This is a genomic window from Bacillus sp. FJAT-47783 (genome assembly GCF_022808615.1).
In the GTDB taxonomy this organism is placed as follows: domain Bacteria; phylum Bacillota; class Bacilli; order Bacillales; family Aeribacillaceae; genus Bacillus_BZ.
The window spans coordinates 1-115,343 of record NZ_JAKZKS010000008.1 but is presented as its reverse complement, the minus strand read 5'-3'; the positions used below and the strand labels follow the sequence as shown (position 1 = coordinate 115,343).

At 37.2% G+C, this 115,343-nt stretch carries 112 protein-coding genes, 2 pseudogenes, 2 riboswitches and 1 other annotated feature (1 of these 117 running past the window's edge); of the genes and pseudogenes, 32 read left to right on the top strand and 82 right to left on the bottom strand.

The window, feature by feature from the left end:
• The 3 genes in view from MLD65_RS08195 to hppD are tightly spaced (at most 54 nt apart) and all read right to left on the bottom strand, a layout consistent with a single transcriptional unit that may run on beyond the window.
• Positions 1-240: the beginning of a flavin reductase family protein gene (locus tag MLD65_RS08195; RefSeq protein WP_243291388.1), read on the bottom strand. Its footprint begins 387 nt before the window's first position; 240 of the gene's 627 nt are visible here — the first part of the coding sequence; it begins with the start codon at positions 238-240; its stop codon lies beyond the left edge, outside the window.
• Entirely contained in the window at positions 230-1,351 is a 1,122-nt protein-coding gene (gene hisC, locus MLD65_RS08190; RefSeq protein WP_243291387.1) for a histidinol-phosphate transaminase, read from the bottom strand. Before hisC ends, MLD65_RS08195 begins: the two co-directional genes overlap by 11 nt.
• A gap of 54 nt (positions 1,352-1,405) precedes the next feature.
• On the bottom strand, positions 1,406-2,521 hold the full coding sequence (gene hppD / locus MLD65_RS08185) for a 4-hydroxyphenylpyruvate dioxygenase (protein WP_243291386.1): 1,116 nt from the start codon (positions 2,519-2,521) through the stop codon (positions 1,406-1,408).
• A gap of 215 nt (positions 2,522-2,736) precedes the next feature.
• Here hppD and nhaC point away from each other — a divergent pair, with 215 nt between their 5' ends.
• On the top strand, positions 2,737-4,185 hold the full coding sequence (gene nhaC / locus MLD65_RS08180; protein WP_243291385.1) for a Na+/H+ antiporter NhaC: 1,449 nt from the start codon (positions 2,737-2,739) through the stop codon (positions 4,183-4,185).
• 223 nt (positions 4,186-4,408) lie between these two features.
• Here the strand turns inward: nhaC and MLD65_RS08175 are convergent, their stop codons facing one another.
• From MLD65_RS08175 to MLD65_RS08140, 8 genes are all read right to left on the bottom strand, one after another.
• Positions 4,409-4,801 (bottom strand): CotO family spore coat protein, encoded by a 393-nt coding sequence (locus MLD65_RS08175; RefSeq protein ID WP_243291384.1) that lies wholly within the window; start codon positions 4,799-4,801, stop codon positions 4,409-4,411.
• A 162-nt stretch (positions 4,802-4,963) separates the two neighbouring features.
• Complete coding sequence (locus MLD65_RS08170) at positions 4,964-5,866, bottom strand: FixH family protein (protein ID WP_243291383.1); 903 nt, start codon at positions 5,864-5,866, stop codon at positions 4,964-4,966.
• Positions 5,863-6,537, bottom strand: a complete 675-nt coding sequence (locus MLD65_RS08165; RefSeq protein ID WP_243291382.1) for an ABC transporter ATP-binding protein — start codon at positions 6,535-6,537, stop codon at positions 5,863-5,865. The genes MLD65_RS08170 and MLD65_RS08165 overlap by 4 nt, the downstream gene beginning before the upstream one ends.
• Positions 6,534-7,331 (bottom strand): ABC transporter permease subunit, encoded by a 798-nt coding sequence (locus tag MLD65_RS08160; protein ID WP_243291381.1) that lies wholly within the window; start codon positions 7,329-7,331, stop codon positions 6,534-6,536. The genes MLD65_RS08165 and MLD65_RS08160 overlap by 4 nt, the downstream gene beginning before the upstream one ends.
• Positions 7,295-8,632, bottom strand: coding sequence for a nitrous oxide reductase family maturation protein NosD (gene nosD / locus MLD65_RS08155; RefSeq protein WP_243291380.1), 1,338 nt, complete (start codon positions 8,630-8,632; stop codon positions 7,295-7,297). Before nosD ends, MLD65_RS08160 begins: the two co-directional genes overlap by 37 nt.
• Positions 8,629-9,195 (bottom strand): hypothetical protein, encoded by a 567-nt coding sequence (locus MLD65_RS08150; RefSeq protein ID WP_243291379.1) that lies wholly within the window; start codon positions 9,193-9,195, stop codon positions 8,629-8,631. The genes nosD and MLD65_RS08150 overlap by 4 nt, the downstream gene beginning before the upstream one ends.
• A 62-nt stretch (positions 9,196-9,257) precedes the next feature.
• Positions 9,258-11,132, bottom strand: a complete 1,875-nt coding sequence (gene nosZ / locus MLD65_RS08145) for a Sec-dependent nitrous-oxide reductase (protein ID WP_243291378.1) — start codon at positions 11,130-11,132, stop codon at positions 9,258-9,260.
• Positions 11,133-11,155: 23 nt separating this feature from the next.
• A complete protein-coding gene (locus MLD65_RS08140) occupies positions 11,156-11,614 on the bottom strand; it encodes a c-type cytochrome (protein WP_243291377.1) in 459 nt (152 codons plus the stop codon).
• Positions 11,615-12,048: 434 nt separating this feature from the next.
• Between MLD65_RS08140 and MLD65_RS08135 the strand changes: the two genes are divergently transcribed.
• Positions 12,049-13,233 (top strand): MFS transporter, encoded by a 1,185-nt coding sequence (locus MLD65_RS08135; protein ID WP_243291376.1) that lies wholly within the window; start codon positions 12,049-12,051, stop codon positions 13,231-13,233.
• Positions 13,234-13,439: 206 nt separating this feature from the next.
• On the opposite strand, the gene fabI is transcribed toward MLD65_RS08135, so the two are convergent.
• From fabI to MLD65_RS08115, 4 genes are all read right to left on the bottom strand, one after another.
• Positions 13,440-14,213 (bottom strand): enoyl-ACP reductase FabI, encoded by a 774-nt coding sequence (gene fabI / locus MLD65_RS08130; RefSeq protein WP_243291375.1) that lies wholly within the window; start codon positions 14,211-14,213, stop codon positions 13,440-13,442.
• Positions 14,214-14,426: 213 nt separating this feature from the next.
• Positions 14,427-15,563, bottom strand: a complete 1,137-nt coding sequence (locus tag MLD65_RS08125) for a glycosyltransferase family protein (RefSeq protein ID WP_243291374.1) — start codon at positions 15,561-15,563, stop codon at positions 14,427-14,429.
• Positions 15,560-16,648: a glycosyltransferase gene (locus MLD65_RS08120; RefSeq protein WP_243291373.1), complete on the bottom strand. Its 1,089-nt coding sequence runs from the start codon at positions 16,646-16,648 to the stop codon at positions 15,560-15,562. The genes MLD65_RS08125 and MLD65_RS08120 overlap by 4 nt, the downstream gene beginning before the upstream one ends.
• A gap of 163 nt (positions 16,649-16,811) precedes the next feature.
• Entirely contained in the window at positions 16,812-17,633 is an 822-nt protein-coding gene (locus tag MLD65_RS08115) for a glycosyltransferase family 2 protein (RefSeq protein ID WP_243291372.1), read from the bottom strand.
• A 152-nt stretch (positions 17,634-17,785) separates the two neighbouring features.
• Between MLD65_RS08115 and MLD65_RS08110 the strand changes: the two genes are divergently transcribed.
• Entirely contained in the window at positions 17,786-18,787 is a 1,002-nt protein-coding gene (locus MLD65_RS08110) for a phosphotransferase (protein ID WP_243291371.1), read from the top strand.
• Between the two features lie 228 nt (positions 18,788-19,015).
• Here the strand turns inward: MLD65_RS08110 and MLD65_RS08105 are convergent, their stop codons facing one another.
• Both MLD65_RS08105 and mgtE read right to left on the bottom strand, forming a co-directional pair.
• The gene (locus MLD65_RS08105; protein WP_243291370.1) at positions 19,016-20,875 is read right to left on the bottom strand and encodes a monovalent cation:proton antiporter family protein; all 1,860 of its coding nucleotides are present in this window, start codon (positions 20,873-20,875) and stop codon (positions 19,016-19,018) included.
• Between the two features lie 49 nt (positions 20,876-20,924).
• Complete coding sequence (gene mgtE, locus MLD65_RS08100; RefSeq protein WP_481748505.1) at positions 20,925-22,292, bottom strand: magnesium transporter; 1,368 nt, start codon at positions 22,290-22,292, stop codon at positions 20,925-20,927.
• Between the two features lie 343 nt (positions 22,293-22,635).
• Here mgtE and prpE point away from each other — a divergent pair, with 343 nt between their 5' ends.
• Entirely contained in the window at positions 22,636-23,370 is a 735-nt protein-coding gene (gene prpE / locus MLD65_RS08095) for a bis(5'-nucleosyl)-tetraphosphatase PrpE (protein ID WP_243291368.1), read from the top strand.
• A gap of 48 nt (positions 23,371-23,418) precedes the next feature.
• Here prpE and MLD65_RS08090 read toward each other — a convergent pair whose 3' ends face one another.
• From MLD65_RS08090 to MLD65_RS08075, 4 genes are all read right to left on the bottom strand, one after another.
• Positions 23,419-24,315, bottom strand: a complete 897-nt coding sequence (locus MLD65_RS08090; protein WP_243291367.1) for an RluA family pseudouridine synthase — start codon at positions 24,313-24,315, stop codon at positions 23,419-23,421.
• 122 nt (positions 24,316-24,437) lie between these two features.
• Entirely contained in the window at positions 24,438-25,238 is an 801-nt protein-coding gene (locus MLD65_RS08085) for an NAD kinase (protein ID WP_243291366.1), read from the bottom strand.
• 97 nt (positions 25,239-25,335) lie between these two features.
• On the bottom strand, positions 25,336-25,962 hold the full coding sequence (yjbM, locus tag MLD65_RS08080) for a GTP diphosphokinase (RefSeq protein WP_243291365.1): 627 nt from the start codon (positions 25,960-25,962) through the stop codon (positions 25,336-25,338).
• 158 nt (positions 25,963-26,120) lie between these two features.
• The gene (locus tag MLD65_RS08075; protein WP_243291364.1) at positions 26,121-26,504 is read right to left on the bottom strand and encodes a UPF0738 family protein; all 384 of its coding nucleotides are present in this window, start codon (positions 26,502-26,504) and stop codon (positions 26,121-26,123) included.
• 163 nt (positions 26,505-26,667) lie between these two features.
• On the opposite strand from MLD65_RS08075, the gene MLD65_RS08070 reads away from it, so the two are divergent.
• The 5 genes from MLD65_RS08070 to MLD65_RS08050 all read left to right on the top strand — a co-directional run bounded on the left by MLD65_RS08070 (position 26,668) and on the right by MLD65_RS08050 (position 30,171).
• Positions 26,668-27,252 carry a CYTH domain-containing protein gene (locus MLD65_RS08070; protein ID WP_243291363.1) on the top strand — a complete coding sequence of 195 codons (585 nt, stop codon included), beginning with the start codon at positions 26,668-26,670 and terminating at the stop codon, positions 27,250-27,252.
• Between the two features lie 17 nt (positions 27,253-27,269).
• On the top strand, positions 27,270-27,875 hold the full coding sequence (locus tag MLD65_RS08065; RefSeq protein WP_243291362.1) for a lytic transglycosylase domain-containing protein: 606 nt from the start codon (positions 27,270-27,272) through the stop codon (positions 27,873-27,875).
• 165 nt (positions 27,876-28,040) lie between these two features.
• A complete protein-coding gene (locus tag MLD65_RS08060; RefSeq protein ID WP_243291361.1) occupies positions 28,041-28,445 on the top strand; it encodes a globin domain-containing protein in 405 nt (134 codons plus the stop codon).
• Positions 28,423-29,310 (top strand): ClpXP adapter SpxH family protein, encoded by an 888-nt coding sequence (locus MLD65_RS08055; protein WP_481748503.1) that lies wholly within the window; start codon positions 28,423-28,425, stop codon positions 29,308-29,310. Before MLD65_RS08060 ends, MLD65_RS08055 begins: the two co-directional genes overlap by 23 nt.
• Positions 29,311-30,006: 696 nt before the next feature.
• Positions 30,007-30,171, top strand: coding sequence for a hypothetical protein (locus MLD65_RS08050; protein ID WP_243291408.1), 165 nt, complete (start codon positions 30,007-30,009; stop codon positions 30,169-30,171).
• Between the two features lie 49 nt (positions 30,172-30,220).
• Here MLD65_RS08050 and pepF read toward each other — a convergent pair whose 3' ends face one another.
• Together pepF and MLD65_RS08040 are read right to left on the bottom strand one after the other, a co-directional pair.
• Entirely contained in the window at positions 30,221-32,041 is a 1,821-nt protein-coding gene (gene pepF, locus MLD65_RS08045; RefSeq protein ID WP_243291359.1) for an oligoendopeptidase F, read from the bottom strand.
• Positions 32,042-32,180: 139 nt separating this feature from the next.
• Positions 32,181-33,380, bottom strand: coding sequence for a competence protein CoiA (locus MLD65_RS08040; RefSeq protein ID WP_243291358.1), 1,200 nt, complete (start codon positions 33,378-33,380; stop codon positions 32,181-32,183).
• Positions 33,381-33,560: 180 nt separating this feature from the next.
• On the opposite strand from MLD65_RS08040, the gene MLD65_RS08035 reads away from it, so the two are divergent.
• The gene (locus MLD65_RS08035; protein ID WP_243291357.1) at positions 33,561-34,352 is read left to right on the top strand and encodes a DUF817 domain-containing protein; all 792 of its coding nucleotides are present in this window, start codon (positions 33,561-33,563) and stop codon (positions 34,350-34,352) included.
• A gap of 228 nt (positions 34,353-34,580) precedes the next feature.
• Here MLD65_RS08035 and mecA read toward each other — a convergent pair whose 3' ends face one another.
• A complete protein-coding gene (gene mecA / locus MLD65_RS08030; RefSeq protein WP_243291356.1) occupies positions 34,581-35,237 on the bottom strand; it encodes an adaptor protein MecA in 657 nt (218 codons plus the stop codon).
• 284 nt (positions 35,238-35,521) lie between these two features.
• Between mecA and MLD65_RS08025 the strand changes: the two genes are divergently transcribed.
• The gene (locus MLD65_RS08025; protein WP_243291355.1) at positions 35,522-36,187 is read left to right on the top strand and encodes a TerC family protein; all 666 of its coding nucleotides are present in this window, start codon (positions 35,522-35,524) and stop codon (positions 36,185-36,187) included.
• An 18-nt stretch (positions 36,188-36,205) separates the two neighbouring features.
• Here the strand turns inward: MLD65_RS08025 and spxA are convergent, their stop codons facing one another.
• Positions 36,206-36,601: a transcriptional regulator SpxA gene (gene spxA / locus MLD65_RS08020; RefSeq protein ID WP_243291354.1), complete on the bottom strand. Its 396-nt coding sequence runs from the start codon at positions 36,599-36,601 to the stop codon at positions 36,206-36,208.
• 177 nt (positions 36,602-36,778) lie between these two features.
• The gene (locus MLD65_RS08015) at positions 36,779-37,354 is read right to left on the bottom strand and encodes a GNAT family N-acetyltransferase (RefSeq protein WP_243291353.1); all 576 of its coding nucleotides are present in this window, start codon (positions 37,352-37,354) and stop codon (positions 36,779-36,781) included.
• A 243-nt stretch (positions 37,355-37,597) separates the two neighbouring features.
• Between MLD65_RS08015 and MLD65_RS08010 the strand changes: the two genes are divergently transcribed.
• Entirely contained in the window at positions 37,598-37,774 is a 177-nt protein-coding gene (locus tag MLD65_RS08010; RefSeq protein ID WP_243291352.1) for a hypothetical protein, read from the top strand.
• A gap of 114 nt (positions 37,775-37,888) precedes the next feature.
• Here the strand turns inward: MLD65_RS08010 and MLD65_RS08005 are convergent, their stop codons facing one another.
• The 13 genes from MLD65_RS08005 to MLD65_RS07945 form a co-directional block, all read right to left on the bottom strand.
• Entirely contained in the window at positions 37,889-38,740 is an 852-nt protein-coding gene (locus MLD65_RS08005) for an alpha/beta fold hydrolase (protein ID WP_243291351.1), read from the bottom strand.
• A gap of 54 nt (positions 38,741-38,794) precedes the next feature.
• Complete coding sequence (locus MLD65_RS08000; protein ID WP_243291350.1) at positions 38,795-39,802, bottom strand: branched-chain amino acid ABC transporter permease; 1,008 nt, start codon at positions 39,800-39,802, stop codon at positions 38,795-38,797.
• Entirely contained in the window at positions 39,803-40,669 is an 867-nt protein-coding gene (locus tag MLD65_RS07995; protein ID WP_243291349.1) for a branched-chain amino acid ABC transporter permease, read from the bottom strand.
• Between the two features lie 61 nt (positions 40,670-40,730).
• The gene (locus MLD65_RS07990) at positions 40,731-41,435 is read right to left on the bottom strand and encodes an ABC transporter ATP-binding protein (RefSeq protein WP_243291348.1); all 705 of its coding nucleotides are present in this window, start codon (positions 41,433-41,435) and stop codon (positions 40,731-40,733) included.
• A complete protein-coding gene (locus MLD65_RS07985) occupies positions 41,422-42,186 on the bottom strand; it encodes an ABC transporter ATP-binding protein (protein WP_243291347.1) in 765 nt (254 codons plus the stop codon). Before MLD65_RS07985 ends, MLD65_RS07990 begins: the two co-directional genes overlap by 14 nt.
• 99 nt (positions 42,187-42,285) lie before the next feature.
• Entirely contained in the window at positions 42,286-43,494 is a 1,209-nt protein-coding gene (locus MLD65_RS07980) for an ABC transporter substrate-binding protein (protein WP_279326006.1), read from the bottom strand.
• A gap of 202 nt (positions 43,495-43,696) precedes the next feature.
• Positions 43,697-46,936 carry a BTAD domain-containing putative transcriptional regulator gene (locus tag MLD65_RS18255; protein WP_243291345.1) on the bottom strand — a complete coding sequence of 1,080 codons (3,240 nt, stop codon included), beginning with the start codon at positions 46,934-46,936 and terminating at the stop codon, positions 43,697-43,699.
• A gap of 121 nt (positions 46,937-47,057) precedes the next feature.
• On the bottom strand, positions 47,058-48,254 hold the full coding sequence (locus MLD65_RS07970; RefSeq protein WP_243291344.1) for a putative glycoside hydrolase: 1,197 nt from the start codon (positions 48,252-48,254) through the stop codon (positions 47,058-47,060).
• A gap of 267 nt (positions 48,255-48,521) precedes the next feature.
• Complete coding sequence (locus tag MLD65_RS07965; protein ID WP_243291343.1) at positions 48,522-49,460, bottom strand: ABC transporter ATP-binding protein; 939 nt, start codon at positions 49,458-49,460, stop codon at positions 48,522-48,524.
• On the bottom strand, positions 49,460-50,506 hold the full coding sequence (locus MLD65_RS07960; RefSeq protein WP_279326003.1) for an oligopeptide/dipeptide ABC transporter ATP-binding protein: 1,047 nt from the start codon (positions 50,504-50,506) through the stop codon (positions 49,460-49,462). The genes MLD65_RS07965 and MLD65_RS07960 overlap by 1 nt, the downstream gene beginning before the upstream one ends.
• Positions 50,507-50,517: 11 nt before the next feature.
• A complete protein-coding gene (locus MLD65_RS07955) occupies positions 50,518-51,435 on the bottom strand; it encodes an ABC transporter permease (RefSeq protein ID WP_243291341.1) in 918 nt (305 codons plus the stop codon).
• A gap of 6 nt (positions 51,436-51,441) precedes the next feature.
• A complete protein-coding gene (locus MLD65_RS07950) occupies positions 51,442-52,377 on the bottom strand; it encodes an ABC transporter permease (protein ID WP_243291340.1) in 936 nt (311 codons plus the stop codon).
• A gap of 96 nt (positions 52,378-52,473) precedes the next feature.
• The gene (locus MLD65_RS07945) at positions 52,474-54,108 is read right to left on the bottom strand and encodes a peptide ABC transporter substrate-binding protein (protein ID WP_243291339.1); all 1,635 of its coding nucleotides are present in this window, start codon (positions 54,106-54,108) and stop codon (positions 52,474-52,476) included.
• Between the two features lie 487 nt (positions 54,109-54,595).
• Positions 54,596-54,810 (top strand) — a binding site (T-box leader).
• 60 nt (positions 54,811-54,870) lie between these two features.
• Between MLD65_RS07945 and trpS the strand changes: the two genes are divergently transcribed.
• The gene (gene trpS / locus MLD65_RS07940; protein ID WP_243291338.1) at positions 54,871-55,866 is read left to right on the top strand and encodes a tryptophan--tRNA ligase; all 996 of its coding nucleotides are present in this window, start codon (positions 54,871-54,873) and stop codon (positions 55,864-55,866) included.
• 67 nt (positions 55,867-55,933) lie between these two features.
• A complete protein-coding gene (locus MLD65_RS07935; RefSeq protein ID WP_243291337.1) occupies positions 55,934-56,305 on the top strand; it encodes a hypothetical protein in 372 nt (123 codons plus the stop codon).
• Between the two features lie 67 nt (positions 56,306-56,372).
• Here MLD65_RS07935 and MLD65_RS07930 read toward each other — a convergent pair whose 3' ends face one another.
• The 6 genes from MLD65_RS07930 to MLD65_RS07905 form a co-directional block, all read right to left on the bottom strand.
• On the bottom strand, positions 56,373-57,125 hold the full coding sequence (locus MLD65_RS07930; protein WP_243291336.1) for a YjbA family protein: 753 nt from the start codon (positions 57,123-57,125) through the stop codon (positions 56,373-56,375).
• 88 nt (positions 57,126-57,213) lie between these two features.
• Positions 57,214-57,444 carry a YuzI family membrane protein gene (locus tag MLD65_RS07925; RefSeq protein ID WP_279326002.1) on the bottom strand — a complete coding sequence of 77 codons (231 nt, stop codon included), beginning with the start codon at positions 57,442-57,444 and terminating at the stop codon, positions 57,214-57,216.
• A gap of 497 nt (positions 57,445-57,941) precedes the next feature.
• Positions 57,942-58,214, bottom strand: a complete 273-nt coding sequence (locus tag MLD65_RS07920; RefSeq protein WP_243291335.1) for a hypothetical protein — start codon at positions 58,212-58,214, stop codon at positions 57,942-57,944.
• A gap of 16 nt (positions 58,215-58,230) precedes the next feature.
• Positions 58,231-59,013: a DUF2268 domain-containing putative Zn-dependent protease gene (locus tag MLD65_RS07915; protein WP_243291334.1), complete on the bottom strand. Its 783-nt coding sequence runs from the start codon at positions 59,011-59,013 to the stop codon at positions 58,231-58,233.
• A 198-nt stretch (positions 59,014-59,211) separates the two neighbouring features.
• Positions 59,212-60,450, bottom strand: a complete 1,239-nt coding sequence (gene fabF / locus MLD65_RS07910; protein ID WP_243291333.1) for a beta-ketoacyl-ACP synthase II — start codon at positions 60,448-60,450, stop codon at positions 59,212-59,214.
• Positions 60,451-60,561: 111 nt separating this feature from the next.
• Positions 60,562-61,494, bottom strand: coding sequence for a beta-ketoacyl-ACP synthase III (locus MLD65_RS07905; RefSeq protein WP_243291332.1), 933 nt, complete (start codon positions 61,492-61,494; stop codon positions 60,562-60,564).
• A gap of 222 nt (positions 61,495-61,716) precedes the next feature.
• Here MLD65_RS07905 and MLD65_RS07900 point away from each other — a divergent pair, with 222 nt between their 5' ends.
• Positions 61,717-61,992 carry a hypothetical protein gene (locus tag MLD65_RS07900; RefSeq protein ID WP_243291331.1) on the top strand — a complete coding sequence of 92 codons (276 nt, stop codon included), beginning with the start codon at positions 61,717-61,719 and terminating at the stop codon, positions 61,990-61,992.
• 25 nt (positions 61,993-62,017) lie between these two features.
• On the opposite strand, the gene MLD65_RS07895 is transcribed toward MLD65_RS07900, so the two are convergent.
• The 4 genes from MLD65_RS07895 to MLD65_RS07880 all read right to left on the bottom strand — a co-directional run bounded on the left by MLD65_RS07895 (position 62,018) and on the right by MLD65_RS07880 (position 65,183).
• Positions 62,018-62,215, bottom strand: coding sequence for a ComZ family protein (locus MLD65_RS07895; RefSeq protein WP_243291330.1), 198 nt, complete (start codon positions 62,213-62,215; stop codon positions 62,018-62,020).
• Between the two features lie 5 nt (positions 62,216-62,220).
• Complete coding sequence (locus tag MLD65_RS07890) at positions 62,221-63,177, bottom strand: BMP family ABC transporter substrate-binding protein (RefSeq protein WP_243291329.1); 957 nt, start codon at positions 63,175-63,177, stop codon at positions 62,221-62,223.
• A 276-nt stretch (positions 63,178-63,453) separates the two neighbouring features.
• The gene (locus MLD65_RS07885) at positions 63,454-64,332 is read right to left on the bottom strand and encodes an NAD-dependent epimerase/dehydratase family protein (protein ID WP_243291328.1); all 879 of its coding nucleotides are present in this window, start codon (positions 64,330-64,332) and stop codon (positions 63,454-63,456) included.
• Between the two features lie 113 nt (positions 64,333-64,445).
• Positions 64,446-65,183, bottom strand: coding sequence for an alpha/beta hydrolase (locus MLD65_RS07880; protein ID WP_243291327.1), 738 nt, complete (start codon positions 65,181-65,183; stop codon positions 64,446-64,448).
• 376 nt (positions 65,184-65,559) lie between these two features.
• Here MLD65_RS07880 and MLD65_RS07875 point away from each other — a divergent pair, with 376 nt between their 5' ends.
• On the top strand, positions 65,560-65,742 hold the full coding sequence (locus MLD65_RS07875; RefSeq protein WP_243291326.1) for a YjzD family protein: 183 nt from the start codon (positions 65,560-65,562) through the stop codon (positions 65,740-65,742).
• 82 nt (positions 65,743-65,824) lie between these two features.
• Here MLD65_RS07875 and clpB read toward each other — a convergent pair whose 3' ends face one another.
• Both clpB and MLD65_RS07865 read right to left on the bottom strand, forming a co-directional pair.
• A complete protein-coding gene (gene clpB, locus MLD65_RS07870) occupies positions 65,825-68,431 on the bottom strand; it encodes an ATP-dependent chaperone ClpB (RefSeq protein WP_243291325.1) in 2,607 nt (868 codons plus the stop codon).
• A 106-nt stretch (positions 68,432-68,537) separates the two neighbouring features.
• Positions 68,538-68,717: a YjzC family protein gene (locus tag MLD65_RS07865; RefSeq protein WP_243291324.1), complete on the bottom strand. Its 180-nt coding sequence runs from the start codon at positions 68,715-68,717 to the stop codon at positions 68,538-68,540.
• Between the two features lie 142 nt (positions 68,718-68,859).
• Between MLD65_RS07865 and MLD65_RS07860 the strand changes: the two genes are divergently transcribed.
• The gene (locus MLD65_RS07860; RefSeq protein WP_243291406.1) at positions 68,860-69,675 is read left to right on the top strand and encodes an undecaprenyl-diphosphate phosphatase; all 816 of its coding nucleotides are present in this window, start codon (positions 68,860-68,862) and stop codon (positions 69,673-69,675) included.
• A gap of 255 nt (positions 69,676-69,930) precedes the next feature.
• Here the strand turns inward: MLD65_RS07860 and argF are convergent, their stop codons facing one another.
• From argF to MLD65_RS07810, 10 genes are all read right to left on the bottom strand, one after another.
• Positions 69,931-70,881: an ornithine carbamoyltransferase gene (gene argF / locus MLD65_RS07855; RefSeq protein WP_243291323.1), complete on the bottom strand. Its 951-nt coding sequence runs from the start codon at positions 70,879-70,881 to the stop codon at positions 69,931-69,933.
• A complete protein-coding gene (locus tag MLD65_RS07850; RefSeq protein ID WP_243291322.1) occupies positions 70,881-73,952 on the bottom strand; it encodes a carbamoyl phosphate synthase large subunit in 3,072 nt (1,023 codons plus the stop codon). The genes argF and MLD65_RS07850 overlap by 1 nt, the downstream gene beginning before the upstream one ends.
• Positions 73,945-75,012 (bottom strand): carbamoyl phosphate synthase small subunit, encoded by a 1,068-nt coding sequence (locus MLD65_RS07845; RefSeq protein ID WP_243291321.1) that lies wholly within the window; start codon positions 75,010-75,012, stop codon positions 73,945-73,947. The genes MLD65_RS07850 and MLD65_RS07845 overlap by 8 nt, the downstream gene beginning before the upstream one ends.
• 100 nt (positions 75,013-75,112) lie before the next feature.
• Entirely contained in the window at positions 75,113-76,267 is a 1,155-nt protein-coding gene (locus MLD65_RS07840; protein WP_243291320.1) for an acetylornithine transaminase, read from the bottom strand.
• Entirely contained in the window at positions 76,268-77,071 is an 804-nt protein-coding gene (argB, locus tag MLD65_RS07835; protein ID WP_243291319.1) for an acetylglutamate kinase, read from the bottom strand.
• Positions 77,034-78,260 carry a bifunctional ornithine acetyltransferase/N-acetylglutamate synthase gene (argJ, locus tag MLD65_RS07830; protein ID WP_243291318.1) on the bottom strand — a complete coding sequence of 409 codons (1,227 nt, stop codon included), beginning with the start codon at positions 78,258-78,260 and terminating at the stop codon, positions 77,034-77,036. The genes argB and argJ overlap by 38 nt, the downstream gene beginning before the upstream one ends.
• A 22-nt stretch (positions 78,261-78,282) precedes the next feature.
• Positions 78,283-79,320: an N-acetyl-gamma-glutamyl-phosphate reductase gene (argC, locus tag MLD65_RS07825; protein ID WP_243291317.1), complete on the bottom strand. Its 1,038-nt coding sequence runs from the start codon at positions 79,318-79,320 to the stop codon at positions 78,283-78,285.
• 619 nt (positions 79,321-79,939) lie between these two features.
• Positions 79,940-80,779: a CAP domain-containing protein gene (locus MLD65_RS07820; RefSeq protein ID WP_243291316.1), complete on the bottom strand. Its 840-nt coding sequence runs from the start codon at positions 80,777-80,779 to the stop codon at positions 79,940-79,942.
• Positions 80,780-80,953: 174 nt separating this feature from the next.
• The gene (locus tag MLD65_RS07815) at positions 80,954-81,262 is read right to left on the bottom strand and encodes a metal-sulfur cluster assembly factor (RefSeq protein ID WP_243291315.1); all 309 of its coding nucleotides are present in this window, start codon (positions 81,260-81,262) and stop codon (positions 80,954-80,956) included.
• A gap of 34 nt (positions 81,263-81,296) precedes the next feature.
• Entirely contained in the window at positions 81,297-82,103 is an 807-nt protein-coding gene (locus MLD65_RS07810; RefSeq protein ID WP_243291314.1) for an alpha/beta fold hydrolase, read from the bottom strand.
• A gap of 186 nt (positions 82,104-82,289) precedes the next feature.
• Here MLD65_RS07810 and MLD65_RS07805 point away from each other — a divergent pair, with 186 nt between their 5' ends.
• The 3 genes from MLD65_RS07805 (at position 82,290) to MLD65_RS07795 (ending at position 83,580) form a co-directional block, all read left to right on the top strand.
• Positions 82,290-83,099: a Cof-type HAD-IIB family hydrolase gene (locus tag MLD65_RS07805; protein WP_243291313.1), complete on the top strand. Its 810-nt coding sequence runs from the start codon at positions 82,290-82,292 to the stop codon at positions 83,097-83,099.
• A 134-nt stretch (positions 83,100-83,233) separates the two neighbouring features.
• Positions 83,234-83,383: a hypothetical protein gene (locus MLD65_RS07800; RefSeq protein WP_243291312.1), complete on the top strand. Its 150-nt coding sequence runs from the start codon at positions 83,234-83,236 to the stop codon at positions 83,381-83,383.
• Complete coding sequence (locus MLD65_RS07795; protein WP_243291311.1) at positions 83,383-83,580, top strand: DUF3813 domain-containing protein; 198 nt, start codon at positions 83,383-83,385, stop codon at positions 83,578-83,580. Before MLD65_RS07800 ends, MLD65_RS07795 begins: the two co-directional genes overlap by 1 nt.
• 51 nt (positions 83,581-83,631) lie before the next feature.
• Here MLD65_RS07795 and MLD65_RS07790 read toward each other — a convergent pair whose 3' ends face one another.
• Entirely contained in the window at positions 83,632-84,372 is a 741-nt protein-coding gene (locus MLD65_RS07790) for a BsuPI-related putative proteinase inhibitor (RefSeq protein ID WP_243291310.1), read from the bottom strand.
• Positions 84,373-84,385: 13 nt separating this feature from the next.
• On the bottom strand, positions 84,386-85,228 hold the full coding sequence (locus tag MLD65_RS07785) for a YitT family protein (protein WP_243291309.1): 843 nt from the start codon (positions 85,226-85,228) through the stop codon (positions 84,386-84,388).
• A 112-nt stretch (positions 85,229-85,340) separates the two neighbouring features.
• Between MLD65_RS07785 and MLD65_RS07780 the strand changes: the two genes are divergently transcribed.
• Positions 85,341-86,198, top strand: coding sequence for a DegV family protein (locus MLD65_RS07780; RefSeq protein WP_243291308.1), 858 nt, complete (start codon positions 85,341-85,343; stop codon positions 86,196-86,198).
• A gap of 69 nt (positions 86,199-86,267) precedes the next feature.
• Positions 86,268-86,399 (top strand): DUF3941 domain-containing protein, encoded by a 132-nt coding sequence (locus MLD65_RS07775; RefSeq protein ID WP_243291307.1) that lies wholly within the window; start codon positions 86,268-86,270, stop codon positions 86,397-86,399.
• A gap of 152 nt (positions 86,400-86,551) precedes the next feature.
• On the opposite strand, the gene MLD65_RS07770 is transcribed toward MLD65_RS07775, so the two are convergent.
• Positions 86,552-87,913: a PFL family protein gene (locus MLD65_RS07770; protein ID WP_243291306.1), complete on the bottom strand. Its 1,362-nt coding sequence runs from the start codon at positions 87,911-87,913 to the stop codon at positions 86,552-86,554.
• A gap of 13 nt (positions 87,914-87,926) precedes the next feature.
• On the bottom strand, positions 87,927-88,196 hold the full coding sequence (locus tag MLD65_RS07765) for an ACT domain-containing protein (RefSeq protein WP_243291305.1): 270 nt from the start codon (positions 88,194-88,196) through the stop codon (positions 87,927-87,929).
• 107 nt (positions 88,197-88,303) lie between these two features.
• A riboswitch (glycine riboswitch) is annotated at positions 88,304-88,380 on the bottom strand.
• Between the two features lie 202 nt (positions 88,381-88,582).
• Between MLD65_RS07765 and MLD65_RS07760 the strand changes: the two genes are divergently transcribed.
• The 3 genes from MLD65_RS07760 (at position 88,583) to metH (ending at position 94,848) form a co-directional block, all read left to right on the top strand.
• Positions 88,583-89,074, top strand: coding sequence for a YajQ family cyclic di-GMP-binding protein (locus MLD65_RS07760; RefSeq protein ID WP_243291304.1), 492 nt, complete (start codon positions 88,583-88,585; stop codon positions 89,072-89,074).
• Positions 89,075-89,238: 164 nt separating this feature from the next.
• A riboswitch (SAM riboswitch) is annotated at positions 89,239-89,398 on the top strand.
• 175 nt (positions 89,399-89,573) lie between these two features.
• Positions 89,574-91,430: a bifunctional homocysteine S-methyltransferase/methylenetetrahydrofolate reductase gene (locus MLD65_RS07755; RefSeq protein WP_243291303.1), complete on the top strand. Its 1,857-nt coding sequence runs from the start codon at positions 89,574-89,576 to the stop codon at positions 91,428-91,430.
• Positions 91,423-94,848: a methionine synthase gene (metH, locus tag MLD65_RS07750; protein WP_243291302.1), complete on the top strand. Its 3,426-nt coding sequence runs from the start codon at positions 91,423-91,425 to the stop codon at positions 94,846-94,848. Before MLD65_RS07755 ends, metH begins: the two co-directional genes overlap by 8 nt.
• Before the next feature lie 303 nt (positions 94,849-95,151).
• On the opposite strand, the gene cls is transcribed toward metH, so the two are convergent.
• From cls to plsY, 3 genes are all read right to left on the bottom strand, one after another.
• Complete coding sequence (cls, locus tag MLD65_RS07745; protein ID WP_243291301.1) at positions 95,152-96,603, bottom strand: cardiolipin synthase; 1,452 nt, start codon at positions 96,601-96,603, stop codon at positions 95,152-95,154.
• Positions 96,604-96,845: 242 nt separating this feature from the next.
• Positions 96,846-98,444, bottom strand: coding sequence for an aminotransferase class V-fold PLP-dependent enzyme (locus MLD65_RS07740; protein ID WP_243291300.1), 1,599 nt, complete (start codon positions 98,442-98,444; stop codon positions 96,846-96,848).
• Positions 98,441-99,013 carry a glycerol-3-phosphate 1-O-acyltransferase PlsY gene (plsY, locus tag MLD65_RS07735; RefSeq protein WP_243291299.1) on the bottom strand — a complete coding sequence of 191 codons (573 nt, stop codon included), beginning with the start codon at positions 99,011-99,013 and terminating at the stop codon, positions 98,441-98,443. The genes MLD65_RS07740 and plsY overlap by 4 nt, the downstream gene beginning before the upstream one ends.
• A 128-nt stretch (positions 99,014-99,141) precedes the next feature.
• Here plsY and MLD65_RS07730 point away from each other — a divergent pair, with 128 nt between their 5' ends.
• Positions 99,142-100,011, top strand: coding sequence for an SDR family oxidoreductase (locus tag MLD65_RS07730; RefSeq protein WP_243291298.1), 870 nt, complete (start codon positions 99,142-99,144; stop codon positions 100,009-100,011).
• Between the two features lie 246 nt (positions 100,012-100,257).
• Here the strand turns inward: MLD65_RS07730 and MLD65_RS07725 are convergent, their stop codons facing one another.
• Positions 100,258-101,697, bottom strand: coding sequence for an alpha-amylase family glycosyl hydrolase (locus tag MLD65_RS07725; RefSeq protein WP_243291297.1), 1,440 nt, complete (start codon positions 101,695-101,697; stop codon positions 100,258-100,260).
• A gap of 136 nt (positions 101,698-101,833) precedes the next feature.
• Here MLD65_RS07725 and MLD65_RS07720 point away from each other — a divergent pair, with 136 nt between their 5' ends.
• Positions 101,834-103,603, top strand: a complete 1,770-nt coding sequence (locus MLD65_RS07720; RefSeq protein ID WP_243291296.1) for an alpha-glycosidase — start codon at positions 101,834-101,836, stop codon at positions 103,601-103,603.
• A gap of 124 nt (positions 103,604-103,727) precedes the next feature.
• On the opposite strand, the gene MLD65_RS07715 is transcribed toward MLD65_RS07720, so the two are convergent.
• Positions 103,728-104,096 carry a hypothetical protein gene (locus MLD65_RS07715; protein ID WP_243291295.1) on the bottom strand — a complete coding sequence of 123 codons (369 nt, stop codon included), beginning with the start codon at positions 104,094-104,096 and terminating at the stop codon, positions 103,728-103,730.
• A gap of 279 nt (positions 104,097-104,375) precedes the next feature.
• Here MLD65_RS07715 and MLD65_RS07710 point away from each other — a divergent pair, with 279 nt between their 5' ends.
• Positions 104,376-104,627, top strand: a complete 252-nt coding sequence (locus MLD65_RS07710; RefSeq protein ID WP_243291294.1) for an AbrB/MazE/SpoVT family DNA-binding domain-containing protein — start codon at positions 104,376-104,378, stop codon at positions 104,625-104,627.
• Positions 104,624-105,025, top strand: a complete 402-nt coding sequence (locus MLD65_RS07705; RefSeq protein WP_243291293.1) for a type II toxin-antitoxin system death-on-curing family toxin — start codon at positions 104,624-104,626, stop codon at positions 105,023-105,025. The genes MLD65_RS07710 and MLD65_RS07705 overlap by 4 nt, the downstream gene beginning before the upstream one ends.
• A 784-nt stretch (positions 105,026-105,809) precedes the next feature.
• On the opposite strand, the gene MLD65_RS07700 is transcribed toward MLD65_RS07705, so the two are convergent.
• The 4 genes from MLD65_RS07700 to MLD65_RS07685 all read right to left on the bottom strand — a co-directional run bounded on the left by MLD65_RS07700 (position 105,810) and on the right by MLD65_RS07685 (position 107,567).
• Entirely contained in the window at positions 105,810-106,271 is a 462-nt protein-coding gene (locus tag MLD65_RS07700) for a hypothetical protein (protein WP_243291292.1), read from the bottom strand.
• Complete coding sequence (locus tag MLD65_RS07695) at positions 106,225-106,545, bottom strand: hypothetical protein (protein ID WP_243291291.1); 321 nt, start codon at positions 106,543-106,545, stop codon at positions 106,225-106,227. The genes MLD65_RS07700 and MLD65_RS07695 overlap by 47 nt, the downstream gene beginning before the upstream one ends.
• A gap of 89 nt (positions 106,546-106,634) precedes the next feature.
• A complete protein-coding gene (locus MLD65_RS07690; protein ID WP_243291290.1) occupies positions 106,635-106,856 on the bottom strand; it encodes a hypothetical protein in 222 nt (73 codons plus the stop codon).
• Between the two features lie 438 nt (positions 106,857-107,294).
• Positions 107,295-107,567 carry a transposase gene (locus MLD65_RS07685; protein WP_243291405.1) on the bottom strand — a complete coding sequence of 91 codons (273 nt, stop codon included), beginning with the start codon at positions 107,565-107,567 and terminating at the stop codon, positions 107,295-107,297.
• A 46-nt stretch (positions 107,568-107,613) separates the two neighbouring features.
• Here MLD65_RS07685 and MLD65_RS07680 point away from each other — a divergent pair.
• Positions 107,614-108,603 (top strand): annotated as a pseudogene (locus MLD65_RS07680) (IS630 family transposase).
• A 206-nt stretch (positions 108,604-108,809) separates the two neighbouring features.
• Here MLD65_RS07680 and MLD65_RS07675 read toward each other — a convergent pair.
• Entirely contained in the window at positions 108,810-109,757 is a 948-nt protein-coding gene (locus MLD65_RS07675) for a hypothetical protein (RefSeq protein WP_243291289.1), read from the bottom strand.
• An 84-nt stretch (positions 109,758-109,841) separates the two neighbouring features.
• Here MLD65_RS07675 and MLD65_RS07670 point away from each other — a divergent pair, with 84 nt between their 5' ends.
• Entirely contained in the window at positions 109,842-110,210 is a 369-nt protein-coding gene (locus MLD65_RS07670) for a hypothetical protein (RefSeq protein ID WP_243291288.1), read from the top strand.
• Between the two features lie 201 nt (positions 110,211-110,411).
• Here the strand turns inward: MLD65_RS07670 and MLD65_RS07665 are convergent, their stop codons facing one another.
• The 7 genes from MLD65_RS07665 to MLD65_RS07635 are packed head-to-tail and all read right to left on the bottom strand — an operon-like array spanning position 110,412 to position 114,812.
• Positions 110,412-110,837, bottom strand: coding sequence for a hypothetical protein (locus tag MLD65_RS07665; protein ID WP_243291287.1), 426 nt, complete (start codon positions 110,835-110,837; stop codon positions 110,412-110,414).
• A gap of 13 nt (positions 110,838-110,850) precedes the next feature.
• Positions 110,851-111,291, bottom strand: coding sequence for a DUF5085 family protein (locus MLD65_RS07660; RefSeq protein ID WP_243291286.1), 441 nt, complete (start codon positions 111,289-111,291; stop codon positions 110,851-110,853).
• 1 nt (position 111,292) lies between these two features.
• Positions 111,293-111,742: a DUF5085 domain-containing protein gene (locus tag MLD65_RS07655; RefSeq protein WP_243291285.1), complete on the bottom strand. Its 450-nt coding sequence runs from the start codon at positions 111,740-111,742 to the stop codon at positions 111,293-111,295.
• On the bottom strand, positions 111,739-112,647 hold the full coding sequence (locus tag MLD65_RS07650; protein ID WP_243291284.1) for a hypothetical protein: 909 nt from the start codon (positions 112,645-112,647) through the stop codon (positions 111,739-111,741). The genes MLD65_RS07655 and MLD65_RS07650 overlap by 4 nt, the downstream gene beginning before the upstream one ends.
• Positions 112,610-114,130, bottom strand: coding sequence for an LXG domain-containing protein (locus tag MLD65_RS07645; RefSeq protein ID WP_243291283.1), 1,521 nt, complete (start codon positions 114,128-114,130; stop codon positions 112,610-112,612). Before MLD65_RS07645 ends, MLD65_RS07650 begins: the two co-directional genes overlap by 38 nt.
• Complete coding sequence (locus MLD65_RS07640) at positions 114,127-114,411, bottom strand: YwqI/YxiC family protein (protein WP_243291282.1); 285 nt, start codon at positions 114,409-114,411, stop codon at positions 114,127-114,129. The genes MLD65_RS07645 and MLD65_RS07640 overlap by 4 nt, the downstream gene beginning before the upstream one ends.
• A gap of 14 nt (positions 114,412-114,425) precedes the next feature.
• Entirely contained in the window at positions 114,426-114,812 is a 387-nt protein-coding gene (locus tag MLD65_RS07635; protein ID WP_243291281.1) for a YwqH-like family protein, read from the bottom strand.
• 236 nt (positions 114,813-115,048) lie between these two features.
• On the opposite strand from MLD65_RS07635, the pseudogene MLD65_RS07630 reads away from it, so the two are divergent.
• A pseudogene (locus MLD65_RS07630) lies at positions 115,049-115,343 on the top strand (NAD(P)/FAD-dependent oxidoreductase); the annotation flags it as partial.

The window sequence follows — 115,343 nt, the reverse complement described above, 5'->3', positions numbered from 1 at the left end:
CTTCGTTTCTTCAATATTTAAAAGGGTGTCTTTCTTTTCGCCATCTGTCCCGCGAAGCATCGGGGCAAAACAGACCATAAACGGATCTGCACAAATTCCTGTAAAAAAGCTAAATGGAGCTAAATTCGCCTGATTGCACTTGTCAATTGTCGAAACAAACGCAATGGGCCTTGGGAGTATAGAGCCGATCAATAATTTATACGCATCTTTCCATTCTAGCTTACACGGTTCAATTTTCACGAAAATTCCCCCGATCGATCACTTCTTTTAAAGCAGTGATAAATTGTTTGTTTTCTTTTTCTGTTCCAACGGTGACTCGAATCGAATTTGGAAATCCGAGTAATGTGCCTGAACGAACAATGACTCCCCTCTTTAATAGTTCTTCATAAATACGCTGACCAGATTGATGCAAGTGAATCATAATAAAATTGGCGGAAGAAGGAAAATAGTGAAGGTTTAACTTTTCACTTTCGGCTTCCATATAGCGCAACCCTTCTATGTTTTTCGTCCTGCATTGTTCAATAAACGGTTCATCTTCCAAAGCGGCTAATGCTGCAGCTTGGGCGAAACGGTTTGAATTAAAGGGATCTTTTACTTTGATTAATGTTTGGATGATTTCTGAATTCATCATTCCATAGCCAATTCTTAATGAAGCAAGACCGTATATTTTCGAAAATGTTCTAGTGACAATGAGATTCGGATGCTTTTCGATGAGCTCATGCGTGTTTAGCTTCACATCATCTTCCATATATTCATAATAAGCTTCATCTATAATGACTAAAACATGTGCTGGAATGCTTTCAATAAAGCGTTGCAGTCGTTTTTTATCGACAATTGTACCGGTCGGATTATTCGGATTACAAACAAATACCATTCTCGTCTTTTCGTTGATGGCATCATACATCGCTTCCAGATGATGAACGCCATCCACTAATGGTACTAGTACAGGTTTCCCACCCTCCATTAAGACACATGTTTCATAGCGCGGGAAGGTCACCTCTGCCATGACCGCTTCATCTCCCGGTCTAATATAGCATTTCGTTAACATGCGGATAATTTCATCAGATCCATTACCGATTAAAATAGAGTCCGCATGGATTCGCCATTTTTCACTTAGCTTTTTGGAGAGAATCGGTGCCGTCGATTCAGGATATAAAGAAATGTGTTGAAACTCTTTATCTAGTGCTTGTTTTACTTTTTTTGATGCACCAAATGGATTTTCATTTGAAGCTAGCTTAATGATAGAGTCTAGTCCCAACTCTCGTTTTACTTCTTCAATAGGTTTTCCCGGATTATAAACAGCTAAAGACTCGAGTTCTTTCCGTGCGGGAATTAAGCTTGATACTTTCATATACTCACCTCCATAAATAGACGGAAAGAGAGAGGAAATCCTCCCTCTCAAATTTTATAAATTTCCTCTTCTTCTTTGCTCACGTTCAATCGATTCGAATAGCGCCTTGAAGTTTCCTTCACCAAAGCCGACAGCGCCTTTACGTTGAATGATTTCGACAAATAAAGTTGGACGATCAACGATTGGCTTCGTAAAGATTTGAAGAAGATACCCTTCATCATCCCGGTCAACAAGAATTTTATTTTCTCTTAACTTTTCAATATCCTCATCAATTTTACCGACACGATCTGAAAGCATTTCATAATACGTATCTGGTGTATCTAAAAACTCAACTCCATTTGCTTTCATTTTGGAAACGGTATCAATAATATCATCTGTAATAAGCGCAATGTGTTGAACACCTGGTCCGTTATAGTAGTCAAGATATTCTTGAATTTGTGACTTTCCTTTTTTATTCGCAGGCTCATTAATTGGAAACTTAATTCGTCCACCTTTATGCATCACTTTTGACATTAAGGCGGAATATTCCGTGCTAATGTTTTCATCGTCAAAATGAATCATTTGCTTAAAGCCAAGAACATTTTCATAATAAGCTACCCACTCTTCCATTTTTTCAACATTTCCAACGACATGGTCAACCGCAATTAATCCGACATCATTCGATGGAATTTTCGATTCCACAAGTTTAAACCCAGGGAAAAATAACCCGTTATAGTCTTTCCGTTCTATTAAACTATGTTGAGCATCACCATATGTACCGATGATCGCTTTTTTCACAACGCCGTATTCATCTTTATATTCTTTCGGTGGCATAATATCGATCGCCCCGCGCTCAATCGCTGTTGCATACGCTTTTTCCACATCTTTTACTTCAAGAGCTATATCTTTTACACCGTCACCATGGCGTTTCACAAAGTTGGTAATTTCATGATCAGAGAAAAGCGAGGATGTTAGAACGAGACGAATTTTCCGTTGTTGAAGTAAATAGGAGACAGTTTCACGGCTACCTGTTTCAGGACCTTTATAGCCAACAAATTCAAAACCGAATGCTTTGCAATAAAAATGTGCTGCCTGCTTCGCATTGCCGACATACAGTTCAAAATGATCGACATTCTCAATCGGGAAAAAATCATTTTTCATAGGTTCCATTTTCCTTTCAACTTTTTGCATTTTCACAACCTCCTAAATTTTATGAATATTTTGATTGTGATTTCAATTTATCGCCTCTTTGAAAAAGATGCAAGAGTTCGGGTTAACGCATTATTACGGTTTCACGATAAAGGAAAACTACTCCAAAGCGTTACCATAGTTTATTGTCAATATTCTGAAAAATTTGTATACTATCACAGTGATGATTCTCACATTTTCCTAAAAGGAGGAATTAGATGTCCGTAAAAAAACCTTCATTCATTTCATCTTGCTTCCTTGTCGCCTTCATCATCGCTTTTTTAGGAATTAGTATTTTGTATTATGGTGTTGCACCGCAAATCCCGATTGTCTTTTCAGGTATTATCGTTGCCTTATACGGGCTTACAATCGGTTTCTCATGGAAAGAGCTTGAACAAGGTATGGTAAGAGGAATTGTTTCGGGGATTCCTTCGATTATCATTTTATGTTTAATCGGAATGCTAATCGGGGTATGGATTTTAAGTGGAACAGTACCAACTTTAACTTATTACTCACTTTCGATTATTTCTCCAACGTTTTTTCTTTTCGTATCCGTACTCATTAGTGCAGTCGTTGCCATTTTTACAGGTAGCTCTTGGAGTGCAATCAGTACGGTCGGGGTTGCTTTAATGGGGACTGCCTATGGTCTTAATATCTCTCCGGCGTTAACAGCTGGAGCGATTGTGAGCGGGGCCATTTTTGGAGATAAAATGTCTCCGCTATCCGATACGACAAACCTTGCTTCCGCAACAGCAAAAGTCAATATTTTTGAGCATATTAAATATATGATGTGGACGACCATTCCAAGTTTATTGATCACACTTCTCATTTTTGCAGTCATTGGCTTTTCATCCGTAAACGAATTAACAGCGAATAATGTTTCAAATATTATGGCTACTTTAAAGGAGCATTTTTTCATCTCACCCATTACACTACTCTCTCCATTACTCATTATCGTTTTAGCTGTCTATCGAGTTAGCCCGATTCCATCATTAGTCATTGGACTGCTGACGGCCATTATTACGGCTTTTTTCACCGTACCGAATGTAACGTTAGGAAACATGATGGCGACCGCACATTTCGGCTTTACCGCAAATACTGGTGTTGAAGAAGTGGACAAGCTATTAACATTAGGCGGCTTATCGAGTATGATGTTTGGCGTTTCATTAATTTTGTTAGCGCTTTCTTTCGGCGGCATTATTCAAAAAGTCGGCATACCAGAAGCGATTATTAACGGCTTGAAACGTTACTTAGTAAAGCGCGGAAATGTCATCTTAACAACAGTTATGTCGTGCGCAGGTATTAATGTAGCCGTCGGTGAACAATATTTATCAATCGTTCTACCTGGACAACTTTTAGAATCGTCTTACAAAAAAGTGGGCCTCCATCCGAAAGTATTATCAAGAACGCTTGAAGATGCCGGTACAATCACCCACCCACTTGTTCCTTGGGGTGTTACAGGTGCTTTTATAATGACAACATTAGGTGTTGGCCCAACGTATATCCCATTTGTTTTTATTAGTTTTATTACACCAATCATCGCCGTTATATACGGTTATATGAATGTGAAACTCGCTGAACTTCCTCAAGTGGAAGAAAAAATAGAAGCTTCTTCATTTGAACACAATCTAGTAAGCTATGAACTGAAATCTACCGGGATGAAATAAAATAATCGTGTTCCCGCAAGTTTAGGTTCTATTCGCGCAAGTTTTGAAAGAGATCCGCAAGTTATGAAAATAAAGCGCAAGCTCTTGGAAACATTCCGCACGTTCATGGAAAAGCAGTGCAAGCTCATGGAAACACTCCGCACGTTCATAAAAAAAAAGTGCAACTTGCTTGTTATGAGTCGATACTATTCAAAAGAAGCTTGCAAATTGGCAAGCTTCTCTTTTACAATCCTATTAATGTAATACTATCAATTTCTTCGAATTTTACTTTACTTGAATTAATCGTGACGTAGCCCTCTTGATAGTCTTCAACTTTTCCCGTATACGTTTCATCACTTTTCGTTCGGATGTGGCAACTGACATGTTTAAGACTTTCTGGTAAATTTAATAATGTTTGAATTTTCTGCTCATTTGTTAACATATTAAAAGACGTAATTGGTTTCTTTTCTTTCTCCCGCTCTGCTTTTTCCTTTTTCTTTTTTTGCTCTGGCTCCTTTGCTTTAATTGGGCGTTTCTTTACAACATACGCTTTTTGCATTGAACTGAATACAGGCTCTAAGTCTGGCTGAATAATATACATTAATGGAGGATTTTGAAAGGACTGATGTTTTTTCATAAAGGATCCCTCCTCGTTTTTACCATTGTAATGGAGCACCTTCATCTTCATTCCATTCAACAAAGTGTATGCTTTTATCGATTTGAATATGACAAATCGTTTCGTGTCCTTCCTCACTCAACTCGTTAGAAGCTAATGTTCAGAACAAAGTCTTTACTCCCATTAAAAAATTTCAATATCGAGAGAGTTTACTTGTGAGACGAGAAGCTCCTCATATTGTTTTTCCGCAAGATAATAAATTTCTTGCTCATTCACATTAGGGTTTTCTTTTTTTACTTTTTCCACTAAGTCCTGTTGTACTTTTTGAGAAAGGACAATCAGCTCATACTGTTTTTGCTGTTTATCCCAAAATTTTTGGTCTCCGTATTCATGAATCATTTTTTTCGCTACATCAAACTGGTTATATTGAGATTGAACTTTCTTCACTTCTTCCTTCACTTCTTCTTCTGTAACTTGATGTCCTTTTTCAATAGCTAAAAAGGCCATGGAACGGAGACGGATTATTTGTGTTATTAATTGATTTTGATCTTCATTTAATTTCTCTTGTGTATCCCAGTAAGCTAAAGCTTCTTCTAAAGCCTTGCCTTTATACGTTTCTTCATCCTGAGATCTACTAATGGCGATGTGCAGTTTATTAATAAAACGGTAAAATTCCAAGTCTTTTTCTGTAATCCATTCACCGTTAATAAGAGCAACGCCTTCTCTTTTTTTCACATCATATTCAATAATTTTTTCTGTAACTTTCCCGTCTTTTTCTACAGAAATGAAGATCTCCCATTCTCCTTCCATCGGCAATTCAATGCTTCCTGTATAAATTCCTTCTTCCTTTTCACTCAAAGTTATCTCATGATGCCCGTGATCCATATTCTTCATGGAAAACCCAGCCGTTGCTTTCATATCACTTAATGGCTTTTCCCCATCCGTAATTTTCACCTCAAATGGAGAGGCTTTATCTTTTTGGAAAACAAGGGGTTTATTGATTTTCACTTCAATGGTTTGTTCCGAATTACACCCGGATAAGATTATGGCAAGAATAAAAATAATTCCAAATGTGTATCGTTTCATTGATTATCCACTCCTAATTTTTTAGCTTTCAGGAATTCAGCAACCGTGAACTTTTCGATTTGATGGTTATCTAGAAAGGCAACATGGGTACATAATTGCCTAATTTCATCTAAGTGGTGAGAAGATAAAAGAATAGTTTTTTCATTTAGCGATTTCAAAACTTGAAGAATTTCTTGCCTTCCCATTGGATCGATGCCGCTTGTCGGTTCATCGAGAACTAAAATGTCAGATTCCTGATAAAGTGTAATCGCAAGTCCGAGACGTTGAAGCATCCCTTTTGAGTAATTTTTTATCGGTTTGTTCCGCTCCTCCCAAAGAGAAACGGATATGAGTAATTGTTTGATGCGTTCCATATCCACCTTCTTTGAGCCCACCTGTGCAAAGAAAAGCATATTTTCCAGACCAGACAAAGAAGGGTAAAGCATAAACTTTTCCGGCAAATAAGCTATTTCATTTGAAGCTCTCTTCTTTTTTGAAATATCTATACCTTTTACTCGTATCGAGCCTTGCTTAAATGGAAGTAAGCCTAGCAAACTATTAATTAAGGTAGATTTTCCTGCACCGTTTCGGCCGACGAGTGCACAAATTTCGTTTGCTTGAATCGTCAAGTTTACATTGTCTAAAACGAGCTTTTTTCCGAAAGATTGGGTGAGCTTTGTTATTTCGATCATTCTGTTCCCTCCTTACGATGAAAGACTACCGCTAATAAAAATGAAAAGAGAACGGTAAAACTGATATTCCCTATTAAGAAGACAGCAGGTTTTGCCCACATAAATGACTTGAGCAACTTTGACATATGGCCGAACGAATAGATCCCAAGACCCGTTTCCAGAAAAACTCTTGTTGCTTGGAATGGATTGATAAAATAGGCAAGGGAAAATAATTTAACGTTTTCATACGAAACTGAAGGCAATAAAGAAAGTAATAGAAAATCGTGTAAAAAGAAAAGATAAAACCACAATAGAATAACAGATCCTGTAATTTGCATTCGGGAGCGGCTAATACTTCCTATGAATATTCCAAGCTGCGTAAAAATTAGTATAAGAGTAAGCTGAGAAGCTAAAAAAATGATGTACTGTCCTCCATTTAAATCAAAATACATTTTTAAAGGAACGATATAAACAATAAACCATAAAAGGACAGGCACGATTAAGACAATTTGTACAGCCAAGCTTTTTTTAAACAAAAAGCTTACATAACTATCTTTGTTTGTTAAGAGCATAATTAACGTTTTTTGCTCTTTCTCTTGAAAAATGGAGAACGCCCCTAAAAACATGCATAAAATGGGTATAAAGTACAGATTCGTTTCGAATAAATTTAGTAGTAACACAAGGAAGCCTTGATAATCATGAAGAGCTGATGACTTGAGTAATATAATGATCGATACTAAGATGATAATTCCAAAGGACAGCCACAGTCCCGTTCCTTTTACATTTTCCTTCCATTCCTTCCAAACATAATGCATAGCCAATTTCTCCCTTTTATTAAAATTGCCAGGATGACAATCCCTATTAACATCCAAATCCACACGTTTTTGCCATCATGACGAGGAACAAGCGGATAAGGATCTTCAAATATCGGTTTGTTGTTGTTAAGTAGTGCATTCATTTTTTCATAAACGGCGATAGCCGGACTTTTCAAAAATAAATAAGTTAGTTCTTGATCCTCTATGAGCTCGTGTAAAGAGGAATGATAAATGACTGGCTCGTCACCTAACCCGTTCTCGTCTAAATCAATGACAGAAAATGTTTTGCCCCAGTCATTCCCTATTCCTTGATCACTCCAGCTGTTTTGTCCATGCCCACCTAAACTTACAGCGGGAATTGTATTTTCATGAATTTGATTCCCAGAAAATATTTGATGATTGGAACTCGCCCAAAGCTCAATCCCAATTTGATTTTTTATGATACGGTTATTCTTGATCGAGCTTGCAGTCGCTTGATCGATATAAAGACCTCGCTGATTGAGAAAGAACGTATTTCCCCAAACCTCCACATCATTCGTAGCAAGAAGCAACAGTCCAAAAGATCGGTGTCCATAATTGAATATAAATTGATTACCGGTTAGCTTTATTCGACTAGAATGCATGATCGCAGCTCCTCCGGTATTAAAAGTGAAAATATTGTCTTTAAAACTGTTTTCGTCTGAGTACATGTAATGAAGGCCGTAGCGGGTATCGCTAATACGATTATCCGTAATTGTATTATTATTCGCATAATCGAAGAACATCCCGTCTCTTGTTCCTTCAATTCGGTTATTTTTCAGCGTGTTGTTGTTTGCATAATAAACATGCAGTCCATTTCCTTGACTGGCGATTTCACCTTTGCCAAGACCTTTGATTTCCGAGTTTTGAATCGTATTGTTGTGTGCCTGGCTTAAATAAATGCCATGAAAAAAATCTTTTAATTGGATATGGTCAAGAACGTTATCATTGGAATAAATCTTTATTGCTGCGTATTCTTCAGACGAGTTCCGGTTCATGCTGCTGTTCATAACGGTAAGATTCCGAAGCTTAACGCCAGGAGCTCGAACCGAAATCACATTCCCTGTCCCGTCTCCCTTAATAATAGTTTGATTTCCTCCGATCATTTCTACCGTTTTATGAATCTCAATATTTCCTTCGTATGTTTTATTTTCTAACTGTATAACCGCTCCTTCTTCTGCCGAATCAATTAAATGCTGCAAGTTATCAGATGCAGATCCATTTTCCGGAAAACTAAGGAGAATAAACACCACAAAAAATAGAAAAAACCATTTTCGTTTCATTTTTTACGGTCCTTCCATAAAGGGCATAGCAAAAGAATGAATGCTGCTAAAACGATAAAAGATCCACTACCTAAATAGCTTTCCGTCACAAAATTAGCTAAAGTATTTTCGCCAATAAGCGGAGGAATAAATGGTTCAATAGTAATGGGAGCCGTCTCGTTTAAGTTAGTACCGAAATCTTTCAACCATCTGTATAAATCCCACACACCAAGCATTCCGCCGACAGTGAAAAGCCCTATGAGGATATAAAGCATCTTTTTACTCCTAAGTAAACCAGTAATCAGTGTAAATAGCGCTAACCCTCCAATAAGATACGGCAAGAAATTCAATTCAGGAAAATTATCTTCACTAAAGTTTTTCATTCCAATGTAATGATTCAAACCATTAACGATATCAATTTCTCCTTCGAGCTTGTTTGGATACACAATAATATTTAAACCTTCAGGGTATTGTGGTGCATAAAAGCGCATACCCCACCACGGGAAAAACATGGAAGCTGCAATTAAGATCGCCGCTGTAATAATGAGAATAGAAGAAATAGATGAAAGTCTTTTCGTGTTCATTTATTTCACACCTTTCCATAATGGAAGGGAGGGTATCAACTCGGTTGATACCCTTCTTCATCTTAGTTTTTAGGTTTCACGAGGAAGTAACCCGTCATTTCCTGATGCAGTGCAGAGCAGAAGTTTGAACAATAGATAGGAAAAGTACCAGGTTTATCAGCCGTAAACTCAACTGTATTAGTCTGTCCAGGCTGCACCTCAATGTTCATATCGTATCCGTTAATAGCAAATCCGTGCGTGATATCCTGATCAAAGTCGATATTTGTTAAGTGAATAACTACTTTGTCACCTTCGTTCACTTCAATTTGATCCGGGCGTTCTGCCTTTGCATCAAAGATGAACTTTGAACGCATGGCAATTCCATAAACATGTACTTCGTTTCCTTTACGGACAATTTTCGTTTCATCCTGGTTATATACCGCATCTGGATTGTTCTCGTCTTTTGGATAAACAGAAATGGTTTTAATTTTATCTGCCTTAATCATTTGAGCGTAGTGAGGCTCAGGGTTAACAGGTGCAGATTGAATGACTTCCATTTTCTTTTCGGAAAGATCAATAAGCTGCATGGACTCTGGATGGGAAGGTCCTACAGATAAGTAGCTGTCTTTGGCAATCTTATTGAGCGCAATAAGATATTTCCCATCAGGGTCGACTGTATCTCCTTCAGCTGAAACAGCATGTCCAGGTGAATATTGAACCGGTACACGATCAAGCGTTTCACCAGTATTTGGATCCCATTTCACAATTTCAGAAGAAATGAACATCGTTGTATAAGCCATCCCTTTTTCGTCAAACTGTGTATGAAGAGGGCCAAGAGCATTTTCAGGGTCCACTTCTCTTTCCATGACAGATTCATATTTTAAGATAGGAATTCCGTTACGCTCACCAGCAAAGTCTTTTTTCTCAATCGCTGCAAATGCTTTTTCGAAAGAAAAAACGGTCATAGCAGGTGCCAGTTTCCCAGAAGCAATAAAACGAGTGCCATCTGGCGTTACATCGACTCCATGCGGTGATTTTGCAACAGGAACAAGATAAATCCCGCCTTTATGCTTTTCAGGAAAAATCATCTTTTGTCCAGTTACTTCGTCATATTGGCCATCCTTGACCATTTTCTCAAGCTCTTTCCAGTTGAACAGAACGATAAAATCACGGTCCGCTTGTGAGGCATTAATTTCGAGATTGGTCGTCGCTTCTTCTGTGTTATACGTCGTCATAACGGCCCAATCAGCAGACATCTTTTTCCCAGCATCCGATAAATCATAAGACCATGGCGGAAGAGCCACTTGATAAGCAATATTCAACTTTTCTTTTTTCTCATCGAATGTAACAGCAGACATTACACCGCGATATTTATCGCTATACTCATCAAGAGGTGCATATTCTCGTCCAATTGGTACAGAAAATCTCGTTGGAAGGAACATATATTCCGTATTTGATGTAACAAAAGCGGCACAGTGCGGTCCACTCGTATTAGGTACTTCAATAATATCTTTAACTGTAAACGTTTCCAGATTCATGACTGCTGCACGGCTATTCCCTACATCCGTTGCAAACATGTATTTCCCATCGTAATCGCCATCTTTTTCAGAAAATGCTGGATGGTGAAGGTCTCCCCAAGTATAACCGCCCATCATCTCTTTTGTATGTTTATCCCATCCATAGCCCGTTGCAGAGTCTTGCGAAAATACAGGTACTGTACGAATATGACGCATAGAAGGCACTCCATAAATGAACATTTGTCCAGAATGTCCGCCTGATGCGAATAAATAGTATTCATCTTTTTCTCCATATGGGACATAAACCTTTTCCGCGTTTGTTTTATTAGCTGAACTGTTTGCTGCATCACCTTTAGGGCCAGAGGAAAAATCTGCAAAAAATATTGTTGCTGCCACAAAGCCTGCAAGGAGGCCGGACGCAGCAGGGACCCATTTTTTCATATGCATGGCACCACCTTTAATCGTTAGTTTGATTCTGAAGCCTGTTTAAGCAAATCGACCACTTGGCTAATCTCTTCTTCTGTTAGCGGATTTCCGCCAATCACTCCGGACATTACCGCTGAGGTTGGTTCCTTCAGAAATTCCTCCAAAGGCTTACCATGTTTTCCTTCCACCTCCGTAATCGCCTTAGATAAGTCAGGGCCAGTTGCTCCTCCTTGGAGATTTAAACCATTAACAGAGTGACATCCTAAGCATCCTTTTGTTTGAAGAATGTTTTCACTAGCCGAAACGCTTTCTGTACTTTCATCAGCAGTTGTGTCGGCCGTTTCATCTTCAGTTTCAGCACGATCGGTTGTTTGCTGATCCTGTACAGCAACTTCTGTATCCGAATCATTTCCAAAACCGAGAACATTGTAAACCAAATATCCTAAACCGAGGCCGATGACGGCACTAATAATAAAATGAACGAAAGGTTTATTCACTTTTTTCCCCCCTTAACTGTTTTCATTTTTCATACTAACTATAAAACAAGCAACATAATGTGATTTACTTCACAAGTAGCCACAAATATTGTGATGGAATTGTGAAATTGGAATGGACACTCATTGTTGCCTCTTTCAACTCTTCTACTAAGGGAAAATAAGTTATTTTATTGGGCGAAAGATGAGCCATTCGTTATAATGGGATAAAGTGAAACTTCATTCAGTAGGGTTATTTCGTCCCCACTGAATGTTGTGGGATGATCTAAAGATGTGGGTTACACAGACATGGCTCTCTTAGTCTGCGTTCTTTATTTTAGGCCCTTTACGAGCAGTTTCGCTTTACTACAGAACCTTGAGGTAAGGGTCTTACTGCTCATAAAAGTGAGATATAAGAAGGTGATTTTATTTGTCCGAATAAACGTAACTTTATCATTATGTGGCTTGCCAATTTTTTTGTTGCCTCAAGTGCCACGATGATATTGCCGTTTTTATCACTCTACATTGAAGAGCTTGCGCCTTATTCACATGATTTTGTACAAAGATGGTCTGGCTATGTTTTTGGCATTACCTTTTTAATGGCCTTTTTCGTCTCACCACTTTGGGGACGCTTTGCCGATCGTAACGGGTATAAAAAAATATTGCTTATTACAGGAACCGGCATTGCGACAAGTATCTTATTAATGGGCTATGTCCAATCTGTATACGAATTATTTTTTCTACGCATGGGGATGGGGCTTGTGACAGGATTTATTCCTACTTCACTTGCTTTTATTTCAAGCCAAACAGAAAAAGAAACGGCAGGTAAAACGCTCGGAACTTTGCAGATGGGAACGGTTTCTGGAGGGCTGTTCGGTCCGATTGTGGGTGGCATGTTAGCTGACCAATTTGGGTTTCAGTACTCTTTTTTCATTACAGCTTTTGTCATCTATTTGACAGTCGTCATGGTGTTTTTCGGTGTACAAGAAAAACCAAAAGTTACAGTGAATAAAGACGAAAAACGTTATTCTCAGAAAGACGTTTTAAAAGTTATATTCCAAGATCCTGTTTTATTAACCGTCATGTTGTTAACATTACTCATTCAAGTTGGCAATTTTAGTATTCAACCGCTATTAGCGTTATATGTTTCAGAACTTCATGGCCCTAGTCATATTGCTTTTTTTGCTGGACTTGCCTTTTCAGCAACCGGAGCGGGCAATCTCCTTGCGGCAAGAAAATGGGGAAAGCTTGGCGATAAAATCGGGTATGAACGAGTACTCATTATTTTACTCATTCTTGGAGCGGTCTTTTTTATTCCACAAGCACTTGCGACAAGTTTATGGCAACTTGTACTTTTCCGCTTTTTATATGGGATTGCACTTGGTGGCATTATCCCATCCATTACAGCATTTATCCGAAATAAGGCACCTGTTGCGATGCAAGGCGAATTGATGGGTTATAATACAAGCTTTCGCTTTCTTGGCAATGTCTTAGGTCCAGTGCTCGGCGGTATGATTGCCTCCATGTTTACGATACCAGCAGTCTTTTGGGTCACTGCCTTCTTATTTATTATATCTGCTGGATTACTTTGGAAGGTTTTGCAAGTAAAGCTGAACCATTCTAAAAGAGCGGTCGAGTTGTAAGAGGATATAGGATTATTTTTTAAGTGTATCCGCAAGTTTGGGTCATAACGCCACAAGTTATGAAAATAGTCCGCAAGTCATGAAAGATATCTGCAAGTCCATTAAAAAAGAACGCAACCGCATGAGGGACGCGCTTACGCTTTTTTGCTTGAGAAATCTTTCTGCTACGAAAAAAGGTACCCCTTTTGGGCACCTTTTTTTGTTTATTAGCCAAGTACGTGGTAACCAGAGTCAACGTGAAGCATTTCACCTGTAATTCCACGTGATAAGTTACTGAACAAGAATAAAGCTGCGTCGCCAACTTCTTCTTGTGTTGTCGTACGGCGAAGTGGAGCACGTTCTTCAATTTCTTTTAAAATTGAGTTGAAGTCGCTAACACCTTTTGCTGATAATGTACGAATTGGGCCAGCAGAAATTGCGTTTACACGAATTCCTTCTTTTCCTAAATCATTCGCTAAATATTTCATGCTCGCATCAAGTGAAGCTTTAGCCACACCCATTACGTTGTAGTTTTGAACGACACGTTCGCCGCCTAAATATGTTAACGTAACGATGCTTCCACCTTCTGTCATAAGTGGACGAACTGCTTTTGCCACCGCTGTTAACGAGTAAGAGCTAATGTTGTGAGCTAATAAAAAGCCATCACGCGTCGTATTTAAGTATTCGCCTTGTAACTCTTCTTTGTTAGCAAAAGCAATACAGTGTGCTACACCGTGCACAACGCCAACTTCTTCTTTAATTTGGGCAAAGCATTTTTCAATTTCTTCGTCGTTCGTTACATCACATGGAAGAACGATATAATCTTCGCGACCAAGTGATTCGGCAAGATCACGTACAGACTTTTCCATACGCTCACCAGCATATGTAAAAATTAATCGAGCACCAGCTTCATGTAAAGAACGGGCAATTCCCCAAGCAATGCTACGTTTATTCGCAACACCCATTACCACAATATTTTTACCTTCGAAAGAGAGATTCATTGTTAATCCTCCTAATTTTTATTACATGTTATTAGTACCTAGTCATAATTATAGCATTTGCTTGTTTATCCTGACAACACTTTCCTTCTTGATTCAGTTATTCCCTATTTTTCGAGACGGTATAAGTGTGCTTTCTGAATTCGAACGAAATTGCCCCCATCAGTGAGGTACTTATCTTCTGCAAAATCTTGAAGGTGGGGGTCATACTCCCCATTAAGAGTGGGATTTCCCTTTTTCCAACTCTTCATGAATAGTGTTCCAAAATTGCTTAATGGCAACATGTGGAGTGAAGTTTTTTCCTATATCAGAAACAAAATGGCTCATTTTTTGATAAAAATGAGGATTTAATAAATTTTCATAGCACTGTAAAATATCTTGCTCATCTTTTACAAATAATGGGTAGTCCTCACCGAACAAATGAACATTACCAATTGTTTTCGTTGTCATGACCGGGATCCCTAATACTGAATATTCTAGTATTCTAGTTAAATAAGAAAATGTTGGATTTTTATTCCTAGTATCATCAAAAATTAAGGCTAAACCAACCCCAGCATTCAAAATCAACTGTTTCGTTTTCCATAAAGAAGCAACCCCATGATCAATCACTTCTTTTTCTTCAAGAATTTTTTTTGCTTTGTCAACATACGTTTTTTCAATGGAAGGGTAGACGAAATGTAAAAAAACATCCGGGTATTTTTTTCGAATGAGCTTTGTTGCGATTAAAGCTGTTTCAAGACCATATCTCTGTCGTATGACTCCAGCTTGAATTAAGTGGGGAGGTGACGCTCGATTCATTGGAAAATCGTCTTTAGTTCGTTCTACAAATTGTGGAAGTACTTTAATTTTTTTCGTTAACTGGTGAAGCGAGAAGTTTTGTTTGGCAACATATGATTTAAAACGTTCAGCCCATGGTTCTGACTGGAAAAACATCATTCTTGAATGGTGAAGAACAAAGAGCATTTCATTCATGATGTGGTCATCTGTTAGATCGTAATGGATCGAAAGAACAAGAAGCTTCTCCGCAAACTTTTTCTTCGCTTCGATAAGATCAATCGCTTCCTTTCGCCCACGAACAAAAATAAAATCATAATCTCTTTTTTCATTTAATTCGATGATTTTTTCCGTTATTTGTTTTTTTTCCGTTTGATGAAACGTAACATTTTTAAAATCATATCCATCTTGACCATTTGTAAATTCAAACGGCAATACACAATCGACAACATATTTTTTCTTCACATCAACTGAAAGCTCTTCTACCTTTTGATCAAAAGCTTTAAGTAAAGTTAAAAATTGAAGAACATCTCCTTTCGGTTTATATTTAGGAAAATAATAATAAAAACAAATTTTCAAGTGAATTCACCTTCCAGTATCCGATCGTATAGAGTTTTTAATTCGAGTGCTTGTTTATCGGCATGAAAATGTTTTTCTACCCACTTTCGTCCGGTAAAACCAAATTCCTCCCAAACACCTGTATCATTCATAAGTGTGATTAAGTTTTTGGCTAGTTCATCAATGTCCCCTTCTTTAGAAAGTAATCCGCTTTTTCCATCCACAACTCCTTCTGGTATTCCACTATGTTTAGTAGAAATAATGGGCAATCCCATAGCTTGTGCTTCAAGTATAGATACAGGTAGTCCCTCCATATTGCCGTTTTTTTCCGTTACACTTGGCAAACAAAAAATATGAGAGTCGTTTAGTTTTTCAAGTACACGATGGTGAAATTGTTGTCCTAATAATGTAATTTCATTTTGTAAGTGAAATTTATCGATCAATTTTTCTAATGTATGACGCATAGACCCTTCGCCGATAATCGTTAAATGAAAATTTGGAACGTTGTTTTTCACAATGGAAAGTGCTTCTATTAAATGATGGTGACCTTTTTTTTCAATAAGTCTGCCGACGGAAATTAATCGTATCGTTTTTCCATCTAGTTTACGAGGACGGAACGTAAATTGATCAACATCTATTCCTAAGTGATGAACAGTTATTTTTTCATTCGGGCAACCTAAAGAAAGGAGTTCTTTTTTAATTGCCTTTGAAGGAACAGCAAATGCCTCACACTTGTTAAACAAATCATGATACTTTCGCAAATTTTCTCTTTTAGAAAGGGGATATTTTTTCGCATCATACCCATGAATGAACGTAAGCATTGGAATGCCTAATGATTGTTTAGCCTGTAATGTATAAAGAGCGCTGGGACCGAAGTGGGCATGGATTAATTCGATACGGTTTCCTTCTAAAGCTGTTTGTAATTCCTTTTCATTATCAACTTTTATTAAATGGTCAACGGGAAACCGATCCTCATTTATCATTTTTTTTGTGAAAACAATATTTTGAAACCACTTATTTCGGATAATTTGTTGATGCACAAATGTTTCTGTTAATGGAAGATATTTACGCGTAACATGGCCTATTTTTTTCACATGGCGATTCATGAATATCCCCCCTTCAAGTTCACTTTGTTCATTTTGAAACATACAGCTAAACTTTTCCGAAAATACATCGACTCGCTATTCATGTTATCCTGAATCGCAAAGTCTATAGATGCTTCATAAAGTATCAATGACTTAAGAAAGGTGAGGAGGCATTGATGTTAAATTATGTGCTCTGTTTCTTTTTAGGGATTAACTTTGTTCGTAACCATCCTGTCTTCGTGGAGAACTCTGGTTCAAACTCATCTCCCCATTTTTTCAACATCTTTTTAATCAAGTCTTGTTTTAATTCGATATATTTTGGGCGGTTTTCTTTTATCGTTAGTCGTTTATCGTTATAGCGGTTTAAGTTATACAAATGTTTATCAATCCATAAAAAGTCATATTTCTCAATAAGTTTAAAAAGAATTCGCCTATCCTCCATGTACCTGCCACCATATTTATCGCACGTTTCCCACCCTCCAACATCTCTTAAACAACTCGTTCGATAAAAACGAGGATAAAACATATGTGTGTAACAAATTAAGTCGTATTTGTCTGGTGTACGAAAACTTCTTTGTTTAATGAGTATCCCATTCCCTCTTTCTCGACAGGCTTTGTGATTTCCATATGCAAGTGCGGTTGTTTTCGGTTCTCGTTCCATGTTTTTTAGCAATTCCTCAAGAGCGTCCTTTTCAAGCCAATCATCACTGTCTAATTGCACCATATATTCAGTATCCACTAAATCTAATGCTTTGTTTAAAACATGACAAACCCCTTTATTTTGTTCCATCTTATAATAATGTACTCGATTGTCTTTATTCATATATGATTGAATCATACTCTCTGTATCGTCCGTTGATGCATCATCAATAATGAGCAGCTTCCAATTTTGCAAACTTTGATTGAATACACTTTCGAGAGCATTGGTAAGGAGATGCGCTCGGTTATACGTTGGGATAACAATGGTTATTTGTGAGCTATTCAGATTCCTATCATGATTAGACACCCCATTACCTCCTTCTTTTTCAAAAATACTCCCTTTTAATTTATGAGTGGTTTGATGAAAAGTGAACGCTGAACCGTTAATGAATGTTGAAACTTTTCATTTTCTTCTTCATATCATAATATATTCCATCTGTATGAAAAGGAATGAACAATATGAGCATTGATGAACTTAAACGCATCGTCAAAAAAAGATACGGATTAGATGTAAGGAAAATGATTGAAATAAAATATGAACCTGAATCTTGTCTCGTTTATCAGGTGATAACAGAAGATGGAAATATGTACGCGTTAAAGGGACTGTCCATCCCCAACACGAAGCAAATGTTTATTATTCAAACCGAATTGTTGTTGAAACAAAAAGGAATAAAGCTTGCTGAGCCAATGAGCGATAAATGTGGAAATTATTCTTTTACACATGAGACTTTGTGTTTTTCTCTCTATGAATGGATTAGAGGATCTACTTATTCATTTAAAAGGTTTGACGACTTAATGATTCTTGTAGAGACAGCTTCTTTGTTGCATTCTCACTCCTATCATTTGAATTATCCTCCATCAATAAAAGTCCATACGTATATGACTCGAGAAAAGAAGTATGATCAATATATGATCCAACTACTACAGTGGCATGAAAAGCATAAACATTCAACACGTTTAAAAGAGAAAGAAATAACGAAAGCAGTTCCTTATTTCTTACAAATCGGTATGCAAGCTTCTCATTATTTAAAAGAAAATGGGTATAGGGATCTGATGAAACATTCGTTTAAAAACCAAACGTTAGTTCATGGAGATCTTCATACAAACAATATTATTGTTAACCATAATAATGAAATCGTTCTTATTGATTTCGAAAATGTTCATTATGATTTACCTTCTGTTGATTTGAATCGGTTATGGAGAAGATATATGAAAAGGCATGTGTTTAAAGCGAGTGATTTTATAAAGATGCTTGAAAAATATCAGCGTATCCATCCTGTGTCGGCACAAATAGAAAAGTTGATGATGATTGATTTTTTATTTCCGTACAATTTTGAACATATGGTTCGTAAACAACGATTTCAGCAAATGTCGTTAGAAGAAGTCAACCATTTAATTGAACAAGAGAAACAAAAAGCGAAATTTATACTAAAAGATTATTTTAAGAGTGGGATAAAGTGAAATTTCATACAGTGGAGGTTTTTTTCGGGATAACCTAAAGGCCTTTGTGATCCACAGGACTTAGGGGGGTCTTACTGTCCGTTAAGAGCGGGATAAAATAAGGGGCCCATATTAGGGGACATTACGCCAAAATGAAGACCGAAAGAATGTTGATTTTACAAATTCTTTCGGTCTACTTTTTTAGATTTTGGGGTCGTAAATACTACTTTTCGGACAGCCCCATATTTTCTAGCACGATTCACAAAATTCAAGCTCTCGTTTCAGTTCGTCGACGTATTCGCGCGAACCGGTAACGATGAGGCGGTCTCCTGCCTTTAGCTCTGTATCCCCGTGTGGTACTATGGAGTCTTTTCCTCTAAAGATGCGGACAAAGATCACATCGCCTGTAAACGGGAAGTTGCGCAGGAGAATTCCGTTATACTTATAGTTGTTCATATTAATTTGATACAAAGTTGTCTCTTGGTTAGAAAGAATTCTCATGACACTTGGTGATTCAATTAACGCTCGAAGCAAAATTTTCGTCGATAGTAAAACAGAGAATGCATCAATTCCTTTTTCCTTCAATGCTTCGATTAGTTCAAGAGAAGCAATACTTGCAATGACTCGATTAACACCTTGTTCTTTCGCAAACAAAGCAATTTCTGCATTTCGCTCCTCATTCCCTGTTGCAACTACGAGTATATCTGTTTCCATAATATTATATTTTTTCAACGTTTCAATCGAGTAGTCTTCAAGTTCTTCAATTTTAAATAACGATTTTGAAATTTGTTTATCAAGCTTATCTTGTAGCGTGTGATAGACGGTTGCTTCATATAAATTGTCATTTAATTCACGCGTTACAGGTAATGTCATCTGATTGGCCCCGATAAAGGATACTTTTAACTTCGTGTTTTGCACTTCTTGTTTCGGGAAAATTTTCTGGAACCCTATCGGTGATACAATACTTGCTAGAACAGCCACTAATATGAGTGCACCTGCCATATTGGCATCAATAATGTTCATTTTTTTGCCGATTTCTGCAGAAGCAATGACTAACGAAAGTGTTGATGTTAATAAAAAGGCAGAGGCGACTGTTGTTTTCATATCATACCAACGATTTAAATAAAAAACCGGGACAAGCTTTGAAATAAATAACGCTAAAAATAGCAACGGTATTAACAATAAAATTTGTGGATCTTTAAACAATGTCCAAATATCTAGCTCAACGCCGACCATTACAAAGAAAATCGGAATTAAAAAGCCGTATCCAAAAGAATCAAGCTTTTGAACCATTTCAGTATTTGGAGATAGTAATGACACTAATACACCTGCTAAAAAGGCGCCTAAAATATTTTCAGCGCCAACGGTTTCAGAAATGGCGACTAACATAATAATTAGCGTAAAAACTGCCCGTGTTCCAATTTGAATAGTCCCTTTGGACATCGTTTCAATAAAGGAACGGTTTTGGAACCTTTTCCCTAAGAAATACAATAGTACACCTGCACCAAACAAGATCAGTAACAACCACGTATTGCTATTGCCACCACCGTATAAAGCGGCAAAAACCGCTAATAAAATCATCGTCGCTAAATCGGCAATAACAGCAATTAATAAAATAATTTGGCCAATATTAGACTTCATAATATGCGCATCTTTTAACGTTGGAACGACAACCCCTAATGAAATCGTTGAAATAATCAACGTCATTAAAAAGGCGTTATCAATAAAACCTACCCATACAAATAAATAAGATAATCCTAAAGATAAAATGAAAATACCGATGAACACAACCATCGCAACTGCAAACGTATTCGGTGCAGCTTTTCCATTCGGAAGTGCTTCTTTCTTTTTATTTTTCGCAAAGGCAGAAAAATCAATTTCAACGCCGCTTAAAAACATGAGAAAGATAAACCCGAACGTCGATAATATTTCAAGCCAAGGATCTGGATGGACAAGATTGAATCCACTTTTCCCGATGATAAGACCCATAATAATTTCGGCAACCACTACTGGAATCACATTTAACTTTAATCGATGTAAAATAATCGGTGTTAAAAAAGCTACGATTAATACAATCACTAACGATGTCACAGATGCATGACTTTCCATTCACATTACCTCCTTATGAAGAGGAACACCTTATTCGTGCACCAAACCACTATAATAAATAATTCATAAATAACGTCGCCATACCAAAATAAATTAAAATACTAATAATGTCATTAATCGTCGTAATGAAAGGTCCTGAAGCAACAGCAGGGTCGATATTCAACCGGTGCATAATAAGCGGAACAAACGCTCCTGCAATGGTCGCAACGGTTAAAGTAGCAAGGATAGATATCCCGACAAGCAACCCTAAATACAATTGCTGTTTCCATAAAAAAACAGTGACGGTGACAACGATCCCACAAACGGCTCCTGTTATGAGGCCGGTCCCCGCTTCTTTTAATAATATTTTCCGGACACTCGACTGTTCAAGGTCATCCGTTGCTAATCGACGTACAGCAATCGCTAACGCCTGTGTCCCTGTGTTACCCGCCATCCCAGCAATAAGGGGAATAAAAACAGCTAATATCGCTACTTTGTTTATCGTATCTTCAAATTGGCCAATAAGGCTTGCTGTAAACATTCCTAAAAAAAGTAAAATAATGAGCCAAGGCAATCTTTTTTTAGCCGCTGTAAATGGATTCGGTTCACTCGAATCAACATCACTCACGGCCGCCAATTTTGAATAATCATCTGAAGCTTCTTCATCTAAAACGTCAATGATGTCATCTACGGTAATAATTCCTAACAGATGATTTTGAAAGTCTACAACCGGTAAGGCTAAAAAGTCATAGTCCTTCATTTTCCGTGCAACTTCTTCTTGGTCATCGCCAACCGATACCGAATATACCCGCTCATTCATAATGTCCCCAATCATGGTGTCATCATCGTGAATAATTAAATCTCGAAGTGAGATGACACCGACTAAATGTTTTTCTTGATCTATGACATAAATATAATAAATCGTTTCGGCTTCTGGCGCTTCATTTTTTAAAATGTTCATCGCCGAACGAACGGTTTGATTCGCATGAATAGCAATGTATTCCGTCGTCATAATACTACCAGCCGTAAACTCTTCATAATGAAGTAATTCACGAATTTCTTCGGCAGATTCTTTATTCATAATCGTCAAGTAGCTTGCTACTTGATCTTTGTTCAAATCATTCAACACATCTACCGCATCATCGACGTACATATTCTCCAACATTTGTGCCCCAAAGGTTGGATCCATTTCTTCTAAAAATCGATTATAGCCCCCATCATCCTCTTCAATATGTTCAAAAATCGAAGCCATTTCATCAGGAGAAAGATAACTGTACACACGCATTCTAGCATCTTTTTCTATTTTTAAAAAAAATTTTGCTTGATCATACGGATGAAGCTGTAAAAAAATATCTCGAAAAGTGGACAAATCTTCCTTTAATAGCGAATTTACTAGTACGTTTTCATCAAATTCCACTCGCTCTTTTTCAGATGGCATCATGTCCCCTCCTCTCAAACGTTTTCCCACATAAACAAGGATCAAACCTTTGCAATCATTCGATTCGTTTAAAAGTCCTATCGGTCATCTCATGTGACATATGATCCCACTTGTGAAAAATTCACTTTATTACTGTCTTACTATATTAGCAAATCTCACCGTTATTGTCGCTAAAGGATGGAAAAATTTTATCTACTTAAAAAAAGACGGAAAATTCCAAAGCGACTGAAACATCCTTTTATTATATAGAGTTGCAATTCCCTTGCTTCTTTACTCTGAAACTTCATTCTTTAACTTTCCTTTGATATGATAAAAAGGAAATATTTCCTAAAGGAGATCAAACATGTTTGACATTATTGGAGACATTCACGGATGCTTTCAAGAGTTTAAAGAATTAACCGTACGACTAGGGTTTCAATGGAAAGATGGGATTCCCACCCATTCAGAAGGAAGGAAATTAGTGTTTGTAGGAGATTTAGCCGATCGTGGTCCCGAGTCTCTAAAAGTCATTGACGTTGTTTATCGAGTGATTAACGAAAAGCACGGGCACTATGTCCCAGGAAATCATTGTAACAAACTATATCGCTTCTTTCTTGGAAATCCCGTTAAAATTGCACACGGATTGGAAACAACCGTTGCTGAATATGAACAATTAGACCGAAATAAACAACAAGATATGCGAAAAAAATTTATGTCACTTTACGAGAATGCTCCTCTTTATGCGGTGCTTGATAACGGAAGGTTGGTCGTTGCTCACGCGGGGATTCGTGAGGACTATATCGGAAAAAAGGGATCAAAAGTGAAAACATTTGTGTTATATGGTGACATTACGGGAAAAACGAATCCAGATGGAACACCTGAAAGAAGAGATTGGGCAAAGCTTTATAAAGGAGAGGCTTTCATCGTTTATGGACACACACCTGTCATGAAACCACGCATCATTAATAATACCGTCAACATTGATACAGGTTGTGTTTTCGGTAATCAATTAACAGCCTTTCGTTATCCGGAAAAGGAAATCGTCTCTGTCCCGTCGACAATGCCTTACGTAGCGGAGAAGTTTCGAAAACTGGATTGACACAATCAGTATCTCCATTATCAGTAAAAAACCATGCATCATCATTTTTCATGCATGGTTTTTTACGATTCTTTTCATATCGATTGGCATTGGGCTTCTAAATGATAGTTGCTTTTTTAATAGTGGATGATAAAACGCTAATTTTTCACTATGAAGTGCTTGGCGATCAATTTCTTCTGCTAAACCTCCGTATAATGTATCACCACATAGCGGATGGCCAATATGTGACATATGTACACGGATTTGGTGTGTTCGACCTGTTTCTAATTGCAGTTCAACGACTGATTTATCTGGAAGGCGTTCAATGACTCGGAAGTGAGTGACTGCATGTTGACCCTCTTTTTTCACTGTTCGTTCAATGATGCTATCTTCTTTTCTAGCGATTGGTGCATCGATTGTCCCTGCATCTTCTCGTAAAACACCGTGAACGACTGCAAGATACGTTCGCTTTATCGCACCTTTTTGCTGTTCTTTTGAAAACAATGAATGACTAAAGCGATGCTTGGCAACGAGCAGTAAACCAGATGTGTCACGATCTAGCCGATTTACGATATGTACGGTATGGTTTACATCCTTTTTTTCATAATAATAAAGCAAGCCATTCGCTAAGCTTCCAGTTGAATGTTCCCTTGATGGGATGGAAGAAAGGTAAGGCGGTTTATTGATGACTAAACAATGTTCATCTTCATAAACGATATTTAAAGGAATAGCTTCAGGCTTCATTGAGTCACTTCGTTTTTCTTCTGGGAATACGACGGTCACATTGTCCCCTTCTTGCAACAAATACCGCACATTTTCCTCCTGTCCATTAACCGTAATCTGTCCACCATAAAATTTAATATCGGTCAATGCCGCTTTTGAAAGTTGCTGTTCGCGTAAAAATTCACGAAGTATTTTCCCCTCATCTTTTTGTTTGATTTTCCAAGATAAATGAAATGGCTTCACATTTATTTCCCTTTCTATGATGAAGATTGCTTACGCTTTTTAAGTCTTTAGGTGCCGTCTTCCTGGCTTCAGAGAAAAATGCGACTGTTGAAATTTCAAAAAGAATCCACTATCGTACTTGATCAATCCGTTTCAGTAATAAACGAATCGCGGACTCGTTTCCAAAACGGGAACGGTCTGAAACGAGCGAAGCGAACTTTTTCTTGCGCAACTCGACATTGAATCGATTTGACATCTTTATGTAATAACGTTAAATGATCAATTGTAATTTGAAAATCGACGTCATTCACTGGACGTAATAAACAAGTATGGTGGTCTGGTAGGATAAGTGGTGAACCAATTGTACGGAACACGCGGTTATTAATGGACGCCATTTCCGCTAATTGAATAGCTTGTAACGATGGATGAAGAATCGCTCCACCTAATGCTTTATTATAAGCGGTACTACCAGTTGGAGTCGAGATACATAACCCATCACCACGAAACGTTTCAAACAATTGCCCTTTAATTTCCACATCCATGACGAGCGTTCCTTCAATGCTTTTTACGGTGCATTCATTTAATGCTAAATAGCGAGCTTCTTTCCCACCCTTAATATAGCGAACAATGACTTCTAACAATGGGTATTCGACGACTTGAAAAGGTGTTTTTGCAATGGCAATGACAAGTTTTTCGATTTCTTCTGGTACCCAGTCTGCATAAAACCCTAAATGTCCTGTATGTACACCGACAAACGCCGTTTTATCTAACCGGCTTTTATAGCGATGAAATGCGTATAATAACGTGCCATCCCCACCGACAGAAATGACAATGTCCGGTTGATCTTCATCATATTCCAATTCAAAATTAAGCAAATATGTCCGCATTTTTTGTGCAAGCGTATTGGAAGTTCCATCACCTTTTGAGGAAATCGCAAATTTCATAGTCATTATGCTCCTTTATCAAAATTTACCCCTTTATCCCACTTAAAACGAGCCAGTGGGGTTGCTCCCATTGAATGAAGTTTCATGTTTATTACGTCTACGTCTCTGTTTTTCTTAAAAATATAACATGTGCATCTTGAATTTCACCGCGAATCTGTGACATTTCCTCATCTAAACGATAAGCAGCTTCTGCGGCACGTTGGAGTCGGATTTTAATATTTTCTGGTATATTCCCACTATATTTATAATTGAGAGAATGTTCAATCGTCGCCCAAAAGTTCATCGCTAATGTCCGAATTTGAATCTCTACGAGAATTTTCTTTAACCCTTTAAATGTTTGAACAGGATACCTAACGACTAAGTGATAAGAGCGATAGCCACTTTCCTTTTGATGGTTAATATAATCCCGTTCTTCGACAATTTCAAAGTCGTCACGTTTCCTAAGCATTTCAAGTACGTTTTTAATATCGTCTACGAACTGGCACATAATTCGAAGACCTGCAATATCTTGTATTTCTTTTTCGATATTTTCTTTGGAAATATTTTTTCTTCTTGCCTTAGCTAAAATGCTTGGAACAGGCTTTACACGTCCTGTGACAAATTCGATCGGCGAATGCTCTCCCTCTAATTCAAATTGTGAACGTATCCCTCTCAGTTTCACCTTCAATTCTTCTACTGCTTGCTTGTACGGTGATAAAACTTGCTCCCATTCTTGATAATCCATCTTTTCCCCCCCTAGAACATTCAAGGAAAAACCTCTTTCTTTATAAGATAAAATGCCTAGCCCTCGAGTCAAAACGTGACGCCGTAAAGGCAAAAAGCGCCTTTTCGTCGTAAGAACATTTTTGCCTGAGGCAGAGCAAGGCGCTTTCGCTTTTCTTTCTATTCATTTGTATGGAAAACTTCTGTCACTTTTTGCTCCATCACTTCTCCATAATTTGCATTATCTTTAATGTTTTCGGTTACATATTGGAGCTCGTCATTAAAATGTTCGAGTAAAATCATTTCGCCGTCCATTTGTGCATAAACGGGAAAATCACCGTGTAGCGCCTTTTTAAGCATTGGCCAATGGGATGATTGGATACTTAAATATACGAAATCCTCCCCGCTATCCAACATATAAATAAATGAAAGCTGGTCAGAGTCAGCTAATAGCTGGCCTGTAGCTTGTAGATTTTTCACTTCATCTTTGTTCATTTCTGTATGTAGGATGAGTTGATTCTCTTTTTGTACTGCTTCTATTACTTCAATTCGTTTTTTCATCATAATCCCCTTTCTTCGTTTTCACACTTCATAAATCTCCTGATGACATATGTTTAATCCATCATTTATTGTATCATATTGATGGAGGCATTTCTCAAAGGTCAAAAGCTCTTTATATTGTACTAAATTTACATACTATTTTAAAACGAAAGGAACCAATTTTTTCATGACACAAGAAATCGAAATTGAATTTAAAAACTTATTAACGAAAGAAGAATTTTTGAAGCTGACTCATTATTTTCACCTCAACGATTCCTCATTCGTAACACAGCATAATCATTATTTTGATACGAAAGACTTTTCGTTAAAAAAACTAGGAGCGGCATTACGAATTCGTGAAAAAAAAGATCGTTTTACGTTAACATTAAAACAACCCGCTCAAGTAGGATTATTAGAAACGCACCAATTATTATCAGAAAAAGAAGTAGAACAAGCGATTCAACATTCGATCTTACCTGCTACTGGTGAAGTCATTCATCAACTGAGCAAGCTTCACATCAAGGCGGAAGATTTACAGTTTTTTGGCACTCTTACGACCGATCGAGCGGAAGTTTTATTGGAAGAAGGCTTAATCGTTCTCGATCATAGCCGATATTTAAAGAAAGAGGATTTCGAAATCGAGTTTGAGGTTCAAGATGAAGAGCTTGGAAAAAAGCGATTTCGATCGCTGCTTCAATCTTTTCATATTCCTATCCGTCATACTGACAATAAAATTAAACGATTTTATTTAGCAAAATATAAAGATTCCTAAAAAGGAGAACTTAACGCATGAATATTTCTACGCACGTTAAAACATTGTTCGAATTGCAAGCACTCAAATCTTTTTCTCAAAAACAAAGCCCTTCAACAATTGAAAAGTCAGAAACAGGTTTAGCATTCGATGAGCTTTTGTCAATATTTGTAGCGAATAACAAAAAAGCAAATGTTGAGTCAATAAAAGATAGGAGTCTTTCTTTACCAAAAGTGACTCAAAACACGGCTATGTTGATGAAAAATAAAGGAGATGTTGACTCGATTATCGAGCAGGCGGCCGAAAAATATGGTGTTGACGCTACATTAATTAAAGCCGTCATTCATCAAGAGTCGCGCTTTAACCCGAATGCCGTAAGTTCAGCTGGTGCGATTGGTTTTATGCAACTAATGCCGAGTACGGCAAAAGCTTTAGGTGTTGAAAATCCGTTTGACCCCGTTCAAAACATTGAAGGTGGAACGAAATATTTAAAGCAAATGCTAACAAAGTATAACGGAAGCCTTGACTTAGCATTAGCAGCCTATAATGCAGGACCTGGTAATGTTGATAAATACGGCGGTATTCCTCCTTTTAAAGAAACGCAAAACTACGTACAAACAATTAAAACACGGTACTATACGTAAAGGATACGATGTCAAACGGCACGTATCCTTTTTTTATATTTAACCATTTTTTGATCATGAAAGAGAAAGTGGACAACATATAAGCGGTTCGTTTGAGATATCGGAACCTCACTGATAAAATAAATAACAGTTAGTTAAGGATTCAAATTAAAAGGAGCTATTGTGATGATGAATTCATCTAAAACACCATTTGAAGTAATTGGAGAAGAGCGTTTACATGAACTTGTTGATACTTTTTACCATAAAGTGAGCAAACACCCATTACTAAATCCTATATTTCCAGACGACTTAACGGAGACAGCTCGGAAGCAAAAACAATTTTTAACACAATATTTAGGTGGGCCCTCTCTTTATACGGAGGAACATGGACACCCGATGCTTCGGGCACGTCATCTCCCCTTTCCAATTACGCCATCACGTGCAGAAGCTTGGCTATCTTGCATGAGAGAAGCGATGGATGAAATCGGTTTAGAAGGAGAGATCAGGGAATTTTTCTATCACCGCCTTGTTTTAACTGCCCAGCATATGGTTAATACCCCTGAAAAGGATGATTCTATTGAATTCGAATAACCAAGAATCAAAAGCGGCTCATTTTTTCTCTCACTGTCAAGGACATCCTCAAAAGCCGCTTGAAGTGTATTTGTTCATCGATCCATTATGTGCCGAATGCTGGGCACTAGAGCCTTTTATTAAAAAGCTTCAAATTGAGTACGGGCGATTTTTTACGCTTCGTCATATTTTATCAGGCACATTAGCCACGTTAAATTTAACAAAACGTCGACCGCCCGGTAATATCGCACAATCTTGGAAAAAAACAGCGAGTCTTTCAGGAATGTCATGTGACGGAACATTATGGACGGAAAATCCAATTCCATCACCTCATATCGCCTCTTTAGCGATAAAAGCAGCTGAGATCCAAGGACGAAAAGCAGGTATACGCTTTTTAAGGAAGCTTCAAGAGGTCGTATTTCTCGAAAAACAAAACGTATCAGATGAAAATGTGTTAATGGATGTGGCCCATTCCGTTGGTCTCGATCTCGAAGAGTTTCACAATGACATCCATTCTCCAAGTGCTCAAAAAGCTTTACAGTGCGATTTAAAAATTACAACAGACATGGAAGTAAAAGAAATACCGTCACTTGTTTTTTACCATTGTGATGAAGATGTTGAAGGACTAAAAGTGACAGGTTTATATCCATATGAAACGTATGTACACATTTTGGAAGAAATGATTGGCTGCCGACCAAAGCCATCACAAGTTCCACCACTTGAAATATTTATGAAACATTTTAAGTTTGTCGCTTCAAAAGAAATCGCTGTCGTTTACAACATGACTTTAGTACAAGTGGAATTCGAAATGAAACGACTGCAGCTCATGCAAAAAGTCGAGCGCGTACCTGTCAAGCACGGTACATTTTGGCGATACTTGGAATAGGAGGGCGTATCGATCTTTTTCATAAAGTTTTCAAAGGATAATGGAGTCTTCGATGTGCAACTTAAAATGCGCAAGCAGGTCCCTCCTCTCATGCAGTTGCGTTCTTTTTTCATGACTTGCGGATTTATTCTCCAAACTTGCGGATACGATTCTTAAGCCACGAAAAAACGGACGAGTCAATCGTCCGTTTTTTATTTCAACTACCCTTTAAAAGCCACATCTCAATTTTATTCATCACTTTTTCAAATTTATTTATCGGTTTCTTCATTTTATTCATCACTTCAAGGCTATTATTTATCGCTTTCTCAAATTTATTTATCACTTTGACTTCACAAACGAAATAAGGAATTGACCAAATATAGCCAATTCCTCTTTTGATTTGTATACGTATTAATTCCCCATCTATGTAAACGCTTTCTAGATTACCTTTAAAGAAACCGCACTACTCGTGCGGTTCCTATTGTCTTAACGACAACAAAGGGGATGGGAGAAATTTTCACGGTCAAACAAAGGGGTAAATGTTTGTTGTGTGATAAATTTCACGTAATAAAATATAACAAATATCGACGATATTTGACAAGACTTTTATCAAAAGTTCACAAATTTGTCACAAAAACATGTTTTGTCATCTTTTTTCATAACCTATTACAAACGGAAAAATCGGCAAACCATTGTGGAGGGATTTACATGAGAAAAATGAATGTTCTTCTCTGCATCTTATGTTTTATAGTAGCTTTCTTTTTAAACATTTTAGGTTTAATGAAACTGATCCCACTCTATATTACGTCTCCCTTATTGTTTATTATTATTTTTGTCACCCTTTACCTCTTGAATCACCGGAAAACATTTCGGGGGTTTTAGAATTAACAAACGGTGAAGAATCTCCTCTTCACCGTTTTATTGCTCCTTGTTAAATTCGATTTAACAACTCTTCCATTTCTTCAAGCTTTTCTGCAAATACTTTACATGCTTGTTCAATCGGTTCTTTTGTCGTCATATCAACACCGGCTTTTTTCAATACTTCGATTGGATAATCAGAGCTTCCTGCTTTTAAGAAATCAATGTATCGTGTAACAGCCGGTTCGCCCTCTTCAAGAATTTGTTTACTTAAAGCTGAAGCTGCACTAAATCCTGTTGCGTATTGATAGACGTAGTAATTGTAGTAGAAGTGAGGAATCCGGGCCCATTCCAATCCGATTTCTTGATCAACAACCATGTCTTCACCAAAATAGGTTTTATTTAAATCGTAATAGATGTTTGTTAACAGTTCTGGTGTTAACGGTTCACCGTTTTGAGCTCTTACATGAATGTCATGCTCAAATTGTGCAAACATCGTTTGACGGAACACAGTACCTCTAAACCCTTCTAAATAATGATTGAGTAAATAAAGGCGTTTCTTCTCGTCATCAACCGTCTTTAATAAGTAATCCGTCAATAAATTTTCATTGCATGTGGATGCAACTTCTGCAACGAAAATCGAATAGTTTCCATACGGATACGGCTGGTGCTTTCTCGTATAGTAACTATGCACCGAATGGCCGAATTCGTGTGCAAGTGTATATAAATTATTTACATTATCTTGCCAATTCATTAATATATAAGGATTGGTACCGTACGTACCTGATGAGTATGCCCCGCTTCTTTTCCCTTTATTTTCGTGCACATCGACCCAGCGATTTTCAAAGCCTTCTTTTAAAATGTTTACATATTCCTCACCGAGTGGCGCAAGACCTTTTAAGATCATATCCTTTGCTTCTTCATAAGTAACCTTCATTTTAACTTCTTGAACGAGCGGAGTGTATAAGTCATACATATGAAGTTCATCTACTTGTAACACTTTTTTCCGTAAGGCGATGTAACGTTGTAATAACGGCAAATGCTTATTAACTGTTTCAACAAGATTGTCATATACCGACTCTGGAATGTTATTTGCGCTTAATGCTGCTTGACGAGCGTTTTCATAGTTTCTTACTTTTGCATAAAAATTATCTTTCTTTACAGCGCCATTTAATGTACTAGCAAATGTATTTTTAAATTGATCATATGTGCCATATACTGCTTTAAATGCATCTTGGCGAACTCTGCGATCACTGTTTTCCATAAAGGTAATAAAACGGCCATGCGTTACCTCTACTTCTTCCCCGTTTTCATCTTTAATTGTTGGGAATTGTAAATCCGCGTTATTTAATTTTCCAAACGTGTTACTTGATGACGCTAGCGCCTCAGATGCTTGTGCTAAAATGGCCTCTTGTTCAGAAGATAGTACGTGCGGACGCTGGCGATTAATCTCATTTAACGCATGCTCATATAACTTTAATCCTTCATGGATGTTGATGTACTCCTCTAACGTTTTTTCCTCAATGGCTAAAATCTCTGGCACGATATATGAGGAAATGCTTGACGCTTCTGTATAAAGTGTCGTGGCGCGGTCATTCAAGCTTTGATAAAAGGAATTCGTTGTATCTTGGTCATAACGCATGTGAGCATATGTATAGAGCTTTCCTAAACGTTCCATCACTTGATCTTCATATTGGATTGCTTCGTATAAAACGTCAGCTGACTCCCCCAACTTCCCTTTAAATTCAGCAATCTTCGGAATGGCTTGTTTAACTTCCTCAAATTCCTTTTCCCATTCATCATCTGTACTGAATATATCTTCTAATCTCCATGTATCTTCAACTTTGATTTCCTCTCGTTTCGGCAATGTTTTCACATTCGGTTTTTCCGACATCCTCAATTCCCCTTTCATTTTTTCATATAGAGAAGATTCCCTCTATTGGGTCTTTTTTCAATCATATGCCACATTTCTCTCTAAATCAAATGATTTCGAATTTCTCGATCCATTTTAGGATATTCGTTTGGAAAACGATTCATACTTTTCTTTTTAGGCGAAAAACAACCTCAAGCGCTCGATCTCTTGAAAGAATTTCTTCTAAATTGTTTGTAAATAACTGTTCTTTTACTCTTTGATACGAATCTCTCCCGATTTTCTCGACCGTTTCCAGTTTTACTAAACGATCCAAGTAAGACTGGACGACTTCTTGAACTAAAAAAGGGGAATGAAAACGATTCACCCGAACCGATAATGATCCAAAGTGACGTTTTATGAGCCATAATACTCTTTGTAAATGAAACGTTTCTTTTAAAGGTATGGTTGAAATGGCGTAAAGAATAACGGCTTGCCACACATAGACCGCTTCATCTATCTTCCAGCCATTCGGGAGAGGAATAAACGCTTCAGACGGTATATGCGTTAAAGGAATTCCGTATGTTTCATAAAGCATGGATTGAAGAACCTTTTCTTGTTTATTCAAATGTACTTTTGGTGTTTGACGATATCTTTGCAGTTTGAGAAACCATTGCTTTTGATATGTAGAAATGTTCCATTCTACTTGTTTTGGATTGAGGCAATCTTGAAAGCTTATATCGAAAGGATGAAATAGTTTGATGTTGGCAAACACCGTTTGTTTCGAAAAAGGGACAATGGTTTCAAGAATCATGAAGTGTTTAAGTTTCGAACAGTAAAAGATCATAAAGGGCTTCCCTTTACTCGTAAAACGAATAAATAACCAAAGAAACTCATTAAAACGAAACTCAAACGTTTTTACCCGTTTTAAGCGATTACCACCAAGTATCCATATCGGGATCATCGATTCATTTTCATATCCTTCTGTACGACTTTTCATTAATGAATAGGGAATTTTTGAACATTGGTATTCTATTGCATATTTTTCCGTTTGAGAAGATAAAAAGAGGTCGGCTCGCTGTTTAATTGAAGGGAAGTATGTTTCAAGTTCACAAGAAATTCCTTGATTCTTTAGCCACCTAAAAAGCTGCATTTTCCCTTCCATATGATATAATGTCTCATTTTCCGAATCGACAGAACAGGATACGCTTTTGAGGTGAGCAAAGTGAGGAATTCGCGTGTCGCCCATTTTTAATTGTACTGGATTTTGGCAGGCAGGACAGCGAAATTGGACGTTGTTTTTTAGTTGTTTCAACCGATCTTTCGTCCAGTTTGAATCCAATAAATAAATTTTTTCTTGATCTGATGTTTCCGCTACAAGCAAAAAACCACATCCTTTTTTTCTTTTATCACCATTTTATTCGATGCTATTTTGGATATTTCCTTTTTTTAATTAGATTTTTGTAGAATCATGTCTTACAGGGAGAATTTATTGATTAACGAATAGATCCAAAAGGGACTATGGTATAATCTAAAAAACTAATACAAAAAAGGTGTTATTGACATGAAACATTTCATCAATCTATTTTACTTTGCTTATGAACAAGCTATTTCTTGTCTTTTTGCTGTTATCATTTTCGCATCATTAGCCATTACAAAAACAGTCGACATACCTTACATCCAAAGATATGATCTCATTTTAATCATTTGTATTTTGACTCAAATTTTCATGATTTTGTTTCGTATTGAAACAGTTGATGAGCTTAAAGTTATTTGTGTTTTTCACTTGATTGGACTAGCACTAGAAATTTTCAAAGTTCATATGGGATCTTGGTCATACCCTGAGGAAGCATGGTCAAAGGTTTTGGGCGTCCCTCTTTATAGCGGATTTATGTATGCAAGTGTGGCTAGCTATATGTGTCAAGCATGGAGAAGACTTAACCTACAAATTCACCATTGGCCACCGTCTTGGATTGTTGTACTTCTTTGTACAGCCATCTATTTAAATTTTTTCACACATCATTTTATTATGGATGTTCGCTGGGGATTAAAAGTAATCATTGTTCTCGTCTTTTATCGTACGATTGTTTTGTTTACGATTCGTCAAACTACTAACAAAATGCCAATGATTGCTTCTTTTATTTTAATCGGATTTTTTATTTGGATTGCCGAAAATATTGCAACATTTTTCGGAGCTTGGAGTTACCCAAACCAACAACACGAATGGGAACTTGTTCATATTGGAAAAATTAGCTCTTGGCTTCTTCTCGTCATTGTTAGCTTTTTAATTGTCGCTCAACTTAAAGATGTTAAGGCAAACCGACAACATGAAAAACGAAGCAATTTTTCAATATAGACATATAAAATGAAGTATCGGATCGCTTTTTAAAAGAACGCCTAAATATGACTTCAGCAAAACACAAAAAGGCCGATTTCCGTTTGAAATCGGCCTTAATCTTCGATAGATGAATCATTGTCTATTTTACCTGGCCAAGCAGCCAAGTTTTTATTATTAGCTATATGTTTACTGATCCAATTCATCTTTTATATTGCCAGATAGGCTGGCTGGGCATGCGATAAGTTTTTAAGAAAAGTGTTGACGAACTTGTTCTAAGGCATTGTCCTTCATCACTAATGTTCCATATTCCTCTAAACGGTGAATCGTTACACGGGATTCGTGACCGAATTCTAAGATAAGACTTAAAATGTCCTCCACTATTTCATCTTCTTCCTCTAAAAACTCAACGAATAAATAGTATTTCCCTTCGTAAGCAAATAAACTATTTTGAAAACCTTCTAGAATATATTTTGAAAGAGAGATGATATGTTCAAAATCATCAAATCTTATAACAAACTGTAATTGTTCTTCCTCTTCATCTCTAGGAGCAGGATTAGGTGAATTAAAATGGCTATCGAGTAACGACTCAATATTCTCATCAACAGGAAAATCCTTCATTTTCCCTTCTAGGATCGGTAGCTCAAGTTTTTGTCCATCTTTAGACAGTTGTGCTCTTGTGACAATAACTTCTAATCCTTTATCGTTTGCTTGAACTTGGATCCATAAAGGTCCTTCAATCGGAAAGTCTTCTTCTTCATGAATTTCGTCCATCATTTCCCAAAAAAGTTCTTCACTACGTTCGCGGTTATACCATATTTCTTCTCGGTCAAAACCTCGCTCCTCTATATCAACATATGAAATGTAAAACTTTACGGTATGTTCATTAATGCGCTCTATATCCATTTGAACAACCTTCCCTTCTATATAATTTTTGGAAGGGACAACTAACCCCCGAATCCGCTCTACTTTTCTTCAATTTACCCAAATGCAAAACATTTTAACCGTTAGCACCATAGTTGTTCAACTATCTACATCTTGTACTTATATTGTATGATAAAACACTGTATAAAGAAATAAAAAATGCTTCGATTTTAAAAAACAGTCATATACCTAGTTCTATTCATAAGTGGACGAATCCTTCATATATATGGTACAAGCGTGAATGATGGAAAAGAGAGGTTTTTTCAATGGATGAACAGTTGATTTTATCTATATTTATGATTATTGGCATTGATCTCGTCTTAGGTGGGGATAACGCAATTGTCATTGCATTAGCTTGTCGGAACCTTCCGGAGTCAAAGCGAAGTCAAGCAATCCTGTTCGGAACAATTTTAGCCGTCGTCTGCCGCATTATTTTAACAATTGTGGCCGTTTATTTGTTACAAATTCCATTTCTTCAGCTAATCGGAGGGATCTTTTTATTATATATCGCCTTTTCATTACTAACAGGAGAAGATAATCGTCATACGATCAGAAGCCCCAATTCCTTAAGGAGAGCAATACAAACGATTGTCGTGGCTGATATCGTCATGGGTTTTGATAACACAATCGCCATTGCAGGTGCAGCGAATGGACATATTTTGCTCGTTATTTTCGGACTTGTCATATCCATCCCGATCATCGTATGGGGAAGTGGCATCATTTTACATGCCATGAACCGTTTTCCACTACTCATTTATGGCGGTGGAGGAATATTAGCTTTTACTGCCGGTAAGATGATCGCAGCAGACAAAACCTTTCACGCCTTCTTTCTTCAAGACCCAGCAATCATCTTTTCATTGCCCTATATGACGACAGGGTTTATCATTTTTGGCGCTCTTTTTTATGAACAAATCAAAAAGCCCTCTACATAAGCAGAAGGCTTCATATATTTAGTTAACTAGTCGTTGTGCTTCTTTTAGTTGGAAAGTGCGAACTTTACGAGGTAGGAAACGACGGATTTCGTCCTCATTATATCCTACTTGTAAACGTTTCTCATCAATGATAATTGGCCGGCGTAAAAGCCCTGGATGTTGTTGAATGATGTTATATAAGTCTTGAAGTGGTAGCGAATCGACATCTATGTTAAGCTTTTGAAAGACTTTTGATCTTGTTGATATGATTTCATCCGTACCATCTTCTGTCATGCGAAGAATCTCTTTAATCTCATTAATAGTAAGTGGCTCAGCAAAAATATTTCTTTCTCTATACTCAATGTTATGCTCTTCTAACCAAGATCTAGCTTTACGACAAGAAGTACAGCTTGGAGAAGTATATATTGTAACCATAACCTTTCACTCTCCTCTTTATAAAAATTCTTCCGACATGACTGACCTATTGATTTTCTATGTTTTCATTATACTATAAAAAAGTAAGTTAGCATATATGTTCTTTGTTAATTTTTTATTAAAATTGTTACAAGTTATTGAAGGGTATTGTACTAATTATTTGGAGGTGATTCTCAATTAACTTAATTCATCGAAAATATTATCCGAACGATCTTCTTCAAGTGTTAAAACTTCATCATGATCTGGATAAGACTCTCCATATAGCTCTTTGTCCTTATAAGTATGAATGTGATTGTACGTATGTTTCATCGCTTCAAATATTTCTTCTTCCGAGGCATCAGAAGGTGACCAATACAAAATTTCCATTTCATTAATTTTATTTGTTGCTAAAGACCTTCGACGATACCCAATAGTATGAGCATGATGGAAGTTTTCTCTTTGATAAAACTTTAATCGTTTTTCTGTATCTTCATCCGATTCATCAACAGGTTCAACTTCTAAAATGATCGGTTTTTGCTTTTCTTTTAATTTTTGGAGTAATTTATGACCAATTCCTTGTCCTCGTGCATCTTTTGATACATAAATATAATCGATAAAAATAAAATCATCAAATTCCGCATACATGAGAACATGATGGGGTCCTTCATCTTTATGATAGACGTCCCCTTTTTCTCGCAATAACGCTTCCATATGTTCTTTTGATTTCATTTCTTGAATCGGAAAATATTGATTTAATTTTTCGTACCAGTTCATAGATCTACTCCCTTTTATATATTGGCTCTTTTCGTAATGATTGTTGAAATTTAGAGCAGCCGCCATTCTTCTTTTATTTCAAGTCACACGCGGAAAGATTCAACGTAATGATTTCTTGAAAAAAGCCTATCCACGTATATATATACCCACTTTCCGTTTTCGTAAACATTGTTTACAATAAAGATAAGAGGTTTTTCAGACTTTTCTATATCTTCAACCATTTTGGGCAAGGGAGGTTTTACAATGGACTTTTTCGTAGACTTTTTGATAGTTGCCCTGTTTATTATCGGTATTACAGCTACTATGGGTGTCATGGCTAATGGGATCGGAACTTCCATATTTGGCCGTCAAAAAAACAAATTCCTTGATCAATCGTTAAAAATGCAAACTGGTTGGAAAAAAATTGAGGGTAGAAAATGAAAACGAATGGCGCGGTATCCGAATGGATGCCGTTTTTTTATATCCAATTTCTTTAAAGGGGTTTCCTACTTGTTAGCCCCTTCTAAAAAAGAAAAAGAGGAATCCTCCTCTTAATCACCCTTTTATTTTTGTTGATTCTAAAAAAATATTGACTTGTTCAACAAATTGTTCATACTTTGTCAAAATGATGGAATAATGATTCGCATGATGAATCTCCACAAATTGGCTGTTTGGAATGAGAGCCATCATCCTTTCCCCTTCTTCTTTTGTCACCATAAATGTTTTCCCATCTTTAAAACAATCTGGTGCCCATAAAAGTAACGTTGGTGTTTGAATTTTTTTATGAAAGACGTTTATTGCCGTTTCCCTCAGTGCTTTTATCTCCTCTAAAATGATCTGTTTTCTTACTTTCGAACGGACAGAACCATCTGAACGATGCTCAACATCCGCATAAAAATATTGCTCCATATATTCATTCCATTCATCAAAAAACGGATTTTTTTTCATTTCATTTAAAAACGTATAAAAATCTGGATAAATGATATCAAGCCGTTCAATTGCTGGGCGTATTTTTTCGTAAACTACAGGATTTACCTCAACACCTCCGTCGACAAGAATTAATCGTGATAACCGCTCTGGATATTTTGTGGCAAAACAGGTTCCAATGAGTGCCCCGAGCGAATGTCCCATATAAACAACTTTTTCGAAACGGAAAAATTCCATAACTTTCAAAATGTCATCCGCATGTTGAAACACATTGTAGCCAAATGTTGGCTTTTCACTGTCTCCTCGCCCTCGTAAATCGACAGCAATCACCCGGTATTTATCAATTAACCTTTCAGCCACAGCATCCCAATAATGACAATTTGCCGTCAATCCATGTACACAAATAATCGCTTCACCTTGTCCGCCAAAATCTACAACATGAAGATCAATCCCGTTTACTTTGATTTTCTTATCTTTCATGCCTTCCATTCCTTTCACCGTTTTGAAAGCTTTATATTTTCGCATTCAATTTTTCTACAATGTTTTTTTATACGATGTATTCGTAGCATATTCTTTATTTTTTTGCTTTTTTGTTCGAGCATTTTGCCAATGCTTCACTGTCCCGACAATCCCTTTTGGGAAAAACATAACGGCTAGAATATAAACAATGCCGAAAAAGATAATCCAACGTTCAAAAATCCAGTGAACTTTCGCTAAGTCCATCAAACCATTTTGAGCAAATTCTATAAGTCCAGCTCCTACTATCGCTCCAAACAGTGTTCCGACACCACCAATAATGGTCATCAGTAAGGCATCAAGTGTAATTTCGATTGAAAACACAGTTGTATTCACAAATCTCAAACTGATTGCATATAAAATGCCGCTCAATCCTGCAAAAATTCCAGCTACCATATTGACGACTACTTTATAATACAACACTTGATATCCAAGCGACTCTGCCCTTCCTTCATTTTCCCGAATTGCTACAAGCACTTTTCCTAAAGGAGACTTTGTCAATCGATGTAAAAACATATAAACAATCATTAAAAATCCAAGTGCAATAAAGTAAAAAGATAACCGATCCCGAAACAAATCAGGTACTCGAAAAGTAAATCCATCATTCCCCATCGTTAACCAACGCCACTTTTCAGCAATAATCATCAATAAACCAGCAACAGCAAGCGTGAGCATGGCAAAGTAATGACTTTTTAACCGAAGGGTCAACATCCCTACTAAAAAGCTAACAATCGCTGACAAAATGATCGTAATGATAACGGCTAGAAAAATACCGCTAATCGTTGGTTCATCCATTTTTTTCATTAAAATGGCTACCGAATATGCACCGATACCAAAAAACATTGCATGTCCAAACGATACAACACCTGTGTACCCAAGGAGCAAATCATAACTCATCGCAAATACTGCAAAGATAAAAATTTGACTGAGTAATATTAAGACAGTTCTAGAATCGTTGAAAAAGGGGAGAAAAATAAGAAAGATACAGCCAATCATGAGAAGCAATTGAAATTTTGATAGCCTCATTTAGATAGCCTCCTTGCTTTCGATTAATCCTGAAGGCTTAAACAAAAGAATAAGAAGCATTAATAACATATTCACCGCAACGGAAATTTCAGGTACGTAATAAGCTGCAAACGCACCTAAAATACCTACAAGGACAGAAGCGATTGCGGAACCAAGCACGCTCCCCATACCGCCAATAATGACAACAATAAAGGCGAGAATACCATACTCTAAGCCTATTTCTGAATAAATAACCCCTGAATACGGTCCAAGTAACATGCCGCTAAGACCAGCCATTGATGCTCCTAATATAAATACAAATAAAAACACTTTTCGAATATTAATTCCTAATGCTTGGATCATTTCCTTATTCATAACACCTGCTCGAACGATTAAGCCAATCTTCGTTTTATTTAATAAAAACAACAATACGAAAAACACAATGATTCCGATCATAATGATAAATAGTCGATATTTAATAAAGACAAATTCCCCTAGTTGCCAGCTTCCAGCTAAATATCCCGGTGGCTTGGCGAGAATTTGGTTCGGTCCCCAAAATACTTTCACTAATTCACCTAATACAAGCATGGCTCCAAGAGTAATTAAAATTTGTTGAATATGATTACCGTAAACCGGAACGATAATAAAACGTTCCAACAAATAGCCAAGAATGGCTCCCGCACAAATGGCAGCTAAAATCCCTAGAAAAAAGCTATCCATTAATTGATAAACCCAAATCCCTACATAGGCTCCCCATAGAAATAATCCTCCGTGAGCAAAGTTAAGAACGTCCATCAATCCAAATATTAAGCTTAGACCAGCAGCAAGCAGAAAAATTAACATCCCTGTAGCTAAACCATTTACGAGTATATTAATAAAAGCTTCCACATGATCCCCCTCTTTTTTTTAGATTTAGCCAATTTTTCTTCATTTTGCCCATCTACACCATTTACGCAATACCTAAATACTGCTTTCGCATTTCTTCGTTCTCTTTTAATTCCTCCATTAGTCCGTTATAAACTATCCGACCATCATCTAAAATGTAAAAGCGATTTCCTATAGTACTAGCCATGAGAAAGTTTTGTTCCACTAAGACAACGGTTGTTTTTTCTTTCATTTGGATGATCGAATCCATAACCTTTTCTACCATGATTGGGGCCAACCCCTTACTTGGTTCATCTATCAAGATTAATTCATTATCATTCATATAGGCCCTTGCAATCGCAAGCATTTGTTTTTGTCCTCCGCTTAAGTAACCGCCTTTTTTATGCCAAAATTTTTTTAAGTCAGGAAAGAGTTCTAGAACGTATTCAAGCCGTGCAAACGTTTTTTCGTCGTTTTTTCTCATGGCGACTTTTAAATTTTCTTCAACCGTTAAACCTCCGAAAATCCCTTGATCCTCTGGTACATAACCAATTCCCTTATTGGCGATTTGATGCGTTTCTAAAGTACTAATTGGTTCATTTTTATAATGGATTGAACCTTTGCTAATAGGGTTTAATCCCATAATAGAGCGCAATGTTGTTGTTTTTCCTGCCCCATTCCGTCCAAGGAGAACCGTAACTTCGCCTTTTTTTACTTCAAACGAAATCCCTTGAATAATATGGTATTGTTGGATAAACGTATGAATTTCTTCGACCTTAAGAAGCGTCATTGTACATTCCTCCTAAGTATGCAGATTGAACTTGTTCATTTTCAATAATCTCTTCAGGTCTCCCATCAGCCAGTAACTTTCCGTTAAAAAGAACGATGACACGATCGGATACATCAAGGATCATATCGATTTTATGTTCAATTAGAAGGATTGTTCTGTTTCCTTCATTTTTGATTTTTTTAATGACTTCAAGTATTTTCGGCACTTCTTCTAAAGACATTCCCGCTGTCGGCTCATCTAAAAGGAGAAGTTCAGTTTCAAGAGCAAGTAGCATAGCAATTTCTAGCTTCCTCTTTTCCCCGTGGGCAAGATTTATTGCCATTTCATCTGCTTTTTCCTCAAGAAGAACGAGCTTTAGCCATTCGTATGCTTTTTTATCGATTTCCTTGAATCTTCTTACATGGGAAAAACTATTAAAAAAAATTCTCGCTTTTGATTGTGCAGCAAGACGAACATTTTCAAAACAAGTCAAGTTAGGAAAAACATTGGTAATTTGAAAAGAACGACCGATTCCAATTCTTGTCCGAATAGTAGGGGATAAATGGGTAATATCGTTCCCATTGAAAAACACTTGGCCAGATGTCGGCTTTAACTGCCCGCTTAATAAATTAAAAAAGGTTGTTTTTCCAGCTCCATTTGGGCCGATGATCGACATTAATTGGTTTCGTTCCACTTTGACATTGACATGCTCCACGGCTACATGGCCCCCAAACTGGATCGTTAATTCATTTGTCTCTAAAATTGCTTCCACTTTTTCACCCACTTTTTCATATTTTCGGTAAGTCAAAAGAAACAGGGACTAACCTATGTGCTGCATGGAATATTAGATCAGTCCCATATTGACTAATGATTAATTCATAATTGGTGGTTTTGTTTCCTCTGGCGTAAGTTCTCTTATTAACACTGGAACCGGATAGTCAAATCCTTCTTTTTCCTCTAGTTTTACAGCATATAATGTTTGTAACGCTTGATGATCTTCTTTTCGAAAAGTCACTTTTCCTTTCGGAGAGTCGAATGACATTCCTTCCATCACTTCGATAAGCGCATCTCCATTCGCATCCCCTTCTGTCTTTTTAAGAGCCTCAACAATAGCAATCGCCGCTGTCATACCTCCAGGCGTAAATAAGTCAGGTACTTGACCGTTAAACCGTTTTTTATGTTCCTCTACAAGCCAGTCATTGATTTGATTGTTTGGAAGTGTGTGATGATACACGGTAAACCCTTCCATTCCTACAATGTCTCCCATTGCTTTTAATGCGGCAATATCAGGAACGCCCGTCGAGATTTTAATTCCTTTTTCGTTTACTTTCATATCAGCAAGCTGTTTCCAAGGAGAATTGGCGCCTGCCCAAATCACAAATAAATAGTCTGGTTTTGCTTCGATAATTCTTTGAATATTTGATGTAAAGTCTACAGCTTGTGGGTCAGCATATTCTTCAAGCACTATGTTAGCCCCAAGTTCTTCTGCTGCATTTTTAAATGCACTCACCCCATCGCGACCAAATGCATAGTCTGGTGCAAGTGTTGCGATTTTAACCCCTTCTTTTGCAATCGCCTGTGCACCTGCAATGGCATCTTGTGAAGAATTTCTTGCCGTACGGAAAATATATTCATTCCAATTCTCTCCTGTAATACTATCAGCAACAGCTGGTTCGACGACCATCACTTTTTCATATTCTTCTGCAAGTGGCAATACAGCTAGTGTATCTCCTGATGAGCTTGATCCTACAAGAATATCAACTCCATCATCTTCTAATAGTTTTGTTGCCTTTTTTACTGCGGTATCGGGTTTTGTCTCTGTATCTTCAATAATTACTTCGATCTTTTTCCCTGCGATTTCTTTTGTCCCATCTGTTGCGTAGTCAATTCCTAGTTCAAACCCATTAATCGTTTGTTTTCCATATGCCTCAAGAGCTCCAGTCACTGATGCAAGAACCCCAATTTTAATCACTTCTTTTTCGTCGTTGTCTTCATTACTTCCAGTTGATTCAGCGTTGCAAGCTGATAAAATGACAAGCGCGGAAATGACAATCATACTCAACAATTTAGAAACTTTCATTTTTCTTTTCACTTTTCATTCCCCCTTTTTAAAAGAATGGTTTTGCTTTATTATGAAAGACAATAGTTACAATCCAGTTACAAGAAAAGCGGAAGCGCCGATCTCACGACGAAAAAGCGCTTTTTGCCTTTAGTGCGTCACGTTTTTTTAGCGAATTTAAACAAAAAAAGAGGCTCTCCTAAAAAGGACAACCTCCATTGATTCATGTAATAAAATTGACTTCCTTAATCATTTTCAGCATTTGCTTTGTACTTTCCAAAGGTTCCACACCTAGTTCTTTTTGTAATTGATTACGACATTTCTCGTACAACTTTACTGCATAAGCTCGGTTATTTTTTCGATAATAGCAATACATTAAAAGCCGATATGCTTCTTCCCAGCAACTGTCTATTGCTAAAATTTGTGAGCACCAATGAATAGTCTCATCAAACTGTTCTTTTTCAACGTTTAATTGGGCAAGCCGTTCTGCTCCTCTTAAAAATAATAGTTGCAACCTTTCTCTCTCTTCAAGACACCAATCGTCATAGGCGCGATCTGGTAAATAATCTCCTTTATATAACGTTAGCGCTTTGTTTAAAATGTCTATCGCTTGATTACGGTCTTTTACATTCAATCCTTTTTCCGTTAATTTTTGAAATTCAACCTTATCAATTTCAATATTCGCATTGCTATTCAATCCATACGATAACCCTCGCCTTTCAATAAAATACGGGTCAGACCTTGCTTTTCGATTTGGTTCTATCACTTTATTAAGTGCATTTAAGGCTACTTTAAAATCTCTTTCTGCTGTTAATTCATCATTTTCTCCCCAAAGCAAGGAAAGAATTGTATTCCTAAGAAGCAAACGATCTCGAAATGTTATTAATAATTGAAACAATTCCTTTGCCTTCTCTCTTTTCCATTCCCCTCCTTTAACCTCTTTTTCTCCTAAAAATACTTTAAAATCTCCTAGCGTTTGAACCTTTAATGTATAGCCAGGGTGAAACGAAATGTCTTTCATGCCTAACCATTCAAGAAGTTGGTTCGCAAGGTGTATTTCAATTCCTTCATTTTTAGCTTTTATTAACATCGGAATCATTTTTCGAGAGTCATTTGGCCCAAATAATATTTTTCTTTCAATAAAAAAATGATAATTTTGTTCATGAACATGCTGTAACCATTGTTGAAAGAAAAAGCCGAACGATTTTTCTTTCTTTTCTTGAAAAGCGATGAGCGACAACCAAAAACAGGCTAGCATTAGTCCGTATTGACAATGACAACTTTGAAAAAGTCTATAGCATTGTTGGAAATAATGCTCTGCTTCTTCGTTATCATCATGATAATAGGCGGCAATTCCAAGAGAAAGACGAATATAACTTGATAGCCATGCGTCCTTCGCTTTTTCCGTTTCCGTAAGTGCTTTCTTCCCGCATTCTAACGCTAAATCATAAAATCCTTTTTTTCCATATAACAAACATAATCCCATCCATGCTTCCGCTTTTCCACGTGATATATGAATTTCATCCATTATGGACATCGCTGTTTCATAACACTTCACCGACATCTCCTTTTCATAACTTGGATTTAATTGGACTGCGTGTCCGATCCTCATCCACCCACAAGCCTCTACAAACGGAGCTTTCCATTTCGCACCTTGAAGGATTCCAGATTGTGCAAATTTTTTCGCCTCTTCAGCTTCTCCCATGTAGGCAGAAATGACAGATAGTAAAATATCAACCGTTCGATGGGCACTGGATAAGGATGCATGATATTCATGTTTTTCTCGATATTTTTTAACTACTTCTTTCGCCTGTTTTAGTCGTCCAGTTCTTAAATAAAGACGTGCTTTCAATTCAACCATTTTTAATTCATATTTTGAACTGATCCCCATAGATTGACTTTGTAAATACCAATCTTCCGCATCAAGAGCATTTCCCATATTTAACAAATTTTCTGCCACGAGTAAATAAAGAGACATCTCTCTTTCCTGACTATTTGTTGTTGAAGATTTTAATAATGAAACGGATTTTCTTAATAGTGGATCAGCTTTAATAGGTTGTACCGTATCAAGATATACTCTCGCTTGTCCTTCAACGCCTAAGCTCATCCTCAATTTATCCTGATCCTTTTCTGCAAGTTTTTCCACTTTTCGATAACAACGAATCGCTTTTTCGTAATGACAACGATATCGATAAATTTCTCCTTCATAAAACCAAATCATATAGTACTTGTTTTTTATACTTTCTGGAATTATATCAATCACTTTTAATAGCGTCTCCATTTTCCCATCTTCGAGTAGGGTCATCCCATATTTTTGAAGAATTTCTGCCGTTCGTTCGTCATTTTTTATTTCTAACAAATGAAACAATGCTTTTTCATAATCTTGGATATAAAGATAATAATTTGCCGCTTTTCGATGTGTGTGGTGATACACCTCTATCTTTTGGCTAAATTGTGATTGGAGAAATTCCTTGAACAAAGAATGGTACCGGTATTGCCCTTCTCCGATTGGCATAATAAATAAATTTTGCTTCATGAGATGCTCTAAAATTCGCCTCGTATACGCTTGTGAAAACCATAGATTACAAATGGATTCAGAAAACTCTTCAAACACACATGTTCGCTCTAAAAAATCTCGGACACTCTCTGGTTGCTTTGAAAACACTTCCATAGCTAGAAAGCGGAAAAGCTCATCCATAGATACCGACTTAATTTTCAAAAAAGAATAATGAGGTTCTGTTTTCATTTGTTGCCAAATCATTTGAACGGCAATGATCCATCCTTCTGTCATTTCATATATTTGCCCAACCATTTCCAAATCGATGGGAAGTCGATAATAATCAGAAAATAATACGTCAATTTCCTCCTTCGAAAAGGATAAATCTTTCTCTGTTATTTCCAAAATATCTCCTTTTACTTTCATCGTCTCAAGTATGTGCCAAGATGGACGGATTCTTCCAGAAATCACAAAATGAAGGTTTTGGGGTTTATAGTTGATAAACATTTGCATCCATTTAGTAATGGCATCTGAATGTTCAATCAGATGAAAATCATCTACAATAAACAGAAACTCTTCCTCATACTTGCTAAGCTCATTAATAAACGTAGCACATAGAAAATCAATATTTTCATCATAATATTGAAATGCTTCTTGGCCTAATTCTTGTAAAATGCTTGATCCAAAATCCGGAATAAGTGTTCGAATTGAATAAATCATATGTGAAAGGAACGGTAAGAAATTATCATCTTGCTTAGAAATGGTATACCAACAATTCTTTGTATTCTCACCTTTTAAAAATGAAGCCAGAGCCGTACTTTTCCCATACCCTGGACCTGAATGAATAATGGTTAGTGGATATGTTTTCATATTCGCTAGTTTCTTCATTAATGCGGGCCGTACGATACACGTTTCTTTAAGTTGGGGCGGAATTAATTTTGTTTGAATAATAGACCTTTCAATCACTCAATCCCCCCTTTTAATAATTTTCTTAATTTTCATTATAACGAATAATAAAATCTTGACAAGAAATGCTTAACGGATATAAAAAACACCTACGTATTTGACGCAGGTGCTTGAACAAAGATTACGGTGTATAATCAACATTTTGTGTATAGGAATTTCCGGCATTCCAAAGTAAAAATTCGCGAATGCCCTGCTCATTTAATGCTTTTATTTGTGCTTCAACTTCCGCTTTTCCGTACGATTTATAATTCCCACTTCCAAGCCATGAGGCTGTAAAATCTTGAATCCACGGTCTTGAAATGGGACGGCTTTCTAGTTTATCTAGCTTTTGATTTTCAACTTTTGCATACTCTGTTACTAATTCATACGGCTGTAAGTCGGGTTTTGCGATTCCAAAGTAAGATGTCCAGTGGGATGGGTAAATCATGGATGAAATTACATCGACGTGCTCGGATATTTTGCTGAAATTTTGGCCAATTCCTGGCGCTTCCGGTAATGTTGCTGTATATCCGAAAATATCAACAGACATTTTCACACCATAAGGTTTTAATTGTTCCTTCGCAAAAGCAACAAAATCCGTAACAGCTTCAACTCGTTTTTGCACATTATCAATCTCTAAATTTGCATAGTCACCCATTTTGTATTGTAAAGCATTATCACGTTTTTCGAATCCTTCAGGGAAACGGACGTAATCGAATTGGATTTCTTGAAAGCCAAGCTTTGCTGCTTCGATGGCGATGTTCGTATTATATTCCCATACCTCTTTTAAAAATGGGTTCACAAATGATTCGCCACGCCCATTTTTCCACACTGATCCACCATTTTTAAAAGACCATTCCTGTTTCTTATTTGCTAATACTGTATCCTTAAAAACGACAATACGAGCAATTGGGTAAATGTTTTTTTCTTCAAGCTTTTTCAATAACTTCTTAGGGTCTTTTATGTACGGTTGGCTAACATCATAGTATGGTGAAGATGGATCTGGTTGGTATGTCACATTTCCATGATCGTCTTTAATATCTATAACCATAGCATTTAGCTCTGAATTGTCAATGAGGTGAATCAAATCATTTAATTTGCTCCCTCCTGCTGAATGTCCCGTTACATATATTCCACGAACAGCATCTGGATATTCAAAATGAAAGCCTGACTGATATTGAAACCTAGGCACTATTTCCGGTATCTTTTTTTCACGAATATCCGAACTTCGTACATAAAGTTTCTCTGAATTTAATGATGTAGCATAAGACGTACTATTAATAAATGTGAATAACAAAAATACGAATGCTAAGCTGATTCCAACGATCTTTTTAGTCATACATCCCCCTCTTTTCATTCTGTCGTCCCTGCTTTTTCACCTCTTTTTATTATAAACCGTATCCCCTTTCTTAAGAAGTGTAAATGAACCTACTTTATTTTATGTACAAGTTGCTAACAATTATTAAAATTGTTTGAAATTTTCATAAAAATATATAGACTTTTACGCTTTATTGCACTATAATATATTTAACACTGTACTCCATCATTTAACGGTGTCGTCCTATTAAAAAGAAAAACGATCTCGACAAGTCGAGATCGTTTTTCTTTATTGATATTGCTTTTGATATTGCTTAAACTCTTCTTCCGAACACATCACCCAGTGACCAGGCTTCACTTCACGAAACTCTGGTTCTTCACCAGGTTTATACGTATGTTGAGATGGATCATACACAATCCGCTTTCGCGAACGTTCCGTAGCTGGATCCGGAAGAGGAATCGCAGATAATAAAGATTTCGTATAAGGATGAATTGGATTTCGATACAGCTCCTCACTATCTGCAAGCTCGACCATTTTTCCGAAGTACATCACAGCGATGCGGTCACTAATATATTTAACCATTGATAAATCATGCGCGATAAATAAGTACGTTAACCCTTTTTCACGCTGAAGCTTTTTCATTAAGTTGACAACTTGTGCTTGGATCGAAACGTCAAGAGCAGAAATCGGTTCATCGGCGATGATAAATTCCGGCTCAACGGCTAATGCACGTGCGATCCCGATACGTTGACGCTGTCCACCTGAGAATTCGTGCGGATAACGGTTCGCATGTTCACGATTTAAACCGACTGTTTCTAATAACTCATATACCCTTTGCATGCGCTCTTCTTTATTTTTCGCTAACCCGTGAATATCAATGCCTTCTGCAATGATGTCCGCTACTGTCATACGCGGGTTTAACGATGCATACGGATCTTGGAAAATCATTTGCATTTTCCGGTTAAACTTTTTCATTTCCGCACGTGATTTTTTTCCATGGACATTTTCTCCTTTAAAGAGAACTTGGCCACCTGTTGCATTATACAAACGGATAATCGTACGTCCAGTCGTTGACTTCCCACAGCCAGACTCACCAACAAGACCAAGTGTTTCACCTTTATAAATGTCAAACGTCAGACCATCTACTGCTTTTACAACATTTTCTTTTCCAACGTTAAAATGTTGTTGTAAATCTTTAATTTCTAACAGCTTTTCTCTTTCCGCCATTATTGTCCCCCCCTAGCAGCACCAAATTGTTTCATCCGCATTTTTACCGATTCTGGCGGCTCTACTTCTGGAGCATTTGGGTGTAATAACCATGTAGCTGCATAGTGCGTATCTGATATTTTGAACATTGGTGGTTCTTGTTCAAAATCAATTTTCATCGCATATGGATTACGAGGTGCAAAAGCATCTCCTTTAGGCGGATTTGTCAAATCAGGTGGTGAACCTGGAATCGCTGCTAGCTCTGACTTATCGTCATTATCTAAGCTTGGCATGGATGCTAATAATCCCCACGTATACGGATGCTTCGGATTATAGAAAATTTCATCCACCGTCCCAATTTCAACAATTTTTCCGGCATACATAACCGCAACGCGATCTGCCACATTCGCCACAACACCAAGGTCATGCGTAATGAAAATAATCGATGTCTCCATTTTCTTTTGAAGATCTTTCATCAATTCAAGAATTTGCGCTTGAATCGTAACGTCTAAAGCCGTTGTCGGCTCATCGGCAATTAACAGCTTCGGATTACAAGCTAACGAAATCGCGATCATCGCACGTTGACGCATACCACCTGAAAACTCATGTGGATATTGGTTTACACGTTTTTCTGGCATCGGAATTCCAACGAGTCGAAGCAATTCAATCGCCCGATCTTTCGCAGCTGCTTTTGACATATTTTGGTGCTTTATTAACCCTTCCATAATTTGCATACCGATACGCATGGTCGGATTTAAAGAAGTCATCGGATCTTGGAAGATCATTCCGATATCTTTCCCGCGAATTTTCTCCATTTCTTTATCCGATTTCTTAATAATATCTTCACCTTCAAGGAGAATTTGTCCGTTCTTAAACTCTCCAGGAGGCATTGGAATTAATCTCATAATAGATTGTGAAGTCACACTTTTTCCTGATCCGGACTCACCAACGATTGCAAGTGTTTCCCCTTTATATAAATCAAACGACACACCGCGAACAGCTTGCACCTCACCGGCATAGGTACGGAATGAGACTTCTAAATCTTTTACTTCTAATAATTTTTCCATCGTTCTCACCCCTACTTACGTAATCTTGGATCTAATGCGTCACGAAGACCGTCACCGACCACGTTAAATGCAAAGATTGTTAAACAGATAAAAGTTGCTGGGAAGAAAAGTCTCCATGGATAATATTGCAGGGCCGGTACTCCTTCAGATGCCATCGTTCCCCAACTTGCTAAAGGAGCAGGTACCCCTAAACCTAAGTAACTTAAAAATGCTTCTGTAAAGATCGCTGATGGAATCGTTAATGTCATCGTAACTAAAATAGGTCCCATCGTATTTGGAATTAAATGTTTCGACATAATGCGAGAGGTACTTGCCCCTAATGTTTGCGCAGCTAAAACGTACTCTTGAGATTTTAACTGTAAAACTTGCCCGCGAACAATACGTGCCATATTAATCCAGCCTGTTATAGACATTGCGATAATCATCGTTGTAAGACCTTGTCCCAATACAACCATTAATAAAATGACAAGCAGAAGGTAAGGAACTGCCCAGAGAATGTCAGCAATTCGCATCATCACTTCGTCCGTACGGCCACCACGATAACCAGAAATACCACCCCAAATAATTCCGATAACGAAATCAATAACAGCGGCTGCTATTCCAATGAATAACGAAATACGTGCACCATTCCATGTTCTCGTAAACACATCACGCCCAAGCTCATCCGTGCCGAACCAATGCTCAGCTGATGGCGGCTGATTCGCATTGATTAAATCGTTCGTTTCATAATCATAAGGTGTCATATATGGCCCAAAAAGCGCCATAAAGATGAGAATGACTAAAAGAACAACACCGAATAAGGCTAATTTATTTTTACGGAAGCGAATTGAGACATCTTTCCAATAAGAAATACTTGGCTTTGAGATTTTTTCCGCTTCACTTACGTCGACTGTTTGAGGTTGGAATAAATCTTTTGAAATCTCTTGCATCGTCTATTACTCCCCTTTCTTGCCGCCAGCTAGTTTAATACGCGGGTCGATTAATCCGTACGCTAGGTCCACGAGGAGAATCGAAACTAATAGTAAAATACTATAGAACACCGTTACACCCATAATCGTTGTGTAGTCACGATTTGTAATACTTAATACGAAGTGTGAACCTAACCCTGGAATTCCAAAAATTTTCTCAATAACGAAACTACCTGTTAAAATTCCTGCCGTTAGCGGCCCCATATACGAAACAACTGGAAGCAACGCATTGCGAATCGTATGCTTAAACGTAATCGCCCGACCACTTAAACCTTTTGCCTTCGCTGTTTTAATGTAGTCATTACTTAACACTTCCAGCATACTCGAACGTGTTAAACGAGCAATAAAGGCCATCGGAGTTGATGCAAGGGCAAGTGCCGGTAAAATTGTATGGGCAAATGTTTCCCAGCGCGCAACCGGAAATAAGTCCAACTTCATCGCAAAAATGTATTGAAGAACGGATGCCATGATAAAGCTTGGTACGGAAATACCAACTACGGCTAATATCATCGCTGTGTAGTCTTGCCATTTATTATGTCTTAAAGCAGCAATAACCCCAAGCAATACACCAATTGCAACAGCTAAAAAGATCGATTCCATACCGAGAACAAATGAAACCGGAAATCCATCATTAATTAAATCGTTTACCGTTTGGCCTTTATATTTGAAGGAAGGACCGAAATCCCATTGTACGATCGAAACTAAGTAATCAAAATATTGGATATACCACGGTTGATCTAATCCATAATATGCGTTTAAGTTTGCTTCAATTTCGGGTGGAAGCTTTTTTTCTCCAGAGAACGGTCCACCAGGAGCGGCACGCATTAAGAAGAATGTTGCAGTAATGATTAAGTAGAGGGATAAAAGCATGAACAAAATTCGTTTCCCGATATATTTCAGCATCGAAAACACCTCCATAATTTAACAATATCGTCCTATTCAGAAAAGAGAGGTATATGGACGGAGCCATATACCTTTCTTTCAAAAAGCGTTTACTTTTTATTCAAAGTAAGCCCACTTGAATTGTGCATCACCAAGACCAGATACGTACACGTCTTTCAGGTTATCTTTCTTAACCCAAGTATTTGTGTAGAAATAAATTGGTGCAATTGGCATTTCATCCATTAAGATTTTTTCTGCATCTTTTAACATTTGAATACGTTTGTCAGCATCTGCTTCACTTTGGGAGTCAATTAATAATTTTTTGAACTCAGGATGCTCCCAGAACGTATCGTTATTACCGCCATTTTTATCACGGTAAAGCTCTAGGAAGTTAATTGCATCGTTAAAATCACCTAACCAACCCATACGGCCAATATCATAATTTCCTTGGTGAAGCTTATCGATGTAAACATTCCACTCAGCGTTGTCTAACTCGACACTAATGCCAAGGTTTTTCTTCCACATGTCTTGGATTGCTTGTGCAATCTTCGCATGAGATTCCAAAGTGTTGTAAGAAAGAGTTAACTTAATATCTTCAGGACCATTTAAGCCAAGCTCTTTTACTGCTTCGTCAAGAAGTTTCTTTGCTTCTTCTACATCGTTGTCTTTAAAATATCCTTTTTCATTTTCAGGGAACATGGATGGTGGGACTGCTGCCATCGCAGGAATTTGTCCACCTTGTGTTACTTTTTCAACAATCGACTTACGGTCAATTGCGTAAGCTAATGCTTTACGTAAGCTCTTCGATTTTAAGAACTCATTTTCAGTATTAAATTTGTACCAGTACGTACCCGCAATTGCTTGAACTTCTAATGTACCCTCATCTTTTAATTTTGGAAGAGCTTCTGTTGGAAGTTCTCCAATTGGGCTTCCTGCCCAGTCAAGTTCACCGCTTTGGAACATGGACAATTCTGTATTAGAATCGTTAATCATAAACATGTCGATTTTTTCTAACTTAACTTTATCTGCATCCCAGTAGTCTGCATTTTTCTCTAAAACAATTTTGTCATTATGAGACCATTCAGTCATTTTGAATGGACCGTTTGTTATATAAGTATCACCAGCGTCTGTGTACCATTTGTCATTTGCTTCTGCAACGTTTTTATTTACTGGTAAATACGTGTAGAACGCTGTTAACTCTAAGAAATATGGAGTTGGGTTTTCTAAAGTTACTTCTAATGTTTTTTCGTCAACCGCTTTTACGCCTACATCATCAACTGAGCCTTTTCCTGTATTATAAGCCTCTGCACCTTTGATGTAGTATAGCTGATAAGCATATTGTGATTCATGTTCCGGATCTAATGCCCATTTCCACGCATATTCGAAATCTTGCGCTGTTACCGGGTCACCGTTTGTCCACTTTGCATCACGAAGTTTAAACGTATATTTAGTTAAATCTTCAGAAATCTCAACATCTTCTGCAGCAGCCATTTCCGGCTCACCATCTGGGTTAATTCGTGTTAATCCTTCAAATGTTTGGCGTAATACTGTACCAGATGTAGAATCGTTCGCTAAACCTGGATGTAAAGAGAACGGCTCTGTTCGAATGTTAACACGAAGCTCTTGTTTCACGTCTTCTTTTTTGTCATCTTCTCCACCTGCACCTTCGTCATTACCGCCGCCAGCACAAGCAGTTAAGAAAAGACTGAGAACAAGAACAAGACTAAATAATACAGAAAGTCTTTTCTTCATTAGTGTTACCCCCTTAAATATTTGGTATGAACAAACAGCATTAACGATTTTGCAAAACCATAACGCCAAATATTACAAGTTTTCTGACTAATATTCTTGCAAAATATTAAATTAAAAAAAGATGAAGAAATTTCCGACAATAAACGCTATAATCATTACTGCTTTGACAAATGTCAAATGAATAAATGATAGCGTTTTCACCCCGTTACGGACAATTTCTTTAATCCATCTTTTCGTTGTAATATTGGCCGTATGTAAATTATTTGTTACAAAACCGTTAAGATTTTGTTTGTTACGTTTATTATAAATAGTTAAAAAATTTATTGCAAGTAAAAATATTATTTTTGTATACTGCCACCATTCGACAAAATAATCTAAAGTTAGTATTTTCAATCAATTTTAAAAAGTCACAAACTTATTATACTGAAAAATGATCGACTTGCAAATTATTTTTTTTTATTGTACCCTTTAAGCACAATGGTTATATAATCGTGCGATGAAGAAGAATAGTACATGGCGTAAGCATTATCAGAGAGTTTGCGGTTGGTGTGAGCAAACATTGCCCGACATGGAATGGACTTCGAGCATTGGCGTTGAACAAGGTAGTAGGCGTCGACGTAATCCTTGCGATAAAAGGACGAGAGTGATTTCTTGTTATGCAAGAATTAAGTAGGGTGGCACCACGGTCCATTCGTCCCTAACCGGACGAGTGGGCCTTTTTTATTTTCCCTTAATTTTCAAAAAAGAATTTAGGAGTGATTTTTGTTGAAAACGATTTTCTCAGGCATTCAGCCAAGTGGTACGTTAACACTCGGGAACTACATTGGAGCGATGAAGCAATTTGTAGAGCTTCAAGATGACTACAATTGCTATTTTTGCATCGTCGACCAACACGCAATTACCGTTCCTCAAGATCGCCTAGAGCTACGAAAAAATATTAAAAGCCTAGCTGCACTTTACATCGCAGCTGGAATTGACCCTGAAAAATCAACGCTCTTTATCCAGTCGGAAGTTCCAGCACATGCCCAAGCAGGTTGGATGTTACAGTGCGTTGCCTATATCGGAGAATTAGAACGAATGACACAATTTAAAGACAAATCGGCCGGTAAAGAAGCCGTTTCTGCAGGGTTACTAACATACCCACCCCTTATGGCGGCAGACATTTTACTTTATAATACAGATCTTGTTCCAGTTGGGGAAGATCAAAAGCAACATCTTGAATTAACGCGCGATTTAGCGGAACGCTTTAATAAAAAATATAATGACATTTTTACAATTCCTGAAGTTCGTATCCCAAAAGTCGGCGCACGCATTATGTCCCTTCAAGACCCGACGAAGAAGATGAGTAAGTCCGATTCGAATCAAAAAGGGTTCATTTCGTTACTTGATGAGCCGAAGCAAATCGAAAAGAAAATCAAAAGTGCGGTAACGGATTCAGACGGAATTGTTCGTTACGATAAAGAAAAGAAACCAGGCGTTTCGAATTTATTATCCATTTACTCCATCTTAGGAAATGTATCGATTGAAGAGCTTGAAGCGAAATACGAAGGAAAAGGATATGGCGAATTTAAAACAGATCTTGCAGAGGTTGTTGTAGATGCATTAGCACCACTCCAACAACGATACCATGCATTAATAAACGCTGAAGAACTAGATGACATTTTAGATCGCGGCGCAGAAAAAGCAAACCGAGTTGCCGGAAAAATGATTAAAAAGATGGAAAACGCAATGGGATTAGGAAGAAAAAAACGCCGTTAAACTTGCTCTACATCAAATAACAGGCACTATGTTTTAAGGTTTAGAATTATGAACTGAAAAGAAATGCTTGTATGTTATACTAAACTTAATAGAACGTGGAGTTGAGTATAATGGAGGAAACCTTAAAACAAATATTAAACGAAATCAAAGACTAAAACAAGGTATGACGGATTTAAAGCAAGATGTTTCTGTTTTAAAACAAGATGTAACGGGATTAAAACAAGGTCAAGGACGTATCGAAACAAAAGTTGATCGTCTTTCATCTGAGCTTCGCAGTCATTTCAAATATACGAATGATAAACTAGATAATCATCGGGAAGTTTTCGGAATTGTTTCTGACGAGTTAAAAAGTGTGAAAATAGATATCGAATTTCTAAGTTCTAAAACTGGCAGGCACGATACCGAACTCAACAATATAATGAACAAACTTAGAGGATAGTTTCGATCGAGATCCAACATTAAAAAACGAAGGCAGTCGATTTTGCCTTCGTTTTTTCTTTGCTACATTAATTTACTTTTGATTCATGCTCCATCTCCCATAACCTTTCAAAAAAAGGCTGCCCTTTTATTAGCCCTTCACATAAATGTAAATGTTTAGCTGACCAACCATGAATGGTTTCATTATAAAGCTTGTCCCATATTTCTTCGAAGCTTAAATGTTGGATTTGCTCGTACATATGAGGATTCCATTCTGTGTACCAATATTTAATTTCTGATGAATTTCTCGTTGATTGTAGCTGGTCAAGCGCCATAAATAAAAGCTGCTTTAACTGTCTTTCCTTTCTCGTAAGTCCACTCATAAACTTTGGATTCAACGATAAAATATGGTAATCCCTTTCTAATTGAATGGACGATGGATAAAAATCATACTGTTCGGCTTCAACATCTTTAATCATTTCGTAAACGAGCTGTTCTTGTCTTGGTATAAGCCTGCTTTTTCGAATCGGAATCGTATAACCAATTGTATCAACTGCCAAAATACCATACCCATCTGTCACGACAAAACAGTAGTCAAGCTGAATGCGCTCATGATTTTTTCGGCAATATGATTTTTGATAAACATCTTTTAAAAGCTGTTGTGGCAAGTCGCGCAAATCATTTTCAATAAAATCAAATAAGGCCGATTCAACTTTTAATAATGGTACTTGATCTAGCAGTTCCACACTGTCATCCTTACGCCATTCATGAAAATGGCAGACATTGTACCCATTTTCTTCACCTTCAAACCAATTTACCCATACATCATGAAGAAACAACATCTTTGACCCCTCACTTCAAATCTGTTTGTCATTCATTATGGGCAGGAGATGGAATTTTTATTCCAAAATCTTCATATAGATGGTGATTTTAACACCTTTTTTCTTCACTTTTTGAAAACGGATATAAAACACTAGCCCAAATAATGAATAAACCGATGATTAACAAGTGGCATTCAGTTCTTTTAGCAATAAAAGACAAATAATCTGAAAATGATTTCCCCGCTACGATTATATTTAAATATGCAATACAACTAACCCCTCCAGAAATCGTTAAACCGAACCCAATTAAATAAAAGAAGATACGAAATATCACGGTCATCACCTATATCCTGAACTTGTCCAAATAAGAAAAGCGTAAGGCGCTCCAATTGCGCCACTCTGTTAAGCAACATCGCAATGTCGCCTTCCTCGCTCAGCGACAAGCACAAGACAAGCACCTTCTGAAGGATCCTCTTGTGACGATCTGAGCCGATGGCGCCTGAAGCTGGACACAAAAATTTACGCTTTCTTTTTAAAAAATGTATCGTTCAACATAAGCTTGTTTATATCAAACTATGTAATCACTTACGAAAATATCCCATAAAGAACGATAAAGTGTAACTTCATTCAGTGGGGGTTTTTTTTCATCCCCCACTGAATGTTAGTCCCTACGGGATGACCTAAAGGCCCTTGTGACCCACAGGACGTGGCGCTCTTAGTCTGTGTTCTTTATGTTCGGATCTTTACGGGCAGTTGTCCCCCACCTATCTTCTTTGCTTTACTACAGAATCTTGAGGTGGGGGTCTTACTGCCCGTTAAGAGTGGGATAAAAGTTTTTTATTGATAGAAACCATTATGTTGACCAATTGAAAGCGTTACGAACTCGAAAAATTTGTATTTTTCTTTCATTATCAATTTTTCACCATATAAAAAAATGATAATTGCACGAGTTTTGGAGATAATTGCATCACTTCGGGTAACAATTGCACGAAGTTTATATTTAATTGCACGAATCACAAAATAATTGCATTTAATTTTCCCTTTTTGCATTTCATATCCTTTTTTTGCACGGAAAAGTCCGTTTTTGCACCTATCCCAATTATCATTCATAAGTAAAAAACACAGGTTAATCTCCCTGTGCTTCATAGTAACGAATAAGTTTATTGGATGAAATCGTAAACGATTTTTCGATCGAAAATGGGTATTGTTTATGATAGGTTTCAACGATATCATAGCCGAGAGCATACCCTAGCATTGTCGGATAAAAAGCTTTCCCAAATAATAGTTGGACATACTTTGGGTGATCACGTTTGACATGTTGATTGTCCTTCACCCACATGTTCCACCATCTTTTTAGTTGGGTAGGAGAATATTTTGTCATCCAATGTGTAATAGCCTCTTCTCCGATTTCCTCTTTTACAGCATGTTCAGCTAGTCCTTCTAAAATAATAGTATCAAGCAAAGTGTACTCTTCTTCACGCTTTGAATATTTATGAAGTCGACAAATATGATGATATTCATGCGTTATAACGGCGTCTAACGACAGGTCGCTTGTTCGTGGGGATAAAAACAAAAACATTTTATCTGGAAACGAAACGCCTGACCTTCCTTGAAAGTCACGTGTTAATAATCCATTCCGCTCATCAACTGGAAAGATAAAAACCGGAACATCAGGTCCTTCCCATTTTTGTTTTAGTCGTTCATACCGTTTTTTTACTTTTGGCCAAATGTGGGATCTTTCCATCTCTTTCAAAAATGTTTTCCTTACTGATCGGTACATTCCGAAATCTTTTAAGTAATCATAAATTTCCTCTGCACTTATTTGTTGAAAATAATGTGTTAATTTTTCACAGGCTTTTAGAGGATTGGGGTCTTTCTTTAACCACTCATTTGTGTTCACAACGCCCATTTATCGACACCTCTTTTCTTGATATCGTATGAGTGCCGATTTTGGAGGGTGAATCGATCGCTAACGTGACTTTGTTCAGAAACCAAAGGTTAGAGATCGGAGTAGTCGAAATCGGTGAAATAACCGATTTCCATTATCCATAGGTATGACCTATACAAAAAAATCCGCCTTACCAAAATGGTAAAGCGGATTTTTCGATTATTCATATTTTTTAAAGACGATCGTTGCGTTATGACCACCAAACCCTAGTGAGTTACTTAATGCTACGCGAACATCTTTCTTTTTCGCTTCGTTTGGCGCATAGTCTAAATCACATTCTGGATCAGGTGTTTCATAGTTAATAGTCGGTGGGATAATGCCATCTTTAATGGACATAACAGAAAAGATCGCTTCAACACCACCTGCAGCCCCAAGTAAGTGGCCTGTCATTGATTTTGTTGAGCTTACAGTTAAGTTATAAGCATGGTCACCGAATACTTCTTTGATCGCTAATGTCTCGAATTTATCATTATATTCTGTACTTGTACCATGCGCATTAATGTAATCAACATCTTCTGGTTTAAGACCTGCATCTTCGACTGCCATCTTCATCGCACGTGCACCGCCTTCTCCACCTGGTGCTGGAGCCGTAATGTGATACGCATCACCAGTTGATCCGTATCCAACGATTTCTGCGTAAATGTTCGCACCGCGCTTTTTGGCATGTTCAAGTTCTTCAAGGATTAAAATTCCTGCTCCCTCGCCCATAACGAATCCATTACGATTTTTATCGAAAGGACGACTTGCTGTTTTTGGGTCTGGATTTGTTGAGAGGGCTTTGGCTGCACAAAATCCGGCAAAGGACATTTTCGTGAGCGGAGCTTCAGAACCACCTGTAATCATGGCATCGGCGTCACCACGCTCAATAGCTTTAAAGGCATCACCGATTGAGTTTGTTCCTGTCGCACATGCTGTTACTGTACAAGAATTAACACCCTTTGCTCCTAATGCAATTGACACTTGGCCAGTAGCCATATCTGGAATCATCATCGGTACAAAGAATGGACTTACTCGTCTTGGTCCTTTGTTTATTAACGTTTCAAATTGTTGCTCGAATGTTTCCATTCCTCCGATACCAGAACCAATCCAAACACCAATTCGCTCTGCGTTTGTTTCATTGATTTCTAAGTTTGCGTCCTTAACGGCCATCATTGACGCTGCTAAAGCGTATTGAGTGAAGCGGTCCATTTTTCGTGCTTCTTTTCGATCCATAAAGTTTTCAGGATTGAAATCTTTCATCTCTGCTGCAACCTTTGCAGTGTAATCATCTTTATTAACACGTGTTAATTCACCGATACCAGAAACACCTTTCACAGCGTTTTCCCAGCTTGTTTTTGCATCTAAACCTAATGGAGTTACCGCTCCTAATCCTGTTACTACTACTCTACGTTTCACCATAAACGTTGCACCTCACCTTTTTTCGGACTGTTATACGGTTAACATTTCGAAGAAGTGTTTTATTTTTTGCGAGGAACCGCCAAACAATCCGGACGGTTCATTTTCTTTATATTACTTCCCCCATCTTAACGCAATCGCACCCCATGTTAAGCCTCCCCCGAAGCCTACCATGACAATGAGGTCACCATCTTGTATTTTACCTGCTTTTACCTCTTCGTACAATGAAATAGGAATCGAGGCAGCCGAAGTATTTCCATATTTGTGCACGGTTTTCGACATTTTTTCCTCTGGAAGTTCTAAACGTTGACGAGCCGCTTCCATAATTCGGATATTTGCCTGATGTGGAACAAGGAAATCTACATCATCTTTAGAGAGACCTGCTTTTTCCAATACATTAATGCTAGACTCGCCCATTTGACGAACGGCAAATTTAAACACTTCACGACCGTTCATAATGACATATTCATCTTGATATAAGTGTTTTCCTCCTGTTCCATCTGCACCAAGCTCAAAAGAGAGAATTCCTTTATTTTCACTTACAGGCCCCATAACTACAGCTCCTGCCCCATCACCAAAAAGAACGGCTGTTGTGCGGTCGTCCCAATTTGTAATTTTAGATAGTTTTTCAACACCTACTACTAATATGTGCTTATAGGCACCTGCTTCAATAAATTGTTTGGCCGTAATCATTCCATACATAAACCCTGCACAGGCAGCACTTATGTCCATTGCTGCTGCATTTTTTGCTCCAATCTGTTCTTGTAACATACAAGAAATGGAAGGGAACGGTTGATCTGGTGTTACGGTTGCAACTAAAATCATATCGATATCTTCAGGTGATACACCAGCATCTTCAATCGCTTCTCTCGCAGCACGAACCCCCATATGTGAAGTATCCAATTCATCTGGAGCGATACGACGCTCTTCAATTCCTGATCTCGTACGAATCCATTCATCTGATGTATCCATCGTTTTTTCTAAATCTTTGTTCGTAACAACATTTTCCGGTACATAACGACCGATTCCAATGATTCCAGCCTTCATTATGCACAACTCCTTTATTATAAAATGGAAAAACTTGTGATGACAACCTTTTTCATTTGTTATCGAAATATCCGATTGTAATTAATATCAATTATTATGACTTGGTACTAATTTTAGCTTATTTTCTTCTCTTTATCAATATGTTTGTTTTTAGGACAACGGTCTATTCACAATTTTATCCGTTACATAAATTAATAGTAAAAAGCGTAGTAGGTGATAAAGTTGGAAGAGAACAAAGAGTCCAATAAGCAACTTGTGAAGAAAGAAGAGAACCCCGCTATTGAAAAGAGACAAACTGACTTCTTTTCTACCTTTATGTTTGGTCAAAGACCCGTTCAAGAAACAAAGGAAGAGAAAGCTGATTCTAAACTCGATGATTTTAACTATCTTCAATTAATGGAACAAATCGACGATGTGATGTCCTCATTAAAAGAATTAAAGCCATTATTAAACGAGTTGTCACCACTTGTTAATTTTGTTAAGAAGAAAATTAAATAAAAAACGGTGGGTAGGCCACCGTTTTTTACGCTTCGATTCCTTCACTAGCTTCTTTCTTTCCTAATTCGTATGCTTCAGCCATCACTTTTGTTAATAAACCAATCATCGGCTGAAGTTGTTCTGGCTTTAGCTCTAAGCCAAGCTCATCTAATTGAGCTTTTGCTTCCGGTAAATATTGCATCGCAATTTGCATAAATTGTAATGATTTTGGATGTTGTTCCATTTCCATCACTCCTCGTTCGGCAATTTTCCTGTTTGACGGTACGTTTCAATCATCGAATGCATTTTTGCCAAGTACTGATCGTCGATTAATGAACTAAATTTCCCCATATTGATGACGTCATCTTGAAAATCAAAATATAAATTTCCACTTTCCAACTCACCATTTTGGAAACGTTTCGCGACAAGTACATAAAGACGATCAACATGTTGCACAGTGCTTGTCAATACCGTCTGCTCACCTAAATCTGCTTGGTCTGAAACATATCCGATTGCATAAAGCCCATGCTCTTTCAGATGCTCAATAACAGGTACATTATACCCATCGCCGGCTGGATACACAACATCAACGTTTTCCGCTATGAGCTCATCCAAATGCTGTAAAGCTAAATTTGTATCATTCCATGATTGTATGTACTGAATTTTCACGTTTACATTATTGTCTTCAAATTTAGCTCCTTGATAAAAGCCCTCGACTTCCGGTTGCCATTCGAAAGCAGCAATGATCCCAATTTCTTTCGTTTTTGACATATGTGCTGCAACCATACCTGCGAAAAATCCCATCGCATGTGAGTTAAAGCTTAAACTCGTCACATTATCGCCTTTTGCGTCACCATTAAAAAACACAAAATGAATATCTGGATATTCTTCTTGCAAGTCTCGGAAAAAGGTTTGGTATTCATTGCCGTGACCAAAGATTAAATTCACACCTTTTTCAGCAAACTCTGCTACCGCTTCGCGAACGGCGGTTTCTGAATTCATTCCTTCTTTATAAAAAACGTCGACATTTAACTCTGATTGTATTTTTAGCAAGCCTTTATACCCTTTTGTTCCCCACACTTGATCATCGATCGTGTCAGGGACGAGTAAGCCGACTTTTTGAAGCTCATCTTCTGAAGATGCTTGTCCACAACCACTTAATAAAAAAAAGAGGATAAGAATAATTCCATATTTTTTGTTGAACATGATCAGCAACTCCTTCACAAAGGGCTCAAACAACATTTGGCTTGTATTCAATGCTCAGCTCTTAAACGTTTGTTTCCCATGAAATAAGGCTGTTTAACGATAAGAGAAAACATGCTGTCGATCATAATGAACTTCTTCGCCCTTTTTGAACAAATATTATTATAAAGCAAAAACATTTATTGGATGGAAGGAAGAAAAATAAGTTTCACAGATACTAAATCCGACGAGATTGCTTTTCACATTCTATTTTATCCTCATAATATCATGAATCACAAGTTATTTGTTCATATTCTGTAAGTATGGGTTAAATCGATTCATAAAGATTCGTTGTTCATTTATTCGATCTTCGAACTTTTCCTCACTTTGAATAATAATACAATTTTTCGTTTGAATATGAATCGGTTTTACAGGAAATGTGAAGGATGAAGGTAAATTCAACAGATTTCCTTTTGATGTTAAATGAACAATGGACGGATTCCTAGCCTCCTCCCTCCCTATTTCTACTAAACAATTAATGACTTCTTCAATATAGAGGAGGTCTCGAACCGGCGTTTTTTCATGTATTTTTTTTGTGAAAACAATTGGATTGAATTGTAATTCGAGCAGTAACTGATCTGTAATCCATTGTCCAGGTGGCTGCCATGGTCCAAAGACGGTTGGAACACGTACGATGATTGTTGGAACATATGCGTTCTCTGCTTGTTTTTGCCACCAATTTTCAGCTTGAATAAACAGTCTCCCTTTTTCCTTTTTTGGAAATGGCTCATCTTGATCAGTAATATCTATTTGATCATCTCCATACACATCGAAAGAAGAAAGAAATACAACTGGACATTCAGCTTTTTTTGCCATTTCTAATAGGTCTTCTAGTACCCCTTTTTCCTTTTCCCACTCCTTTGGCCACTCTGGATCATGGGGATCTAACTGACAAAAGTAAATTCTATCGTATTCACCAAGCTCTAAATCCTTTTTGGTAAAAATATTAAACTGCGCATTTCGCCCGAGCCAAAGCATTTGTTCTTCAACCCATTTATGATAAAAAGGATGATCTGGCTTGATAAAGACACCATCAACGGAACACCCTTCCTCAAGAAACCGACTACAAAGGTGAAAACCAATGAATTGCTGAACACCAACTATTAATACACGGTTCAATGGATGCCCCCTACGAAAACTCAGGGGGCGACACCTCCTTTTAACAACGTGATGTTATTTTTGGTCATTACTGTATCGTATGCTGCGTGACAAGAGATTAGTCATTTCTCCTTCTATAATATTCGTTCGTGATCACGTAAAAATTTCATCATCATTTGATAAACACGAGGTGAATTTTCCGGGAGATAAAAGGTAAGCTGAATAGGAGATTGTAATTTCTGACGGTATTCTTCATATATTTTACTGTGCAGCAGATAGGAATACGGACTTCCGTGCATCTTTTGCCAGATTCGTACCGGTATGGTTGAAGTAAAATCATCCAATTGAGCAAATGTATTTTTCGCGATTTTCATTTCATCAAGATCGTAAGCAACTGTAAGCTCTTTTAACATCCGTTTATAAAAAAACTTATTTTCCCGTTCATAGTTTAGTTGAGCTTGTAATTGAATACATGGATTTAAAAATGAGACGGAGCGTATTTTATCGTTCATAATCTCCATTAATTGAAGTGCCGTCAGTGCTCCCATTCCTTCTGCAATAATATGAATTTTGTTGTTTAATATCTCTTTTTTTTGAACAATGTAATATAATTGCTTCGCTAGCAATGTTGCTTTCGGACTCCCCCAATGTCTTCCATAAAGATTGGAATAAAAAACGGTATATCCTCCATCATGTAATAATTGAAGCAATTGTTTTCTACCGTAATGTTGAATCCAAAAACTCGATTGGTCATCGACATAATGATTTTTATCTCCAATAATTAAGACACCAAATCCACTCGGCTTTTCTGGTAAGTGTACGACGTTCCATTCATTTTCAATTTTAAAAAAGCGTACGTTAACACCGTCCATTTTCCCACCACCTTTCCTGTCTAACACTTACGAATTAAATTCCGATCGCCTTCATTCCTGATTATAGTCCATTGTGTCCATTTACATTTCAAAAAAGGGGGATTTTTTTCAAAAGGAATATTCCAAACACAATGTCAATATGCATTCTCTAATAATCTATGTTAAATTTTTTACAAAGCATAGATAAAACGCCTATTCCAGTGACTACTATTTTCATCTTTATTGAAAAATTAGTCGTTTCATACCGAAAATTTGTGTGATAATATATATTGGAACAAGGTGATTGGAAAAGCGACAAGCATAAGCCGATGGCTTCTTGAGCTCGACACCGAACAAAATTTATCCTTTCTTATCTTTTAAAAAAGAGGTGATATGAATGAAATATGTGATGACACTATTTTGGGCCTTTTTATTAGTGAATATGGCAAGTTATGTTGTTTCTTCCATGATCGGTGCTACATACGAGTTTGGAACATCTACTCTTCTCGCTGTTGTTGCAACCGTTCTCATCTTTATTATTGGAGAATCATTACCAAGTGAAGCTTCCGAACAACATTAATAATGACGTTCGACATGAATGCCACTTATCCCTCTCTGTGGAACAAGAGCGTTTTTCTACGAAGAAGAACTGAGCCAACAGCTCAGTTCTTCTTCGTAAGTACAAGACTTTCATTGTTTACATCAACTAGCACATCATCTTGATCATTGATTTCCTGCGCTATAATGGCACGTGCGAGCATTGTTTCGACATGCTTTTGAATAAATCTTTTTAAAGGTCGTGCTCCGTAAACTGGGTCAAAGCCTGCGTTAACGATAAACTCCTTCGCTTCTTCTGTTAATGTTAATTTGATTTGCTTTTGCTCAATTCGCTGTTGCAACTCTTTTAACAATTTTTCCACAATGTTCTTCATTTCAGCCTTTGTCAGTGGCTTAAATAAGACGATATCATCTATTCGATTTAAAAATTCTGGACGGAAATGCATGCGTAATTGCTCTAGTGCTTTTTCCTTTGCTGAATCTTCTATTTCTCCTTGATCATTAAGCCCTTCAAGTAAAAATGGTGAACCAATATTTGAAGTCATGATGATGACCGTATTTTTAAAATCAACGACTCTTCCTTGTGAATCTGTAATCCTACCGTCATCTAGCATTTGCAATAAAATATTAAAAACTTCCGGGTGTGCTTTTTCTACTTCATCGAGTAAAATGACTGAATACGGATTTTTACGAACAATTTCCGTTAGCTGACCCCCTTCTTCATATCCAACATAGCCTGGAGGCGCCCCAATTAATCGGGAAACAGCGTGTTTCTCCATATATTCAGACATATCAATTCGCACCATATGATTTTCACTATCAAATAATGTTGCCGCAACGGTTTTGGCAAGCTCTGTTTTTCCAACACCTGTTGGCCCTAAAAAGAGAAAGGAACCGATTGGCCGATTCGGATCTTTAATTCCTGCTCGAGCGCGGAGTACAGCATTTGCAACAAGCTCAATTGCTTCATCTTGTCCAACGACACGCTCTTTTAGTACCGTTTCTAATTTTAATAATTTTTCTCTTTCCCCTTCAACGAGCTTTGAAACGGGAATACCTGTCCATTTTGCCACAATATTGGCAATTTCTTCTTCTGTGACTTCTTCACGGAGAAGACGGTGATCCTGTTCTTTGTTCGCCATTTCTTCTTCAAGTAGTCTCAGTTCTTTTTCAAGCTGTGGAATTTTCCCGTGTCTTAATTCTGCTGCTTTATCTAAGTTATATTGGTTTTCCGCATCTTCCAAATCTCGTCGCGCCTTTTCAAGCGATTCGCGCAATTGCTGAACTTTTTGAATCCCTTCTTTTTCGACTAACCATTTTGCTTTCATCACATCTGCTCGTTCACGCAATTCGGCAAGGTGCTCTTGAAGTTCTTCGAGACGACTTTGACTCGCTGCGTCTTTTTCTTTCTTCAATGCTTTTTCTTCCACTTCCAACTGCATGAGCTTGCGCATCACTTCATCAAGTTCTGTTGGCATTGAGTCAATTTCGGTCCGGATCATCGCACATGCTTCATCCACGAGGTCGATCGCTTTATCCGGTAAAAACCGTTCCGTTATGTACCTGTTGGAAAGCTCTGTAGCTGCGACAAGCGATGAATCGTGAATGTTTACACCATGATGAATTTCAAATCGTTCTTTTAGACCCCTTAAAATGGAGATAGTATCTTCAACAGTTGGTTCACTTACTAATACTTGCTGAAAACGGCGCTCTAATGCTGGATCTTTTTCAATATACTTTCGATGTTCATCAAGCGTCGTCGCGCCAATACAATGCAGTTCCCCCCGTGCAAGCATCGGTTTTAGCATGTTTCCAGCATCCATCGCTCCTTCTGTTTTTCCTGCCCCAACAATTGTATGTAGCTCATCAATAAATAAAATGATGTTTCCATCGCTTTTTTTCACTTCATTTAATACAGCTTGGAGACGTTCTTCAAATTCTCCTCGGAATTTTGCCCCCGCAACGAGCGAACTCATATCTAAAGCAAAAATCGTTTTATTCTTCAGCCCTTCGGGTACATCTTTTCGAACAATTCGCTGGGCTAACCCTTCGACAATGGCGGTTTTCCCAACACCTGGCTCACCAATTAGCACCGGATTATTTTTCGTTTTTCGAGATAAAATGCGAATCACACGTCTAATTTCTTGATCTCGACCGATGACAGGGTCTACGTTGCCTGCTTTCACTTCTTCAATGAGATCTCGTCCATATTTTTTTAATACTTCATAAGTTGCTTCTGGATTTTGTGTTCTCACGCGCTCGTTCCCCCTTATGTCTTTTAACACGTTTCGAATGGCGGTTTCTGTCATATTTCGCTTTTGAAAAATAGGAAAAATTTCGGATCTTCTATTTTGTGACAACGCTAATACGAAATGTTCCACAGATAAATAGTCATCTTGAAATTCTTTTCGAATATGATCTGCTTGTTTTAACAATTCTTCAACTGTTCGTGATATGTACACATGATCGGTCTTTGCACCACTTCCAGTTACTTGTGGCTTTTTCTCTAGCAATTGTTTTAATTCTTTTTCCAAATCGGAAATAGATACATTTAACAACTGTAATATCCGAGGAAACAGCCCATCCTGTTGTGAAAGAAGTGGAAGCAGTAGGTGAAGTTCTTCTACTTGTTGATGGTCATATTCTTTTGCAATACTTTGCGCTTCGATCAATGCCGTTTGCATTTTTTCGGTAAATTGTTCAAAATCCATCGTCAACCCTCTCTCACCTTTAGTTTGACTTTATTTGACCTTTCTTTTATTATATCCTTCTTTAAAATGATGTAAAGCCATCTGTATTCATCAGATGGCTTTCGCTTTACGGTTTTCTTTTATATGTCCATATCCGATTATGATTTGATGTTTCAGGGAATGAATCACCAGCTTTTAACTTAATACTCTTCGGATTTTTGACCATCGACCCTGTTTCACCAATTTCAACGTAAATTCCATTGTTCGGTGCTTTTTGACCTGGTTTAAATTGATGTTGCTGTCCCATAACATCCCTCCTTACCTATACAGCTATTATTATGACCTTTACAATCACATTACATGTAAAAAAGCATCTTTACAGAATGTGGCACTTATAGTTAAATGATTAAGTGTGAATGCATTAGACTGGAGGATTTTTTGTGGAAACAATCAATTTAGTATATGAAGTCATTAAATATTTATTTTTAGGAGCGTTGCAAGGTTTTACAGAACCGATCCCTATTTCTTCGAGCGGTCATCTCGTTTTAGCGCAACATTTTTTAGGCGTTGATTTACCCGGTTTATCGTTTGAAGTTTTTGTGAATGCCGCATCATTAGCAGCCATCCTAGTTATTTACCGAAAAGATTTGACTCGGATTGCCATGAATGGACTGCAATATATTAGGACGAAGGATTCAAATAGTAAAAGCGACTTTTTCTTTATCGTTTATTTAGTCATCGCTACGATTCCTGCAGGTGTTTTCGGCGTATTGTTTGATGATATGATTGAAAACCTCATCTCAGAAGGAGTGCAAATTGTCGGAATTACCCTTATCATTACAGGTATTGCCCTATATTTAATCCGTAATTTAAAAGGGAAGAAAAACGATGGCGATTTATCGGTAAAAGACGCGCTTATTGTAGGACTTGCCCAAGCTGTTGCACTTATACCGGGAATAAGCCGTTCAGGTGCTACGATTGTCGCTGCGATGGCTTTAGGCATGAAACAAGAAACAGCCTTACGTTTTTCATTCCTCCTTTATATTCCGGTTAGTTTAGGGACTACCGTTTTGGCTGTTGGAGACATTGCAGGGAACAGTGAATTAAGCAGCCAATGGGCTCCGCTATCCATTGCGTTTATTGCTTCGTTCATATTATCCTACTTTTCCTTAAAGTGGTTCATGGGCATTATGGAACGAGGGAACTTAAAGTACTTCTCTTTTTACTGCTGGATTGTCGGGATCCTTGTCATATTATTCGCTTAAAAATAAGCAGAAAGGTCAACGTTCTTTAGACGTTGACCTTTTTTTATAGTACTAGGAAATAATTTAATTCTCGACTATGGAAAAATTCGTTCATAATGTTTTGCGTCTAGCTCCGGGCGTTATCGGCTAGCAAACTTCCCCTTTCATCCGTACGATAAGTCAACATCGACTCACCTACTCGCCCGAGTTTCCTTTATCTCTCACTTTATAGTACAGTTTGTACGCCACTTTAGCGAAGCTCTCGCGCTTTTGTTCTTAAACAAGAATTTCCTTTAATATCGCTTTTTGTGCGTGAAGGCGGTTTTCTGCTTGCTGAAAGACAGCCGATTGAGGGCCATCGATGACCGCTGCTGTCACTTCTTCCTCACGATGGGCAGGCAAGCAGTGAAGGAAATGGGCATCGCTTTTTGCCGCCTTCATTAATGATTCATTCACTTGATAAGGCTTAAAAATTTCTTTTCGCTTTTCTGCTTCTTCTTCTTGTCCCATGCTCGTCCAAACATCCGTATATATAATATCTGCCTCTTTTACAGCTTCTATTGGGTCATGCTCAACTTGAATGCATGCTCCGGTTTCTTTAGCGATTTCTTGTGCTTTTTGAACAATGTCTTCATTTGGCTCAAATCCAATAGGGGTTGCGATGGAAAAATTCATCCCCACTTTTGCGGCTCCAATCATAAGTGAATGGGCGACATTGTTACCATCGCCAACATAGGTAACGTTCACTCCTTTTACAGTCCCTTTTAGTTCCAAAATCGTTAACAAATCAGCCATAGCTTGACAAGGATGATAAATATCACAAAGCCCATTAATAACTGGGACTGATGCATAATTTGCTAATTCTTTCACGCGATCGTGACTTGTTGAACGAATTAAGATCGCATCAACATATGACGATAAAACTTTTGCCGTATCCGCAATAGTTTCACCACGACCGAGCTGAAGCTGATTTGCATTTAAATCAATCGCATGCCCTCCAAGCTGGAGCATACCGACTTCAAACGATACACGCGTTCTTGTCGATGATTTTTCAAATATCATGGCTAATGTTTTTCCTTGTAAAATCGAGGAATAAGGCTGTTTTTTTAACGTTAATGCTTCCTCTAATAAATATAAAATTTCTTCTGAAGAAAAAGGTAATAATGTTAATACATCTTTCCCTGTAAATGTATGTTTCACTTGTTCAATTTTAGTCGTTTCAATCATCACACACCCGCTCCTTTTTTGGCTAATTGTTGCAAGGAGATTGGAAAATAATCATCCGTTTGCAACCCTTTTATAAACGCTTGAAGTGTTTCAAATTCGGTAAATACCGTCACACCGCGCTCAATTGCTTTTTGACGCTTTTTTTCAGCTTCTTTCGTTGTATAAGGATTGAAATATACTTTCGCTTCATCTTTTTCAACCCATTTGTCAAACTCATGCTCGACTACTTGGAATCCTAATTGTGGAATTTCTCCCTGTTCACTCGCTTCAACATAAATGCTTTTTTCTTCTATCGGGAATAAATGTTCAAATACTTTTCGAATCGCTTCGGAAACCGTTTTACCGATACACATCCCTTCTCCTGTTGACTTCATTTCAGGTCCTAGCTTTAAATCAACATCTCCTAATGCATGTGATGAAAACACTGGAAACTTCACGGCTACTTGTTCTTGTAATGGATTCATCTCGAGATTAAAGTCGTTAATCGATGCTCCGCATAAGATTTCCGTCGCTTTTTCTACTAATGAAACACCTGTCAGCTTACTTATAATTGGAACGGTACGACTCGCTCGTGGGTTTACTTCTAATACAAAGATATCCTCATCATGTAGTAAAAATTGAATATTCATAATTCCTTTATAATGAAGCTTGCGAACAATTTCTTTTGCATAATAAATCATGTTTTCTTTTGCTATTTCAGAAACCGATTGAGATGGGAATAGGGCAAAACTATCTCCTGAATGAACCCCAGCTCGCTCGATATGTTCCATTACACCTGGGACAAACACATCTCGGCCATCTGCAATTAAATCAATCTCCACTTCTTTTCCGGTTACAAATTCATCGAGTAATAAAGGAAAATGATCTTCTTCCATATGTTCTAGTAAATCATTGAATTGCTCCTCGTTTTCAACTTTCACCATCCCTTTTCCCCCGATGACGTACGACGGTCGCAGTAAAATCGGAAAATGGAGTTGCTCCATTTGTTTGTACGCTTCTTCTTTCGATGATGCAATCGATCCGTCAATATGCGGGATATTCGCATCGTCTAATAATGTGTAAAATTTTTCGCGATCTTCTAGCTGATCGAGCCTATTTGCATTCATTTCTAGTAACGGAACATTCGCCTTTTCAAGCTGTTCAACTAAATTAATCGCCGTTTGTCCGCCGAATTGAGCAATCGTGATATCAATTTGTTCATTTTCAATGACATGTAAAATGTGTTCAACGGTTAATGGCTCAAAATATAAGCGATCAGCCGTTTCATAATCAGTACTAACGGTTTCCGGATTATTGTTAATCATGATCGCTTCATAGCCTAACTTTTGTAATGTATGAATACAGTGAACCGCACTATAATCAAACTCTACCCCTTGCCCAATGCGAATCGGGCCTGATCCGATAACGAGTGCTTTTTTCTTTTGTTTCAATATGGCTTCATTTTCACCTAAATAGGTTGAATAAAAGTAATTCGTTCTTGCCTCAAATTCAGCCGCACACGTATCAACCATTTTGAATACTGGCTTGATTCCCCATTGTTTTCTTAAACGACGAATTCGTTCTTCCGATTCGTTTTTCCAATAGGCAATGGATTGATCGGAAAATCCGTAACGTTTTAAAATTGAAAGAAAATTGGCGTCAAGATTTGTATGGATCAATTGTTTTTCTAATGAAATTAAATGTTCAAACACAGATAAGAAGTAATAATCAATTTTTGTTTTTTCATGAATACATTCGATTGTCATATTGCGACGAAGCAATTCAAGAATGATGAAGAATCGCTCATCCGTCGCTTCTGTTAATTGATTTAACAAACTAGACGTTTCAACTTTTTGTAATTTAGGTAAACATAACCCAACCGTATTTAGTTCTAACGAATCGACCGCTTTTTGCAGCGCCGCTTCCATCGTGCGCTCAATCGCCATTACTTCACCTGTTGCTTTCATTTTCGTGCCGAGTAAACGATCAGCCTTTGTAAATTTATCAAAAGGCCAGCGCGGAAATTTCACGACAACATAGTCCAAAGCAGGTTCGAAACTAGCAAAAGTAGACTGTGTAAGCGGGTTTTTCATTTCTTTTAATGTATAACCAATTGAAAGCTTTGCCGCCATTTTCGCAATCGGGTAGCCTGTTGCTTTTGAAGCGAGTGAAGAAGAGCGACTAACCCTTGGATTTACTTCAATGACGTAATATTGCTTACTTACAGGGTCAAGGGCGAATTGAATATTGCATCCACCAATCACTTCGAGTGCAGAAATGATTCTTAAAGCTGCACTCCTAAGCATATGGTATTCTTCATCGGTTAATGTTTGGGACGGTGCCACAACGATGGAATCGCCTGTATGAATCCCGACGGGGTCAATATTTTCCATATTACAGACTGTAATACACGTATTATCTTGATCTCGCATCACTTCATATTCGATCTCTTTGAAGCCTGCGATACTTTTTTCAACGAGCACTTGCCCGATTGGACTCATTTTTAATCCGTTTGCGACAATCGCTAGCAGTTCTTCTTTATGATAGGCAATGCCCCCACCTTTTCCTCCGAGTGTGTAGGCAGGTCGAACGATGATGGGGTACCCAATTTTCTCAGCAAATTGAATAGCATCATTTACATGTTCGACAATTTCACTTTCCGGAATCGGTTCATTTAATTCGTTCATAAGGTCACGAAACTTTTCACGGTCTTCCCCTTTTTGAATCGTTGCACTCGATGTTCCTAACAGCTTAACCCCGTATTTATCTAGAACTCCGCTTGTTTCTAGCTGTACCGCTAAATTTAATGCCGTCTGTCCGCCTAATGTTCCTAATATTCCATCCGGCTTCTCTTTTTGAATAATCTTTTCTAAACTTGAAACGGTTAGTGGTTCACAGTAAACAGCATCTGCAAACTTTGTATCGGTCATAATCGTTGCTGGATTGTTGTTTACTAAAACGACTTCTATTCCTTCTTCTTTTAGTGCTAGACAGCCTTGTGTTCCTGAATAGTCAAATTCTGCTGCCTGCCCTATGATAATCGGGCCAGACCCGATAACGAGAACTTTTTGAATCGATGAATCTTTAGGCATATACTTTCTCTCTCCCTACTGTGTTCAATACTTCTAAATATTCATCAAAAATGACGCCTGATTCCACCGGTCCTGGATTCGCTTCAGGATGGAATTGTACAGATAAGATTGGTAAATGTTGATGGACAACTCCCTCGATCGATTGGTCGTTTACATTTGTAAAGCGAACGTTTAACGGAAGCTGTGCTAAACTTTGTTCATCGACGACGAAACTATGATTTTGTGACGTCATAAATACGCGCCCTGTTTGATGATCGATAACAGGGTGGTTCGCCCCTCGATGACCGTATCGCAATTTTTTCGTATTTGCCCCGAATGCTAAGGCGATGAGTTGGTGTCCTAAACAAATGCCTAGCGTCGGATATGTTGTGATAAGCTCATGTATATTTTGTAAATAGGGCTCAAGTGATTTCGGATCACCCGGTCCATTAGATAACACGATTCCATCTGGATTCATTTTCTTGATCGTTTCCATTTGCCAAAACGGGACAACCGTCACTTTACATCCCCGTTTTACGAGAGAAGAGGCAATTGATTTTTTATAACCAAAATGAATAAGAGCAATATGCTTTGGGCCATCTCCAAACGTTTCAACTTTATTCTCTACGACATTTTCAACTTGGTTTGTTGCGAAAATCTTATTTACTTCAGCCGATTCTTCCGTTGTAATGACGGCCTTTTGTGTCCCTAATTCACGAATCGTTTTCACGACTTGACGTGTATCGACATTTGTTAATAAAGGGATACCCCATTTTTCTAAATACTCTTTTAAAGAATGTTTCGCTAAATAATGAGAATATTGCTCTGTTGCCTGTAACACGACAACCCCTTTTACTTGCGGTTGTTTGCTTTCAAAATCAACTTCATTGATTCCATAGTTCCCAATTAACGGGTACGTAAAGACAATGATTTGATCCTTGTAAGAAGGATCTGTCAACACTTCTTGATAGCCGGTCATTCCTGTATAAAAAACGACTTCCCCTTCACATTGGATTGGGGATTCGCTCACGATCTCCCCTTCAAATTTCGTCCCTTCAGATAGTAAGAGGTAACCCTTCACTGTTTAACACCCTCTCTCGTTGTGAATATTTATTTATAATAAAGTATAATTATTCAATTTATGGAGAATAAAATCCTTCTCAAAAGAGAAGGGAATAGTACTATTTTGCACTCACTAAAGCGTTCATTGTTGCTTGTATTAATGCAATTGCTTCATCGATTTCTTCAAACGTAACGGTTAAAGGCGGCAATAACCGAATGACATTTGGGCCAGCTGGCAACACTAACAGTCCACTTTTCCTTAATTGTGCAAGAACCGGCTGAACTTCTTCTATTAATTCAATGCCGATCATGAGACCAAGACCTTTTACTTGTTTAACAGATGGGTGCTCACTTAAAACTTCTTCTAGATTCTGTTTTAAGTAATCCCCTTTTTCCTCGACATCCTTTAAAAAGGACTCGTTGAAGACCTCTTCTATCGTAGCGAGTGAAGCCGCCATTGCCAATGGATTTCCCCCAAAGGTAGAGCCATGACTTCCAGCAGAAAAGGCTGCAATTAGTTTTTTCGTTCCAATCATCGCACCGACTGGAAACCCGCTCCCTAACCCTTTCGCCAATGTCACAATATCAGGATTCAGCTCAAAGTGTTCATAAGCAAAAGCTTTCCCTGTACGACCAATACCTGTTTGCACTTCATCAATAATGAACAATGCGTTCAGTTTTTTGCATTTCTTCTCAATGGCTTTCAGAAAATCGATGTTACCAGGTACAACCCCACCTTCACCTTGAACGACTTCAACCATAATGGCGGCAATCGCTTCATCATTTAACTGTTGAACTGCTCCTACGTCATTATACGGTAAGTAGGCAAATGTCGGTGCTAACGGTCCAAATCCGTCTTGTACTTTCTTTTGGCCAGTCGCTGACATGGTCGCATATGTCCGGCCATGAAACGATTGATAAAACGTTATGATTTTATGTTTACCCGTGTATTTTCTTGCAAGCTTGATAGCTGCTTCATTCGCTTCCGCACCACTATTCGCGAAAAAGACCGCATCCCCCATTGAATGATTGACGAGCTTTTCAGCGACTTTTTCTTGAAGCGGAATCGGAAATAAATTAGACACATGCCATACGTTATTTAATTGCTCTTTTACCGCTTCCATGACTTTTTTTGGACGATGGCCGAGATTACATACAGCAATTCCGGAAATAAAGTCGAGATAACGTTTCCCTTCTTTATCATATACGTAAGATCCATCAGCTTTTTCAATCTCGATATTTAAGCGGGCATAAGTAGGAAACAAATAACTCATTTACATCACAACCTTTTCATTTCTCACAATTTTCGTCCCGACAATCGCTCCATTTTGGATAATTTCCGTATGCCCATTAACAATCATTGCCTCTTTTAGTCGATCGGATAAAACGGATAGAGCCGATGTTACTTTCGGAATCATTCCCCCGTAAATCGTGCCATCTTGTATAAGCTCTTCAATCATCGATTTTGTTGCTTCTTCCATTAATTTCCCTTCTTTTAAAACACCTGGAACATCTGTGACAAAAATCAGTTTTTCAGCATTCATTTTTTCTGCAACGGCTGATGCACATATATCTGCATTAATGTTTAACGTTTGCCCATCATTTGTTTTTCCTAACGGTGCGACAACCGGAATAAAAGATAAATCAAGTAAAGCTTGAAGTAGTTGTTCGTTTACCGCTTCTACTTTTCCGACAAGCCCCAGTGTTGACTCATCGATAAAGGATGCCGTTATAAAATCACTGCCTGATAATCCAATTGTTTGGAGATGATGCCGCTGTAGCTTTCCTGTTAAAAATTTATTCATTTTTCCTGCTAACACCATCTCCACTACTTCTAACACGTCAGGAGTTGTTTTTCTTTGACCGTTAATAAATTCACTTTTAACGTCTAACCTCTCAAGCATGGCGTTAATGGCTGGACCTCCGCCATGGACAAATATGAGATTATTTGTTTTCAATAACTCTTTCACACTATGAATAAATGAATCAGTTAACTCATGAAGCATACTGCCGCCAAGCTTCATCACAAGAAGAGGCTTTTTATGTGCGGTAGCTTGCGTTAATTTTGACGTAGTCATACGTTAAATCACATCCCCATGCTTTCCCATTTTCCGTACCGTCTTTTAAATTGACCGTAATCGTCACTGTTTCATTTTCTAAATAGTTCTTCGCTTCTTCCTCAGAGAAAGGTTGTGGAACCCCCTCTTTAAACATTAAATATGGGCCGATAAAAATTTCTACATGAGCTGGATTTATATCTGCCTGACTATAACCGACCGCACAAATGATTCTTCCCCAATTCACATCCGTCCCATAAATAGCTGTTTTAACGAGTGAAGATCCGACGATTTGCTTTGCAATGACATTCGCAGCTTCTTTTGACTTCGCACCATTTACATTGACTTCTACTAGTTTTGTCGCCCCTTCACCATCACGAGCAATTTGTTTTGCTAAATCTTCGCAAACTTCCTTTAATCCTTCTTTAAATAAACCCCAATCAGGATGTTCTTCTGTTAACGGTTGATGACCCGCTTCGCCATTGGCTAATACGAGAACCATATCATTTGTAGATGTATCCCCATCAACTGTAATTTGATTAAACGTTTTGTCCGTTACCTCTTTCAATGCTTTTTGTAATAACGGTGATGGGATATTTGCATCTGTTGTGACAAAGGCAAGCATTGTCGCCATATTCGGATGAATCATTCCAGATCCTTTTGCTGCACCGCCGATGAGAACTTTCTTCCCCTCAATTTCGATTTCATAACAAGAACTTTTTTGAAACGTATCTGTAGTTAAAATCGCTTCTTGAAACTGTGCTGCTCCCTCATATGTTGACGTAAATTGAACGTGTTCAATTCCGTATTTAATTTTATCCATTTTTAAAAATTCTCCGATAACGCCTGTGGAAGCAACCGCAATAAGGTTTTCTTCCATGTTTAAACGCTTTGCAACAAGGTAACGCATTTCATATGCATCTTGAAGTCCCTGTTCTCCTGTACAGGCATTGGCATTCGCACTATTGACAACCACCGCTTGTAATTTGTTACTTTTTTCGATACTTTCTTGCGTCACTTTTAAAGGTGCGGCTTGAAAATGGTTTTGTGTATAAACAGCGGCACAAGATGCAGGCTTTTCACTGACTATAACTCCAACATCTTTTTTCGAGAATCGTAATCCTGCATGAATTCCTCCTGCGAAGAAACCTTTTGGTGAAATAATCGTTCCATTTTCTACTTTTTGCAGCAGTTTTTCTGCTGTTTTCATCTACAAGTCCCCCTTTACTGCTTTACGGATAAACCGGAAGCATTGTTAACGCTGTCGTCTCCTCAAATCCGTGTATTAAATTAAAATTTTGAACGGCCTGCCCTGCAGCACCTTTCATTAAATTATCAATGACCGATACAATCGTTAATCGATTTGTCCGTGAATCCAGTTTTAAGGAGATATCACAATAATTCGAGCCGTAAACATCTTTCGTATTTGGAAAAGAACCATCTTTTCGAAACCTTACAAACGGATTCGTTTCATAAAACGCTTCATATAAATCAACTAACCTATTATTTTCCCAATCTTCTAATAATTCTACATAAATGGTCGCCATAATGCCTCTTGTCATCGGGACAAGATGAGTACTAAAAGTAATAGAGCCTATTTTTTCATCCCACTCATGAAGGTTTTGCTCAATCTCTGGGATGTGTTGATGTTCATGAACTTTATAAATTTTTAAATTATCTTGCAATTCGACAAAGCTTGTTGCTAAAGATGGCTTTCTACCTGCACCCGATACACCTGACTTCGCATCAATAATAATCGATCCTTGTTTTACCACTTTCTCTTTTACAATTGGAGCTAACCCGAGTAATGTTGCCGTTGGATAGCACCCTGGGTTCGCAATGACTTTTGCTCCTTTCACCTTGTCATGATTGATTTCCGATAGCCCATATACCGCTTCCTCTAAAAACGATACAGGCGCAGCTGTTTTTTGGTACCATGATTCATATTCGCTAGGATCTTTTAGCCTTAAATCTCCTGATAAATCAATAATTTTTAACCCATCTTCATAAATTTGCGGTGTTAATTGAGCAGATATTCCTGAAGGTGTTGCTAAAAAAATGACATCATTATCCATTTTTACTTGTTCATGATCAATTGGCTGCAATTCAGCAGTACGAATATGTTGTAAATGTGGATACACATTTTTGTACAACTTTTTTTCATCCGATGATGTATATAAATTGCATGATGTGATTGCAGGATGATTCGCTAAAACACGATACAACTCAACTCCACCGTATCCTGTAACACCGATAATACCTACTTTCAAATCGTATCACCTACATTAATTTTTTTAAATTAGTTACCATTATAATACCGCATAAAAATAAAATCAATTGTATATTTATAAAAATTCATTTTAAATTTCGGAGGATAAATTGTGAGGTTCGTTCAAAAAACACGGATCCAGAAGTCATATAGGCGATATTTATCGTTGTCAATGAATTGGTTTGGTTATATTTTGCCCTATTTGTAATTAATGTGACTACAATGTTCATTTAGTAAAAAATAGCTGAACGAAAACACTCGTGTTACAAGTAAGATATAGCTTTCCTTATGTGTAAGCGCTAACGAGATATTAAATGAAGGTTTCTTCGTGAAAATGATGGTACTTTTAGACGAAAACATCCCTTTCGATCCAAAAGGAGGAGCATTAATCTGGTATTTGCACTAAAACAGCTATTAATTGCACGAGTTCGGACTACTTTTGCACGAGAATTGAAGTTATTTGCACGAAATTCAATTTTATTGCACATAATATATCCTTTTTGCATCACAAATTCATTTATTGAACAAAAAATCCCTTAATTGCACTTCAGATACTAAATTTTAACTATAACCCGAATATTTTGAAATAAAAAGAAGGAAGTCAACAAAGTTGACCCCCTCTATCTTCCGATAAACATTTGCGTCCAATGGTTCCCACCTGACTCATACCCTACACCAATATGCGTGAACTGCTGACTTAATATATTTTTTCGATGACCAGGACTATTCATCCATGCATTCACCACTTCTTGTGGCGTTCGTTGACCTTGAGCAATATTTTCACCTGCTGTTTTATAAGAAATACCAAAGTCTCTCATCATATCAAACGGGGATCCATACGTTGGACTTGTATGTGAAAAATAATTGTTTTTCTGCATATCTTCTGATTTCTTTTGTGCTACATTGCTAAGTGCAGCATCTGCTTTTAATGCTGGCAAACCAGCGTTTGCTCTTTCTTTATTTGTTAAGTCGATAACTTGTTGAGCATATTGACTAATTCCCTTAGGAGCCTCCGCTTTCTTTTGCTCCTGTGCTGGTGCTTGTTGCTCTTGCTTAGGGACTGGTTTCGGCTGTTGAGCCTGCTGACCTTGTTTTGGCACTGGCTTAGCTTGTTGTGCTTGCTGACCTTGTTTTGGCACTGGCTTAGCTTGTTGTGCTTGCTGACCTTGTTTTGGTATTTGCTTATACTGATCTAGCTGCTTGTTTAATTCTTCTTGAATTTTAGCTTGTAAATCAGCTGCTTCCTTAGGGTCTATTTGGACAAATTTATACTTTGCATCTTGTACTAATATCGCTTTTGTATGTGGATATTGATTACTTGATAAAGATGTTTGTGAAGCAGAAATGTCCATATCATCATTGTTTATATTTTGATTATGATTATCTTCATTTACGTTGCACGCGACAAGTCCAAATACGACGGAAAACATCGCAAGAACGCCAATCATTTTCTTTATCAAATTTCTACACCTCCTAATATCTTCTACACCTTTAGTTTCTTTATTTTTCAAGAAAGTAATGGTGGTAATTACTGTGATAACTGGGAAGAGATGTTGGGAGTTATGTAAAGAGGTGGAGGTCACATAAGGAATGGGTGGGTGCTAAAAAACAGCGGTCACAGCCGCTGTTTTCCATTATGAAATACCTAATGCGATTTTTGCGTATCGGGACATACGGTCTTTCGTCCATGGTGGATTCCAAACGATGTTGACATCTACGTCTTTGATTTCAGGAATTCCATTTAAAGATGCTTTCACTTGCTCAACAATTGTACCGGCTAGCGGGCAACCCATTGACGTTAATGTCATCGTCACTTTACATGTGCCCTCTTCATCTAATTCAACATCATAAACGAGTCCAAGGTTTACGATATCGATGCCTAGTTCAGGGTCGACCACTTGTTCAAGGGCTCCCATAATATTTTCTTTTAAAGCTTCATCCATTGTGGACACTCCTTTATACGTCATTACTATTTCATTATAACGAAGAATGAACGGTATTTCGAATTTTCTGTTGCAAGTGCTTTTCAAACCAATCAACCGTTAGTAATACACCTTTTCTCGATACTTTATGACCCGCATGCTCATCGACTTCAAAATGTAAAAGTTCAGGATTTTCGGTATAAAGTGACTTAATTTCTTCATAAAATTGAAAAGTAGGCGCAAATGGGACAATGCTATCTTTTTTACCGTGCCAAAAAAGCAATGGTCGATTCGCCAATTTTTCTTTTTGTAAAGATAAATCGCAGTTTTGTAATCGATTCAATTGCTCCTTTAATTGTTCTTCATTAAATGGAATGCTGACACCTTCCCTTTTGAAATATTCAACTTGTGTGTTGACAAACTTTTGATAAGAAGGGCAGCCCATTAAGCTAACTGCTGCTTTAATCCAAGAATATTGTGTTAATGCACCTAATGTGATAATGCCACCCATTGATGTACCAACTACCCCAATTCTCTCTTCATCTACGATTTCACGCTTTACAAAATGCTCTTTAATTGTGTTGATTTCACCAATTGTATGAAGGACAATGTCCCAAAACTTAAATTGTAAATCCTTTATTGAAATAGCTTGTGAACGTTCACCATGGTATTGAGCATCTGGTAAAACGACTCGAAATCCTTTTTCCGCTAGTAAATAAGCATAGTGCAGGTTATGCTCCTTTGCACTTGTATACCCATGTATAAAAAGGATGAAAGGAAGACACGTATTTTCTTTGCTTTGTTCGAATACGTGAAGGACGGGGATTTCGTTTATATACTCATGATTTATTGTGACTTTCATTGTTTGACTCCTCTCATTACTTTGCTTTAATGTAAGTGTATCATGAAAGTGAAAAATATGGAAAAAAGTCGTTTATTTTCACAATGATTTTTCATTTGTGATTTTTACGAATTATTTTTACAATAGTAGTATATGATTTTTTTTAAGGACATGTACAGAAAAATAACTTGCTATTGGGGAGAGATTATGAGCGATCAACAACATTTAATTGCGATTGATTTAGATGGAACACTTTTGAAAGATAATAAAACCATTTCACCTTATTCCAAAAAAATTATTGAGAAGGTAAAAGCTCAAGGTCATATTGTATGTATTGCAACAGGTAGACCATTTCGTTCCAGTGATGTTTATTATTATGAATTGGACTTACATACACCCATTGTGAATTTTAACGGTGCATTTGTCCACCACCCGAAGGATGACTCATGGGGTACTTATCATACAACTTTGGAATTAGATGTTGTAAAAGAAATCGTTGAAGTGGCAGAAAAACACGATGTTCATAATATTTTAGCCGAAGTATTAGATGCTGTGTATTTCCATTATCATGATGAAAAACTACTCGATATTTTTAGTATGGGAAATCCAGTAGTAAATATTGGCGACTTAAAAAATATTCTTCAAAAAGAGGTAACAAGTATTTTAATTCATTCTGATGAAGAAAATGTCGATAAAATCCGTGACTACTTAAGTGATGTTCATGCGAATGTCGTAGACCATAGACGATGGGCAGCACCTTGGCACGTAATTGAAATTATTAAATCAGGCATTCATAAAGCCGTAGGGTTACAAAAAATTGCCGCTTATTATAACATTCCTCAAGAAAGAATTATGGCATTTGGAGACGAAGATAATGATATCGAAATGATCCAATACGCTGGCTGTGGTGTTGCAATGGGAAATGCTATTCCCCAAATCAAAGCGATTGCCAATAAAGAAACAACAACGAATGAAGAAGATGGCGTTGCGCGGTTCCTTGAAAAATACTTCCTGTAACCAATTGAATGTTCTCGAATGAACAGCAAAGTAGCCTTTGCAAACATTGCCACCCATAACTTTCTTTTTCATACATACACTATGTGTGACGCTAATTTAGCGTTAACTTGAATGAAGACATGGGGGGAATCGCGATGGGTAAAAGTAATAAGTCGAAACGATTTGTTCAACAAGGTAAAGATACCATTAATAAGCATGCGGAAAGGTTCCCTTACAAAATGACCTATGCTGAAGCTGAGCGAAAAGAAGAAGAAGCAGAAGATATTACACAGGGGGGCTTTTAATGGGGAATCGGCTTTTTAAAGAAGCCCGGCAATTTGTGCAAGAGGCGGAAAGAATCGCTTCTGGAGAAATGAACGGTCATCTACAAGAAGCAATTGCAAAGGCTCAAAATGCGTTAACTTCTGCATACGCTAACTCAACAACAGCAGAGAAAATTCAACTTTCCGAGTTCCAACAAACGTTGGACCAAATCAAATAAAGTGAAACAAACATGCCGATGGATCAATCCATTGGCATGTTTTTTAATTCATTAATCAACCTTTAACGGAAAAATATACGGTTCATCTGATTCTTTACTATATAATAATAAGATAATGGCTCGCTCTGATGATAGATCCTTTTTATTCAGCTTCATTGCAAATGAAGTCCATTCATTTTCTTTTGTTATGTCTACTTCCCCTTTAGCCAGCTCGTCATGACCATCTTCGACAACATACTTTATGACGTTTCCAGAAGTCTTTACTTTTCCGGTTACAATGAAAAGCTCATCATTTTCTTTAACGACTACATCTTTAATGGATGGATGAGCGCTTGGAACTGTGAATTTTTCCTTTGTGACGAATTGTTTCGGAACGTCTTTTGCATTCCCTTTCCAAATCGCCTTTACGGTATATTTTCCTGGTGGTACCCTTTGTCCATCTTTCATATAGTTCCACGATTCTGTCCACGTACGATAATCAGAAGGATTAATCGTTTCATAATGGATTGCTTGTGTGAACATTTTACCATTTGAATAACGATAAACATCGTCGCCTTCTTCATTTGTGACGATGATTTCATACAATTGACTCGAAGGAAATTCAAATGTTATTTCTTGATCTGTTTTGTTTTTCATGGTTAAATCGAATCGTACTTCTTCTGTTGCTTCCATTGCGTCAACTAGAAATTGTACCGAAGCCTCTTTTTCATGAATCGTGCCTTCTTGACGTTCATTTCCTACACTACAAGCCGTTAAACATAAGGCAACGAAAAGTGCAGAAAGCTTTTTCATCCATACACCTCTCTTAGTCTTTTCGGAAGAAGCCAAAAATTCCTGTAGTTTGCACAATATTGGTGAATGCTTTCGGATCCACTTCCTTAATGATTTTCTCGATATCATATAGTTCATAACGTGTAATAACGATAATCATCATTTCTTTTGCTTCATTTGTAAAAGCGCCTTTTGCCGGTACTGTTGTAATTCCTCGTACAAGTTTTGCATGAATGGCTTTTTTGAGCTCCTCTCCTTTTTTTGTAATTATCATCACGGTTAGTTTTTCATGTCTTGTATGGATGGCGTCTATCACTCGAGTGGATACATATAAAGCAACAAGTGTATAAAGCGCTTTTTCCCACCCATACAATAAACCTGCTGTTAATATAATTATAGCGTTTAACGTAAAAAAGTATGTCCCAACAGGTTTATCATTCATGCGCGAAAGAACCATGGCGATAATGTCTAAACCTCCAGTCGAAGCCCCCCACTTTAACGTTAATCCGACCCCAATCGCTGCAATCACACCACCAAAAGCAGCATTTAGTAATATATCATTAGAAAGTGATTGAAGAGGAATGACGGATAAAAAAATAGTCGTTGCGGCAACACTTATAAAACTATACAATGTGAACGATTTCCCTACCTTCATCCAGCCTAATATGGTGACAGGGATATTAAGAAGGAACAAAATGACTCCTGTCGAAATATATAAAGGAGTATATTGTTCTAAAATATTGGATAAAAGTTGCGCTACTCCTGTAAATCCTGAAGCATATACATTTGCTGGTATTAAAAATAAGTTTAGTGCAACGGCATTTAATAATGCCCCGAAAAGAACGATGATGCTTTTTTTTATTTGCTCTTTTAACACGTAAAAGACCTCCTTTTGATTCATTTTTTTCAAGCGATACCTTGCTTCATTTATCAAGCAGACATAAACTAAAAGTAATTCGGAATTATTTTTATTAAAGAAGGTGTAAAACATGAATGTACATATTTTAGCTGACAGTGGTTGTGATTTGCCACTTTCTTTCTTTAACCATGAAAACACATCATTTATCCCTTTGCGCGTTCAAATCGAAAACAATGACTACGAAGATTTAAAAGAAATAAACCCAACAGATGTTTATAACTATATGCGAGAAGGAAATGTCGCGAAAACGTCTCAAGCATCCCCAGAAGAAATCTTGAAAATTTTCACACAGCTAGCTGAACAAAACAAACCGAGCCTATACCTTGCTTTTTCTTCAGAACTATCTGGAACATATCAAACAGCTGAGATGTTAAAACAGCAAGTATTAGAAGATTATCCAAATTTCCAATTGGAAATTATTGACTCTAAATGTGCTTCTCTCGGACTCGGTTTAGCCGTCAAACACGCGCTTACATTATCTGATAACGGAAATACATTACAAGAAATTGTTGCTTCTGTAAAGGATTTTTGTGAACATATGGAGCATCTTTTTACAGTAGACGAATTAGACTATTTAGCAAGAGGCGGTCGTATTAGTAAAGCTCAAGCATTTGTCGGGGGTTTATTAAATATTAAACCGCTATTACATGTTGAAGCGGGTCGCCTTGTTCCGTTAGAAAAAATTCGAGGTAAAAAGAAGCTATATCGCAGGATTTTACAATTATTAGAAGAACGAGGTTGCGATATAAATAACCAAGTCATCGCCATTAGTCACGGTGATTCAATAGAAGCTGCCGAGGAATTGAAAGAAATGATTGAAGAACGCTTTAAACCGAAAGGAGTATACATAAATGTTATTGGCGCAGCAATCGGTGCTCATTCTGGTCCCGGCACACTCGCTCTTTTCTTTTTAAATAAACAAGTTTAACGATCCTATACATGTTAGCTTTGCCTAGAGGATAAAATATGGCTAAACGGTTAGAAAGGAGCCATTTTCATGCCACATACGAGCGATAATGATAAAAAGGCAAAAGATAATAATGCAAAGCAGTTTATTGAAAATGTTAAACGTGGAGAAAACCGTAAAAAAGGGAAAGACCAATATTCGAAAAAAACGGATCATTTGTAAAAAAAGTGGGGTTGTCTGAAAAGTAGTATTTATGCCCCGAAATCGTAAAAAGGAAAACCCAAAGAATGTTGATTTTCCAGCATTCTTTGGGTCTTCATTTTGGATTATTTTATCCTAATATAGCTTTTAGACAGTTCCCTTTTTCATCTTCTTTAGTTAATCAATGACTGAAGCGGTGCAGGTATACGGCCTCCTCTTTTTATTAATTTTTCAGATGAGAATGGATTTACGGCCATAATCGGTGCTCGTCCTAACAATCCACCGAACTCCACCATCTCACCTTCTGATTTCCCCGGTACAGGTATAACGCGCACCGCTGTTGTTTTTTTATTAATCATACCGATGGCAGCTTCATCGGCGATAATAGCAGATAACGTGCTTGAAGTTGTATCACCTGGTAAGGCAATCATGTCTAATCCGACTGAGCATACACAAGTTATCGCTTCGAGTTTAGATAAGTTTAATGCCCCTTCTTTCGCCGCACGAATCATCCCATTATCTTCACTAACAGGAATAAAAGCACCACTTAATCCTCCTACATACGAGCTCGCCATTGCCCCGCCTTTTTTTACCGCATCATTCATTAGTGCTAATGCGGCAATCGTTCCATGTGTTCCGCACCGTTCAAGGCCAATTTCTTCAAGAATTTCCGCAACACTATCCCCTGTTGCATTTGTCGGAGCTAGCGATAAATCCATGATGCCGAATGGTACATTCATTCTTTCAGCGACAACACGCCCCATTAATTCTCCTGCACGTGTGATTTTAAAAACCGTTTTTTTAATAATATTCGACACTTCACCTAAATCGGCCTCAGGATAACGTTTTAAAGCGTTTAATACGACACCTGGCCCGCTAACACCAACGCTTAACACCGCTTCTCCTTCACCAGCTCCGTGAAAAGCACCAGCCATAAATGGATTATCTTCAACTGGATTACAAAACACAACAAGCTTTGCACAAGCAAGTCCATTTCGGTCTGCTGTCAACTCCGCAGCCTTTTTCATTACTTTCCCCATCATTTCTACAGCATCCATATTAATACCCGTTCGCGTTGTCGCAACAGATACTGACGCACAAACTCGTTCGGTCTCAGAAAGAGCTTCAGGAAGTGATTCAATTAACGTTTGATCACTTTTCGATATCCCTTTATGAACGAGGGCGGAAAATCCACCGATAAAATCAACCCCTAAGTCAAAAGCAGCTTGATCTAATGTTTTCGCTAATTCAACCGCCTCTTCTTTTGAATGACTTCCTAATATTTCTGCAATTGGCGTTATTGAGATGCGCTTATTAATAATTGGAATTCCAAATTCTTTTTCCACTTCTTCTGCAACCGTTGTTAAACCGTTCGCATAAGTTGTAATCTTTTTGTAAACACGTTCCTTTAATTTATTAAAATCAGAATCGGCACAATCCCTTAAATTAATTCCCATCGTTACCGTTCGAATATCTAAATTTTCCATTTGCACCATTCGGATCGTTTCCATCATTTCTGTCAAGGCAATCGTCATGTTTATCCCCTCCTTATACACGATGCATAGCCTGAAAGATTTCTTCAAGCTGCACATTTATCTTTAATCCGATATCCTCACCTAATTCATTGAGGTCATTTCGGACTTTATCAATATTGCAAGATGTAACATCAACAATCATCATCATCGTAAAAAAGTCCTGTAAAATCGTTTGGCTAATATCTAAAATATTCATTTCGTGATGCGATAGAATGCTTGTTACTTTTGCAATAATTCCTATTTGGTCTTTTCCTACAACACTTACAACTGCTTTTCTCTCCATTTTCATCTCTCCTATGATGTATTGTAAAAAGAAAAAAGGTTGGACAATGTCATCGTCCAACCTCGAGCAAACAGGATAAAAATATGTATGCAAAAAGAAGCATACGCTTTTTATCTTCTGTCCGTTTGCCTGAGATTGTGAACCCTTCGGCGCCGCTTTATGCGGACTCTCCAGAAGCTGCTCCTGCTATAGTACTACCCACAGCAATCATCGCAAAGATATGAAGTTTAAGAATGGTAGAATTATAGCATATTATCCGGATCACATGCTATTAAAAATTTTATTATTTTATGAGCCAAATATCTGAAATATTTTCAAAAAGTTGTTTATCCCTTTACAGTTGTCTATAATCAAAGTAATGAGAAACAATCATTGAGGAGGATACGATGGCGAAAGATAGTTCATTTGATATTGTTTCAAAGGTTGATTTAACTGAGGTTGTCAATGCAATTAACATCGCAAAAAAAGAAATCCAAAACCGTTATGATTTTAAAGGCTCAAAAAGTGATATTTCTCTTGACCATGAGGAACTCGTGTTAACTTCAGACGATGAATTTAAATTGAATCAGTTAAAAGATGTACTAATTAGCAAAATGATAAAACGTGGCGTTGCGACAAAAAATATTCAGTACGGGAAAATCGAAAATGCAGCTGGTGGCACCGTTCGTCAACGTGCAGAACTCGTTAATGGAATTGATAAAGACAATGCAAAAAAGATTAATACGCTTATTAAAAACTCTGGACTAAAGGTAAAAAGCCAAATTCAGGATGATCAAATTCGTGTAAGCGGAAAAAGTAAAGATGACTTACAAAAAATTATGGCAACGATTCGTGAAGCCGATTTGCCGATTGATGTCCAATTTATTAACTTTCGATAATTTCTATATTTTTTCCGATACCGAAAAGGCAAGTGTAACTATCACTTGCCTTTTTATTTTGTAAACAATTCATATAAAATTACTATTGATTATTTTTTTAATTTTAGGTAAATTAGGATTAATACTTTTTTCGTTGTGAATATTTCAAATTTAATAAGATGACATTCTTATCAAGAGAAGCTGAGGGATCTGGCCCTATGAAGCTTCAGCAACCGGACACACTGCACCCCTTATTTTTGAAAGGGGTACAATTCATTTCAACTACCCAACCTTGTCCAAGGTGCTAAATCCAGCGAAGCGTTTGTCACGCTCGGGAGATAAGAAGAAGATGGAAACGCTCAAAGTCTTCTTCTTTAGAAGACTTTTTTTATTTTTATGTGCATGTTCAAAATGGGAAAGAAACGAAAAAAAACAACCGTCCGATTCCTTTTTAAACTGCGCTTCTGAGCATTCCTCTCCCTTCCTCTTCCATGATTATGAAAAATGGAGGTTTCGAAAAATGGGGTTATTAGAAGATTTACAACATCAAATATTAATAGGGGATGGCGCTTCAGGCACACTGTTGTATTCATACGGCGTCGATCGATGTTTTGAAGAGATGAACATCTCAAACCCAGAGGAAATCGAACGTATTCACACAGCCTATATACAAGCAGGCGCCCACGTTATTCAAACAAACACGTATGGAGCAAATTATATTAAGCTATCAAGATACGGCTTAGAAGACGAGTTGAAAGAGATGAATGTTCAAGCCGTACAAATAGCGAAAAAAGCGGCAAAACGTTCAAATCGTACTCCTTATGTCATTGGCACAATTGGCGGAATCCGTTCGATTCGAAAGAATGCTTTTTCGATAGAAGAAATAAAACGTAACTTTCGTGAACAATTGTACGTTCTTCTTTCAGAAGATTTAGACGGATTGATTTTTGAAACGTATTATGACCTTGAAGAAATAAAAGCTGTATTAACGATTGCGCGAACCGAAACGAATCTCCCTATTATTACTAATGTGTCTCTTCATGAACCTAGTGTATTACAAGATGGAACACCTTTACATGATGCACTTAAACAGCTAGAGGATCTTGGGGCAAATGTCGTTGGCATTAACTGCCGATTAGGGCCGCATCATATGCTTCAGTCATTAGAACAAGTCCCGCTACTAAAACATGCCTTTTTAGCTGTTTATCCGAATGGTAGCTTGCCGAGCTATGAAAATGGGCGACTCGTTTATGATTCTGACGAACAATATTTCTATGAATCTGCCTTGAAGTTTCGAAAGCAAGGGGCTAGGCTCCTCGGTGGTTGCTGCGGGACGACACCAGCTCATATTCAAGCAATGGCTGAAGCGGTGAAAAACTTAGAACCGATTACAAAGAAAGATGTCAAAATTGTTCATGTGAAAGAACCGAGTCATGGTCCAATCCGTCCTGATAACCCTCCTCTTCAAGAAATCGTAAAGAAAAGACGTTCAATTATTGTCGAGCTCGATCCACCGAAAACTTTAGGTGTCGATAAATTTTTAAAAGGAGCAAAAGCTTTACAAGAAGTCGGCATAGATGCCATTACCCTTGCTGATAATTCTCTTGCAACACCACGCATTAGCAATGTTGCCTGTGCATCGCTTATTCAACAAAAGCTAAACTTGCGTCCGCTTATTCATTTAACGTGTCGGGATCGGAATTTAATCGGCTTACAATCCCATTTAATGGGACTTCATTCACTCGGTTTTCATGACATTTTAGCGATTACGGGCGATCCATCCAAAATCGGTGACTTCCCTGGTGCAACGTCCGTATACGATTTATCTTCGCTAGATTTAATTAGTTTAATAAAGCAGTTTAATGAAGGGTTATCGTATTCCGGAAAACAACTTGGGGAAAAGACGCATTTTTCAGTCGCAGCTGCGTTCAATCCAAATGTTCGCCATATTGATCGAGCAGTTACCCGTTTAGAGAAAAAAATAAAATGTGGCGCCGATTATTTCATCACACAGCCTCTTTATTCAATCGAACAAATTGAATCGATTTATGAGGCGACAAAGCATTTAAAAACTCCGATTTATTTAGGCATTATGCCGCTTACTAGCAGTCGAAATGCTGAATTTATTCATCATGAAGTTCCCGGAATCAAGCTGTCAGATGATATTCGTAGGCGCATGGCGAACTGTGATTTAGATAAAGCACAAGCAAAACGAGAAGGAATCGCTATCGCTAAATCGTTAATTGATGCGGCCTTTGATTTATTTAACGGCATTTATCTCATTACACCTTTTTTACATTACGATATGACAGTCGAACTAACAAACTATATTCACGACAAAGAAAAGAAACGAGAAAGGAAGATTTCCCATGTGTAAACTAAAACAACAATTACAGAAAAAGATTCTCGTCATGGATGGAGCCATGGGAACGATGATTCAAGATGCGAAGCTTTCTGCTGATGATTTTGGCGGTGAAGAGTATGAAGGGTGTAACGAATATTTAACGATCACTCGCCCAGATGTCATCTTAGGCATTCATGAAGCGTATTTACAAGCAAATGCCGACATTATTGAAACGAATACGTTTGGTTCTACACGCATTGTTTTGGATGAATACAACCTCGGTCACCTCGCCTTTGAATTAAATGAAAAAGCAGCCCGGATTGCGAAAACAGCCGCTAAAAAGTTTTCAACAAATGATTGGCCCCGGTTTGTTGCAGGAGCTATGGGACCAACGACAAAGACGTTATCCGTAACAGGCGGAATCTCTTTTGAGGAGCTTATTGATTGCTATGAAGAACAAGCATGTGGGCTTCTCGTTGGTGGCGTTGATTTGCTCTTGCTTGAAACAAGCCAAGACATGTTAAATGTAAAAGCGGGATATTTAGGAATCTTAAAAGCGTTTGAAAAGACTGATAAACATGTTCCCATCATGCTTTCAGGAACAATTGAACCGATGGGGACAACATTAGCCGGTCAAGATATTGAAGCTTTCTACATTTCTTGTGAGCATATGAATCCACTTTCAGTCGGATTAAACTGTGCGACTGGCCCTGAATTTATGACAGATCATATTCGAACATTATCGGAACTTGCAAAAACAGCTGTCAGTTGTTATCCTAACGCAGGTCTTCCTGATGAAGAAGGACATTATCATGAATCGCCACAATCACTTGCATTAAAAATGAAAGAATTTGCAGAAAAAGGCTGGCTTAATATTGTTGGAGGGTGTTGTGGGACGACACCAGCACATATTCAGGCGATTTCAGAGGCTGTCCAACACATGAAACCAAGAACGATTACAAGAAAAGAATCTATACACAAAGTATCAGGAATCGAACCACTCATCTACGATGACTCGATGCGACCACTTTTCGTTGGGGAGCGAACAAATGTGATTGGGTCAAGAAAATTTAAACGGCTCATTGCCGAAGGAAAATTCGAAGAAGCAGCTGAAATCGCTCGCGCTCAAGTAAAGAACGGTGCACACGTTATCGATATATGCTTAGCAGACCCTGATCGTGATGAAGTTCAAGATCTAGAAGCTTTTATTCAAGAAGTCGTCAAGAAAGTAAAAGCACCGCTCGTTATTGATTCAACTGACGTTGAAGTGATTGAACGGGCTTTAACTTACTCTCAAGGGAAAGCGATTATTAACTCCATCAATTTGGAAGATGGGTTAGAGCGCTTTGAAGAGGTCATTCCTCTTATGAAAAAATATGGCGCTGCAGTTGTCGTCGGGACGATTGATGAAAAAGGAATGGCGGTGACGAAAGAACGGAAACTTGAAATTGCGAAAAGATCCTTTGATCTATTAGTTCATGAGCATGGGATCAATCCAACCGATATTATTATTGATCCACTCGTCTTCCCTGTCGGTACCGGTGATGAACAATATATCGGTTCTGCGGAAGAAACAGTAGAAGGCATTCGCTTAATTAAAGAAGCTCTCCCAGAATGCTTAACCATTCTTGGGGTTAGCAACGTTTCGTTCGGTCTTCCACCAGTTGGCCGTGAAATTTTAAATGCCGTTTACTTATACCATTGTACGCAAGCAGGGCTAGACTATGCAATTGTCAATACAGAAAAGCTTGAACGCTATGCCTCCATTCCAGAAGAAGAAGTGCGCCTTGCCGAAAAGCTTCTGTTTGAAACGAATGACGAAACATTAGCTGCGTTTACGAATTTTTATCGCGGAAAGAAAAAAGAAGAAAAAAAGCTAATGACAAACTTAACGTTAGAAGAACGGCTTGCTCAATATGTCGTGGAAGGAACAAAACAAGGATTAACGGAAGACCTTGAAAAAGCGCTTCAAAAATATGAAAACCCACTTGATATTATTAATGGACCGTTAATGGACGGCATGGCAACAGTTGGAAAATTATTTAACGAAAACCAGTTGATCGTTGCTGAAGTTCTTCAAAGTGCTGAAGTCATGAAAGCTGCCGTTGCTTTTTTAGAACCTTATATGGAGAAAAAAGACGATAGTGGAAAAGGAAAAGTACTCCTTGCAACCGTTAAAGGGGATGTCCATGACATCGGCAAAAACTTAGTCGACATTATTTTATCAAATAACGGTTATCAAGTTGTCGACTTAGGAATAAAAGTCGCCCCACAAGAGCTCATTAAAGCAATACAAGAAGAAAAACCAGATATTGTCGGGCTATCCGGTCTTTTAGTTAAATCAGCACAGCAAATGGTTTTAACAGCTCAAGACTTAACATCCGCAAACATTTCAATTCCGATTTTAGTCGGGGGTGCAGCCCTTTCTCGAAAGTTTACGGATTATAAAATCGCCCCTGAATATAACGGGCCTGTTCTTTATGCGAAGGATGCGATGAACGGTTTAGATATAGCGAATCAACTTCGAAAAGATCCTGCTCAATTTTCTGAGAAAAAAGGAAAGCCAGATCATGACCCATACGCCGCTGCTAAAAGTAGACAAGCAACAGCAGTGTTGGAAAAAGTAAAAACAACGGTACGAAAAGCAAAAGTTTATGTGCCAGTAGACGTGAAGCCACATATTTTACAAAACATCGATGTTTCACATATCCTTCCATATGTCAATTGGCAAATGCTACTCGGTCATCATCTCGGATTAAAAGGGAATGTTCAAAAATTATTGAAAGAAAAAGACGATAAAGCATTATCATTAAAAGCCGAGATCGATGAGCTGATAAAAATGGGGACGAAAGAAAAGTGGTTTTGTCCATCCGCCATATATCAATTTTTCCCAGCCTATCGAGAAGGAAATAACGTACACATTTTGCGTGATCGAAAAAGCGATGAAGTGATTGAGACATTTTCGTTCCCTAGACAACAAAAGCAAGCACATTTATGTATTTCAGATTTTGTTGGAGAACGTACTGATGACGTAAAACACGACTATATCGCCCTATTTGCGGTTACCGCAGGCGCAAATATTCGCAAAGTAGGAAAACAATTTAAAGAAGACGGACAATTTTTCCGAAGCCATGCGGTTCAAGCATTAGCGCTTGAACTTGCCGAAGGTCTTGCCGAACGAACACACCAATTAATTCGCGACCGCTGGGGATTTCCCGACCATCCTGATTTCACGATGCGCGATCGCTTTGCTGCTAAATATCAAGGTCAGCGCTATTCCTTTGGTTATCCTGCTTGCCCAGACCTTGAAGATCAAGCGAAGCTGTTTCATCTTTTAAAACCTGAAAAAATCGGTATCGAATTAACAGACGGTTTCATGATGGAACCAGAAGCTTCCGTTTCTGCTTTTGTCGTCTCCCATCCGGACGCCCGATATTTTAACGTTTTATAGGAGATGACCAAAAAGGCATGAAAAAGAGTGAAAAACAGAAAAATAATTAAAAACGGACAGCATATCGGCTGTCCGTTTCCTATTTTGACTTCGTGTGATAAGGTTTAGACACGTAATTGCACCAGTTGAGTGATTTTTTGCACCACTTTTAGCACTAATTGCACGAATCTCCAATGATTTGCACGACTGACCGTTTAATTGCATCAGAAATTCAATAATTGCACGACTTTTCCCTTTATTACACGTCGAACTCCCTTTTTGCACCACTTCAACATGAACAGCAATTGATTATATATAAACTAGTTAAAGTATTGGCGATAACAATCGCGAAATAGATTCCTTAAATTTTATCACCTTCGATCGGCTTCGATACATTTCTTTCGTCAGTTCTCTCGATTTCTTTAAATCTTCTTCAAAAATTGTATGTAACTCCCCAGCGACGTTTTTATCAAAGATAAAAGCATTCACTTCAAAATTCAATTTAAAGCTGCGAACATCAAAATTAGCTGTACCGACCGAAGCAATTTTCCCATCGACTACAATGGTTTTCGCATGAATAAATCCATGATCATAAATGAAGCTTTTCACACCGATTTCCAACAATTCACCGATATACGAATAAGACGCCCAATAAACAAACATATGATCCGGTTTATTCGGAATCATAATACGAACGTCTAATCCAGAAAGCGCAGCCGTTTTTAATGCGTGCATCAAGCTTTCATCAGGAATAAAATAAGGGGATTGAATGTAAATACTTTTTTTAGCTGAAAAAATCATTTTTATGATACCATTTTTAATTTGTTCCCATTCTTCATCCGGTCCACTTGAAACAATTTGAATGGCCGCATTACCCGCTGTTTCTTTTGCTGGAAAGTATCTCTTTTCATAGTCCAACTTTGCGGGAGAAGCATTGTTCCAATCAAGAAAAAATCGAGACTGGAGTGAATCCGTGGCACTCCCATGTAATTTTAAATGCGTATCCCGCCAATTCCCAAACTTCTCCTTTAACCCGAGGTATTCATCCCCAATATTAAAACCACCAATATAACCATATTTCCCATCAATGACAACAATCTTCCGATGATTGCGGTAATTAATACGGATGTTCAAAAAAGGTAGAAATTTAGAAGGAAAGAATGAAGCCACTTCTCCCCCTGCTTCTTTTAATTCGTTAAAAAACTTTTTTGGTGTTCGTGAAGAGCCCATATCATCAAATAAAACTCTTACTTGAACACCTTCTTTTGCTTTCTCTGTTAAAGCTCGAAAAATTTTTTTACCAATCTTACCGTTTTTGATAATAAAATATTGAATATGTATGTGGTCTTTCGCATTTTTAATACTTTGGAGAAGGTCTTCAAACTTTTCATTTCCATCTGTAAAAATCTTCACTTCATTGTCTTGTGTGTACAAGCCATATCCATTGATTAAGTTCATATAAATCGTAGATTGGTATTCAGCCATTGACGGATCTTGATAAACAAGCGAGTTTTCCTCAATGGATCTTCTTTGTGACTCCATCCGCTCGCGAAAATGGTTTGTAAGTTCTGAGGTAAATTTAAAAATTTTCCGTTTGCTTAAATTTTGACCAAAAATGACATACAGGATAAATCCTACTACAGGGAGGAAAAATAAAATGAGCAGCCACGCCCAAGTTGCAGCTACATTACGGCGTTCTAAAAAGATAATCGCACCAGCCAAGAGAATATTTAATATAAAGAAAAAGGAAAACAAGTATATCGTAATGTTCTCCATATACGTATCCCTCCTATCTCTCCTCCAAAATAAGTAAACACCTCCTTATTATATCATTAACAAGGTGTACTTAATCTAGATAATATTTCATTTCATGCATTAAAAGTGTGCAAACTCGAAAATTGATAAGATGTTGACAATAGCACTACTCATTATACCAATCGTAAAAACCATCTCCATTTGAAAAACCGAACCCCTTAAGCAATGGAAGTTCGGCTTTATGGCAAGGTCATTTATTCTGTTTAACACATTTGTTTTAATGGCTCCCTTTCATACTCCAATAAGTCTCGTAACACATTTACCGCCTGAACGTAATTTTCAATTCGATCTTCACTTATACAAGATAGTTGAATCCAATTGCGATCGATTAAATACTGACTTTCATAATGGACTAAATATCCATTAATATACAAGTCATCGCCAAGGTCTTTTGAAGGTATATGCCTTGGTACGGGGATTGTTACGATCGTCGGTGATGAGTTTGATACCTTTGTTAAAATTGGTATTTTATGCTCTGTTAATGATGTTCTCAATTTTTCATATCTTATCTTTATTTTTTCGTAACGATCATGCTGATCATATTGCTTAAGCGCCTCCAAAAAAGCGTTTATTAGATTGGAGGAATGCGAATACGGAATACTATTAGAGCTTTCGTAGTTGCCAAGATCCAAATACAGTGGTAACGTTTTCACTTCCTTCAGCTTCTTTTGGTGGAATACGAAAGAGAGGCCAGTATAACTACCAATCCCCTTCCCACTAACACCTGAGGCAAATAATACATGTGATAAATTGAGCGGGACAACGCCAATGGAGCTAATGCAATCAACACATAATGCTGTATCGTATTTTTGGGAAAGCAGTTTTAAAGCTTCAAGATCATTTAAAACACCTGTTGCTGTTTCACAATGGACAAACCAAATCCATTGATAGTGTTTCGTTTTTAATCGCTGTTCGACTTTTGTAAGATCGAACGGGTGCCCCCATTCTACTCTATGACAATCAAAGGTCATTTGGAAACGTGTCGCGTGTTGAATTAGTCTTTCTCCAAATTCACCATTTGATAGAATGAGACCCATTCCTTCGAGTAACGAAAGTTGAGCAGCTATGACGTCGTTGGCTAACGTTCCCGAACCAAGCATGATTTGCACATCATTCGCTCTCGTCATTTCCTTTAACCGCTCTCTCACCTCATTCATCATAGATGAAAATGGTTTTGAACGATGGGAAATCGGTGATTGAATGAACGTTTCTTGAACTTGTTTTTCAATTTTAACTGGCCCCGGTAAAAACTGAACTCCCTCAGGTAATATCCTTCCAGCAAGGGATTGATAAAACGTCTCTTCTGTTAAATACATTGGCTGATAGTACGCCCCTTCTTTCCCTGTTAAATGGGCAAACGGTTTAAACCCCATTTGCTCATACAATTTTAATTGCCGAGTTGTTCCCGAAATAACGGCAGCATCATAGCCTTTCTTTAAACAATAACGAATTAATGCCCTTGCTAAACCAAGGAACACTCGTCCGTTTCGATGACCTTTCTCGACTGCTAATAGTCGAATTTCACAAGGTGATGTAGCATTTACAGGCAAATGATTTTCTAGTATACCGAGCTTTCGATCAAGGGAAAAAGGGCGATTACTCCTAACCGAAATCATACCAATAACTTGCTGCTTTTTCACAGCAATGATGTATGTATTTTCTTTATGAAATTGATCTATTAAAATTTGATCATCATTTGGTTCATGTTGCGGAATTTCACACGCAAATGTTTTATAATTTAATCGATGAATTTGTTGCATTTCTTCCTCAGTTCTCGCCAATTTAAATAAATATCCCATCATCCGTCACCTCGTGTTTTCAATTTTTCTGCAATGTTGTTTCGATGTGCCAATAATATAATAATTGTGATAACACACATCACCATGACAGCACCTCGTTCTACTTGAAACATCAATAAGAGAAACGGAGCTATGCATATAGCAAGTAAGCCAGCTATTGTCATACTTCTTATCAAGAAAAAAACAACTAAGAAGAAGCCTGTAAAAACAAGAAACATGATAGGTGAATAAACGAGAAATCCTCCGATAAAAGTTGATACCCCCTTTCCCCCACGAAAATTCAGAAAAACAGGAAACAAATGGCCTAAAATTGCAGAAAGTAACGTAACAAGCTGCCAAAAATCTGATACATCTAAGTATTGAGCCCATAACACTACGATACTTCCCTTAGCTGCATCACCTAAGAAAGTATAGACAAATGCTTTTTTCCCTATAAGCCTGCCCACATTTCTCGCACCAACATTGCCACTTCCCTCATTCTGAATATCGATATGCCCAAAACGTGTTGCCGTCAAATATCCAAACATAATAGAACCAATAAAGTAGGAGGTAATCACTAAAACAACTATCATGATACTCCCTTTCCATTCTCTTTTTCTATCATTTTACCACCTTCCCTTTTTTTGTTAAATAATGACGATATTGACATACAAAATCTGCCTTAATCCCATACTAATGAAAAAAGAAAAGGAGTATTTTCATGACTAACCAACAAAACACGTCACAAACGTTACCCCCTCAACATCAAGATGTTCAACCTGGAATCGAAATGAACATGACGCCAAAACCGGTGTACCATGATGCAAAATACGTCGGTAGTGGCAAATTGAAAGAAAAAGTTGCCATCATTACAGGTGGTGACAGTGGAATTGGCCGAGCAGTTGCTGTTCGCTTTGCTCAAGAAGGTGCCGATATCGTTATAAGCTTTTTCAATGAACAGCCAGATGCAAATGAAACGAAACAAGTCGTTGAATCATACGGAAGGAAATGCCTTTTATTAGCTGGAGATATTGCCGATGATTCCGTTTGCAAACATATAATTAAACAAACGATTGAGCATTTTGGCAGACTTGATATCCTAGTGAATAACGCTGCGGAACAGCATCCACAAAAGGACATTGAGCATATTTCAAAAGAACAACTCATCCGCACATTTGAAACAAATTTGTTCTCCTATTTTTATTTAACAAAAGCTGCCTTACCTTATTTAAAAAGAGGAAGCGCCATTATTAACACATCATCTGTTACAGCCTATGAAGGAAACGAGCAACTCATCGATTACTCAGCAACGAAAGGAGCGGTCACGACATTTACCCGCTCTCTTGCAAAGTCGTTAGTTGGAAAAGGAATACGTGTAAACGGTGTTGCGCCAGGACCAATATGGACACCGCTTATCCCCTCTACATTTAGCAGTGAAAAAGTAAGTACGTTCGGATCTAATACACCGATGAAACGTCCCGGTCAGCCGATTGAACTAGCTCCTTCCTATCTCTTTTTAGCTTGTGAAGACTCTTCCTATATGACGGGACAAATGCTGCACGTAAACGGAGGGACAAGTGTGAGTAGCTAATTATATGAATTGAGTGTCGCTTTAGTGAAAAAATACAGTAGTGATACGGTTATAAGTCAACATAGTTTCGTTAAAATTCTAACTTAACAGAATATCAGGTTAATTTTATAAGGATTTTAACCCAACGTTATTTTCAACTCAAAGGGGCTGTCTAAAAAGTTCATATTAGGGTAAATTAAAACCCCAAGAATGCTGGAAAATCAACATTCTTGGGGTCTTCTTTTTTTAGATTTCGGGACGTAAATACTACTTTTCGGACAGTCCATTCTTTCTTTTCCCTTTTTTATATGCTAATCGTAAAAATAACACAAATAACAGCGGAATTAGCACAAAAATGCTTACAAAAAAATAATTGATTCCTTTTTGATCATCAACGATAAAAATCTCAACCGTTTCTCCGTCTACTACAAACGAATAGCCCTTTTCATTACTCCGAACGACACCGCCGACCATTAAGCCGTGTAGCTCTTGTCCCTCTTGAACGGCATCATGATTAAGCTGGATCATTTTCGACGTTGACGTATTGTTTATCGCCACAATGATTTCTTCATCTTGGTCACTACGCTTGTAAACGACAACACCGTTCTGTTCATAAAGAAGTTCGTAGTTTCCTTTTTGTAATGCTGGGTACATCTTTCTTATATTAGCTAAATCCGAAATATAATTAATAAGCTCGGTACTCGTTCTAAAGTTCATGACATTATGATTTTCGTTTCCTACCCCACCATCGAGTGCGACTTCTGTTCCGTAAAAAACAAATGGAATCGCAGGTGATGTATACATATGGGCAAGTGCCAACATAGTTCGCGTTACCGGAATTTGATTTTGTTCAACTGCTTTCCTTGTGAAACGAACAGTGCTTTCATCATCGATGAAGCTAACAAATGATTGATTCGGATTTCTCCACAATTCGTCCAAGTCTTGTAGGGGAGTCTCTACCTTTGAAAATGACTTTTGTGCGTGTTTCATATATTGATCATTCATAAATGCATCGAAAGGGACCTTTTCATACTTTTTCATATCTTCTTCATTTACATCTGCTATGAGGTAGAAGTCTTCATTTTCCCGTTTAACTTCCTCAACAAATTGTTCCCAAAATGAAGGAGATGCTTGCTCAACATGTAACAACCGGTAGCCATCAACATCTGTTTTTTTCATCCACCATTTCGCTGTTTCGATCATATACTTTCTCGCATCTTCATGATCCATATTTAACATCGTTTCATTTGCAATAAACCAGTCTTTTTTCTCTCCATCTCGCAGCCATTTATGATTTGGTCCAACTTGAAAATGAAAGTCCATGATTACTTTCATTTCTTTTTGATGCGCTTTCAAAATTAATGATTTGAAATCCTTTAACGTTCCAAAATGTTCTTCTACTTTTTGAAAATCCTCTACTGATAATCCGTCATATCCGTCGCCTTCGTTTTTAAAAACTGGAGATAATGAGACAACGGTAAAGCCCATATTTTGTAAAAAACTGAGCTTGTCCTCTACACCTTTAAAGTCTCCACCTTGATATTTGCTTAAATCTCCGATATGTTTTTCTCCATCATTACTTAAATCCTTATTGTTAAAGCGGTCTATCATTAAATGGTAAATCACTTCATCTTGTATAGCTCCATTTACTGTCGTCGTATATAACAGTAAAAATGGGAGGAGCCATACGATAATCTTTCTTTTCAATTTATTTTCCCCCTAAATATACAGTAAGTCGATTTTAAGATTACCTTTTTTCTCCTACACCGTCAATATTATCGACATTTTGGACAAAATGGAATATGTATAAATCAAAGGGCTAAAACAAAAGGAGAGGTATTCTATGCTCTTGGAAGCCGTTTATCACCGGGCTTATCCACCATTTGTATACATGTACGATAAAGATTGCCTTCACATTCACTTACGTACGAAAAAACAAGATATCCAATCCGTTAAATGTTATTATGGTGATCCGTTTTTATGGGAAAACGGTCAATGGAAGTATTCCACAATCGATATGTACAAATCAGGATGTGACGATCTATTTGATTATTGGCTCGTATCCGTTAAGACGAAGATGAACCGGCTTCGCTACGGGTTTCAACTGTACGATGGCAAACAGTTTCTTTTTTATACAGAACAAGGATTTTTCAAAGAACAGCCAACGGATATTGGTCCATATTTTTGCTTCCCATATTTACATGAAGCTGATACGTTCAAAGCTCCAGATTGGGTGAAGGACACCGTTTGGTATCAAATCTTTCCGGAGCGCTTTCATAATGGCAGTACGAAAAATGACCCAAAACAAATCGAAAAGTGGGGACAAACACCTAAACAGGATAGCTACTTTGGCGGGGACGTAAAAGGGATTATTGACCGCATTGATTACTTAAAAGAGCTCGGAATTACTGGTATTTATTTAACGCCAATTTTTCAAGCAAAATCGAATCATAAATATGACACAATCGATTATTTTCAAATTGATCCTCAATTTGGAGACAAAAATGAATTCAAACAACTTGTAAACGTATGCCATGAACATGGGATAAAAGTGATGTTAGATGCCGTTTTTAATCATTGTGGCTTTGAATTCCCGCCTTTTCAAGATGTGTTGCAAAAAGGCGAACAGTCACCGTATAAAGACTGGTTTTTTATTCGTGAATTTCCTGTTCAAACAGAACCACACCCCAATTACGAAACGTTTGCATTTGAAAAGCGGATGCCCAAATTCAACACGTCTAATCCAGAAGTGAAAGAATACTTATTGAAAGTCGCAACGTATTGGATAGAACAATACGATATCGATGGTTGGCGACTAGATGTCGCAAACGAAATTGACCATACGTTTTGGCGAGAGTTCCGAAAAAAAGTAAAGGAAATAAAGAAAGACATGTTTATCGTTGGTGAAGTTTGGCATGATGCGATTCGCTGGCTATTAGGCGACCAATTTGATTCCGTCATGAACTACCCGCTCACAGATGCAATGCGTCAATATTTTTTAACAAATGAAATGAAAACAAAACAATTTATTTCGACAATCGAACGAAATCGTCACACATACCAAATGAACATAAATGAAGTGTTATTTAACATTGCGGGCAGTCATGATACAGAACGAATTGCGACAGCGGCTCAAGAACATACAGAAAAGTTAAAGCTGTTATTTGCCTTTTTGTTCTCCTATCCAGGTACACCTTGTCTATATTATGGAGATGAGATTGGTCTTACAGGCGGACAAGATCCAGATTGTCGCAAATGCATGCCATGGGATCTTAATCATCATGAGCATGAGCTATTTTTGTTTGTAAAAAAATTAATTCAGCTTAGAAAACAACATGCCTTAATGGGAAATAAAGGAACGCTCACATTCCACCCTGTTCCAGAAGAAAAGGAAGTCGTATTATTTACAAAAACAGATGAGAAAAACCAGTTCATTTTCATCTTAAATAACAGTGACCAAGAACAATCCGTTACACTACCATTCTCATTACGAAATACGACATTACAAGATGTATGGACAGAAGATGATTTTGCCGCAAATGCAGAAACGCTAAACATAACGATCCCGCCCTATTCCTTTCAATTTTTACTCGAAAAAGGGAAAATTGATTGAACGTTTTCGTCTGTCTTGTCCAAACGAATATACACCTTTGCTGTGCTCAGTACAGATCAAAGAGACGCTCTCCTTGTTTAGGAAAGCGTCCTTATCGGATGAAAAAAAATTAACATTCCTATTTTTAGTGTGGTGTTGAATGATTTAGAAGATAAAAAACCATAAATAAACTAAAACCTGTTAATAGGATAAGAATTATAAAAACTACCTTTCGCCATGAACGTCCTATGAAATAAATATTGACTAAAAAATAATAAATGAATGCACTTCCAGATATGAATAGGAAGAACTCTTTAAGTTCCGTAAAACCCATTTTCTTATCTTCATTTATATACCATTCCATTTTTTCATTCAAAGAAATGGGAATCGTGACAGTTGTTAAGGCTAATCCAACAAAGATGAAAATCCCTATTACATTTAATACTTTTCTCAAACTTACTTCTTTATTGGTAACAATTTCAACATGTTGAGACGTTTGAAGATTTGTTTCCAAAATAACACCTCACTTTATTAGCTTTTAATCGTAATACGAATGATTTGAGTGAATGTTTCGTAAATTCTATATTCTTTGTTAATTAATACTACTCCAGAATTGCATACATGAATCAATGGACATTATTTATGACTAATATGTATCACCGTTTTACTTCTTGTTAAACAATCGCGCCCATTTTGCTGAAGATAATAAAATATCGTAGAGACCTAAACCATTGAGAATAATGAACATTTTGTTATAATCGTTATAACAGTTATAACGAAGGGTGTGAAATTTATGGAACAAATTGAAAGAAAAATCACAAAAATAGGGAATAGTGTCGGAATCACACTACCTCTTGAATTATTAAAACAAGTAGGACTATCTCAAGGAGATGACGTACAAGTTGAAGTAAAAGATGGAAAAATCATTTTAAGAAAGAAAGAGCAACTCCATCTTCCAGATGGAGTGGATGCTGAATTTATGGAGCTTCTTAACGATGTGATAAAGGAGCACGACAAAGCATTTAAAGGGTTAGTAGATAGATGAATGACGAAATCATTTATTTGACAACCAATCAAGTGATAGCGATCAATACTGTGCAGATTCGTTTATATTCACCAAAAGAACCAACAGGAGTAAAAAACCCAGGTTTACTTGATTCTACGATTAACCGACCTAAGCAATCCTTATTTGGTCATGACGCTTATCCATCTATATATGAAAAAGCAGCAGCACTATTTGAATCAATAGCTAAAGATCATACTTTCCACAATGCAAACAAAAGAACAGCTCTTGCCTCACTCATTGTGTTTTTGAAAATAAATCATTACAGATGGACAATGGGAATAGAGGAAGAACAAGACTTTACAGTCGATGTTGTAAACCATAAATACACTTTTCAAGAAATTGTCTCAACGATTAAAGAACATACAGAAAAGTTATAAAACAAAAAAGAACCCTTTCTTCTTAGAAAAAAGAGCTCCATTGCTCAGAATTATTAAGGAAATTGAGCTTTTACTTATATAAAGCGCCCAATTGAGGAAGATGTTTAAAAGATAATCACTAAAATGAAAGAGTTCATCAAATTCTTGTTTCAGCTTGTCAGAGATTCAATAAAACTACTGTAAACACAATAAGAGAAATAAATATAGGTTCAATTTTTATTAGGTTTCTGAACACCAACATGGAGAATTAAACCTATTGCACTACAAATGTTAAAAACCACAGCAATTATTATTAAAAACCAATGTAATAACTGTGTAGCTTTGCTTATCGTTAAGGAACTATTTCCGACTATTAACATTGATAATAGTAAAGGTAAGTTCTTTACCGTAAAATACACCCCCATATTTATCCAAAAATCATTATATTAATATCATACTCTACTTTCAACACAACATTTTTTATGAGAACAGCCTTTCATCTAGCTGCTCCGTTACTTCACCCTTGCACCGTTAACTCTTCTAAACTTTCACCTAGAAATCCAATTTTCTTTAAAGGATGAGCTTCATAATTTGTCACTATAATGGAATAATCCCCCTGAAGTTCAAGGATAAAAAGAATAGTTATAAACTTTCTAGTCAACATGAAAACGGAGCTGTGTAAAAAGTCCATTTTTGCGTAAAACACGCCAAAATTAAGACATCAAGAATGCTGTAAAATCAACATTCTTGATGTCTACTTTTTTAGAATTCGGGGCGTACACTTTTCGGGCAGCCCCGCTTTATGCTATTTATACAAATGTTTTCGCCCCGTCATTTTTTGGGCAATCACTCCAAGTAGTAGTAAACTTATACCAAGTAGGAGCCAATTATACATTGTTGTTGCTGTATTTGGTAAATTTTCATGTTTATTAAATGTTGAAGACTTATCATTAGATACGTTTTCAATCGGTTTGTTTGTTTCATTTTCAAACGGACTATTTCCGTTTTGATCATGATTATCGACATTATCATGACCAGATTGATCCCCGTTGTTATTTGAATGTTTATCATCCGTTTCGTTTTCTGACCCGCCCGAATCCCCATTATCTGGACGATCGGGATTTTCAAGTTCAGGAGGGTGCACAACACCTTCCTTTGTTAGAAAGGACCAAACGTCCGATCGCTGCTTACCGCCAAATTGATCTTCAGCGCGGAAACCTTCATGATCGACGAGTTTGACGGTTGCATTTAGATACAACCAAATCAAAAAGTTGCTTCATTATCTCAAAGTCCACATGACTGGCCTTCTTTGAAAACGTTGAATAGTCTGCCTGTGCGAGTCCATACGTAGGGGCGACATCCGCCCCATGCCGAAAGCTTTTCCACTCATTAGCTGAAGCTGTTACCAAATACTCGATTAACGTTTGAACATCAAACTTTCGAGCAGTATCCTTGTAACCAACAGCTTTCACAATCATTTTTAATTCATCTTCAGAAATAATCTTTTGCAGTAAATTCGGGAGCGTGGTATTCTTTTTCATAGGGGACACCTCTTCCTTGGTTTGTTGGTTGGTACTTACATTCTACAGGAAAGGTGTCCTTTTTTGTTGTTTTTTCTGGATTTTATTGGTTAATCAACACTCGTGACCTTAAATGCTAAGTTGATGATAATACCACAAAAGAAAAAAGTAGTGGCTAAACCGTAATTTTTGTCGTGTCTGTAGGCACTTAATAAATCAAGTAATATAACAATACCAAATAATATAAATCTAACCCATAAATCAGTAAATAAAAATACTACTCCAATATTTATAGATATTAAACAGATTAATGTAACACTATATTTCCCCATAAAAACCTCCAAAACAACAAATATATGGTTCATCACCGTAACTTGGGGGTGACATAAAAACCATCACTTAACATCTATTTTTGAATTCATAATTGCAAAAAAATGAGGAAATTGAAACGGGTACATATTTTTATAGAATTTATCACCCCCGACTTTTGGTGATGAGTCAAATATATACACATAAAGAAATATTTTATAATGTAAATTATTCATAATACACCCATTTTTGTCAATATCTTTTTCTACTTTATTAGACATTAGTATTACAAAATGCTTTTGTCACGATGTAAAATTAACAAGATTCTTCGCCATTTTCTGTGTCACTCGCACATTTCAGCCTTTTCATAGGCTAGTCATTCTCCTTCTTCACCTAACTACTAGCCAGATGATAGAACGAGAGAGTCAAGCGTTTTTGTCTTGACGCTTACGCGACATCATCTACAATGTGAACAGGTGAAGAAGTGGTACTTTGACTTTTAGAACATTCTGTTTGACTCGTATCCGAAAATTTTCCATGTTACGGAATCCATAAGAAATCCGTTTCCGATTCTTAATTTTATGATTGGTTCCTTCCGTTTTCACATTTTTATAAGGTAACTCAAAGTAGGTTAAAATATGCGTTTTCCACGTTTCAAGAGCCTTACAAAGTTCGTGAAAAGATGGAAATAGACTACGTTTCGCTTCTGATTTTGAAGGACTTTTATGCTTCACACGTCGAATCAAGATTTATCACGGATGGGCGGTGAGATATCATGAAATCCTATTTATAAGAATTGAAAAAATTGAAAGAAAACTTAAGTTGGTAAAAGATCGGCGCATGTATGAACGGTATCAAACGATTCGTTTGCATCTGATGGGGAATTCCATCAAGCAAATCGCTGACATTCTCGGCAGAACGGACAAAACCATTAGCACGTATATCCGTTCCTATCAAGAACAAGGAATAGATGGTCTTGTCATGAAGTTCTCAACAAGCCCTCCTCGACTAACTACGGAACAACAGGAACAATTGAAACAAACCATCATCGGTTCTCTTCCTCATGAGTTGGGATTCCCTGCTAAGTTTAATTGAACGCTGGAAATCATTGCATCCTATATCGAACGTGAATTTGGAACCTCTTATTCCCTCCGTGGTGTATCGAAAATGATGCATCGATTAGGATGACTGAGTTACACCAAACCGACATACACCCTGGCTGCAGCTGACAAAGAAAAACAAAAAGAATTTGTCGAAACCTCCTTCCCGGAGGTAAAAAAATGCGAAAATGGCGAAATTGATCATATTTTGTTTGAAGATGAAAGCATGATCCGTGATTACCAGGCGCTGCAGTACACATGGTTTGAAAAAGGAAAGCAAAGAATCATAAAGACGACCGGCAAGCATCGTGGCGTAAAATTGTTGGCTACTGTTGATTACGTGACTGGTGAAATCGTATGGCAGGAAGAAGAGCAATACACGGCGGAAGAATTCCTTTCCTTTCTTAAAAAAGTAACGAAGGCATATCCGACTGGAAACATTATGACGATTTTGGACAAAGCGCGGATCCACCATGCAATATTACTACAACCCTTCCTAAAGGAGATGGAAAGCAGGCTGAAATCTGACGTCATCAACAATGTTTTCTATCATACGACAGCTGAGATTCGGAAGAAGGCCCATGCCTTTATGGAGAATTTAAATCCCATTAATTTCATTGACTGCCTCTGTGTAAGAATGGAATCAAATGTCATTCTGAAAATTGTTTAGTTCAACTTATATAGGCATGCATATTCTTTACAAATCTAGTTACCATAACATCAAACTGGACAAGCTAACTATAAGATTATTTCAACACTCTTTAATTTTAAAATATTCCAACTAAAGAAAAAAAAAGAGTAGGATTCCCCACTCTCAATCTAAGAAATAGCTTTTCTCTTAATTTATTTATAAGTTAGTGTATGACATACTTGTTCTTATTTACATACACTTAATGCTGCAACTCCACTTATTTCAGCAGCTAAACCTGTAAATGCTGAACCACCAATTTTTAGTTTTTCTTCCCAAGTTGCTGCTCCAGCAAGAAGTTTTGCAGTTTCTCTAATTCCACCTAATTCTTTAACATATTTCTTTACTTTAATTATTTTTGCAGCAGCGAATAGATTTGATCCAATAAACCAAGATATTGCAGCACTACACTTTCCTATCTTAACCCAGTCTGGGTCAGCCACAATTGGAAAAACATTATCTTCATTAAATTCCACTACTTGAATTAATGTTTTACCTTCAACTTTATAATATGTAGGTATATCACTACCATCTGCATCCTTTGCCCATGCAGGGCTAAATAAACTAGTAATTATGTTTTCTGAATTCACTATAAATACTTCTTTTGTATCAAATTCTTCTCCAAGATAATCAGCTGCAGTTATAAGTTTACTTCCTTCTGGTACATCAATTTCAAACTTATATTCTTTAGGTGCAGTAGCATTTTTAATTTTTATTAGGCTTTTAACTCCTTCACTTGTGGGTTGAACAGCTAAAGCTAAAGATGAATCTGAATTGTCATACACAATTGTCCCATTATCAGTTTTGATAGCTTTTGCATCTGTATGTTCAGATGGTAAACTTATTCCTAATGATTCGCTAGGATTTTCAGTGTCAGTTATTACAATTGGTTTTTCCAATTTATTTGGTACTTTTACTGTGCTTAACTCATTATCTACTATTGTGTTATATGTACTATTAGAGTTCTTAGATTGAATTATCTCTTCTGTTCCTGTAATACTTTCTATGTCTTTAGCTGTTTGAATAGATTCATTTTCAGCTAGTTCCATAGCCTTAACATTAGCAACCTCTGGAAGTGTCAAAGAGATAGCTAAAGTGAAAATTAATAATGAAAAGGTTATTTTTGATTTTTTCATGTAAATATCCCCTAATTTGGTATAATATAATTCTACTTGAACCATTGTTAATGTTCAACCTTATTTTGTAATTGGAGGTTTATAATGTATTTTTCTTTAATAGTTAATGTACTTTTAGCCCTTTGTGTCTTAATTGCTGGAATAATAGTTTTTAAAAGAGAAATTATTTCAAATGAAGATTCAATTCATCTTAAAGAAGTGGATATAAAAACAACAAGAAAATATATTTTTGATGATCACGGCTTAATAGCAATGTTGACAGTAGCTGTTATTTGCCAATTCATTTTTCAAAGAAAAGATTTCAATTTTGATCTCATCTACCAAGCCTTATTAATTAGTACTGGAATACAAGCAATATTTTTTCTATTAAAAGAAAAAAGCCTTAAATCAATGCTTTATTATAAAATTGCTTGTATTGTAATTTTTAGTTTTTTATTAAGTTATTTTAGTTAAATGAAAAATAGTCTATGAATACTCTATACAAAACTAGTTAACATAATCCAATATTAGGAGGTCTTTGTTAACTTAAGTTTAATTATTTGTAAAACATTGTTAATATTGTCGTACTATTTAACATATAAGGGGCTGTCCAATACGACCTTGGATGCCCCTTTTACATGTTTAAGAATACCGACATATCAATATTTTTGTATTTCAATTTTTGTGTATTTCTGACCCATTAATTTCACTCACTAAATTAGGCAAGTTCTTTTTGTGCCAATTTGCACCAAATAATACTTTGTTTATTTTAAATCCCGTTACACCATTTGGCGTTTCAATTAAAAGCTTAAAATGAGTAATTTTCGGTTTCATTTCTACTTTAAGAATTTGATCCCTTGGAATAAAGGCATGCTCATCCTTCCTTATCTTTCCGGTGATATTGTCAATCGGCATGATAACAAGACCTTTATTTGAATAACTTAAGATATTATACTTTGTTGAAAGAACCGATGCCGCTCCAAATAGAACATAATCCAATGTCGAAGGCATCACGATACCACATACGATTTTATTTTCTCCAGAGTAATCTAGTAAATCTCTTTCTTTTAAATACGATAGAATGTCATTCTCCTTTATCAAACAATAACCCCCCCTACGTAGATACGCCCACTTTTATCGAAACATATTGGAATGTTTCGTCACCAGATATGACATGAAAGAAAGGTGTAACCTGATTTACATTACTTTGTTCAATCGCGTTTAACAACATACTATAAGCGATTTCAGTATCCTTTTCAAAATGGTTGTATAAATAAATGGAGTACATATTTTCAATAGCATAATAGCTATGAAAATACATATCTTTTTTCATTTCAATGACATCTTCATTAATCGGCATAAAGAATTCCACATTTACTATTTCATCCATTGGTACGTTGTTCATTGAATAAAATAAGGGACCTTTGATTGTTACCTCGTGTTGAACGACCTCGTTAAGAAACTGTTTCATAATCTCATCGATATCTTTATAATGGAAACGGTATTTTTTTGATACTACATTGGTATATCGGATAGAGTCTTTTGGATTGATCATCCTACCCCTCCTTTACAATTGGAGCGTAAATATCGATGATACCATCCCCGTATACATCTAGATAAATATTATAGAAAGGTTCTTCTAACTCAAACTTATATGCTTTGGCACTAGCGCGAAGCAATTCGTAAGAGTCTTCAATGTCATCATCTAAATCTGCATGCCTAAGCGTTAAACCGTCATCAAATTTCCATATTTCATCAAAACTGTATTGATCGTTTTCATCCATTTGCAGGGGCATATTAATTGGCAAGTAGAACGAATAATCGGCTTCATTTGCCGACTTGTCAAAATTCGTAACCTTATACATAACTGGGCCTGTACTGTACAATCCATTTTTGATAATGGCATTTCTAAAGTCTCTTGCTGTTATGTACCACTCATCTGTTTTACATCTAGCTGTTGTACTAATTACATTATGAAAAACAATCGGACACCGTTTGATCTTCATCTTTTCCTTCCTCCTGCTTTCTTTCGCTTTGTTTTCTTCGTACTTCTTTTCACTTGTTGCGGTTGTTTACTTTTCCATTTAGTCCATTTTGCAACTTTCTTTTCGCTAGGAACCCGCTTTGGCATTGGTATTTGAAATGATTCAAATCTGAATTTACAATAAGTGAGCAGGAAGAACTCTGGCCATGCGAACGCTATCGTGTATTGGAGGGCAATGCAAAGGAAAAGAAAGAAATACAAACCAACTACTATTCCAAATGTACTTGCCGAATCTGATAACCCCCTTGCAACGGCTCCTCCAATCATAGTAGTCCCAAATATAATAGGTAAACTCACATAACCTTTTGATTGTTTAAAATTATATAACCCTTTACCACCTTTACGAAATTCTCCTTTTTGGACTTCTTTGATTCCCCTGATTGTTGAAATAACTAAATAAGCTATTCCACCAAAGGCTAGTATAAAAGCGGTATTTGTCAAGTAACTAGGGGCTTGTTTATCTTCACAAATTAGAAAATAGAATGGATAAATCTCAAAAGAAAATTTTAGTGAAATAATACTTAACAATACACTCTGTAATTTTTGATATTTATAGTAGTTTTTTTCAAAACTAAAAAAAAGAGCTATAATAAAATGAAAAATCAAAAAAACTGTATAAATATTTATAATTGACGGCCAAATCGGGTTATTAATATAAATACTATACTCTGATCCAAAATTAACAACTGCCGTCATTATCCCACTTATTATAAAAGTAGCCCAAAAAAAGACAGGAATTGCATCAGGACTTAACCTATCCAATGCCACCATCCTTATTTGATAAAAATCTTCTTCTTCACATCGCTTTAGCATAAAAACCTCCCTATGTCTACCAAAATATTTTGTCGAGTTTTTTTCCAACACCATCAATACAGTCCCCTATTGTATGTACCGCCCTACTAGCTGCTTCATTTGCAATGCTTTTAGTATGATCTACAATACTTTGTGGAGGTTCCCCAAATTTCCAGTTAACAGCGGCATAAACCCCAGCACCTGCAACAGCACCTACAACAGTACCCGCTGGAGGTAAAAATGCTGATCCCGCAGCTGCACCTGCACCCATAGCAGCTGCACCTGCACCAATATCAACCGTAGTATCCACCACAAATTTTCCATATTTTTTTCCATCGGTATAATCCCATTCCCCCGTCTCTTTATTATGAAAGTTACTAACGGCATTGTCATATATATCAAACCCTAAACCTAATATCCCCGCACCTTTCCCTAATTTCGTCAACTTTGAAGCTTCCTTCCATCCTGTAAAGCTATCCCATACTTTCATTTCACCTTTAAAGGTATTCCATCCAACTTTTACTTTTGATTGACTTAGTCGATTAATATACTCTCTCAAATCGTCAAATTGACTATTGGTGAATTTATTACTATTGCTTTTGAATAATTTTTTTGCGGTCTTACTGTAAAGTGGAACTTCACCATTTACCAATTTAGTAACTAAATCACGACTCCACTTCCACTTACCTCCTAAATTTCCCATAAGTAACTTGCGATATTTTTCAAAGTCACGTAGATTGTTTACTTCCCCACCTTTAATTTTAATATAGACCTTCCCTTCCTTCTTAAACATTTTAAAACTTAAGTCACCCAGTTTTAAGAGTTTACCAGAATTCATAATAGCTGCTGCAAAGCTTACTGTTGTGTTTCGTAATAGCGTGACTAGGCCTAGTTCATTGATCATTGACTGTACCGTGTCCGTATTAAGACTTTCTCCTGACTCGCGAATTTCTTCTTCACTTAGGAATATGCCGTCTTTCGTCCAGCCGTTTATTTTTCCTGTAAGCTGCTGGATTTTAAGTAATTCATCCGAAGAAGATTTTAGCTTAGATGTGCTATTTTCATCCAATTGACTTAAACCTTTTATGGTGGTTTGAATATGCTGTTCAGCACTACTTATATTTGCATCAAATTCTGTTTTATTAATTGGAATAGCAGCCACTAAATCATTTACAGTATTCAAATGATTATTGACAGTTTTTACAACATCATGAGTCAGTTGCTCTACCTTAGAAATCCCATTGTTAACATCCTGTTCAATAAAATCTTCACGTACAAATCCATCTTTCGTTTCATAGTTTCCCACGATTTCTTTTATCTCTTGAAGCTCCTGAATATAATGATTGATAAATTTATCAAATAACAGAAGAACCGGGAGATGGAGAACCGTAAAATGCTCTCGAATCGCATTTCCCCCTTCACCTTTTAAAGCATCCTCTAAATCAATTACTTTTTTCATCGTTTCACGAATTGAGTGAATTTGCTCTCTCTCTACTTCCTTTTTTTGAATTAATAGATCAATGCCATTATACACTTCGGATACTTTTAAAACTTTCATCGCACCGTCTCCTTTTGAATAGTACGAGCTACATTTTGCTCCACTTCAATAAACGATTCAATATTAGACCATGCCTCATGCTCTGATTTTTGTAAAATGGTTTTATAATTTTGGATTGTTTTATAGTATTGTTCTTCAATGCTTTCTATTTTTTTGATGAAGTCGAGTTTAGACTCTATAAAGTCAGCATTAGGGCTCGTTGTATCTAGCTCATTGATTTTTGCCTTTAAGTCCTGAAAAACGGGTTCAACATCACTTTTTATAACTTTAATTTCCGGCATAGCTTACTCCTTTTCTATTGATTCTTTAATCGGGTAATCTCTCTTTCTTTCACACTGATCGAATCCATAAGATACGTATTTTCTTTTTCCAATTCATTTATTTTTTGTTCAATCATACCTAAAATCTCTTCAATTTGTTGATTTATAATGTTGTTACTACTCAGTGCAATACTATCTCGAATGTTCAAATGCTCAGAAGCGTGCTTCCCAGCCCAAGAAGTAGATGATAACTCTGGTTCAAAAATGTTTTTACGATGGTTTATTAATTCTTCTTGCTCATTTTCTATATTCTTCTTTGCTTTTCGTAATCGTTGTAATTTTATTTTATTCTCTTGTACCCTTGCCGAAAGTCCCGCAATATCCTGCTTTAAAGCCGCTATGGCTAAATCTACTTCAGCCATTCTATCACCTCCTCTATCATTTTACGTTATAAATTAAGAGAAAGTTTCTTTGATTGGAAACATCTTGTTTTTGACAATCCAAATACCATTTTACATAAGATTTATAAAAATATAAATTATTGATTAAAAATTAGGAATTTTACACCATCTTTATAAGACCTGTCTTTTAACACTTACATTCCTATGTGGAAATTCATATATTTAATAGAGTATTGGGAAGAAAACAGGAACTTTCGTTGATTATTCACTTCCACTCTACTTGTACGTATGAAGAATTATTGCATGAACATTCTCATGTCATTATGACAACAGGAGATGGTGCATACACTGAAAAATTACAGCCCTATGAAAAGAATACGACAGCCTGTTTAACAGGAGCGACTGTTGAAGGAAATTTCGATCAATATACCGTGATGGTTTGGCTCGATCATCGCTTCGCACCAAAAGGATATGGATATTTACTTCCATTCTCGGATAAAGAAGCGAATATTGTCGTTGCTTATCCCGATAATATTGTAAGAGCAAATGCCG

Coding starts and splice junctions, on each gene's coding strand:
- hisC (WP_243291387.1), bottom strand. CDS start 1,351: ATGAAAGTATCAAGCTTAATTCCCGCACGGAAAGAACTCGAGTCTTTA.
- hppD (WP_243291386.1), bottom strand. CDS start 2,521: ATGCAAAAAGTTGAAAGGAAAATGGAACCTATGAAAAATGATTTTTTC.
- nhaC (WP_243291385.1), top strand. CDS start 2,737: ATGTCCGTAAAAAAACCTTCATTCATTTCATCTTGCTTCCTTGTCGCC.
- MLD65_RS08175 (WP_243291384.1), bottom strand. CDS start 4,801: ATGAAAAAACATCAGTCCTTTCAAAATCCTCCATTAATGTATATTATT.
- MLD65_RS08170 (WP_243291383.1), bottom strand. CDS start 5,866: ATGAAACGATACACATTTGGAATTATTTTTATTCTTGCCATAATCTTA.
- MLD65_RS08165 (WP_243291382.1), bottom strand. CDS start 6,537: ATGATCGAAATAACAAAGCTCACCCAATCTTTCGGAAAAAAGCTCGTT.
- MLD65_RS08160 (WP_243291381.1), bottom strand. CDS start 7,331: ATGCATTATGTTTGGAAGGAATGGAAGGAAAATGTAAAAGGAACGGGA.
- nosD (WP_243291380.1), bottom strand. CDS start 8,632: ATGAAACGAAAATGGTTTTTTCTATTTTTTGTGGTGTTTATTCTCCTT.
- MLD65_RS08150 (WP_243291379.1), bottom strand. CDS start 9,195: ATGAACACGAAAAGACTTTCATCTATTTCTTCTATTCTCATTATTACA.
- nosZ (WP_243291378.1), bottom strand. CDS start 11,132: ATGAAAAAATGGGTCCCTGCTGCGTCCGGCCTCCTTGCAGGCTTTGTG.
- MLD65_RS08135 (WP_243291376.1), top strand. CDS start 12,049: ATGTGGCTTGCCAATTTTTTTGTTGCCTCAAGTGCCACGATGATATTG.
- fabI (WP_243291375.1), bottom strand. CDS start 14,213: ATGAATCTCTCTTTCGAAGGTAAAAATATTGTGGTAATGGGTGTTGCG.
- MLD65_RS08120 (WP_243291373.1), bottom strand. CDS start 16,648: ATGAATCGCCATGTGAAAAAAATAGGCCATGTTACGCGTAAATATCTT.
- MLD65_RS08110 (WP_243291371.1), top strand. CDS start 17,786: ATGAGCATTGATGAACTTAAACGCATCGTCAAAAAAAGATACGGATTA.
- MLD65_RS08105 (WP_243291370.1), bottom strand. CDS start 20,875: ATGGAAAGTCATGCATCTGTGACATCGTTAGTGATTGTATTAATCGTA.
- mgtE (WP_481748505.1), bottom strand. CDS start 22,292: ATGCCATCTGAAAAAGAGCGAGTGGAATTTGATGAAAACGTACTAGTA.
- prpE (WP_243291368.1), top strand. CDS start 22,636: ATGTTTGACATTATTGGAGACATTCACGGATGCTTTCAAGAGTTTAAA.
- MLD65_RS08085 (WP_243291366.1), bottom strand. CDS start 25,238: ATGAAATTTGCGATTTCCTCAAAAGGTGATGGAACTTCCAATACGCTT.
- yjbM (WP_243291365.1), bottom strand. CDS start 25,962: ATGGATTATCAAGAATGGGAGCAAGTTTTATCACCGTACAAGCAAGCA.
- MLD65_RS08075 (WP_243291364.1), bottom strand. CDS start 26,504: ATGATGAAAAAACGAATTGAAGTAATAGAAGCAGTACAAAAAGAGAAT.
- MLD65_RS08070 (WP_243291363.1), top strand. CDS start 26,668: ATGACACAAGAAATCGAAATTGAATTTAAAAACTTATTAACGAAAGAA.
- MLD65_RS08065 (WP_243291362.1), top strand. CDS start 27,270: ATGAATATTTCTACGCACGTTAAAACATTGTTCGAATTGCAAGCACTC.
- MLD65_RS08060 (WP_243291361.1), top strand. CDS start 28,041: ATGATGAATTCATCTAAAACACCATTTGAAGTAATTGGAGAAGAGCGT.
- MLD65_RS08055 (WP_481748503.1), top strand. CDS start 28,423: ATGATTCTATTGAATTCGAATAACCAAGAATCAAAAGCGGCTCATTTT.
- MLD65_RS08050 (WP_243291408.1), top strand. CDS start 30,007: ATGAATGTTCTTCTCTGCATCTTATGTTTTATAGTAGCTTTCTTTTTA.
- pepF (WP_243291359.1), bottom strand. CDS start 32,041: ATGTCGGAAAAACCGAATGTGAAAACATTGCCGAAACGAGAGGAAATC.
- MLD65_RS08035 (WP_243291357.1), top strand. CDS start 33,561: ATGAAACATTTCATCAATCTATTTTACTTTGCTTATGAACAAGCTATT.
- mecA (WP_243291356.1), bottom strand. CDS start 35,237: ATGGATATAGAGCGCATTAATGAACATACCGTAAAGTTTTACATTTCA.
- MLD65_RS08025 (WP_243291355.1), top strand. CDS start 35,522: ATGGATGAACAGTTGATTTTATCTATATTTATGATTATTGGCATTGAT.
- spxA (WP_243291354.1), bottom strand. CDS start 36,601: ATGGTTACAATATATACTTCTCCAAGCTGTACTTCTTGTCGTAAAGCT.
- MLD65_RS08015 (WP_243291353.1), bottom strand. CDS start 37,354: ATGAACTGGTACGAAAAATTAAATCAATATTTTCCGATTCAAGAAATG.
- MLD65_RS08010 (WP_243291352.1), top strand. CDS start 37,598: ATGGACTTTTTCGTAGACTTTTTGATAGTTGCCCTGTTTATTATCGGT.
- MLD65_RS08005 (WP_243291351.1), bottom strand. CDS start 38,740: ATGAAAGATAAGAAAATCAAAGTAAACGGGATTGATCTTCATGTTGTA.
- MLD65_RS08000 (WP_243291350.1), bottom strand. CDS start 39,802: ATGAGGCTATCAAAATTTCAATTGCTTCTCATGATTGGCTGTATCTTT.
- MLD65_RS07990 (WP_243291348.1), bottom strand. CDS start 41,435: ATGACGCTTCTTAAGGTCGAAGAAATTCATACGTTTATCCAACAATAC.
- MLD65_RS07980 (WP_279326006.1), bottom strand. CDS start 43,494: ATGAAAGTTTCTAAATTGTTGAGTATGATTGTCATTTCCGCGCTTGTC.
- MLD65_RS07970 (WP_243291344.1), bottom strand. CDS start 48,254: ATGACTAAAAAGATCGTTGGAATCAGCTTAGCATTCGTATTTTTGTTA.
- MLD65_RS07965 (WP_243291343.1), bottom strand. CDS start 49,460: ATGGCGGAAAGAGAAAAGCTGTTAGAAATTAAAGATTTACAACAACAT.
- MLD65_RS07960 (WP_279326003.1), bottom strand. CDS start 50,506: ATGGAAAAATTATTAGAAGTAAAAGATTTAGAAGTCTCATTCCGTACC.
- MLD65_RS07955 (WP_243291341.1), bottom strand. CDS start 51,435: ATGCAAGAGATTTCAAAAGATTTATTCCAACCTCAAACAGTCGACGTA.
- MLD65_RS07950 (WP_243291340.1), bottom strand. CDS start 52,377: ATGCTGAAATATATCGGGAAACGAATTTTGTTCATGCTTTTATCCCTC.
- MLD65_RS07945 (WP_243291339.1), bottom strand. CDS start 54,108: ATGAAGAAAAGACTTTCTGTATTATTTAGTCTTGTTCTTGTTCTCAGT.
- MLD65_RS07930 (WP_243291336.1), bottom strand. CDS start 57,125: ATGTTGTTTCTTCATGATGTATGGGTAAATTGGTTTGAAGGTGAAGAA.
- MLD65_RS07925 (WP_279326002.1), bottom strand. CDS start 57,444: ATGACCGTGATATTTCGTATCTTCTTTTATTTAATTGGGTTCGGTTTA.
- MLD65_RS07920 (WP_243291335.1), bottom strand. CDS start 58,214: ATGAATGATAATTGGGATAGGTGCAAAAACGGACTTTTCCGTGCAAAA.
- MLD65_RS07915 (WP_243291334.1), bottom strand. CDS start 59,013: ATGGGCGTTGTGAACACAAATGAGTGGTTAAAGAAAGACCCCAATCCT.
- fabF (WP_243291333.1), bottom strand. CDS start 60,450: ATGGTGAAACGTAGAGTAGTAGTAACAGGATTAGGAGCGGTAACTCCA.
- MLD65_RS07905 (WP_243291332.1), bottom strand. CDS start 61,494: ATGAAGGCTGGAATCATTGGAATCGGTCGTTATGTACCGGAAAATGTT.
- MLD65_RS07895 (WP_243291330.1), bottom strand. CDS start 62,215: ATGGAACAACATCCAAAATCATTACAATTTATGCAAATTGCGATGCAA.
- MLD65_RS07890 (WP_243291329.1), bottom strand. CDS start 63,177: ATGTTCAACAAAAAATATGGAATTATTCTTATCCTCTTTTTTTTATTA.
- MLD65_RS07880 (WP_243291327.1), bottom strand. CDS start 65,183: ATGGACGGTGTTAACGTACGCTTTTTTAAAATTGAAAATGAATGGAAC.
- MLD65_RS07875 (WP_243291326.1), top strand. CDS start 65,560: ATGAAATATGTGATGACACTATTTTGGGCCTTTTTATTAGTGAATATG.
- clpB (WP_243291325.1), bottom strand. CDS start 68,431: ATGGATTTTGAACAATTTACCGAAAAAATGCAAACGGCATTGATCGAA.
- MLD65_RS07865 (WP_243291324.1), bottom strand. CDS start 68,717: ATGGGACAGCAACATCAATTTAAACCAGGTCAAAAAGCACCGAACAAT.
- argF (WP_243291323.1), bottom strand. CDS start 70,881: ATGATTGAAACGACTAAAATTGAACAAGTGAAACATACATTTACAGGG.
- MLD65_RS07850 (WP_243291322.1), bottom strand. CDS start 73,952: ATGCCTAAAGATTCATCGATTCAAAAAGTTCTCGTTATCGGGTCTGGC.
- MLD65_RS07840 (WP_243291320.1), bottom strand. CDS start 76,267: ATGAGTTATTTGTTTCCTACTTATGCCCGCTTAAATATCGAGATTGAA.
- argB (WP_243291319.1), bottom strand. CDS start 77,071: ATGACTACGTCAAAATTAACGCAAGCTACCGCACATAAAAAGCCTCTT.
- argJ (WP_243291318.1), bottom strand. CDS start 78,260: ATGAAAACAGCAGAAAAACTGCTGCAAAAAGTAGAAAATGGAACGATT.
- MLD65_RS07815 (WP_243291315.1), bottom strand. CDS start 81,262: ATGGATGAAGCTTTAAAAGAAAATATTATGGGAGCCCTTGAACAAGTG.
- MLD65_RS07810 (WP_243291314.1), bottom strand. CDS start 82,103: ATGAAAGTCACAATAAATCATGAGTATATAAACGAAATCCCCGTCCTT.
- MLD65_RS07805 (WP_243291313.1), top strand. CDS start 82,290: ATGAGCGATCAACAACATTTAATTGCGATTGATTTAGATGGAACACTT.
- MLD65_RS07800 (WP_243291312.1), top strand. CDS start 83,234: ATGGGTAAAAGTAATAAGTCGAAACGATTTGTTCAACAAGGTAAAGAT.
- MLD65_RS07795 (WP_243291311.1), top strand. CDS start 83,383: ATGGGGAATCGGCTTTTTAAAGAAGCCCGGCAATTTGTGCAAGAGGCG.
- MLD65_RS07790 (WP_243291310.1), bottom strand. CDS start 84,372: ATGAAAAAGCTTTCTGCACTTTTCGTTGCCTTATGTTTAACGGCTTGT.
- MLD65_RS07780 (WP_243291308.1), top strand. CDS start 85,341: ATGAATGTACATATTTTAGCTGACAGTGGTTGTGATTTGCCACTTTCT.
- MLD65_RS07775 (WP_243291307.1), top strand. CDS start 86,268: ATGCCACATACGAGCGATAATGATAAAAAGGCAAAAGATAATAATGCA.
- MLD65_RS07770 (WP_243291306.1), bottom strand. CDS start 87,913: ATGACGATTGCCTTGACAGAAATGATGGAAACGATCCGAATGGTGCAA.
- MLD65_RS07765 (WP_243291305.1), bottom strand. CDS start 88,196: ATGGAGAGAAAAGCAGTTGTAAGTGTTGTAGGAAAAGACCAAATAGGA.
- MLD65_RS07760 (WP_243291304.1), top strand. CDS start 88,583: ATGGCGAAAGATAGTTCATTTGATATTGTTTCAAAGGTTGATTTAACT.
- MLD65_RS07755 (WP_243291303.1), top strand. CDS start 89,574: ATGGGGTTATTAGAAGATTTACAACATCAAATATTAATAGGGGATGGC.
- metH (WP_243291302.1), top strand. CDS start 91,423: ATGTGTAAACTAAAACAACAATTACAGAAAAAGATTCTCGTCATGGAT.
- cls (WP_243291301.1), bottom strand. CDS start 96,603: ATGGAGAACATTACGATATACTTGTTTTCCTTTTTCTTTATATTAAAT.
- MLD65_RS07740 (WP_243291300.1), bottom strand. CDS start 98,444: ATGATGGGATATTTATTTAAATTGGCGAGAACTGAGGAAGAAATGCAA.
- plsY (WP_243291299.1), bottom strand. CDS start 99,013: ATGATAGTTGTTTTAGTGATTACCTCCTACTTTATTGGTTCTATTATG.
- MLD65_RS07730 (WP_243291298.1), top strand. CDS start 99,142: ATGACTAACCAACAAAACACGTCACAAACGTTACCCCCTCAACATCAA.
- MLD65_RS07720 (WP_243291296.1), top strand. CDS start 101,834: ATGCTCTTGGAAGCCGTTTATCACCGGGCTTATCCACCATTTGTATAC.
- MLD65_RS07710 (WP_243291294.1), top strand. CDS start 104,376: ATGGAACAAATTGAAAGAAAAATCACAAAAATAGGGAATAGTGTCGGA.
- MLD65_RS07705 (WP_243291293.1), top strand. CDS start 104,624: ATGAATGACGAAATCATTTATTTGACAACCAATCAAGTGATAGCGATC.
- MLD65_RS07695 (WP_243291291.1), bottom strand. CDS start 106,545: ATGAAAAAGAATACCACGCTCCCGAATTTACTGCAAAAGATTATTTCT.
- MLD65_RS07690 (WP_243291290.1), bottom strand. CDS start 106,856: ATGGGGAAATATAGTGTTACATTAATCTGTTTAATATCTATAAATATT.
- MLD65_RS07675 (WP_243291289.1), bottom strand. CDS start 109,757: ATGAAAAAATCAAAAATAACCTTTTCATTATTAATTTTCACTTTAGCT.
- MLD65_RS07670 (WP_243291288.1), top strand. CDS start 109,842: ATGTATTTTTCTTTAATAGTTAATGTACTTTTAGCCCTTTGTGTCTTA.
- MLD65_RS07660 (WP_243291286.1), bottom strand. CDS start 111,291: ATGATCAATCCAAAAGACTCTATCCGATATACCAATGTAGTATCAAAA.
- MLD65_RS07655 (WP_243291285.1), bottom strand. CDS start 111,742: ATGAAGATCAAACGGTGTCCGATTGTTTTTCATAATGTAATTAGTACA.
- MLD65_RS07650 (WP_243291284.1), bottom strand. CDS start 112,647: ATGGTGTTGGAAAAAAACTCGACAAAATATTTTGGTAGACATAGGGAG.
- MLD65_RS07645 (WP_243291283.1), bottom strand. CDS start 114,130: ATGAAAGTTTTAAAAGTATCCGAAGTGTATAATGGCATTGATCTATTA.
- MLD65_RS07640 (WP_243291282.1), bottom strand. CDS start 114,411: ATGCCGGAAATTAAAGTTATAAAAAGTGATGTTGAACCCGTTTTTCAG.
- MLD65_RS07635 (WP_243291281.1), bottom strand. CDS start 114,812: ATGGCTGAAGTAGATTTAGCCATAGCGGCTTTAAAGCAGGATATTGCG.